Here is a 115,343-nt window from a genome sequence, read left to right as displayed (position 1 = left end):
CAGACCGTGTATTGAGCGGCTGGAGCGCGTACGTGACAGCCAGGTGTCTGCGTCTTTCCGGTTCATGGCGAGCCAGGACGGGCTGGAGGGGCTGCTGGTACTGCCTGAAATGAATCAGGAGCAGGTCAAGCGCCTATCCACGCTGGTTGCGGCACATATGAGCATGTGTCTTGATGCGGCCTGCGGTGATCTGTTTGTCAGTGACGATGTTAAACCAGAAGAAATCCGGCAGGCATGGGAAAGGGTTGTAGCAGAAGCCATGCGCCTTGAGGTCATCCCGCCTGCCTTTGAGAAGTTGCGCCGCAAAAAGCGTCGCCGCAAGCCAGTGCCTTATGAACTGATCCCACCGTCGCTGGCGCGCATGCTGTGTGCGGACTGGTGGTATCGCAAATTGTGGCAGATGCGCTGCGAGTGGCGGGAGGAACAGCTGCGTGCCGTCTGCCTGGTCAACAAGAAAGCGTCCCCGTATGTCAGCTATGAAGCCGTGATCCACAAACGCGAGCAGCGCCGCAAATCGCTGGAGTTCTTCCGCTCTCATGAGCTGGTCAACGAAGACGGTGACACGCTGGATATGGAAGATGTGGTGAATGCCAGCAACAGTAACCCGGCGCGCCGCCGTAATGAAATGATGGCCTGTGTTAAAGGGCTGGAGTTGATCGCGGAAATGCGCGGAGACTGCGCGGTGTTCTATACCATCACCTGCCCGTCACGCTTCCACGCCACCCTCAACAATGGCAGACCTAACACGAAATGGACCAGCGCCACTGTTCGGCAGAGCAGTGACTATCTGGTTGATACATTCGCCGCTTTCCGCAAGGCCATGCACAAGGCCGGGCTGTGCTGGTACGGCGTCCGCGTTGCAGAGCCACACCATGACGGCACCGTGCACTGGCATCTTCTGTGCTTTATGCGCAAAAAAGACCGTCGTTCCATCACCGCGCTGCTGCGTAAGTTTGCCATCCGTGAAGACCGCGAGGAGCTGGGCACCAATACCGGGCCGCGCTTCAAGTCCGAGCTAATCAACCCGCGCAAGGGCACGCCGACCAGCTACATCGCCAAATACATCAGTAAGAACATCGACGGGCGCGGGCTGGCTAAAGAAATCAGTAAAGAAACCGGCAGATCACTGCGTGACAGCGCCGAGCATGTCAGCGCTTGGGCGTCACTGCACCGTGTCCAGCAATTTCGTTTCTTTGGTATTCCGGGTCGTCAAGCATACCGCGAGCTGCGCTTGCTGGCTGGTCAGGCGGCGAGAGTGCAGGGCGAACGCAAGGCGGGTGCGGCGGTACTGGATAATCCGCGTCTGGATGCGGTACTGGCAGCTGCAGATGCGGGTTGCTTTGCCACCTACATCATGAAGCAGGGCGGTGTACTGGTTCCCCGTAAACATCACCTTGTCCGTACGGCTTATGAGCTTAACGAAGAACCGAGCGCCTACGGCGATCACGGTATCCGTATCTATGGCATCTGGTCCCCGATTACAGAGGGCAAGATTTGCACGCACGCGATGAAGTGGAAAAAGGTTCGTAAGGCCGTTGACGTTCAGGAGGCGGCAGCCGACCAAGGCGCTTGCGCCCCTTGGACTCGTGGCAATAACTGTCCCCCTGTTGAAAATTTGAACCAATCAGGGGGCGAATTACCTGAAACCAGGGAGCTGGAGGCGCTGCCTGATCTCCATAATTTGAGCGCTAAGGAACGCCGGGAGCTGACTGCCCGGTTGAGGCTGGTAAAAGCAAAGCGTCGAAAAGGGTACAAACAGGAAATTACCGATCAGCAGCGCCAGCAGCTCGACGCTGAGCTGAGGTCCAGAGGTTTTGATGCGAGTGAAGCGGAGGCGGATCTGCTTCTGCGTGGCGGCTGTATCCCATCCGGGGCCGGAATGCGTTTGTTCTACCGAAATCAGCGCCTGCAGGAAGATGACAAGTGGAGGCAGTGGTACTCGTGAGCATCGTCCGATAAGTGCAGAATCGTGACCTCCGCATGGCTAACCGACTGAAAGCTAAAAAAGCATTTTACAATCAGAAACTTCTTCTATACTGTATATATAAACAGTGGATATATATACAGTTATTTGTGCAGTAGTATCGATAGGAGGGAAGATGCAGGACTATTTCTTGGAGTCGTTAAAGCTCCAGCGCATTGATTTTTTTATCAAGCTTGTAGCGGCTAGTGAGTGTGACGATGAAGAAAAGCAGCTGGCTATCCAGTGGGTTTCTGAGTTGACGGATGAGCTGATGGCAAAGATTCGTGCTCATGAGTATAGCCGCTCAATGGATCTTCCCAGTTAGTAGCAGGAACGTTGCTGGCGTGAGAACTTGATTCTGGCGCCAGCAAGGTTGAACAACGAGCCAGGCGAGGCGTTAGTAATGAGAAAAAAAACTGCATGCCTGTTCTTTCACCAGGTTTAATGTTCAAGCTAATGCTTTTATCCGTTCTTTTTTTCCAATGAACGGAATTTACTATTCGATACGTAAATTAACTTTTATTAATCATTTGAAATGAATGAAACGTCCTTTCTTGTAATGGGATAAATCTCATTTACAGCATTTTTTGCTTAAATTCTGTGGCAATATGACCTCATAATTAGCTGAAAATCTTAAGGGTATATCATGAATAAAACGTCCTCTCTCGCAAGTGGTGGTGTCGCTGTTGCTGCCATAATTGCTTTAAAATTATTTGCTAAAACTGCGATTTTTGCTTCTTTGTTTGGTGGTGCTGCTGTTGCTAAAAACATGTATGAATCTTCAGTTATTAAAGTTAAAGATGAAGTTGAGGAGTTCAATAAAAAAAATCCCAACGAACCTATATATATGTATGAAGATAAAAAAGAACTGGTATTTAATGACGTCATTACTGATGTTTCAGATAGTGATGTGAAAAATGCAAGTCAAGACGCCTTAAATAATGTTAAAGAATCAATGAAAAAGGACGATGTGGATTTTATTGAGAAAAACAAAGACTCAGCATCCAATTATTTTTTAATCAAGCACGGATGGACTGAAACCCACAAAGTCAAGACGAAAAATGATGCATTAATCGTTAGTTATAAAGTGATTGGCACGGATCTTGATTGATGGAGGCTGTATTTGTTTTATTCACAAAGTTATTATTAGCACTCGGTCTTTCATTTTCAGACAGAGTAGATACTTTAGGGGTGTTTTACTGTGTTGGTGGGTTTCTTGGGCTGACAGCTATTGTTCTAATAATGTTTGTTTTATTTGTGGCTTTAAGACAATTCATTCATAATTTCAAAGTAAAAAGAAGTTATGATTACAAAATTGAAAAAGTGCTCTCAGATATCATTGATAGCAATGCAGAGAAATAATTCGATTTTGTTTTTATATTTCATTTTCTCTATGGCTGCGAAATTATTAATGAGGAGTTAATGATGTTAATTAATATAAGGCGTGAGGTTGAGCGTCTTGCATTTGTGATTGCTACTATCTGTATTATTATTGGAGCTTTAATGTCTTTAAGTTCCATATCAGATGGTTACTGGAGTGATGCAAAGATTGGGCTTTATTTTTCATTGTATAGTTCAATACTTTTCATTTATGGCTCTCAGGTTTTTTTGTGGGTGTTATATGGATTTGCTGGCCAAAAATTTAAGTTTAAAATAAATCCTGTTAGTTTATTAAATATAACCACTTCCAATCGAAATAATGCTTAACGTTATCTCCATTATTGGCACCATACGAGATGCTAGATGCGGTTAAGCCTAAGTCCATTAACAAATCACGACTATCCTGGATTGAGTTAGCACAGCTAAAAACGAGTAATGGGTAGTATGCATGTCCATGCCGCATGAGTTCGCATGATCGTTTGAGGATCGTTTTCGATGAGGCCCGCCAGTAATCGCGGGCTTTTGCTTGTGCCATGCCAGTGCATGAAAACTGCTATAGAAAGCGGGCAGGCGTGGCGGGGATACGAGCGCACGCAGGGGCTTTAACAATCAGATGAGCTGCAGTATCATGAAGAAAAATAAAAGGGAATAATCTTATGTACAAGTACTGGGTTATGTGGGGTTGTCTTTTTGTTCTTTTGCTGACTGTCATGGGATGTGTTCCCTTTGCACCATTTCAAAAATGGTGGTTTGCTGTCAATTTTATGGCTAATGCTGACATTATCAGGGCTTTTTTGTCAGTCCTGATATTATGTCTGGTTGTTTACATCCTTTTTGTTGGACTTCTACATCAAAGATACTCGCTTAGGTTAGAGCAATTGAGCTTTGGTGGTGTGAATATTTTACTCAATAAATCTGATTTGTTATTTAGAAAAAGTATCAAAAATTATTTAGATACTAAGAGAACTCTTTTCAAGATTGAACCAAATTTTGATGCTTTTGATGAAGTGTTAAATTCATATTACGAGTGCTATAAATTTATTCGTGATGAAATGAAATTGTTGGATGTACAAAAGAAAAGAGACAAAAAGTTGTACGACCTATCTAATGAAATTCTTAGGGAGTTGAATGATTTTTTGACGCAGCACCAAAATAATTACCGCAGGTGGCATAAGTACGTCTCTGAAAAGGATGCTGTGTTAACGCAGGATAAAGACTCAAATGGTGAGTTTATTTCTCTCCCATATCATTTGACTCCAATTGGGACAATTCAATCCCATTATTATCATTTTAATAAAATACTGAATGGATTTGTTGATGTTAACAAATTTTTTAATGACAAGGTTGTGAGTGAGTTTAATATTGATACTGAAAAATGGAGCAAGTGATGCATAAAACCTTTCTGAGTTATCATCATGCCAATGAGCAAGATCTCAAAGATGAGATTATTGATAATTTTGGCGGTGATTTTTTTATAGATAAGTCGGTCAATGATGGCGACATAAGTACTACTATAAGTGAAGACTCAATAATGAGGATAATCCGTGAGGATTATTTGTCAGATACAACAGTCACTGTGGTTCTTATCGGTACTGAAACAAAAAATAGGAAGTTTGTGAACTCCGAAATTCAAGCATCTCTTTGGGGCGATAATTACAATGGGCTTGTTGGTGTTATCAGAGATGAAATATATGATTCTGTGTTTTCCCCTGCTACTTGTTCTGATGCCAGTTGTGGCTGTTCGATGAGTTTGAGAACACCTGGGTTTGGATATGAATATTACTTGCCTTATTTAATAAGAATGAATCATGTATATGAAAAAACCGTACCACACTATAATGATACGGATGTTTTTTGTGCCTTGGTAAAATACTCTAACTTCTTTAAAGACCCTCAGTTTTATATTGATCAAGCATTTGATAAAAGAAAGGCTATGTCACCTGCAGCTAAAAGAAATCCAGCCGATGTTCCAGCCATTCGCAACAATGCATTGTTCAATTGGTAATTTTGTGGGGCATTTTATTTTAATGCCCCTGATAATAATTCTTAAACGCCCTCAAAGTAGTATTGATTGAATTTGATGATTTCATCCTGAGCCCATTTGTTCAGTTCTTCCAATCTTTTTTGTAGCGGAATCAATTCATTTCTGACGAAAACTTTACTTGCCTTCTCCACATCCCCAAACCCCCCAACATTGCTAGGCATGACCCCCATCATCTGCGGCGGAACGCGATGCGCTGCCATCATGTCATCACGGCTCACGTTCTTGATGTTCAGAAACTCATCCTTCGCCGCCACTTCTGAGAGTGGGATGATCTGAATACCATCCTTTTTGCCATTCGGTGAGTACATAAACAGATTGCGGAAGTTGCCTGGCCCTTTGGCGCTTTTCATGGCTTGGCGGATGTTGTTCACGTCTTCCTGGTTTTGCGCGGCGTCGGTCATGTACATGATAAAACCCGCGTGGCTGCCGTTGATGTAATACTTCCGGCGGAACAGCGTAGCGGACTCATTCAGCAGAGCGGAGGGAATGGCGGACAGGTATTCCGGCAGGCCGTAAATTTCCTGGTTCAGGTCCGGCTCCATCAGATGGAAGATGCTGCCTTTGGTGAACTCGTAGGGCTGCGTGGTCATGCCGTATTGCACAAACCAGTAGGTGTCGAGATCGATCCCGCGGCGGGTGTATTTCGCCAGCGATGGCTCAAGCGATAGAATGCCGCCAAGCCGGTTCGTCCGTTTCTCCAGATAGGCGTTACCGAACACCAGATAATCCTGCACAAAGCGGCTGAATGCCTGCTGGCTCAAAAGCGGGTGCGGGATAAACGTGTTGGTAAGGATGTTGCGCTTAACGGCAATCGGTGAGCTGTGATGCACGGCGGCGCGATAAGTGCGGGCCAGGCCGTCAAAGCTCACGGGCGGCTCATACCATCTGTCCATCTGCACGCATTCCACGTAGTCCAGCAGTTCGCGGCGGTCCAGTACCGGGATCGGGTCGCCAAAGCTGAACGCTTCGGCGTGAGTTGTGTTCTTCTGCTGTGCGGCTTCCTGCACTGGCGCACTGGTCAAGGCGTCGTGTTCACTCATCAAAAAATCTCCACAATATTGCTGGTATTGGCGGCCTCGCCCTGCAGCGGTTCGTTAAACAGCGCGTGCATCGTTGCCCAGGCCAAATCTGCGTGGCTGGCTTCTTCGCTGCGGCTGGCTTCGTAGGTTGGGCGGTTGCCGCTGGCGGTAGTGGCCCGGCGGATTGCCATAAATGACTGCGCAATGTCGGTGTGCCCGGCGTCAAACTCCAGGCGGCGGTGACTGATAATGTCGTATGCCTTGAGCACCAGGGCGTTTTTGACGTTGGGGTTGTAGACAAACTCCCGCACGGCAGGGAAGAACGCTTTGACGTTCTCATAAACGCCGTGGCCGACGCCCGTGGAGTCGATGCCGATATAGGTCACGTTGTACTGCTGCGTGAGCTGTTTGATGGCGTCGGCCTGGGCGCGGAAGTCCATGCCGCGCCACTGATGGCGCTCCAGAATACGGAACTTACCGCCCGGCACCGTTGGCGGGGCCATGACCACACATCCGGCGCTGTCTCCGTTCTGCGTACCCTTCGCCGGGTCATAGCCGATCCACACTTCGCGCCAGCCAAACGGACGCAGGGCCAGAGCCTGAAAATCGGCCCACACTTCCCAGCTGTCCACCATGCACGCCTGCAACTCACTGAGCGGGAACACCGACGCGAGATCGTCGATAAATTCACACATCAGCAGGTTCTGGTATTCGTCCGGGCTGTACTCCATGCGCAGCTGATCGAGGTCGAACAGGTTACAGCCGCCGCGCACCGCGTCCTCCACGGTGACAATCTGGCGGTATTGTCCGTCCGGGCAGAGCAGGCCGTGGGCCAGGCTGCCGTGGGTCAGGTCAATGTCCACCTTGTCGGCTTTGCTGCGGCCCCGGTTGAACAGCGCACCGGACCAGAACGGATAGGCGCTGTGCGTCAGGCTCGACGGGGTGGAAAAGTAGGTTTGCCGCCAGCGCTTATGGATAGCCATGCCGGATGCCACTTTGCGCAGCTCCTGGAATTTCGGTATCCAGAAATACTCATCAAGATACAGGTTGCCGTGGTAGCTCTGCGCAGTACGGGCGTTGGTGCCGAGGAAGTACAAAGCTGCGCCATTGGGCAGCACCATGGGATCGCCTTTCAGCTCAACATCCACCTCTTTTGCAAAGTCGATGATGTACTGCTTAAAAACGTGCGCCTGCGCCTTACTGGCAGAAAGGAAAATCTGGTTGCGCCCGGTCAGCAGGGCGTCAATCAATGCTTCACGGGCAAAATAAAACGTTGCGCCAATCTGGCGCGACTTGAGCAGATTGCGGATGCGGTTTGTTTTCCCGGCTTCAAACCAGTGATGCTGATAGTCGAACATAGAGGCGTGAAAGACTTCTTCCAGCTTTTCGATCTGTTCGTCGGTGAAAACGTTCTTTTCCGGCTGCCTGCGCGGACCTTTGTTACGGTTGGCTACTTTCGGGTTTAAATCAGCTTCGTTCCCGCCGTCGTTAAATTTGCCGATCCGGGCGTGGCGCTCTGACTGGCGCGCCAGCAGGTCAATTTCCTTGAAATCTTTCCCTTCTTTCTGCTCCTTCATGATGAGCTGGCAGTAACGTGCGGCGGTGGTGAGCTGCATCTGATCCAGCGGCCCATAGTCGCCCCACTTGTCTCGTTTTTTCCAGCTGTGAACGGTTGCAACTTTTTCGCCCAGCATTTCAGCAATACGGGCTACGCGGTATCCCTGAAAGTACAGCAGCATGGCCTGCCGACGGGGATCGAGGTCTGCGGGGGTCAGTGTCGTGTTCATGGCCCAAACATACGGCCTTGGATGGCGGCTTTCCCCGGCTGCGGTTTGTGTGGTTTACCGTACAAATACAGCGCGTTGTCTCACTCCCCCCATCACCGCAAACATAAGGCTCCAGTAAGTCATTTCTAACGGAGCACGGCTCATGACAGTGAAAGCAAAGCGTTTCCGTATCGGGGTGGAAGGTGCCACTACTGACGGGCGCGAGATCCAGCGTGAATGGCTGGTACAGATGGCTGCCAGCTACAACCCGACGGTCTATACCGCGCTGATTAACCTTGAGCACATCAAGTCTTATTCCCCGGACAGTGCCTTCAACCGTTACGGCAAAGTGACGGCGCTGGTTGCGGAAGAAATCCAGGACGGTCCGCTGGCGGGCAAGATGGCACTTTACGCCGATGTTGAACCGACAGACTCCCTGGTGGCACTGGTGAAAAAAGGCCAGAAGCTGTTTACCTCCATGGAGGTCAGCCCGAAGTTTGCCGACACCGGCAAGGCCTATCTTGTGGGGCTGGCGGCAACAGACGATCCGGCGAGTCTCGGCACCGAAATGCTGGCATTCAGCGCCAGTGCCGCACATAACCCGCTGGCAAACCGTAAGCAGAATCCTGAAAACCTTTTTACCGCTGCCGAAGAAATGCAGATCGAACTGGAAGAAGCCCAGGACGAAAAGCCGTCCCTCTTTGCCCGCGTCACCGCGCTGTTCACCAAAAAAGAACAGACCGACGATGCGCGCTTCTCTGATGTGCATAAAGCCGTGGAGCTGGTCGCTACTGAGCAGCAGCTCCTGAGCGAGCGCACTGACAAATCCCTGTCCGATCAGGACCAGCGCCTTTCTGAGCTGGAGTCCTCCCTGCAGGAACAGCAGACCGCCTTTGCCGAGTTACAGCAGCAGCTGAGCCGTGAAGACAGCCGCAAGGATTACCGCCAGCGCGCGCCGGGTGGTGACGCACCGGCAGGCACCCTGACCAATTGCTGATGGAGCATAAAACCCGATGAAAAAGAAAACCCGCTTTGCCTTTAACGCTTACCTGCAGCAACTGGCGCGCCTGAACGGTGTGGAGGTTGAAGAACTCTCCAGCAAGTTCACCGTGGAGCCGTCCGTGCAGCAGACGCTGGAAGACCAGATCCAGCAGTCCGCCGCTTTTCTGACGCTGATTAACATCACGCCGGTCACTGAGCAGTCAGGGCAGTTGCTGGGGCTGGGCGTGGGCAGCACCATTGCCGGAACCACCGATACCACCACCAAAGAGCGCGAGCCTACCGATCCGACGCTGATGGAAGACGTGGAATACAAATGCGAACAGACCAACTTTGATACGGTGCTGACCTACGCAAAACTGGACCTGTGGGCCAAGTTCCAGGGCTTCCAGGTGCGTATCCGCAACGCCATCGTCAAGCGTCAGGCGCTGGACCGCATCATGATCGGCTTCAACGGCGTGAAGCGTGCCAAAACGTCCAACCGTGCTGAAAACCCGCTGCTGCAGGACGTTAATAAAGGCTGGCTGCAGAAAATCCGCGAAGACGCGCCGGATCATGTCATGGGTAGCAAAACCGCAGAAGACGGCACCACTACGGCGGAGCCGGTAAAAGTAGGTCCGGGAGGTAAGTATCTAAATCTTGACGCGGTGGTGATGGATACCGTCAATGAGCTGATCGATGTGGAGTATCAGGATGATGACGAGCTGGTTGTCGTCTGCGGTCGTGAACTGCTGTCCGACAAGTATTTCCCGCTGGTCAACAAAGAGCAGGACAACAGCGAGAAAATCGCCGCCGATCTGATCATCAGCCAGAAACGCATGGGCGGCCTGCAGGCTGTGCGCGCGCCTTTCTTCCCGGCGAATGCCCTGCTGATCACCCGTCTGGATAACCTGTCGATCTACTGGCAGGAAGACACCCGCCGCCGTTCTGTTATCGATAACCCGAAACGTGACCGGATTGAAAACTTTGAATCCGTCAACGAGGCGTATGTGGTCGAGGACTACCGCTGCGCGGCGCTGGTTGAAAACATCGAGATCGGTGATTTCACCCTGCTTGCAGCAGAAACAGGAAACGGAGAGTAACGCATGAGCCTGAGTCCCGCACGGCAACACCGCCTGCGCATTCAGGCCGAACAGGCCGCCCGTGAGGGCGGCAGTGTTCGCCATGCGTCGGGTTATGACCTGATGCTGCTGCAGCTGACAGAAGATCGCCGCCGGCTTAAAGGTATCCAGTCCACGGTGAAAAAGGCGGAAATCAAGGTGGAGCTGCTGCCGAAATATTCCGCCTGGGCGGAGGGCGTGCTGGCAGCCGGAGGTGCGCAGCAGGATGATGTGCTGATGTACGTGATGCTGTGGCGTATCGACGCCGGTGATTATGCCGGTGCGCTCGAAATCGGGCGCTATGCGCTGCGCCATGGCTGGGTGATGCCGCTGGGCAACCGTAACGTACAGACCGTGCTGGCAGAAGAAATGGCAGATGCGGCGCAAAGCGCTCTGCTTGCCGCTGCCGGTTTTGATGCCGATCTGCTTCTGCAGACGCTGGACCTGACCACCGATCTGGATATGCCGGACCAGTCGCGGGCGCGCCTGCATAAAGCCATCGGCGCTGTACTGAGCGAAAGCAACCCGGCGTCTGCCCTGAATCACCTTACCCATGCGCTGCAGCTTGATCCCCGCTGCGGTGTGAAAAAAGAAAAGCAGCAGCTGGAGCGCAGACTGCGCAATGACAGCCGCTAACGAACGTGCCCCGCGCACGGGCGGCACGGGATGGCGAAAGGCACTGCCGCATCAAAATTCCGTCCACCGCCCACTTATTCAGGAGAAAGCCGCATGAAGTTTGTTGCGCCCGAACAGGCACCGGAACAGGCGGAGGTCATCAAAAATACGCCGTTCTGGCCTGATGTGGACCTGTCGGAATTTCGCAGTGTGATGCGCACTGACGGCACGGTGACGCAGCCGCGTTTAAAGCAGGTTGTGCTGACGGCTATTTCTGAGGTTAACGCTGAGCTGTTCGACTTCCGCAACCGTCAGCAGATGCTGGGCTGGCGGACACTCGCTGAGGTTCCTGCAGACATGCTGGACGGTAAAAGCGAGCGTATCCGGCACTACCACAACGCCGTTTTTTGCTGGACGCGTGCCGTACTCAATGAGCGTTATCAGGACTATGACGCCACGGCGGCAGGTGTGAAACGGGGGGAGGAGCTGGCGGAGGCCAGCGGTGATCTGTGGCGTGATGCCCGCTGGGCCATCAGCCGGGTGCAGGATGCACCGCACTGTACGGTGGAGCTTATCTGATGAAAGTGCGTGCGCATCAGTATGACACGGTGGACGCGCTTTGCTGGCGTCATTACGGGCGCACGCAGGGGGTCACTGAGCAGGTTCTGCAGGCGAATCCGGGGCTGGCTGAGTACGGCCCATTTTTACCGCACGGGCTGCAGGTGGAGCTGCCGGACATTACGGCGTCAACCACGGCGCAGACCGTCCAGCTATGGGACTGAATTATGACGCTTGAACGAATCAGCGCCTTTATCACTTACTGCATCGCCGTGCTGCTGGCATGGCTGGGCGATCTGTCGCTCAAGGATGCCTCAACGGTTGGCGGCGTGCTGATTGGTGTGCTGATGCTGGCTATCAACTGGTACTACAAACACCAGTCTTTCAGGTTGCTGCGCGATGGCAAAATCTCACGGGGGGAATATGAATCCTTCAATCGTTAAGCGCTGCCTTGTCGGGGCAGTGCTGGCTATCGCCGCCACGCTGCCCGGTTTTCAGTCGCTCAAAACCTCCGTTGAAGGGTTGAAACTGATTGCCGATTACGAGGGATGCCGTCTGCAGCCGTATCAGTGCAGCGCAGGTGTCTGGACTGATGGGATCGGCAATACATCCGGGGTGGTGCCGGGGAAAAACATCACGGAACGGCAGGCGGCGCAGGGGTTAATAAACAATGTGCTGCTGACTGAAAAAAGGCTGGATGCCTGCCTGACGGTTAAGCCCCCGCAACATGTCTACGATGCGCTGGTGAGTATAGGTTTCAATGTGGGGTCCGGCGCGATCTGCAGGTCAACCATGGTGTCATATATCAATCGTCAGCAGTGGTGGCAGGCATGTAACCAGCTACCGCGCTGGATTTACGTTAACGGTGTGAAAAATAAAGGTCTGGAGAACCGCCGCACGCGGGAACTGGCCTGGTGCTTAAAAGGAACTGGGGCATGACGCGCTTGTTGGCGGTCGTGCTGGCGCTGGCTATTGCGGCGCTGGGCTGGCAGTCGTGGCGGCTTAACAATGCCAGTCACACCATCGAGACGCAGGGACGTGAGCTGGAAACGAAAGGGCAGGAGCTGGCGAAGAAGAACAGTCAGTTGATCGGCCTGTCCATTCTGACTGAAACCAACAGCCGGGAGCTGACGCGGCTTTATGCGGCAGCGGAACAGACTACCGCACTGCTGCGAAGCCGCCAGCGCCGGATCGAGGAACTGAAACGTGAAAACGAGGATTTACGCCGCTGGGCTGACGCTCCTTTGCCTGCTGACATTATCAGGCTGCGCGAACGTCCGGCCCTTGCCGGAGGTGCAGCTTACCGTGAATGGCTGTCCCAGAGTGACGCAGTGCCGCCTGGAAAGGTCAGCGCCGCGCAGTAACGGTGATCTGAATGCTGCGCTGGATGAAACAGAGGCCGCCTGGGCGGTCTGTGCTGACAAAGTCGACACGATAGTTGCGTGTCAGGAGCGAAACCGTGAACAAACAGCAGTCCTTACGCAGCGCCCTGAATAAAGCGGTGGCGTATGTCCGCAACAACCCGGATAAACTGCACCTTTTCGTTGATAACGGCTCACTGGTGGCAACCGGTGCCAGCTCTATGTCATGGGAATACCGCTACACCCTGAACGTGGTGATCGAGGATTTCAGCGGCGACCAGAACCTGCTGATGGCTCCCGTGTTGCTGTGGCTCAGAGAAAACCAGCCGGACGCCATCAACAACCCGGAGCTGCGCGAAAAACTGATCACCTTTGAAGTGGATATTCTGCGCAATGATGTATGCGATATCAGTCTGAATCTGCAACTGACGGAGCGTGTAGCTGTCAGCACTGACGGTAATGTGTCGAGCGTTGAAGCGGTGCCTGAACCCGACGAACACGAAGAAATCTGGATGGTGAAACGTGGATAATCTGCATAAAGTGGATGAGTGGCTGACAGCGCTGTTGACGAATCTGGAGCCGGCCGCACGTCAGCGTATGATGCGTGAACTGGCGCAGGATCTGCGCCGGAATCAGCAAAACAATATCCGGCTGCATCGAAATCCTGACGGCAGCGGGTATGAGCCGCGAAAAATTACGGCCCGAACCAAAAAGGGGCGCATCAAGCGGCAGATGTTCGCCAAACTGCGTACCACGAAGTATCTGAAAACCGCAACCACCGCTGACTTTGCCAGCGTTGAGTTTGCCGGTAAAGTTCAGCGGATTGCCCGGGTACATCATTACGGCTTACGGGATCGTGTAAGCCGTAATGGGCCGCAGGTGCGATATCCTGAGCGTAAATTATTGGGATATGGTGATGCGACGTATAAAATTGTTATAAATGCTTTGATATCAAAATTTTCCTTATAAATAATATGTGTCTTTTAATCTCTGGAGTGTGAGGGCTTAGATATTCCAAAGTCCTCACATATCCATCTTACATCAGTTGCCACTAGATTAATCGCTTGGAAAAATTAGCGAGGCGAAGTATTCGTCTTCTAAGATTTGACTTGTGGCAACTGACGAAAACGGAGATTCACTCTCTGTTAATTTTTTTATTCGCAATAATATTGTTGGTCTTTCTATTTCAAGCGTGTCTTTTTTTAAGTAGTTAATCATATGTATTGTAAGATCTATCATTTCATCAAAGACTTTCTTACGCAAAAAACTTCCGGTTACTTCTTTATTTATTGTGTGTTCGCTATTGTATATTTTATCGAGAAGAGACGCTGTATTTAAAACAACATCATCCTGTGTATTAGGTTCAATTAGCATTTTTTTTGCATAGGGTGAACAAGGAGGAAGTATTTTTATTTTTTTGCTCACATCTTGCGTTGTATCGCAACAATCCAAAAGTGTTGCACGATCTGCTAATTTAATGTTGTTACATCTACTGCAAACTAAATATAAATTATTCCAGTCAAATTTTAAATGGAGGTCGCCCTCATGAGGTATGAAATGTTCGATATTTATATCATGTGGTTCTTTTGTTTCACATAGGTAACATTTTTTATGAAAGCATACTTTGAGAGCATTCAATACATCCTCGCCCTTATAGTCCTTCCTTAATGTTAAGGAATGAGGTATTTCTGTAGGCCGTATTACATTAAACATTGCTCACCCCCTTTTAGCTACTTCTAATTCTGCTTGTAATAGATAATATTGTGACTCACTGTCTAATTTATTCTCCATAGGTTTTATTTGTTGTATTAGTGAGTTAACAGCGCTTAAGTTGAAGTTTTTATCACGGATTAGTGATGCTAATTTTTTAATTTTTTCTTCTAGGACTAATGATACTGGTAATACGTCAAACACGCCCTCAAGCACCGACTCATATGAGAAAAGCGATACGTCGCTTACATACTCAAGTTTTGATAAATCATATATCACAGTATCATCAACAGACATAATTACAAATGGTGAGTGTGTTGTAATGATGAACTGAACTGACGGGAAACTTTCCTTTAAAAAATTGAATATTTTTTTCTGAATGGAGACATGAAGATGAGCATCTATTTCATCTATGAAAACAATACCTCTTAAATCTTCGGGTTTAGTATTTTGGAATTGAACTTTCATTACTAAGTCTGCATATATAGACATGATTGCAGATTGCCCTGAGGACAGGGACTGAAGTGTGAATTTCTCTTTCTCAGGTTGCTGGATGTAAAACCTCTGTTCTTGTAGGTTAAAAACTAATTTTAATTTATTATCCTCAAATAAGCTTTGCAAGTCCTCTTGGATTTTATCGAACCAAATTTTTATTTTATGGGCAGCATCATGATTGTTTTCTATCGCAATCAAATGACTTTGATATGTTTTGTTACTGACAAGGAAATTTTCGAATTGCTCACCAGCGTTGCTGTCAAAACTTTTATTAAACTCATCATCTTTTAATGTGCCAAGTGATAGAACAGCGTCAGGTTTTTGAATGGCTGATTTTCTATCTGCAGTGTAATATCTAAGGAGTGGTTTGATGGTTTTCGATAAAATTATCTTGCTGGGTCTGTCTTTTGTATTTATTTGTATGTTTTCAATGTCTCGGATGTGGCCTTTGTATGTTTCTATTAAACCTAAGACGTACTTTTGTGCGTCGCTTCCTTTAGGGTGTAAAGGTAATTGGTTACGATATTCAGATATTCTATTTAAATGGTATTTTTTGGATGTGTGATCCGGGTTGTCTAAGGATAAGGATAGCTGTTTATATATGTTTTCAAGGATTCTGGTTTTTCCAGAACCATTTCCTCCAGTAATTATTAAATTTTTTCCGTAAAGTTCGATATAAAATTTTTTTTCAGTAAAAGGTATTTTACCATAAAGTTCGCTAATTGTTTTTTCCACTTTTGTACCTCGATGCTTTTTATGGTTATTGTTTCAGGAGTAGCACATTCTATACCAGATGCATGAAGGTTTGGGAAACTTAATAATGCATTTTATGAACACACAACTCACAGAAATCATGCGCCTTATCACCAACCTGATCCGCACCGGAACTGTATCCGAAGTGGACCGGGAGAACTGGCTGTGCCGGGTGAAAGTGGGCGACCTTGAAACCAACTGGATTAACTGGCTGACGCTGCGTGCCGGTGGTGCCCGTACATGGTGGTGTCCGTCGCCGGATGAGCAGGTGGTAGTGCTGAGTATGGGCGGCAATCTGGAAACCGCTTTTGTGCTGCCCGCCATCTACTCCAATCAGTTTCCGCCGCCGTCGGATTCCGTGGACGGCTGCGTGACGGAGTACCCGGACGGGGGCTGGTTTGAGTATGAACCTGCCACTGGACGGTGGCATGTCCGGGGTATCAAATCCATGGTGATCGAAGCGGTGGACAATATCACCCTCAAAACCGGTGAGTTTGTGGTGGAGGCTGACACCACGCGCATTAACAGCGAGGTGGTGATTAATGGTGGCGTCACTCAGGGCGGTGGCGCGATGAGTTCCAACGGGATCGTAGTTGATGACCATGAGCATACTGGTGTTCTGAAAGGCGGCGCTAACACGGGAGGTCCGGTATGACATTGTATATCGGTATGAGCAGGAATGACGGGCAGGCCATTGCAGATACAGACCATCTGCGCCAGTCGGTGCGGGATATTCTGCTGACGCCGCAGGGCAGTCGTCTTGCTCGCCGGGAATATGGCTCCCTACTCTCTGCCCTGATTGATCAACCGCAGAACCCGGCGCTGCGCCTGCAGATTATGTCTGCGGTCTATGTGGCGCTGAACCGTTGGGAACCGCGCCTAACGCTGGACTCCATCACCATCAACGGCAATTTTGACGGCTGTATGGTGGTTGAGCTTACCGGGCACAGCAATAACGGCGCGCCAGTTTCCCTTTCCGTATCAACAGGAGCAGACAATGGCAGTCATTGATCTTTCCCAACTACCGCCGCCGCAGATTGTGGACGTGCCGGGCTTTGAGGCATTGCTGGCAGAACGCAAGGCCGCCTTTGTGGCCCTTCATCCGGCTGATGAACAGGAGGCCGTTATGCGCACGTTAGCGCTGGAGTCAGAACCTGTCACCAAACTGCTGCAGGAAAATACTTACCGAGAAATCCTGCTGCGCCAGCGTATTAATGAGGCTGCACAGGCGGTCATGGTGGCCTATTCCATGGGAAATGACCTTGAACAACTGGCAGGTAACTGCAACGTGAAGCGCCTGACGGTAGTTCCTGCCGATAATGACGCGGTGCCGCCGGTCGCCGCAGTGATGGAAAGTGATGAAGCATTACGCCAGCGCATTCCAGCAGCATTTGAGGGGCTGTCCGTTGCAGGGCCGACGGGAGCCTATGAGTTCCACGCCAGAAGCGCCGACGGGCGGGTGGCTGATGCCAGCGCAACCAGTCCGGCACCGGCTGAGGTGGTGCTTACCGTGCTGAGCCGCGAGGGTGACGGTACGGCAGGGGCTGACCTGCTGGCGGTGGTTGAGCAGGCGCTTAACAGTGAAAAGGTTCGCCCGGTGGCAGACCGCCTGACGGTGCGCAGCGCTGAAATTATTCCGTACAGCGTGGATGCGACGATCTTCCTTTATCCGGGGCCGGAGGCTGAGCCGGTGATGGCAGAAGCAAAAGCCAGCCTGCAGAAGTATATCGCCAGTCAGACGCGGCTGGGACGTGATATCCGCCGCAGCGCCATTTATGCCGCGTTGCACGTAGAGGGCGTCCAGCGTGTGGAGCTGGCGTCCCCTCTGGAGGATATGGTGCTGGATAAGACGCAGGCGGCATCCTGTACCGAATGGAGCGTTATCAACGGGGGCACGGATGAATAGTCTGCTGCCGCCGGGTTCGTCGCCGCTTGAGCGTCGACTGGCGCAGACCTGCAGTGGGATTTCCGATCTGCAGGTATCGCTGCGTGATTTGTGGAACCCGGCAACCTGCCCGATCAAATTCCTGCCTTATCTGGCCTGGGCGTTTTCTGTTGACCGCTGGGATGAGAGCTGGACAGAAAGCGTCAAGCGCCGCGTTGTGCAGGACGCTTTTTATATCCATCAGCACAAGGGGACAACCAGCGCCGTGCGGCGCGTGGTGGAGCCGTTCGGCTTCCTGATCCGCATCATTGAGTGGTGGCAGACCGGTGAAACGCCGGGGACGTTCCGTCTGGATATTGGCGTGCAGGACCTGGGCATAACAGAAGAAACCTATCTGGAGCTGGAGCGCCTGATCGGTGACGCAAAACCATGCAGCCGTCATCTGGTTGGTATGTCCATCAACCTGCAGACAGGCGGCCCGTATTTTGTGGGTGCAGCCACCTACACCGGCGAAGAAATCACGATCTACCCGTATATCAACGAAACCATTATTTCCGGCGGCACCGCTTATGAGGGCGGGGCGGTCCATGTTATTGACACGATGAGAGTGAACCCATGAGCGCAAAATTTTACACCCTGCTGACGGATATCGGCGCGGCGAAACTGGCAAGCGCCGCCGCGCTCGGTGTCCCGTTGAAAATTACCCATATGGCGGTGGGCAGCGGTGGCGGTGCGCTGCCCACACCCAACGCGCAACAGACCGCATTAGTTACTGAGGAGCGCCGCGCAGCGCTGAATATGCTGTATATCGACCCGCAGAACAGCAGCCAGATTATTGCAGAGCAGGTGATCCCGGAAAATGAGGGCGGGTGGTGGATCCGTGAAGTCGGCCTGTTTGATGAAACCGGCGCGCTGATTGCTGTGGGAAACTGCCCGGAGAGCTACAAGCCGAAACTGGCGGAGGGCAGCGGACGCACGCAGACCGTGCGTATGGTACTGATTACCAGCAGCACCGATAACATCACCCTGAAAATTGACCCTGCTGTGGTTCTGGCAACCCGCAAATATGTGGATGATAAGGTGCTGGAGCTTAAGGTATATGTGGATGACCTGATGGCAAAGCATCTTGCTGCTGTTGATCCCCATTCGCAGTATGCGCCAAAAGACAGTCCGACGCTGACAGGCATGCCTAAAACGCCAACGCCACCGGCAGGAAACAACAGTACCCTGATTGCCAGCACCGCCTTTGTACAGGCTGCTATTATTGCCCTGATTGGTGGCGCCCCGGCAACGCTGGATACGCTGAAAGAAATTGCAGCAGCTATCAATAATGATCCGAATTTCAGTACCACCATTAACAATGCGCTGGCACTGAAAGCACCGCTGGCAAGTCCGGCCCTGACCGGAACGCCAACGGCTCCCACTGCTGTTCAGTCAACGAATAATACGCAGATTGCCACTACCGCGTTTGTGAAATCTGCTGCTGCGGGGCTGGTTGGTTCGTCGCCGGAGGCGCTGGACACACTGAATGAACTGGCGGCTGCGCTGGGGAATGATCCTAACTTTGCGACAACAGTGATGAACGCGCTGGCGGGGAAACAGCCACTTGATGCCACGCTGACGAATCTCAGCGGGAAAAGTGTTTCGGCCCTTCTACAATACCTTGGTTTGAAAGAAGCCGCAAAACGGGACGTGGGCACTGGCGCGAACCAGATACCGGATATGTCAGCGTTTGATGCTCAGTTAGCCCTAAGTGGCTACGCAAAAGAGCCTTCTCGTTTAATCCGGCAATGGGTTGGAGGCAATACAGGCGGAATGGTAGCAGGTGAGACAAAAGTGATTGAACTTCCTTTCCCGTTCCCCTCTGGCATTCTTGCAGTAGTGCCTTATACGGGCGCACTGGCTCCCGGTTTTACTGCTAGCGTGGGGATTAAATGGAGCGGGAAAAACCAGATCACGCTTTATAACTCATCAATGACAACAGCAATTGCCGATTATGGATTTATCGCATACGGGAAATAAAACTATGGATAAAACATTTAATTACGCTTATAGCCCGAAAAGTAATCTATTTTATCCTGTTGCTTTGCGGGCGGATTATGAAAAGGCGTCATCATGGCCTGCCGAACCTCTCGGAGTAAGTGACGAAATATATTTTGAATATTCAGGAATACCGCCAGAGGGGAAAATAAGACGCTCCGATACTAACGGGATGCCCTGCTGGATTGATGCGCCATCAAAGAGCAAAGAGGAACTTATCGCTGAGGCGGAAAAAGTCAGGCAGGTTCTTATTGCTCAGGCCAATGACTATATGAACAGTAAGCAGTGGCCCGGCAAAGCGGCGATCGGCAGGCTGAGGGGTAACGAACTGGCGCAGTACAACTTGTGGCTGGATTATCTTGATATACTGGATGCAATAACTATATCTGGTGTGGAAGCTATCAGTTGGCCTGTGCCTCCGGAATATTAATACATCCCCCGCATCTGCGGGGGGAGGGTATAAGTTCTGCTGCTGTGTTTTCAATGCGGAAAGTAAATGGGGGTTCAACAGTATATCTATATTCGTTGAATCGGATTTTCTCATTTATAGGGGCTTTTAATATCGAGGATGTTATTTGTTTCCTCCGCAAAGTGAATGAAAGTTGAGGCCACTAAACATTTCTCAGTTTTAGATCTATGCTCCTTAAATATCCCTACGACACGAAGTGTCAACGCTTCAGTATGAATATTCTGCATTATTTGTAACACCGGTGCACCACTCATTCCTTCCAGTAATGGCACTGATGAGAAAGTGCTGGCAGGTTCTGTCCTCACAGGCGTTCCTTTCCCCTGCCTTGAATCGAATGGGAAATGAAGTTCTTCATTTAGAGTGTTGTATTCAAAATGATGGTGCACGAAATTAAATCGCTGCAAGACTTTGCCTGGTCTGTCTTTATGGATTTTGTTTTTCGATGAGGGAAAACCAGAAATTATCATGGAAGATGTGGGGATGAGATCAGTTCGGGGGCTATCGGTGAAAAATATAAAACCTTTTTCAGAGGTAAGCATTTCCTTTGGGAGTTCAATGAAGGCATAGTCTTGTTCGGAATTGAAAAAAACAGAAACTTTCTCAAAAGGATATACTTTATCTTCAACTCTAAAATATCGGCTATCAAGGTCTTTTAAATCATCAATGACGTGACTTGCTGTAACTATAAAAGGATTGCCACCTAATAGCATCAGAAAGCCACTGCCCATTGTAAGTGTTTCTTTTCTGCTATTTGGTTTTGGCGCATGGAATGAGACAAAAGCTCTTTCCCATTTTTCTGTAAGTTGTGATGCAAGGTTATCATCTATACCGTAAGGGTATAATTCTAATATAGATGGATAAGGATAATTGAAGGAAGGGATTAGCATGTAGGCTCCTGTATGTAAATGTGATTAACACTTACCTGAGTCTGATTGTACCGTCAATGGCACAATGTCAACTGGATGATGTAAAGCATCAATAAGGCCAATGTATCTCAGTAATATAACTGGAGATATCTTTATGGCTCAGGATTACCACCACGGGGTGCGCGTTGTTGAAGTCAACGAAGGCACCCGATCTATCACCACGGTGAGCACCGCTATCGTGGGCATGGTCTGCACCGGCGATGATGCTGATGCGTCCGTATTCCCTCTCAATAAGCCGGTTCTGCTGACGGATGTGCTGGAGGCCAGCGGTAAAGCAGGCGAGTCCGGCACGCTGGCCCGTTCGCTGGATGCGATGGCCGACCAGTCAAAGCCCGTGACGGTTGTTGTGCGCGTGGCGCAGGGCGAAACCGAAGCGGAAACCACCTCCAATATTATCGGTGGCGTCACGTCCGACGGTAAAAAAACGGGGATGAAAGCGCTGCTTTCTGCGCAGTCGCAGCTGAAAGTTAAGCCGCGCATTCTCGGTGTGCCGGGGCACGACACGCAGGCGGTAGCCACTGAGCTGATGAGTGTGGCGCAGAGCCTGCGCGGGTTTGCCTACCTGTCTGCCTATGGCTGTAAGACGGTGGAGGAGGCCATTGCATACCGGGACAATTTTAGCCAGCGAGAGGGGATGCTGATCTGGCCTGATTTCATCAACTTTGACACTGTTCTGAAAGCCGATGCTACGGCTTACGCCTCCGCCCGTGCGCTCGGTCTGCGTGCCAAAATCGACGAGCAGACCGGCTGGCACAAAACCCTGTCCAACGTGGGTGTGAACGGTGTCACCGGTATTTCAGCCGATGTGTTCTGGGATCTGCAGGACCCGGCAACGGATGCGGGACTGCTGAACCAGAATGACGTCACCACGTTGATCTGCAAAGACGGCTTCCGCTTCTGGGGTTCCCGCTGCCTCAGTGACGATCCCTTGTTTGCGTTTGAGAACTACACCTGCACGGCGCAGGTGCTGGCTTACACGATTGCAGAGGGGCATATGTGGGCGGTGGATAAGCCACTGAATCCGTCACTGGCCCGCGACATTATCGAAGGTATTTGCGCCAAATTACGCAGCCTGGTGAATCAGGGATACCTCATCGGGGCTGACTGCTGGCTGGATGAGTCAGTGAACGATAAAGACTCCCTGAAAGCCGGGAAACTCACCATCGACTACGACTACACGCCTGTGCCGCCGCTTGAAAATCTGATGCTGCGCCAGCGCATCACCGCTCGCTACCTGGTCGATTTTGCCAGCCGTGTCAGTGCATAAGGGGGATACATGGCATTACCACGCAAGTTAAAACATTTGAACCTGTTCAACGACGGGAACAACTGGCAGGGGATCGTTGAGTCCCTGACCCTGCCGAAATTCACCCGCAAGTTTGAGAAGTATCGCGGCGGCGGTATGCCGGGCGCGGTGGATGTGGATATGGGGCTGGATGACGGTGCCCCTGACCGGCTGACCATCCGGGCGCGTAGCGCAGATTTCCGTGAAACCCTCAATACACGGCGCGAAAAATCATGGCATCAGACAACGGTGGGGGAGGTGGTAAAGGAAATCGCCGCCCGGCATAACCTCAAAATGGCGCTGGGTAAAGACCTGACGGATAAGGCGCTGGATCATCTGGACCAGACCAATGAAAGCGATGCAAGTTTTCTGATGAAACTGGCGAGACAGTATGGGGCGATTGCTTCCGTTAAGGACGGGAATCTGCTGTTTATCCGGCAGGGACAGGGAAGAACGGCAAGCGGTAAGCCGCTGCCGGTTATCACCATCACGCGCAAAGTCGGTGACGGTCATCGGTTCACCCTTGCTGATCGTGGTGCCTATACCGGTGTTATTGCCAGCTGGTTGCATACGCGTGAACCCAGGAAAAAAGAGACAACTAGTGTTAAGCGTCGTCAAAAGAAAACCACCACCCCCAAAGAGCCGGAAGCAAAACAGGGAGATTATCTGGTGGGAACGGATGAAAACGTGCTGGTTCTTAATCGTACCTATGCCAACCGGAGCAATGCAGAGCGCGCAGCAAAAATGCAGTGGGAACGTCTGCAGCGTGGGGTTGCTTCATTTTCCCTGCAGCTCGCTGAGGGGCGGGCTGATCTCTATACGGAAATGCCGGTGAAGGTGACGGGGTTTAAGCAGCCGATTGATGATGCAGAATGGACCATTACCACCCTGACGCATTCTGTCAGCCCGGATAATGGATTTACGACCAGCATGGAGCTTGAAGTGAAAATAGATGAGTTCGCAATAGAATGATTAGTTCCAAAATGCGAACAATGATGTATCATTATTGCGAACTGGTTAATAATGAGGGCTGATTATGATGAATTGTCCTATGTGCGGTCAGGCTGCACATACCCGCAGTAGCTTTCAGGTTTCCAACGAAACCAAAGAACGCTACAACCAGTGCACCAATATCGAGTGCGGGCATACCTTCGTGACGCATGAGACTTTTGTGCGCTCTGTGTGCCGCCCGCAAAAAATCAGCGCAGCACCACCGCATCCCAAAGGTATGCAGGAACAATTTGCTTACTGATTTTGACCCGCTGTTATGCCTGTTGCCGCCATGGGTAAAACGCTGCCGCCATTTTGTCGCCATCAGGCTTAAAGGTGGTGTGTAAGTGGCTGATTAGAAAGAGGATGAATTTCAGGCAACAAAAAACCCATCAACCTTGAACCAAAACGGCGGGGTTGATGGGCTCCACAAATTGGGGACATCAAAGAAAAGCAGTGGCAATAGTTATGACTGACGCCTTGAAGAAAAGTTCTGCTTACCTGCAAAAAATTTTTCAATTAAAGGAAAATTTCAGCGCTAACCAAGGCCAGGCCAGACAATGACGATGAGTGTCCCCGCTAATGTCAGCAGAACGTTGGCAATCGCGTAGGTCCCGGCATAGCCTAACGCAGGGATGTTGCTGCGTGCGGTGTCGCTGATGATTTCCATTGCCGGAGCACAGGTACGTGCGCCCATCATGGCACCAAACAGCAGGGCACGGTTCATGCGCAATACGTAAGCACCAAACAAGAAACAGATGACAACCGGAACCAGGCTGACTACCAGACCGGCAATCAACATTTGACCGCCGACGGCACCCAGGCCATTACCAATGCCACTGCCTGCGCTTAAACCGACGCCTGCCATGAATACCATCAGGCCAAACTCTTTCACCATATTCAGCGCACCCTGTGGGATATAGCCAAATGTGGGGTGGTTGGCTCGCAGGAAGCCCAGCATGATCCCAGCGAACAGCAGTCCAGCCGCATTCCCGATGCCGAAGCTGAAATTACTGAACTGGAAGGTGATCATCCCGATCATCAGACCGATGATAAAGAAGGCGCAGAAGGCCAGCAGATCGGTCACCTGACTGTGAATGGAAATGAAGCCGATACGATCGGCAATGGTTTTCACGCGACGAGCATCACCGCTGACCTGCAACACGTCGCCTTTATTGAGTACGACGTTGTCATCAATAGGCATTTCAATCTGGCTACGGATCACGCGGTTCAGGAAACAACCATGGTCGGTCAGTTTCAACTGGGCTAGGCGACGACCAACGGCATTGTGGTTTTTCACCACAATTTCTTCAGTGACGATGCGCATATCAAGCAGATCGCGATCGAACACCTCTTTACCGTTACGGAAGCTGGGATCGAGGCGAGCATGGGCGTCCGGATAACCCACCAGGGCTATCTCATCGCCCATTTGCAACACCGCATCACCATCCGGGTTGGCCAGAATGCCGTTGCGACGGATGCGTTCAATGTAACAACCGGTCTGGCGATAAATACCCAGTTCGCGCAGATTTTTGCCATCGGCCCATGCCACTAGCTCAGGGCCAACGCGATAGGCGCGGATCACCGGGAGGTACACTTTACGATTGGCGTCGGTGTCCAGACCTCGTTCACGCGCGATTTGTTGGGCGCTGGTTTGCAGATCCTGATGCTGCAGTTTCGGCAAATAGCGCGCACCAACAATCAGGCTGACCAGACCAATCAAATAGGTGAGGGCGTAACCCAGGCTCAGGTTATCGAGAGCACTTGAAAGTTGTGTCCCTGTCATTCCTGAATGGCGCAAGGTATCACCCGCGCCGACCAGCACCGGCGTTGAGGTCATCGAGCCAGCCAGCATACCCGCCGTCAGGCCGATGTCCCAGCCAAATAGCTTACCCAGCCCCAACGCGATCAGCATTGCGCTACCGACCATCACCAGGGCAAGCATTAGATAATTTTTCCCATCGCGAAAAAAAATCGAAAAAAAGTTGGGACCGGCTTCGACGCCGACGCAAAAAATAAACAGCATAAAGCCGAGATTTAATGCATCGGTGTTAATACTAAAGTGCTGCTGACCTAATAATAGGGAGACCACTAAAACGCCAATGGAATTACCGAGTTGGACTGAACCCAGACGTAATTTGCCCAGACACAGGCCCAGAGCCAGGACCACAAATAATAACAGGATGTAATTCCCATTTAACAAATCTGCGACGTTTATATTCACGGAGACTAACTTCTTGTTTACTAGTAAGCTATTGAAAGAAATGGCAATTTACGCTAATGTTTTTGCCAGAAATTAAGGGGCGATAGCATCGTACACAGCCCCGAATAATGCAGCATAACAATATATGCGGTTAGTTTAATCTCATTACGTATCAACGGCTATAAGAATCGTGTGGGTGTGTTTTTGGCATGGAATGCCGAGTTACTTTATCTGACTGGACGCCTGCGGGCGAAAAGAGTGTTCGATAGAGAATGTGTCAGGAGGAACGATTGAAACATAAGCAAAGTTGGGCGAGTGCGGTCTGCTGCTTTGTGCTCTTTATTGTGGTGTGTCTTTCATTAACGCTGAACGTGAAAGGGGCATTCAGAGCGGCAGGGCATCCTGAGGTCGGATTGTTGTTTTTTATCTTACCTGGTGCTGCAGCAAGCTTTTTTTCCCATCGTCGGGAAGTGCTCAAACCCCTGCTTGGTGCAATGTTGGCGGCGCCGTGCTGCCTGTTACTGATGCGGTTCGTTTTTATGCCGACGCGTTCATTGTGGCAAGAGCTGGCGTGGTTGTTTAGTGCGGTGTTTTGGTGCGCACTTGGCGCATTATGTTTTTTATTTATCAGTAGCTTATTCAATCAGCATCAGCGGCGGAAAAAGAACTGATGACGCCCTCAAGGTGAGGGCGTAGAAACCGCTATCAGGCGAACAGATTCATGTTCTCTTTTGCCCAAGCTTCAAAATCCGTGCAGCCGCCGATGTGTTTTTGATCGACAAAAATCTGCGGAACGGTTTCAACTGGCTTACCTACCGTCTTTTCCAGATCTGCTTTGGTAATTCCTTCAGCATGGATATCAATGTAGCGGAAGTTAAAATCTTCATGCTCACTGCTTAATTTTTCTGCTAATTCTTTTGCGCGCACGCAATACGGGCACCCTGGGCGACCAAAAATAACGGCAAACATCTCTTTCTCCTCGAACTTATCAGGCCGGATGGCAATACTGGTTATGATGCCGCGATTTGTGACGGATGGAAAGCAGGTTCAGCCTGTTGCTTTGATATCCTCAAGCTATATCTGTTAAACACGGCAAGCCGGAACGTTTTATAATGGAAGCCATTTCGCCGGGAGGCCGCGTATGCGCACAATTGGTGTATTACCCAAAAGCGTATTGATGCTGGAAATAATTGGGATGGTTTTGTTATCGCTGGCGCTGCTATCGCTTAACGATTACCTCACCTTGCCCGCACCGCTTAACAGCCCGTTAGCCTGCGTGGTGATGATATTTCTGGGCGTACTGCTGATGCTCCCTGCTGCGGTGGCGTTGATGTGGCGTGTTGCTCAACTGCTGGCACCGCAACTGATGTCTCGCACACCCGGTGATTCAACTGATTCAGACAGAGACAAAAGAGATGACTCCAACCATTGATTTACTCCGCAGCCACCGTTCCATTCGCCATTTTACTGATGATGCCATTTCGGATGCACAGCGTGAGGCGATTATTGCCGCCGCTCAGGGAACGTCAAGCTCCAGTTTTCTACAGTGCACGACGATCGTTCGCATAACGGATAAATCCTTGCGTGAATCACTGGCTACCTTATCTGGCGGTCAAAAGCATGTGGCACAGGCCGCTGAGTTCTGGGTGTTTTGCGCTGATTTTAACCGTCATTTGCAGATTTGCCCTGACGCGCAACTTGGGCTGGCGGAACAGCTGCTGCTGGGTGTGGTTGATACTGCAATGATGGCGCAAAATGCATTGACGGCGGCAGAGTCGCTGGGACTTGGCGGCGTGTTTATTGGCGGTTTGCGTAACAATATTGAGCCGATTACCGAACTGCTGAAGCTTCCGCAACATGTTCTGCCGCTCTTTGGATTGTGCCTCGGCTGGCCTGCGGATAACCCGGATATCAAGCCGCGCCTGCCCGCGTCGCTTGTGGTGCATGAAAACCAATACCAGCCACTCAACAGTGATGTGTTGGCGCAATATGATGAGCAGCTCGCGCAGTACTATCTGACCCGAGGCAGCAATACCCGCCGCGACACCTGGAGCGATCATATTCGCCGTACCATCATTAAAGAAAGTCGCCCCTTTATCCTGGAATATTTGCATAAACAGGGATGGGCTACGCGCTAAAGATTTTAACCCAGTGTATGATACGCCAGCTTTTACCAGGTCATTCAGAGAGGTGCAGGGTGAAAATTGCCATTTTGTCCCGGGACGGAACGCTCTATTCTTGTAAACGCCTGCGTGAAGCGGCGATGCAGCGCGGTCACCTGGTTGAAGTTATCGATCCCCTTTCTTGCTATATGAACATCAGCCCGGCGGCATCCTCTATTCATTACAAGGGCCGTCAGCTTCCCCATTTCGACGCGGTGATCCCGCGGATTGGTTCCGCGATTACCTTTTATGGGACCGCGGCGCTGCGCCAGTTTGAGATGCTGGGTAGCTATCCGTTGAATGAATCGGTAGCGATTACGCGAGCGCGCGATAAGCTGCGTTCGCTACAACTGCTGGCGCGTCAGGGAATTGATTTACCCATCACCGGAATTGCTCACTCTCCGGACGATACCAGCGACATGATTGACATGGTTGGCGGTGCGCCGTTGGTGGTGAAACTGGTTGAAGGCACCCAGGGTATTGGCGTGGTGCTGGCGGAAACGCGGCAGGCTGCAGAAAGCGTGGTAGATGCCTTTCGTGGGGTGAATGCCCATATCCTGGTTCAGGAATATATCAAAGAAGCGAAGGGTCGCGATATCCGCTGTTTCGTGGTGGGCGATGAAGTAGTGGCCGCCATTGAACGACGGGCTAAAGAGGGCGATTTTCGTTCTAATCTCCATCGTGGTGGGGTGGCGACTATTGCGAGTATCACGCCGCGCGAAAGAGAAATTGCGCTCAAAGCCGCCCGGACGATGGGCCTGGACGTTGCAGGCGTTGATATTCTGCGCGCTGATCGAGGGCCACTGGTCATGGAGGTCAACGCGTCTCCGGGGCTGGAAGGCGTGGAGAAAACCACCGGAATAGACATTGCCGCGAAAATGATCCAGTGGATCGAGCGCCATGCTACTCCTGAATTTTGTCTTAAAATCGGCGGCTAAGCGCAATATCGATTGCGATCGTGGTATGACACGCTCTTTTTGCGTAAGCTGTGCCGGTATTTTTTTCATCAATAGAGGTCGCACATTATTATGACATCACTGGTCGTTCCCACTCTGGATACGTTGCGTCAATGGCTCGACGACCTGGGCATGAGTTTTTTTGAATGCGATACCTGTCAGGCGCTGCACTTGCCACACATGCAGAATTTTGACGGCATCTTTGATGCAAAAGTTGATTTGGTCGATAACGTCATTCTGTTTTCTGCGATGGCGGAAGTCAGACCTTCTGCATTGCTGCCACTGGCAGCCGATCTGTCTGCGATCAATGCCAGTTCACTGACGGTGAAAGCGTTTCTGGATATGCAGGATGATAATCTGCCAAAGCTGGTGGTTTGCCAGTCTTTATCCGTTACGCCGGGCGTAACCTTTGAGCAGTTTGAATGTTTTGTTCGCCAGAGCGAAGAGCAAATATCGATGGTGATCCTCGAAGCCGGAGCGCATCAGCTGTTATTTAATGCTGAAGAAGATGCGCAAAACAGTACCGCTGAAATTCATTTCCTCCATTAATTCTTCCTGAATCTGGACATATATTGCGCAGCCGCTGCCAGAGCGGTTGCGTATTGCCTGTTTTTATTCTGCATTTAACCTTTCATTAAAGAATTATTCACCTCGATTCAGCGCCTTCCGCTTTATGTCATAGACAATTCCTGCATAAAAAATTGATAAAAGACGTTTTTTAATCTGGGCTATATCCACAATTCCTGGCTAAAGTTATTCTTGCGAAGCTTACCAACGTCATCATTTAAACAGCCCCTTGTGACCTGACCTGTGGCCACAATGTGTGTTGAATGCATAGGCGGATGCCAGCGAGCAACAGCGGCATGAGGAGAGGTCTCTCTTTTCATCGGTGCCGCATGAAAGAATATGCACGTTTCTTGCATATCATTAGAGTGTGACATTTTTGTTCGTTTGTTAACGAACTTTCAGAAGGAAAGAGATTATGACCGCCTTAAATAAAAAATGGTTATCAGGCCTGGTTGCGGGTGCTCTGATGGCCATCTCTGCCGGCACGCTCGCTGCTGAACAAAAAACGCTGCATATATATAACTGGTCTGATTATATCGCCCCGGACACGGTGGCTAATTTTGAAAAAGAGACCGGAATTAAAGTTATCTATGACGTATTTGATTCCAATGAAGTACTGGAAGGTAAGCTCATGGCTGGCAGTACCGGCTTTGACCTTGTCGTTCCTTCTGCCAGCTTCCTTGAGCGTCAACTGACTGCGGGCGTATTCCAGCCGCTTGATAAGAGCAAATTGCCGGGCTGGAAAAATCTTGATCCTGAACTGCTGAAGTTGGTGGGTAAACACGATCCGGACAACAAGTTCGCGATGCCGTATATGTGGGCTACGACCGGTATTGGTTATAACGTGGATAAAGTCAAAGCGGTGCTGGGGCCAGATGCGCCGGTTAACAGCTGGGATTTAATCCTCAAACCGGAAAATCTGGAAAAACTCAAAAGCTGCGGCGTCTCTTTCCTCGATGCGCCCGAAGAGGTGTTTGCCACGGTGCTGAACTATTTGGGTAAAGACCCAAACAGTACCAAAGCGGATGATTACACCGGACCGGCAACCGATCTGCTGTTGAAGCTGCGCCCAAATATTCGCTACTTCCACTCCTCGCAATATATTAACGACCTGGCAAACGGTGATACCTGCGTCGCGATTGGCTGGGCTGGGGACGTATGGCAAGCGGCAAACCGTGCGAAAGAAGCGAAAAATGGCGTCAATATCTCCTTCTCAATTCCTAAAGAAGGTGCAATGGCGTTCTTTGACGTATTCGCGATGCCTGCCGATGCGAAAAACAAAGATGAAGCCTATCAGTTCCTCAATTACCTGCTGCGCCCTGATGTGATTGCGCATATCTCCGACCACGTGTTTTATGCCAATGCCAACAAAGAAGCGACGGCTCTGGTCAGCCCTGAAGTTCGTGACAACCCGGGTATCTACCCGCCTGCGGATGTTCGCGCCAAGCTGTTCACACTGAAAGTACAGGATCCGAAGATCGATCGTGTACGTACCCGCGCATGGACGAAGGTAAAAAGCGGGAAATAAACCGATGTTTGGGACATGACCCGGCAGGATTTTTGCCTGCCGGGCAGCGTTGAACCCGGACACATATAACCCGGCAATACGCACCGTTATGGTGCGTTATTTGCACCGTTTCTTTGTTTTATGCCGGAGAGCACCTGAGTGAATGATGCAACCCCACGCCCACAAGCGAAAATCCGCAAGGCGCTGACCCCGCTGCTTGAAATTCGCAATCTGACCAAGTCATTTGACGGTCAGCACGCCGTTGATGACGTCAATCTTACTATCTACAAAGGTGAAATATTTGCTCTGCTCGGCGCGTCCGGCTGTGGCAAATCGACTCTGCTACGGATGCTGGCGGGATTTGAACTGCCGACCACCGGGCAAATCATGCTTGATGGCGTCGATTTAGCGCATGTCCCGCCTTATCTGCGTCCGATTAATATGATGTTTCAGTCCTATGCTCTGTTTCCGCACATGACTGTCGAGCAGAACATTGCCTTTGGCCTCAAGCAGGACAAACTGCCGAAGGCTGAAATCGCCAGTCGGGTGAATGAGATGCTGGGACTCGTGCATATGCAGGAGTTCGCCAAACGCAAGCCGCATCAGCTTTCTGGCGGCCAGCGTCAGCGTGTGGCACTGGCGCGTAGTCTGGCGAAACGGCCAAAACTGCTGCTGCTGGATGAGCCGATGGGAGCGCTGGATAAAAAACTCCGAGACCGCATGCAACTGGAAGTGGTGGATATCCTTGAACGCGTCGGCGTGACCTGCGTGATGGTGACACACGATCAGGAAGAAGCCATGACGATGGCGGGCCGTATTGCGATCATGAACCGTGGCAAATTTGTCCAGATTGGCGAGCCGGAAGAGATCTATGAGCATCCGACTACGCGTTACAGCGCAGAGTTTATCGGTTCGGTAAACGTTTTTGAGGGACTGCTAAAAGAACGCCAGGAAGACGGTCTGGTGATTGAGTCTCCTGGTCTGGTGCATCCGCTGAAAGTGGACGCCGATGCTTCTGTTGTCGATAACGTCCCGGTGTATGTTGCGCTGCGTCCGGAAAAAATCATGCTCTGCGAAACCCCTCCGCCAGAGGGTTATAACTTCGCGGTAGGCGAAGTGGTGCACATTGCCTATCTGGGCGATTTGTCGGTGTACCACGTACGTTTGAAAAGCGGCCAGATGTTGAGCGCCCAGCTACAAAATGAGCATCGTTATCGCAAGGGATTACCAACCTGGGGTGACGAAGTCCGTTTATGTTGGGATGCGGACAGCTGTGTGGTGTTGACGGTTTAAGGAGCGAAGATGAGTACACTTGAACCTCCGGCACGCGTGGATAAAGCAGGGCGATTCACGCTGTTTATGTCGCGGCTGCAAATGAAGCACGGGCGCAAGCTGGTGATCGCGCTGCCGTATGTGTGGCTGCTGCTCCTGTTTCTGCTGCCTTTTCTGATCGTCTTCAAGATCAGTTTGGCTGAAATGGCGCGCGCTATTCCTCCCTATACGGACCTCGTTTCATGGGCTGACGATCAGCTATCCATCACGCTCAACTTAGCCAACTTCCTGCAGTTAACGGACGATCCGCTCTATTTCGATGCCTACATGCAATCGTTACAGGTGGCGGGAATTTCGACAATCTGTTGCCTGCTGCTGGGATACCCGCTGGCATGGGCCGTCGCGCACAGTAAACCCTCAACGCGTAATATTCTGCTGTTGCTGGTGATCCTGCCGTCCTGGACCTCGTTTTTAATTCGCGTATATGCCTGGATGGGGATCCTGAAAAACAACGGCGTGCTGAACAACTTCCTGATGTGGCTGGGTGTCATCGACCAACCGTTGACGATTTTGCACACCAATCTGGCGGTCTACATCGGTATTGTTTACGCCTATTTGCCCTTTATGGTGCTGCCGATTTATACCGCGCTGACCCGTATTGATTACTCGCTGGTGGAAGCTGCGCTGGATTTAGGTGCCCGGCCGCTGAAGACCTTCTTTAGCGTGATTGTACCGTTGACCAAGGGCGGCATTATCGCCGGGTCAATGCTGGTATTTATTCCGGCTGTTGGCGAGTTTGTGATCCCGGAACTGTTGGGCGGCCCGGATAGCATCATGATTGGCCGTGTGCTTTGGCAAGAGTTTTTCAATAACCGCGACTGGCCGGTGGCTTCTGCTGTCGCCATTATTATGCTGCTGTTACTGATTGTGCCAATCATGTGGTTCCATAAATATCAGCAAAAAAGCGTGGGGGAACACGGATGAATAACTTACCGGTCGTTCGCTCGCCGTGGCGTATTTTTATCCTGGTAGTGGGCTTTACCTTCCTGTATGCGCCGATGCTGATGTTGGTTATCTATTCGTTTAACAGCTCGAAGCTGGTGACGGTCTGGGCGGGGTGGTCAACACGTTGGTATGGCGAGCTTTTCCACGATAGCGCGATGATAAGCGCCGTCGGCATGAGTTTAACGATTGCTGCAGGTGCTGCGACGATGGCGGCAATCCTTGGCACCATCGCCGCCGTGGTAATGGTGCGCTTTGGTCGTTTTCGTGGTTCGAATGGTTTCGCCTTTATGATTACCGCGCCGCTGGTCATGCCGGATGTTATTACCGGTTTGTCGCTGCTGCTGCTGTTTGTTGCGTTGGCTCACGCCATCGGCTGGCCAGCGGATCGCGGCATGCTGACCATATGGCTGGCGCACGTCACTTTCTGTACGGCGTACGTAGCGGTGGTGATTTCTTCACGTTTGCGCGAACTGGATCACTCCATTGAGGAAGCGGCGATGGATCTCGGCGCCACGCCGCTGAAGGTCTTTTTCGTCATCACCCTGCCGATGATTATGCCGGCGGTGATTTCCGGATGGTTATTAGCCTTCACGCTGTCACTCGATGATCTGGTTATTGCCAGCTTTGTCTCTGGTCCTGGCGCCACAACGTTACCGATGTTGGTGTTCTCCAGCGTACGTATGGGGGTAAACCCGGAGATCAACGCCCTGGCGACGCTGATCCTTGGTGTGGTAGGAATTATCGGATTTATCGCGTGGTATCTGATGGCGCGAACAGAAAAACAACGGATCCGCGATATCCAACGTGCAAGACGCGGCTGAAAAAACTAAAATCTGCCAACCTGTCTATACGGCGCAGCTGTGGTGGTTGCGCCGTTTTCATGGAAGACGACGCGTTGGGATTTTTTAAGAAATCATCCACATCACATGCTCGCTTAAACGTCCCTGCTTTGGTGCAGGTGGCGGCGCTGGCTATTATCATGATCCGCTGTCTCGATCTGTTGATGATTTTTAATACGCTTGGGTTTCGTGGAACCAGTGAGTTTATTCATCGCAGTGTGCAGACCTGGAATTTGACGCTGGTGTTTCTGGGCAGTCTGGTGCTGCTATTTATCGAAATTTACTGCGCATTTTCGCTGGTAAAAGGACGGAACTGGGCACGCTGGATCTATCTGTTGACCCAGATTATCGCCAGCGTCTATCTGTGGGCGGCTTCGCTGGGCTACGGATATCCAGAACTGTTCAGCATTGCGGGGGAGTCCAGACGCGAAATCCTGCATACGCTGGTGATGCAAAAACTGCCGGATATGCTGGTATTGCTGCTGCTGTTTGTTCCTGCGTCCAGCAGGCGGTTCTTCCGTTTGCAATAACGTGTATAATCTTGGCCCCCGGTTAATTTGTAGGTCTTTGTATGCAGTGCGCACTATATGACGCCGAACGCTGCCGCTCCTGTCAGTGGATAACACAGCCTGTCGCCGATCAACTCTTCGAAAAAACAGCCGATCTGCAGAATCTGCTGGCCGAGTATCCGGTCGGAGAATGGTGCGCGCCGGTCAGTGGTCCGGAAAGCGCGTTTCGTAATAAAGCCAAAATGGTGGTCAGCGGCAGCGTGGAAAAACCGCTGCTGGGAATGCTGCATCGTGACGGTACGCCTGAGGATTTGTGCGACTGTCCGCTCTATCCTGAGTCTTTTGCGCCCGTATTTGCCGCGCTTAAGCCGTTTATCGCTCGGGCGGGGCTGACGCCCTATAACGTGGCGCGCAAACGCGGGGAGCTGAAATATCTGCTGTTAACGGAAAGCCGATACGACGGCGGTATGATGCTGCGTTTTGTCCTGCGTTCTGACGCAAAACTGGCACAACTGCGCGCGGCACTACCCTGGTTGCAGGCACAACTCCCACAGTTAAAAGTGATCACTGCCAATATTCAGCCGGTGCATATGGCGATTATGGAAGGGGAGACAGAAATCTTCCTGACGGAACAACAGGCGCTGGCGGAACGCTTTAACGATGTACCGTTGTGGATCCGCCCGCAGAGTTTCTTCCAGACCAATCCGGTGGTAGCGGGGCAATTATATGCCACGGCGCGTGACTGGGTGCGTCAGCTTCCGGTTAATCACATGTGGGATTTGTTTTGCGGCGTCGGGGGTTTTGGTCTGCACTGTGCTACACCGCAAATGAAACTGACGGGGATTGAAATCGCGCCAGAAGCGATTACCTGCGCGAAGCAGTCAGCGCAGGAGCTTGGGTTGCAGAATCTGCATTTTCAGGCGCTGGATTCAACCCAGTTTGCTACCGCTCAGGGCGAAGTACCTGACCTGGTGCTGGTGAATCCGCCGCGTCGCGGGATTGGAAAGCCGCTGTGCGATTTTCTCTCCCGCATGGCACCGCGTTATATCGTTTATTCCAGCTGTAATGCGCAAACCATGGCGAAGGATATTCGTGAGTTGCCCGGGTATCGCATTGAACGCGTCCAACTTTTCGATATGTTCCCACACACCGCGCACTATGAAGTGCTAACGCTGCTCAGCCGACAATAACTGCCATGCCTGATGGCGCTTCGCTTATCAGGCCTACGGAGATATGCAGGGCTGTAGGCAGGATGACAAATCAATAAATATATTACCGCATTACATTTTTCTGGTGCTCGCGCGAACTTGTAACGTTGATGGTAATTCAATGAATTTATCCGTCGAATTGCCAGCAAGGAGATCAAGTAACGTTTTTCCTGCGCGAGTTCCTGTTTCACTCCATGGGAACTCGACAGCAGTCAGCGAAGGTGAGCAAACTGCGGCAAGAGTACCACCACTCAAGCTTGCCAATGCCAGGGAGTTGGGCACTTTTTGTCCTGCACCGTGGCAGGCCATAATGCAGCCGCAGGCAATTTCATCAGATGTACAAATCAGCGCATCCAGCTCTGGCCAGGTGATACGAATATCTCCCAGCAGGTTTAAACCGGTCGTTATGCCTGCTGGTAGGTGAGAGGTCACCACGCGATGTGGGGAGTGGTTAACCGAGAGCATGGCGCTGTTCCAGCCGCTCAGCACCTGGCGAAACATAATGTTATTGGAGGCGGTACAGAGCAGGCCGATATTTTTATATCCGCTCTGTGCAAGGGACGTGACAAGCTTTTTAATGGCCGCAGCGTAGTCAACGCCGATGCTGACCCAGTTAGCATCGCGATTAATAGCACCAATCTCAACCACCGGCACGCCGGTATTACTTATCATCTGCGAACAACTGCTGATGTTATCAATATTGAACTGAACAATCGCTGCCGGGTTATAGGCGAGCATTTGTGCAAAGGCTTTTTCTTCGCTTTGTCCACCCTGGCCGGACTCGATAAACATCATGCTGTAGCCCTGGGTCGCGATCACCGTCTGTAGCGTTTCGGAGACGGCAAGAAATCCAGGGGAGGAAAAAGAAGGCACCACACCCATTACGAGACTGGAGTCAGCAGAGGCGAGGCTGCGGGCCTGCAGGTTTGGCACATAGCCCAACTCGTTCACCGCTGCTTCGATGCGGGTGCGTAGTTCAGGATTCACTTTTTCAGGCATACGTAGTGCGCGCGACACGGTCATCGTGCTAACGCCGACCAGTTTTGCCACTTCGGCGAGCGTAATTTTGCCAGTGTTTTTCCTGCGTTTTTCTCGCGCGCTATCGTTATCGTCCGCTTGTAACGTCTGCACTGATGTCCTCCTTTAGCCTGTCTGGGCTCCCATTGTAAATGATGTTTAGCGTTTTGCGCATTGCCCAACTGCAAAGTCATGATAAGTATGGTTAATGAAGTTAGCGGTAACAAGAATTTTAACATCGCCATCGTGTTAGCGCTAACTTTGCGAGAGAGATCACGGTAAGGCGTGAAGGCATTCCTCTATAGTAGGCTCAATTTCAACGCTATCGGGGTATTTATGATTACGACCTGGTTACCTACAGAAAATATCCAAATTGTGGATTCAGTCTGTGACTGGAAACAGGCCATTACGTTAGCGGCACAACCTTTATTGGATAAAGAGTCGATAACTCAGGCTTATATTAAAGCCATTTTAAATAGCCATCAGGAACTCGGTCCTTATTATATTTTAGCACCTGGTCTGGCGATGCCCCATGCTCGTCCGGAACAGGGTGGGATTAAAAATGGCTTATCGCTTTTGCATATTAAACAAGGCATTTCTTTTGACTCGGAAGACAATGATCCTATTTATGTGGTGATTATGTTATGTGCGATTTCGGGAGATGAACACATTAATATGATCACAGCCCTTGCGGATATTTTTAGCGATGATGAAAGACTTTCAGCATTGTTAAAAGCATCCTCATTGGAAAAAATTCAAGCCGTTATCAAAGGATAGTGAGGTAAAGATGAAAAAAATTCTGATTGTGTGTGGTAACGGTTTAGGCAGCAGTTTTATCGTTGAAATGAACGTGAAAAAAATCATTAAAGAGCTAAATAAAGAAGCAATTGTTTCACATACTGACCTGACGTCGGCAAAAAGTGAAAGTGCAGATATTATTCTTAGCGCTAAAGATATTGCTGAACATCTATCCAGCCATGCTGCACAGGTCTTTGGCTTATCTAATTTACTGGATAACAATAAAATCAAAGAAATTCTTTCCGAGAATCTCTGACTAATTTTTTGCGGCCCTACGGAGTCATTCTATGCTGCAGTTTATTATTCATGATGTATTGGGCACACCAGCAATACTGGTCGGTCTGTTTTCCATGATCGGTTTATTATTGCAAAAAAAAGCAGTCTCCGAGGTTATTTCCGGAACTCTTAAAACTATAATGGGTTTTGTAATACTAACATCCGGTGCGGCGATTGTTGCCACTACGTTAACAACGTTTAGCCAGTTGTTTGAGTACTCATTCCATATTCAGGGAGTTGTGCCAAATACTGACGCCATGGCGGCGTTGGCGCAGAAAAACTACGGTACCGCGACGGCAATGATCATGGTGCTGGGGATGCTGTTTAACATTGTTCTTGCCCGCATTACACCGCTGAAATACATCTTTCTGACGGGGCACCACACGCTGTATATGGCGGCGATGCTGGCTGTCATTCTCTCCGTCGGCGGCCTGTCACCATTTTGGGTGATACTGGTCGGGGCGGTGATCCTCGGCATCATGATGGTGGTCTCTCCGGCCATTCTGCAGCCGTTCACTCGCAAAATAACCGGTACTGATGATCTGGCACTAGGTCATTTTGGTTCAACTGGCTATCTGCTGTCGGCGCTGGTGGGAAAAGCGGTCGGTAAAGGTAGCCCGTCAATTGAAGAAATGCAGGTGCCGAAATCACTGAATTTCCTGCGGGACTCCTCGGTTGCTATCTCTCTGACGATGATGATCCTGTTTGTAATTCTGGTGCTGGTTGCAGGTAAGGAATTTGTTGAGAGCAGCGTCAGTGGTGGTCAGAACTTTATCATCTTCGCCGTTATCCAGTCGCTGACCTTTGCGGCAGGCGTGTGGATCATCCTTGCGGGTGTACGCATGATTATTGCCGAAATTGTTCCAGCCTTTAAAGGTATCGCCGACAAGTTGGTGAAAGACGCCAAACCGGCGCTCGACTGCCCAACCGTCTTTCCGTTCGCCCCGAATGCCGTAATCGTCGGTTTTCTGTCAAGTTTTGCCGCCGGTCTGGTGAGCATGTTCCTATGCCCTCTGTTTGGTTTAAGCGTCATTGTTCCGGGTTTGGTACCGCACTTCTTCTGCGGCGCGACGGCGGGCGTCTACGGCAACATCTGCGGTGGTCGCCGAGGTGCGGTGGTGGGGGCCTTCGCTCACGGTCTGCTGATTTCGTTTTTGCCTGCAATCTTGCTGCCTCTAATGGGCGACCTTGGTTTTGCATCCACCACTTTTGGTGATGCGGACTTCGGCGTTGTTGGCATCATACTTGGGCATGTCGTTTCATTATTTAACTAATTGATTTTTATGGAGGTAAGGTATGGCAGCTAAATTTTCGCCCTCGTTAATGTGTATGGATTTAACGCAGTTCAGAGAACAAATTACGGCAATGAATGGCCGAGCTGATTTTTATCACGTCGATATTATGGACGGTAGCTATGTGAAGAACATTACGCTGTCACCATTCTTTATCGAAAACCTGAAGAAAATTACCGATGTGCCAATTGATGTGCATTTGATGGTGAATCACCCGGAAGATATTATTCCAATGTGTATTGATGCGGGAGCCGATATTATCAGTTTCCATCCGGAAACGGCGAATAACAAAATATTCCGCCTGCTGAACCAGATTAAAGATGCTGGTCGCCAGTGTGGCGTGGTGTTGAATCCGGCAACTCCAGCGGATGCTATTAAAGAGTACGCACATCTGCTGGATAAAGTGACCGTTATGTCGGTTGACCCCGGCTACGCAGGGCAGAAGTTTATTCCGGAATCACTCACCAAAATCAAAGAACTGATTGCGATGCGTGAAAATAAAGGCTACCACTACTTGACTGAGATTGATGGATCCTGCAACGAGAAAACCTTTAATGTGATCTCCCGGTCCGGCGTTGACGTCTATATTGTGGGAACCTCGGGCCTGTTCTCCCTGGCGGATAATGTCAGTGATGCCTGGGATAAAATGGTCGATATCTACCAGCGCGAAGTCGCTGCCTAAAATTACAGCGCGCTCAACCGTATTAAGCCATTACTTAGGGTAAAGAGTCTATTTAACCGATCTGTCTCTTTACTCTCGCTCTTGATTTATTCGGTTGAGGGCGCTGTAACCCTATTATATTAATGAAGGTGAGTTATGAATATTTCGGATGTGCTTAATGCAAAGAACATTAAGCTAAATATGATGGCTAAAACAAAAGAAGAAGCCATTGAAGAATTAACCGACTTATTAGTGCTTGATGGAGTTGTCATCAGTAAAAATGATTTTCTAAAAGATGTCTGGCTACGCGAGGAACAAGGCTCCACTGGGTTCGAGAATCATGTTGCGATCCCACATGGGAAATCCTCAGGCGTGGCCCGTACTGCATTGGCTATTGGACGAACCCAGCATCAAATACCCTGGGAAACAATGGATGGTAGTGATGTTCGTTGTATTATTTTATTTGCTGTTTGTCTAGTGGATCAAAATGCAACTCATATCCGTTTACTATCACAAGTCTCTGGCTCATTAGCAGATGAAGAAATAATAGAAAAATTGCTGAAAGAAAATGATCCTCAGAAAATCATCGAACTTTTGATCCCTGAAGATGAAGGCATTAACGCTTAATTTAATCAACACCTCTGCCATAGCATAGCAAATAATTAAATCCTGGAGAATAGTTATGAATATTGTTGGCGTTACAGCCTGTACTGTAGGTATTGCACATACATATATTGCGCAAAAGAAAATTGAAATAGCTGCGAAAAAAGCAGGGCATAATGTCAAAATTGAAACACAAGGCACTATAGGTATCGAGAATGCCTTAACCGCTGATGAGATCATACAAGCCGACATTGTACTGTTAGCCGCCGATGTTAAGGTTTCTGGTGAAGAAAGATTCGCTGGAAAGAAAATAGTCAGAGTGCCAACTGAAATGGCAGTTAAATCTCCCAATAAGCTTATTGAAAAACTCAGTGAATTAGTAAATTCATAACTTTTACCTATGCGTATCCTATATAAATTAAAGGGCGTAATTTATGAATATTAAAGAAGTATGGAAAGCAGCAAACCCTAAGGGTCATCTGCTTACTGCCATCTCATTCTTGATTCCCATTGTTTGTGGTGCTGGATTTATTATTGCAATTGGTATGGGTCTTGGGGGGACGGTTCAGGACACTTTAGTACCGGGTCAATTTGATCTGTGGCAGGCCTTCGCGACTATGGGGGCCAAGGCGCTTGGACTATTACCCGTCGTTATAGCTATCGGGATTTCCGGTTCTATCGCAGGTAAGCCCGGTATAGCCCCTGGTTTTGTCGTTGGTCTGGCGGCTAATGCTATTGGTGCGGGCTTCATTGGTGGCATGATCGGCGGCTACATTTCTGGGTATATTGCTCTTGCTATTATTAAAAATATGAAGGTGCCTGACTGGGCTAGGGGGTTAATGCCCACATTGGTTGTGCCATTTTTTGCATCCGTTCTCAGTGCCCTGATTATGGTTTATATCATCGGTACGCCTATTGGTATTTTTACAGACGCTCTTACATTGTTCCTGAGAAGTATGGGAACTTCATCTAATTTACTATTAGGTGCTGTTATAGGAGCGTTGTGTATCGTTGACTTTGGCGGTCCGATAAATAAAACGTGTTTTGCATTTGTCTTAACACTCCAGGCGCAGGGTATAAATGAACCAATTACGGCCCTGCAGTTAGTTAACACGGCAACACCTATCGGTTTTGGGCTTGCATTCTTTATTGCCAAACTTCTTCGCAAAAATATTTATAATAACGAAGAAATCGAAATGTTAAAATCGGCTGTTCCTATGGGGGTGGTGAATATTGTTGAAGGATCTATACCCATAGTTATGAATGATATCGTTCGTGGTATTGCTGCTGCAGCAATCGGCGGTGCTTGTGGTGGTGCAATCACCATGGTTTATGGCGCAGATGCAACAGTACCTTTTGGTGGTGTTTTGATGATTCCTACAATGTCACATCCAATGGCCGGTATTATGGCATTGATAGTTAATATATTTGTAACGGCTACTGTCTATGCCATTATCAAAAAAGATGTTCCTCGGGATGTAATTATAAATAATGATCAAGAAGAGGAAGATATCGATTGGGATGATATTAAAATAAGCTAAGTACGTAATAAAAGTACTCCGTGTATATCTGAAAGCGTTCATCACACAGTGGGGGATTTACATCCCCCACTGGCGTGCAACATGCGAAAAAAAAGCCCGTACTTTCGTACGAGCTGTTCTTAAAATATGGCGGTGAGGGGGGATTGACTCGCTTTGCTCGCCCTTCGGGCAGCCCACTCACTCCGTTCGCGGTCTGTCCAACTGGCTGCGCCGCTACTCGGCCCATCCCTGGGCCTCGCCCCTACGGGGCCAGCGCATGCGCTGTTCAAAATTGCTCCCGGCAATTTTGTGTCGAACCCCGGTCGGGGCTTCTCATCCCCCCGCAGATCTGCAACATGCGAAAAAAAAGCCCGTACTTTCGTACGAGCTCTTCTTAAAATATGGCGGTGAGGCGGGGATTCGAACCCCGGATACGTTGCCGTATACACACTTTCCAGGCGTGCTCCTTCAGCCACTCGGACACCTCACCATATTGTATTGCTGCCTGACCGCTTGGGGGGCAACGGGGCGCTACTATAGGGAGTTGCGCTAAAACGGTCAAGCAGAATTTACGTGTTAACTCTCGTTTGGTTACGCAATATACATATTCCTCCGCCCAGGCAGGCGCGGAGGAAAGGATTAGCGCTGAGAGTCCAGTTTTTCGCCGCTGGTCACGACTTCCTGAGCTTTGCTGTAGCTTTCGATCAGCAACTGATAAGCCGGGAAGACTTTGGTATACACTTCCGCCCATTCGGCGGCGTCTTCACGGTTCCATGTACCCTGAATTTCAGAAGCGACGGCGGCGGTATCCATCGGCACGACGCCAGCCTGAACAACACGAGCCAGGGTGATTTCCTGCGCCATTTTGCTGTAAGTACCGGAAGCGTCGATCACTGCGAAGACCTTATAGCCTTCCGCAACCGCGCTGATAGCCGGGAAAGCCATGCACACGCTGGTAATCGTACCGGCGATAATCAGCGTTTTACGACCCGTTGCTTTGACCGCTTTCACGAAATCTTCGTTATCCCAGGCGTTGATTTCGCCTTTACGCGCCACGTATTGGGCATGCGGCGCATTGGCGTGGATCTCAGGGATCAGCGGGCCGTTAGGTCCCTGCGGTACGGATGCCGTGGTAATCACCGGCATCTTCGCCAGAGTCGCCATTTTAGCCAGCGCGGCGGCACGCGCACGCAGTTCTGGCATTGGCATGTCGCCGACGGTCTGGAACAACCCGCTCTGATGATCGATAAGCAGCATGACGGAATCATTCACATCGATGACCGGACGTGAACCATTAAAGTTTGCAGGACTGGACATATTCTTCTCCTTCGATTCAGATTTGGCCAAAGCGGCCGGAGTTAAAATCGCGTACGGCTTCAGCGATTTCTTGTTTCGTGTTCATTACAAACGGACCGTAACCTACAATCGGCTCGTTTAACGGTTCTCCAGAAAGCAGCAGCACGCTGGCGTCGCTGGAGGCTTCAATATGCAGCGTTTTCCCCTGCTGGCTCAGCACCACCAGTTGCGCTTCGCTGGCAGACGTAGTGCCGTTTACGGTGATATTCCCTTTCAATACCACCAGGGCAGTGCTCCATCCTTCCGGCTGGGACAACGTGAGCTGATGATTACGTTGCAAACGCATATCCCAGACGTTCAGCGGCGAGAAGGTATGTGCCGGGCCTTTTGTATCCTGATAGCTGCCCGCAATCACACGAACGCTCCCTGCTTCATCAGGCAGGGCGACAGTGGGGATCACATCGCTGCTGATGCCCTGGTAACCCGGAACGGCCATTTTGTCTTTTGCTGGCAGATTGACCCACAGCTGTACCATTTCCAGTTCGCCACCCTGACGGGTAAATTCAGGTGAATGGAACTCTTCGTGTAATATTCCTGCTCCTGCTGTCATCCACTGCACGTCGCCGGGGCCGATAATGCCGCCGCGACCGGTTGAATCACGGTGTTCAACTTCGCCGCTGTAAACGATGGTCACCGTCTCAAAACCACGGTGAGGGTGTTCGCCTACGCCGCGTTTTTCGTTACCCGGCGTAAACGTATGTGGACCGGCGTAATCCAGCAGCAGGAACGGACTTAGTTGCTCAGCATGAGACTGGTAAGAAAACATCGAGCGAACCGGAAATCCATCGCCAACCCAGTGTGGGCGAGGTGCGGTGTAGACGCCTGTTACTTGTTTCATATGTGTCTCCTCTGTGGCGTTATCTTGATGTGAATAAGCTTATATTCATGACAGCGAGCTGAGTAGTAGCTAAAATAGTCCTCACTGTCTCATAAATAGGACAATTAGATGACAAAGCCGGATCTCAATGATTTTGCATGGTTTGTGCATGTTGTAGAGGAAGGGGGATTCGCGGCGGCGGGTCGGGCGCTTGATGAACCGAAATCAAAACTAAGCCGACGGATAGCGCAACTGGAAGAGACGCTGGGAGTTCGACTGATTCAGCGAACCACCCGCCAGTTTAACGTGACGGAAGTTGGGCAAACCTTTTACGAACACTGTAAGGCGATGCTGGTGGAAGCGCAGGCAGCGCAGGATGCGATTGCCGCGTTACAGGTTGAACCGCGTGGCGTGGTGAAGTTGACGTGTCCGGTCACGCTGCTGCATGTGCATATCGGGCCAATGCTTGCCCGTTTTATGGCGCGTTATCCTGACGTATCAGTGCAACTGGAGGCCACTAACCGCCGCGTGGACGTGGTTGGAGAGGGTTTGGATGTGGCGATTCGCGTCAGGCCCCGACCATTTGAGGATAGCGACCTGGTGATGCGTGTGCTGGCGGACAGGGGGCATCGTTTGTATGCCAGCCCGCAGTTAATCGAGCAAATGGGAACGCTACATTCTCCGGCGGAGCTGACGCGTTGGCCTGGCCTGAGTCTGGCGACGGGTAAACATGTGCATCGTTGGGAGTTATTCGGGCCGCAGGGCGCACGTGCGGAGGTGCATTTCACGCCACGTATGATCACCACCGATATGCTGGCGTTACGTGAAGCCGCAGTTGCCGGTGTGGGGGTAGTTCAACTTCCACAGCTGATGGTAAAAGATCAAGTAGCCGCGGGTGAACTGGTGGCATTGCTCGACGGCTGGGAACCGAAGCGAGAAATAATTCACGCAGTCTTTCCATCACGCAGGGGATTATTGCCGTCAGTACGCACATTAGTGGATTTCTTAACGGAAGAATATGCGCGGATGATTGAGGATTAAATACCTGACCTTGGCCCACAAAAAAGGCCGGTTAAACCGACCTTTTATTATCTGGACGCCATTCGGGCGTTAAAAACAATCAGCGACTACGGAAGACAATGCGGCCTTTGCTCAGGTCGTACGGGGTCAGCTCAACAGTCACTTTGTCGCCCGTCAGGATGCGGATATAGTTTTTACGCATTTTACCGGAGATGTGTGCAGTAACCACGTGACCGTTTTCTAACTCTACGCGGAACATGGTATTAGGTAACGTATCGAGAACGGTACCCTGCATTTCAATATTGTCTTCTTTGGCCATCTAATCCTCTGGGGTATCACTACCGTAATTTGAACCGGCAAGATAATGCCGAAGTTCTTTTAATAAGTAAAGATTTGTGCGTTTAAAACACAGCAAATCGGGTTTGGCGCATTACTCTAACCACACACGGCAAAGCCGCACTTAAAGCGCAACGTGTAAGGGAACGAGGAGATAAACGATAGGCGTTGCCTGACGCGAACTGTTCCTTAACGGCGGCGGGGTAATGGGCTAAACCAACTCTGCGCGACAATTATAACACCCCGACAAAAAATGTGCCGAAAACATTCACCTCTGAGGCGAAAATAACGTCCTGGGAACCCAGAAATGGCTCGGTAGCCGCTGCTGGCGCAGTCTGCTCAGGTGTTCAAGGTACTCCCGACGTGGGGTTTCGACGGCGCCCAGCGAAGCTGTGTGGCTATTTAATACCTGGCAGTCGATTAATTTTCCGCCCTGACGGATAAATTCAGCGCAAAAAACAAGCAGTGCGGTTTTGGACGCATTTTCCTGACGGCTGAACATTGATTCGCCACAAAATAGCGTACCTTGCGCCACGCCATACATACCGCCCACTAATTCATTTTGTCGCCATACTTCAATGGAGTGCGCATGGCCCAGCTCGTGCAGGCGATGGTAGGCGTCCACTACATCATGCGTTATCCAGGTGCCTTCTTCCCGGTCATTGGCGCAGCCTTCAATCACCTGACCGAACGCGTAATTGAGCGTCACGCGATAAGGCGAGTTTTTATGAAAACGTTTCATGCTGCGGCTGAGATGAAATTTCTCGGGCCAAAGAATGGCGCGTGGATCGGGCGACCACCAAAGGATGGGGTCGCCAGGTGAAAACCACGGGAAAATTCCGCGCTGGTAGGCCATTAACAGTCGGGCTGGACTGAGATCGCCGCCAAGCGCCAACAAACCGTTAGGCTCGCGTAAAGCGCCTTCCGGTGAAGGGAAGGCTATAGAATGGCGGGACAATTGCACCAGGCGCATGACAGCGAAACTCCACTACGCGAGTTTGATCGTTCAATAATAGCTTACAGACGTTGCTTAAACTGGTAATAACGCCCCTGCCGGGCTAACAAATCTGCGTGATTACCTTGCTCAATAATGTGTCCGTTGTCCATCACTATTATTTGATCAAAACGTGACAAGCCGCGCAGACGATGTGTCACCATCAGTACGGTTTTATCGCGCATGACATCGCCAATTAATTCAAGCATTTGGCTTTCTGTTGTGGCATCAAGCCCTTCGGTCGGTTCATCCAGCAGCATCAGTGGGGCATCGTGCAATAAGGCGCGAGCGATAGCCAGACGACGGAGTTCGCCGCCAGAAAGCTGACGACCGCCTTCGCCTAACCAGGCATTGAGTCCATCACCCTCTAGCAGTTTGTCCAGACCGACGCGGCACAGCATTGCAGATAATGTGTCATCACTGGCGTGCGGTGCTGCCAGCAGCAGGTTATCGCGAAGCGTCGCGCTGAACAGGTGCACGCGCTGTGGCACGACGCTGATGCTCTGGCGCAGCGCGGCTTCACTGAGGGCTGAAATCGGCTGCTCATTAATCAGAATTTCGCCGTGCTGCGGATCCCATGCGCGGGTCAGCAATTGTAGTAACGTTGACTTACCGCAGCCGGTGCGACCGAGAATCGCAATGTGTTCACCGGGCTGAGCCTGCAGCGAAAGGGTGTCGAGCGCTTTTTGTGCTTGCCCCGGATAGCTGAATGAAACATCGCGTAGCGTGAGAGTGACCTGCTCAGAAACTGGAGAACCGGCATCCGGGAAGGTGACTTCTGGCTGTTGTTCGGTCAGTTCGGTGATGCGCAGCGCAGAGGCAATAACCTGTCCGAGATGCTGAAACGCCCCGGTGACGGGAGCCAAAGCTTCAAACGCGGCCAGCGCACAGAAGACAAACAGCGCGATCAGTGCGCCAGGCTGGGTATTGCCACCCACGCCGCCTGAGGCCATCCATAACATTACAACCACTGCCAGTGCGCCGACTAACAGCATGACCGCCTGTGATAGCGCCGTTAATTCAGACTGACGTCGTTGGGCTTCGTGCCACTGCAACTCGGTGGCTTCCATTTGGGCGCGGTAACGTTCACTGGCGCCAAAGATGGTCAATTCAGCCTGGCCCTGCAGCCAGGATGTTAACTGCTGACGATACTGCCCACGTAAATGCGTCAAGCTTTGCCCGGTGCTTTTACCTGCCTGATAAAAGAGTGGGGGCAAGATAAATAAGGTCAGCAGCATAATACCGCCGAGAGTGATAGCCAGCGTGAAATCGAGAACGCTCAGCCCCAGCGTGACCACCATGATGACGACAAAAGCACCCACAAGCGGGGAGAGCACGCGCAAATAGAGATGATCGAGCGTGTCGACATCTGCCACCACGCGGTTAAGCAATTCACCTTGTCCATAACGGGACAGGCCAGCAGGGGAGAGCGGCAGCAGTTTGCTGAAGGTATAAATACGCAAATGTTGCAGCACGCGGAACGTCGCGTCGTGGCTGACCAGCCGCTCGAAATAGCGGCCCGCGGTTCGGGTGATTGCCGCACCGCGTACCCCGGCAGCAGGGAGCATATAGTTAAAACTGTAAATCCCAGTGACACCCACCACAGCAGAAGCCGACAGGAACCAGCCGGAAAGCGTCAGCAAACCAATACTTGCCAGCAGTGTGACGATCGCCAGAACGATCCCCAGGGTTAACATCCATTTGTGACGTTTATACAGCGTCAGATAAGGTAGCAAAGCGCGCATTTAAATGTCCTCCTGACGATGAGCCAGTAATGTCGCAAACGCCCCGTTGGCTGCGCTAAGTTCGGCATAAGTGCCTTGTTCAACGATCTGTCCGTCCTGCATCACCCAGATAACGTCCCAGTCGGCAAGATCTTCAAGTTGGTGTGTCACCATCAGCGTGGTCTGGCGGCGTGATGCTGCTTTCAACGCCTGCATCACGCGTTGTTCGCTGTGTGCATCAAGGCTGGCGGCGGGCTCGTCAAGCAACAACAACTGACATGGATTGAGTAAGGCGCGAGCCACGGCAACGCGCTGCGCTTGTCCGACAGAAAGTCGAGCAGCCTGATCGCCTACTGGTGTATCCACACCCTGTGGCAGAAGTGGTAAAAACTCACTGACCCAGGCGCTGTCGAGTGCGGCTTGCAGCTGTTCTTCGCTGGCATCGGGGCGAGCGAGCAGCACGTTATCGCGTAACGTGGCGGCAGGGAGCTGCGGGTTTTGTCCAACCCAGGACAGCTGTTTGCGCCAGCAATCAGGCGACAGGTCGCGCAGCTCAAAGCCGTTAATCCGCAGCGAACCCTGATAAGAGAGAAAACCGGACAGGACATTGAGCAACGAACTTTTGCCGGAGCCGCTGCGGCCAACCAGCACCGCGCGTTGGCCCGCTGGCAGGGTAAAGTTGAGCGGTCCTGCAAGCACTTTACCTTCCGGCGAGGTGATGACCAGATCTTCTGCTTCAATTGTAACTGCGTCTTTTGTTGTCAGCTCAATATCGCCACGCTCAGGATGTGCAAGCGGGGTTTCCATGAAGGTTTTCAGACTGTCTGCAGCACCAACGGCTTGTGCTTTGGCGTGATAGAACGTACCCAGATCGCGCAGGGGTTGGAAAAATTCCGGCGCCAGAATGAGCGCCAGGAAGCCAGCAGCCAATGTGACGCCCGTCCCGTAGTGGCCAAAATCGAGTTCACCGAGGTAGGAAAAACCGAAGTAAACCGCGACCAGTGCGATGGACAGGGAGGTAAAGAACTCAAGGACACCGGATGACAGAAACGCCAGGCGCAGGACTTCCATGGTGCGCTGGCGGAAATCCTGTGACGCTGCGCGGATGCTTTCTGTTTCAGCTTCACCGCGGCCAAAGATTCTTAGCGTTTCCATGCCCCGCAGGCGATCGAGGAAATGGCCACTGAGGCGAGCAAGAGCCTGAAAGTTGCGGCGGTTAGCATCGGCTGCACCCATACCAACCATCGCCATAAATAACGGGATCAACGGGGCAGTTCCAAGCAGAATAAGGGCGGCTACCCAGTTTGACGGGAATACCGCCGCCACGATCAATAAAGGGACGCATACAGCCAGCGCCATTTGCGGCAGATAACGTGCATAGTAATCATGCATGTCATCAATCTGTTCCAGGATTAGCGTAGCCCAGCTCCCGGCTGGTTTGCCTTGTATCCAGGCGGGACCTGCTTGTTGCAGACGGTCAAGCACCTGGCGGCGAATCTCAAAGCGGATATGTTGGCCAGCATGAAACCCGACGCGTTCGCGTAACCAGACGACCCATGCCCGCAGGATGAAAATCAATACCAGCACAATGAAAGGGAGCAGAAGCGCCTCTCTGGGGATATTGTCCATGATCATATGGTCGAGAATTCGGGCCATGAGCCAGGCCTGAGCGACAATTAACAGGCCGCTCACGAACCCCAACAGGCGTGAAATGTTCAGCCATCGTTGGGAAATTACACTTTGCTGTTTTAACCAGCGGGTCAGCTCTTTTTGACGGGTTTTATTCATTGCACGCTTAGCAGGTGAGTTATTGGAATTTTTGGGCAGGACAATGTTACAACGAGGCAAAAATAAAGGCGACTTATAGTCGCCTTTTTTACTTTTGTTACTGATTTGTAAAACTTATTTGCAAGCGTCTGCCAGACCGTCGAGATAACGCTCTGCGTCAAGCGCAGCCATACAACCGGTGCCTGCTGAAGTGATCGCCTGGCGATAAATATGGTCCATCACGTCACCGGCGGCGAATACACCCGGAATGCTGGTTTGGGTGGCGTTACCATGAATCCCGGACTGAACTTTGATGTAGCCATTTTCCAGTTCAAGCTGACCGTCAAAAATGGCGGTATTCGGGCTGTGGCCGATAGCGACAAACAAGCCTGCAACGTCAAGTGACTCGACGTTGTCAGTGTTTTGCGTATCGCGCAGGCGCAGTCCGGTTACGCCCATTTGATCGCCGGTCACTTCTTCCAGTGTGCGGTGGGTATGCAGCACGATGTTGCCGTTTTCGACTTTATCCATCAAACGCTTGATCAGGATTTTCTCGGCGCGGAAGCTGTCGCGACGGTGAATCAAATGCACTTCAGATGCGATATTCGCCAGGTACAGCGCTTCTTCAACAGCAGTGTTGCCGCCGCCGATCACCGCAACTTTTTGGTTACGGTAGAAGAAACCGTCGCAGGTCGCGCAGGCGGAAACGCCACGGCCTTTGAAGGCTTCTTCTGAAGGCAGACCCAGGTAGCGTGCTGACGCACCGGTGGCGATGATCAGTGCGTCACAGGTGTATTCACCGCTGTCGCCGGTCAGACGGAAAGGGCGGTTTTGCAGATCAACTTTGCTGATATGATCAAAAATAATTTCAGTTTCAAATTTGGTCGCATGTTCGTGCATGCGTTCCATCAGCAATGGGCCTGTGAGATCGTGCGGATCGCCAGGCCAGTTCTCCACTTCTGTTGTTGTGGTCAACTGACCACCTTTTTCCATACCGGTAATCAGTACCGGTTGCAGGTTCGCGCGTGCAGCGTAGACCGCAGCGGTATACCCCGCAGGGCCAGAGCCCAGAATAAGAAGTTTACTGTGTTTGGTTGCGCCCATGAGATCCCCATAGTTGTTAGCAGGCAATGAGCAGGATTGTAGGGAATTTACAGGCGTAAAAAAAGAGTATGGCGATTTTGTTAACAATATGTGTAATAGCGGGAACCGATGAACGGCAGAATTAGTCGTAATACTATAACGATTTCTACTTAAAATCGGTCAGTTATAAGGTGATAAAATGACGATTTTCCATCACTGCGAATGAATAACTGGCATGTTGTACTAAAAATCGATGTTTTGCTTTGACAATCCCCTGCTGTTTTGCGAAAACATTCAAGGAAGAAAAAAACTGTGTCATGTATGTGCTGCATAATCATGCATGTAGATACCATGTTTACCGTGTTAGCGAAATCTACGCATGGTGTGGACAGATGCCATTCGTGATGTCGATAGCCGCCGACAGGCAACGGTCTTCTCACCATAAACCCAGACATTGCGAACCGAAAATCCCTCTGGGTTGCGGTTTATTTTGATGGGTAGCGACTCTGAACAGTGATGTTGGTAGAGTCAGGCAGGAGTAGGGAAGGAATACAGAGAGACAATAATAATGGTAGATAGTAAGAAGCGCCCTGGCAAAGATCTCGACCGTATCGATCGTAACATTCTTAATGAGCTGCAAAAGGATGGGCGTATTTCTAACGTCGAGCTTTCTAAACGTGTGGGACTTTCACCAACGCCCTGCCTTGAGCGTGTGCGTCGGTTGGAAAGACAGGGTTTTATTCAGGGCTATACAGCGCTGTTAAACCCGCATTATCTGGATGCATCACTTCTGGTTTTTGTTGAGATTACTCTGAATCGTGGCGCCCCGGATGTGTTTGAACAATTTAACTCTGCAGTACAAAAACTTGAAGAAATTCAAGAGTGTCATTTGGTTTCCGGTGATTTCGACTATTTGCTGAAAACACGCGTACCGGATATGTCGGCATACCGTAAGCTGTTGGGGGAAACCCTGCTGCGTCTGCCTGGCGTGAATGACACACGTACTTATGTAGTAATGGAAGAAGTCAAACAGAGCAATCGTCTGGTAATTAAGACGCGCTAACACGGAACAGGTGCAAAATCGACGCAGTTTGATTACACTCCTGTTAATCCATACAGCAACAGTGCCGGGGCAACCCGGTGCTGTTGTCCGTTTTAGCATCGGGCAGGAAAAGCCCGAAACCTGGAGAGCCGTTTTTGAGCCAGGAATACACTGAAGACAAAGACGTCACATTGACGAAGTTAAGCAGCGGGCGCCGACTTCTGGAAGCGCTACTGATCCTTATTGCCCTTTTTGCCGTCTGGTTGATGGCTGCCTTACTCAGCTTTAACCCTTCGGATCCCAGTTGGTCGCAAACCGCGTGGCATGAGCCTATCCATAATCTGGGTGGAATACCTGGAGCATGGCTGGCGGATACGCTGTTCTTTATTTTTGGCGTCATGGCCTACACCATCCCCGTCATCATTGTCGGTGGCTGCTGGTTTGCCTGGCGACATCAGGCCAGCGACGAATACGTCGATTATTTTGCCGTCTCGCTGCGCATTATTGGCGTTCTGGCGCTGATTCTCACTTCCTGCGGACTGGCCGCAATTAACGCCGATGATATCTGGTATTTCGCCTCTGGCGGCGTGATCGGCAGTCTGCTCAGCACCACGCTACAACCATTGCTGCACAGCAGCGGCGGCACGCTGACGTTGTTGTGCATTTGGGCAGCGGGATTAACACTGTTCACCGGTTGGTCATGGGTGAGCATTGCGGAAAAACTGGGCGGCTGGTTACTTAATATCCTGACGTTTGCCAGCAACCGTACCCGCCGCGACGATACCTGGGTCGATGACGAAGAATATGAAGACGAAGAAGAGTCTGTCGACGCCGCTGATGGTAAACCCCATGAATCGCGCCGAGCTCGTATCCTGCGCGGTGCGTTAGCGCGCCGTAAACGTCTGGCGGAGAAATTTACCAACCCGCTTGGTCGTCATACCGATGCGGCGCTGTTCTCCGGCAAACGCATGGATGATGAAGACGAAATTGAATACAGCGCCCGTGGCGTGGTTGCCGATCCTAATGATGTGCTGTTTTCCGGTAATCGCGCGACGCTGCCTGAATATGACGAACTTGATCCACTGCTTAACGGCCACTCGGTGACCGAGCCTGTGGCTGCAGCAGCTGCAGCTACAACAGCCGCTCAGGCCTGGATCGCACCGGTCGATCCGTTACTGCAAACGTCACCCGTGACCAACACTGTTATGGAGCAACCGGTCCCAACTGTGGCCTGGCAACCCGTGCCTGGCCCGCAAACCGGTGATGCCGCGATTGCACCAGCGCCTGAAGGTTATCCGCAGCCAGCCCAGTACGCGCAACCTCCGGTGCAGCAGCCGTATGAGCCATGGCAACAACCGGTTGTGGAGCAGAGTCCGCAGCCGCAATATTACGCACAGCAGCCCGTTGAACCTGTTTATACGCAGCCTGTCGCGCCGCAGCCGGAACCTGTTTATCAGCCGGAGCCCGTGCTGCAACCTGTCTATCAACAGGATTCGACCTCTCAACAGAACACCGCATTCCAGCAGCCTGGTTATCAGCCGGAGCCTGTGCAGCAACCTGTTTATCAGCAGGATCCAACTTTTCAACAGAGCACTACGTTCCAGCAGCCTGTGGTTGAACAACCAACAGTGGTGGAACCTGAGCCGGTGGTTGAAGAAGTTAAACCGACTCGTCCGCCGCTCTATTACTTTGAAGAAGTCGAAGAGAAACGTGCGCGTGAGCGTGAGCAACTGGCCGCATGGTATCAGCCGATTCCAGAACCTGCTCAGGAACCTGAGCGTATTAAGCCGTCTACGCCATCTATGCCGACGACTGCATCCATACCACCCGTTGAGTCTGTTGCTGCCGTTGCACCGCTGGCCGCTGGCGTAAAAAGCGCCGCGTTAGGGGCAGGTGCGGCTGCCGCAGCACCTGTCTTTAGCCTTGCAGGCAGCGGTACGCCGCGTCCGCAGGTGAAAGAGGGCATTGGCCCGCAGTTGCCGCGTCCGAATCGTGTGCGCGTGCCTACTCGTCGTGAGCTGGCTTCATATGGCATAAAACTGCCGTCACAGCGTATGGCTGAAGAGAAAGCGCGCGAAGAGCAGCTTGATACAGATGCGTATAGTGACGATGAAATGGATGCAATGCAGCAGGACGAGCTGGCACGTCAGTTCGCTCAGTCGCAGCAGCATCGTTATGGCGAAGAGTATCAGGACGAAACCCACCAGACTGATGACGAAGATTCAGCCGCAGAAGCGGAACTGGCTCGCCAGTTTGCTTCTTCTCAGCAGCAGCGTTATTCCGGTGAACAGCCTGTCGGAGCGAATCCGTTCTCCCTCGATGACTTTGAATTTTCGCCAATGAAAACGCTGGTGGATGAGGGGCCGCATGAGCCGCTGTTTACGCCTGGCGTAATGCCGGAGCCCGCGCCGCAGTACCAGGAACCAGTTGCGCCGCAGCAGCATTATCAGCAACCGGCGCAGCCAGTTGCACCGCAACAGCACTATCAGCAACCGGCACAGCCAGTTGCACCGCAGCAGCATTATCAGCAGCCAGCGCAGCCTGTTACACCGCCGCCGCAGGATAGTCTGATCCATCCGCTGCTGATGCGTAATGGGGATAGTCGTCCGGCGCACCGTCCAAGCACGCCGCTGCCATCGTTAGATCTGCTCACGCCGCCGCCGAGCGAAGTTGAGCCGATAGATACGTTCGCACTGGAACAAATGGCACGTCTGGTGGAAGCGCGTCTGGCGGATTTCCGCATTAAAGCCGATGTAGTGAACTATTCTCCTGGCCCGGTGATTACCCGCTTTGAGCTTAATCTGGCTCCAGGGGTTAAAGCAGCGCGTATTTCTAACCTGTCACGAGATCTGGCGCGTTCATTATCGACCGCGGCGGTACGTGTGGTCGAGGTTATTCCAGGCAAACCGTATGTCGGACTGGAGTTACCGAACAAAAAACGTCAAACCGTCTATCTGCGAGAAGTGCTGGATAACGCTAAATTCCGTGATAACTCATCTCCGCTGACTGTGGTGCTGGGCAAAGATATTGCGGGCGAACCGGTGGTGGCCGATCTGGCTAAAATGCCGCACCTGCTGGTGGCAGGGACAACCGGTTCCGGTAAGTCTGTTGGGGTGAACGCCATGATCCTCAGCATGCTGTACAAAGCGCAGCCGGAAGACGTTCGCTTTATCATGATTGACCCGAAAATGCTGGAACTTTCTGTTTATGAAGGTATTCCACATCTGCTGACTGAAGTTGTGACCGACATGAAAGATGCCGCCAATGCCTTGCGTTGGAGCGTCAATGAAATGGAACGTCGCTACAAACTGATGTCGGCGCTTGGCGTGCGTAACCTTGCCGGTTATAACGATAAGATTGCTGAAGCCGCCCGTATGGGACGTCCGATTCCAGACCCATACTGGAAGCCGGGCGACAGCATGGATGTTCAGCATCCGGTGCTGGAAAAACTGCCGTATATCGTGGTGTTGGTGGATGAATTCGCTGACCTGATGATGACCGTTGGCAAAAAGGTGGAAGAACTAATCGCTCGTCTGGCGCAAAAAGCGCGTGCGGCGGGTATCCACCTGGTGCTGGCAACCCAGCGACCGTCAGTTGACGTTATCACTGGTCTGATTAAAGCGAACATCCCGACGCGTATCGCCTTTACAGTGTCCAGTAAAATTGACTCGCGTACCATCCTTGACCAGGGCGGCGCGGAATCGCTGTTGGGTATGGGTGACATGCTTTATTCTGCACCAAACTCGACGATCCCTGTGCGTGTACACGGCGCCTTTGTACGCGATGAAGAAGTTCACGCGGTAGTTCAGGACTGGAAAGCGCGCGGCCGTCCACAATACGTTGATGGCATTACCTCTGACAGCGAAAGCGAAGGCGGCGGTGGCGGCTTTGATGGTGGTGAAGAACTGGATCCGCTGTTCGATCAGGCGGTGAACTTTGTTACTCAGAAACGCAAAGCCTCAATCTCCGGCGTCCAGCGTCAGTTCCGTATCGGTTACAACCGAGCGGCGCGCATCATCGAACAGATGGAAGCGCAGGGAATAGTCAGCGAACAAGGGCATAATGGTAATCGTGAAGTGCTGGCTCCGCCGCCCTTCGAATGATTGCAAAGTTAAGTAATTCAGTATTTTCTACTTTCCTCATGCTGATTTTTGGCCTGAAATGGATAGCAGAGGGATCTCCCCGTTGGGAGTGACGTATTTTGAGGAATAACGATGAAAAGAATCGCAATCACCTGTGCATTACTGTCTAGCTTTGTGGTGAGCAGCGTCTGGGCTGATGCTGCCAGCGACCTGAAAAGCCGTCTGGATAAAGTCAGTAGCTTCCATGCCAGCTTTACTCAGAAGGTCACGGACGGTAGCGGCGCGGCGGTGCAGGAAGGTCAGGGCGACTTATGGGTTAAACGCCCTAATCTGTTTAACTGGCATATGACGCAGCCTGACGAGAGCATTCTGGTTTCCGATGGTAAAACGCTGTGGTTCTTTAACCCGTTTGTTGAGCAGGCGACTGCGACCTGGTTGAAAGACGCTACGGGCAACACGCCGTTTATGCTGATTGCGCGTAACCAGGCCAGCGACTGGCAACAGTACAACATTAAGCAAAACGGCGATGATTTCGTGCTGACGCCAAAAACCAGCAGCGGTAACCTGAAGCAGTTTACTATCAATGTTGGGCGGGACGGGACGATCCATCAGTTCAGTGCCGTTGAGCAAGACGATCAGCGCAGCAGCTATCAGCTGAAATCTCAGCAGAATGGTGCGATTGAACCTTCGAAATTCACCTTTACCCCGCCGCAAGGTGTAACGGTTGACGATCAACGTAAGTAGAGGCGTGTGAGTGAGCAATCTGTCGCTCGACTTTTCTGATAATACCTTTCAGCCACTGGCCGCACGTATGCGGCCAGAAAATTTAGCGCAGTACATCGGCCAGCAGCATCTGCTGGCTGCGGGTAAACCCTTGCCGCGCGCCATCGAGGCCGGGCACCTGCACTCTATGATTTTATGGGGTCCGCCGGGGACGGGGAAAACCACGCTAGCCGAAGTTATTGCCCGTTACGCTAACGCCGATGTTGAACGAATTTCGGCGGTCACGTCTGGTGTAAAAGAAATTCGTGAAGCGATTGAGTGGGCGCGTCAGAATCGTAACGCGGGTCGACGTACGATCCTGTTCGTGGACGAAGTTCACCGTTTTAATAAAAGCCAACAGGATGCGTTTTTACCGCATATTGAAGACGGTACCATCACGTTTATTGGCGCTACCACTGAAAATCCCTCGTTTGAACTGAACTCGGCACTGTTGTCGCGGGCGCGTGTTTATTTACTGAAATCGTTAACCACCGACGATATTGAACAGGTGCTGGACCAGGCGATGTCAGATAAAGCCCGGGGTTACGGCGGCCAGGATATCGTACTGCCACCAGAGACGCGTCGGGCGATTGCCGAACTGGTTAATGGTGACGCACGGCGAGCGCTGAATACGCTGGAAATGATGGCCGATATGGCCGAAGTTGATGATTCTGGCAAGCGCGTATTGAAACCAGAATTGCTCACTGAAATTGCCGGTGAACGCAGCGCACGCTTCGATAATAAAGGCGATCGTTTTTACGATCTCATCTCCGCATTACACAAATCGGTTCGCGGCAGCGCCCCGGATGCGGCACTTTATTGGTATGCGCGCATCATTAGTGCAGGCGGTGACCCGCTGTATGTTGCCCGTCGCTGTCTGGCCATTGCCTCTGAAGATGTCGGCAATGCCGACCCTCGCGCCATGCAGGTGGCAATTTCCGCATGGGACTGCTTTACCCGCGTGGGACCCGCGGAAGGTGAACGAGCGATTGCTCAGGCGATTGTTTATCTGGCCTGCGCGCCGAAAAGTAATGCGGTTTACACCGCCTTCAAAGCCGCGCTGGCTGATGCCCGCGAACGTCCGGATTACGACGTGCCGGTCCACCTGCGCAATGCGCCAACTAAGCTGATGAAAGAAATGGGCTATGGTCAGGAGTATCGTTACGCCCATGATGAACCAAATGCCTATGCCGCCGGAGAAGAGTACTTCCCGCAGGAAATGGCACAAACGCGCTATTATCACCCCACAAACAGAGGTCTTGAAGGCAAGATTGGCGAAAAGCTCGCCTGGCTCGCCGGACAGGATCAAAATAGCCCTATAAAACGCTACCGTTAGTGTTATCGTTGCGGTAATGTTGTCTCTGTATCCCTGTGACCGCAGGCTGTGGTCACTTTCTCCTATTTTAATTCGATAAGCACAGGATAAGCATGCTCGATCCCAATCTGCTGCGTAATGAGCCAGACGCAGTCGCAGAAAAACTGGCAAGCCGGGGCTTTAAGCTGGATGTAGATAAGCTGCGCGCTCTTGAAGAGCGTCGTAAAGTTCTGCAGGTACAAACTGAAAACCTGCAGGCAGAGCGTAACTCTCGATCGAAATCCATCGGCCAGGCAAAAGCGCGCGGGGAAGATATCGAGTCTTTACGTCTGGAAGTGAACAAACTGGGCGAAGAGCTGGATGCCGCGAAAGCTGAACTTGATACCTTACAGGCCGAGATCCGCGACATTGCGCTGACCATTCCTAACCTGCCAGCGGACGACGTTCCGGTGGGTAAAGATGAAAATGACAACGTTGAAGTCAGCCGTTGGGGTACTCCGCGTGAGTTTGATTTCGAAGTGCGCGATCACGTTACCCTGGGTGAAATGCACACGGGTCTTGATTTTGCCGCTGCGGTTAAGCTTACCGGCTCTCGTTTCGTCGTGATGAAAGGGCAGATCGCGCGCATGCACCGTGCGCTGTCTCAGTTCATGCTGGATCTGCATACCGAACAGCATGGTTACAGCGAAAACTACGTTCCGTATCTGGTTAACCATGACACGCTGTACGGAACAGGGCAACTGCCGAAATTTGCTGGCGATCTGTTCCACACCCGTCCGCTGGATGAAGAAGCTGACAGCAGCAACTATGCGCTGATCCCAACGGCAGAAGTTCCGCTGACCAACCTGGTTCGCGACGAAATCATTGACGAAGATGCGCTGCCGATCAAAATGACCGCGCATACGCCGTGCTTCCGTTCTGAAGCAGGTTCTTACGGTCGTGATACCCGTGGTCTGATCCGTATGCACCAGTTCGATAAAGTTGAAATGGTGCAGATCGTTCGCCCGGAAGACTCTATGGACGCGCTGGAAGAGATGACCGGCCATGCTGAGAAGGTTCTTCAGCTGCTGGGCCTGCCGTACCGTAAGATCATCCTGTGCACAGGCGACATGGGCTTCGGCGCATGCAAAACGTACGATCTGGAAGTGTGGATCCCGGCGCAGAACACCTATCGCGAAATCTCCTCTTGCTCCAACGTGTGGGATTTCCAGGCTCGTCGTATGCAGGCGCGTTGCCGCAGCAAATCCGACAAAAAGACCCGTTTAGTACATACGCTGAACGGTTCCGGTCTGGCGGTTGGACGTACGCTGGTTGCGGTGATGGAAAACTATCAGCAGGCTGATGGCCGTATTCAGGTTCCGGAAGTGTTACGTCCGTACATGAATGGCCTGGAATTTATCGGCTAAGCTACCTTTCTTTGCTAAAAAAGCGCCTCAGGGCGCTTTTTTTATGCCCGTTTGACGTCGGACAATAACGCCTACCTCCATAGGAGTAATACTGCCTTCGAATGAAAGTCAGTATTTATCTCTGTCTTTTCGCAAATTCAGTATCTACCAGTCTGTATATTGATATTAACGCTATATAAAAATCTATATAATGAGTATTTCTCTTTTGTTTATTGTGAGCAGCAGAGTGAGCCACTATGAAAACTAAGATCCCCGATGCCATGCTGGCAGCTGAGGTTAGTCGCCGAGGTTTGGTGAAAACGACGGCGATAGGCGGACTGGCGGTGGCCAGTAGCGCGTTTACCCTGCCATTTACCCGTATTGCAAATGCTGCAGAAGCCCTTAATCCGACACAGGCCAATGAGAAAGTCATATGGAGCGCGTGTACGGTGAACTGTGGTAGCCGCTGTCCTCTGCGTATGCACGTGGTAGACGGTGAAATAAAGTATGTTGAAACCGACAACACCGGTGATGACAACTATGACGGCTTGCACCAGGTACGCGCCTGTCTGCGTGGTCGCTCCATGCGTCGTCGCGTTTATAATCCCGACCGTCTGAAATACCCGATGAAACGTGTCGGTAAACGTGGCGAAGGGAAATTTGAGCGTATCAGCTGGGATGAAGCCTACGACATCATTGCCAGCAATATGCAGCGTCTTATCAAAGACTACGGCAACGAGTCTATCTACCTGAACTACGGCACAGGTACGCTGGGCGGCACCCTGACACGTTCCTGGCCGCCAGGCAAAACGCTGGTAGCACGTCTGATGAACTGCTGTGGCGGCTACCTGAACCACTACGGTGACTACTCTTCAGCGCAAATCGCTGCCGGGTTGAACTACACCTACGGCGGCTGGGCAGACGGTAACAGCCCGTCCGACATTGAAAACAGCAAGCTGGTGGTTCTGTTCGGGAATAACCCAGGTGAAACCCGTATGAGCGGGGGTGGTGTAACCTATTACCTTGAACAGGCGCGACAGAAATCCAATGCCCGCATGATTATTATCGATCCTCGCTACACGGATACCGGTGCGGGTCGTGAAGATGAATGGATCCCGATCCGCCCAGGTACCGATGCGGCGCTGGTGAATGGTCTGGCGTATGTGCTGATCACCGAAAACATGGTCGATCAACCGTTCCTTGATAAATACTGCGTGGGTTACGACGAGAAAACCTTACCGGCCGACGCACCGAAAAACGGTCACTATAAGGCGTATATTCTTGGGCAGGGCAAAGACGGTATCGCCAAGACCCCGGAATGGGCAGCGCAAATTACCGGTATTCCTGCTGATCGAATCGTCAAACTGGCACGTGAAATCGGTAGCGCTAAACCGGCATATATCAGTCAGGGGTGGGGACCGCAGCGCCATGCTAACGGTGAAATAGCGACTCGTGCCATTTCTATGCTGGCAATCCTTACCGGTAACGTTGGGATTAACGGCGGCAACAGCGGGGCGCGTGAGGGCTCATACAGTTTGCCGTTTGAACGTATGCCTACGCTGGAAAACCCAGTCGAAACCAGCATCTCTATGTTTATGTGGACGGACGCCATTGAGCGAGGTCCGGAGATGACGGCGCTGCGTGACGGTGTTCGTGGCAAAGATAAGCTCGATGTTCCGATTAAGATGATCTGGAACTATGCCGGTAACTGTCTGATTAACCAGCACTCTGATATCAACCGCACACATGAAATCCTACAGGATGATAAGAAGTGCGAGATGATCGTTGTCATCGACTGTCATATGACCTCCTCGGCGAAATACGCGGATATTTTGCTGCCGGACTGCACCGCTTCGGAGCAGATGGACTTCGCACTGGATGCCTCCTGCGGAAATATGTCGTATGTGATTTTCACCGATCAGGCGATCAAACCACGCTTCGAATGCAAGACTATCTACCAGATGACCAGTGAGCTAGCGAAACGCCTTGGTGTTGAGCAGCAGTTTACAGAAGGTCGTACTCAGGAAGAGTGGATGCGTCATCTGTACGAGCAGTCGCGCAAAGCCATTCCTGAACTGCCAACGTTTGAAGAATTCCGCAAGCAGGGGATCTTTAAACAGCGCGACCCGCAGGGACATCACGTGGCCTACAAGGCGTTCCGTGAGGATCCTAACGCCAATCCGCTGACCACGCCGTCAGGTAAGATCGAAATTTATTCGCAGCAGCTTGCCGAGATCGCGTCAACCTGGGAACTGCCGGAAGGTGATGTGATTGATCCACTGCCGATTTATACCCCAGGCTTTGAGAGCTTAAACGATCCGCTGGTGGAGAAATTCCCTCTGCAGTTGACTGGCTTCCACTATAAGTCTCGCGTCCACTCGACCTATGGCAACGTGGATGTTCTGAAAGCATCCTGCCGCCAGGAAATGTGGATCAACCCGATGGATGCCCAGCGACGCGGCATTAACAACGGCGACAAGGTGCGCATCTTTAACGATCGTGGTGAAGTGCACATCGAGGCGAAAGTAACGCCGCGTATGATGCCTGGCGTGGTGGCATTGGGCGAAGGGGCGTGGTATGACCCGGACGCAAAACGCGTGGACCAGGGCGGTTGTATTAACGTCCTGACGACCCAGCGTCCGTCTCCTCTCGCGAAGGGGAACCCATCACACACGAACCTTGTTCAGGTTGAAAAGGTGTAAGGAGTAACCGATGACAACCCAGTATGGATTTTTTATTGATTCCAGCCGTTGCACCGGTTGCAAAACCTGCGAACTGGCGTGCAAAGATTTCAAAAATTTAACCCCTGAAGTCAGCTTCCGCCGCATTTATGAGTACGCGGGCGGTGACTGGCAGGAAGACAACGGCGTCTGGCATCAGAACGTCTTTGCCTATTACCTCTCCATTGCGTGTAACCACTGTGAAGACCCGGCCTGTACCAAGGTGTGTCCGAGCGGTGCGATGCACAAACGTGAAGATGGCTTTGTCGTTGTCGATGAAGATGTGTGCATCGGCTGCCGCTATTGCCACATGGCCTGTCCTTACGGTGCACCACAGTACAATGCTGACAAAGGGCACATGACCAAATGCGATGGTTGCCATGAGCGCGTCGCTGAAGGTAAGAAACCTATTTGCGTCGAGTCCTGTCCACTGCGTGCGCTGGATTTTGGACCAATTGATGAACTGCGCAAAAAACACGGTACTTTGGCTGCGGTTGCGCCACTGCCGGGCGCGCACTTTACCAAACCGAGCATTGTCATCAAACCTAACGCCAATAGCCGCCCGACCGGGGATACCACAGGTTATCTGGCCAATCCGAAGGAGGTGTAAGATGGGAAGTGGATGGCATGAATGGCCGCTGATGATCTTCACGGTCTTCGGACAGTGTGTGGTTGGCGGTTTTATTGTTCTGGCGCTGGCGTTGATGAAAGGGGGCTTACGCCCAGAATCGCAGCAACGCGTAATTACCTGCATGTTTGGGCTGTGGGTATTAATGGGCATTGGTTTTATTGCTTCCATGCTCCACCTGGGCTCACCGATGCGCGCCTTTAACTCACTCAATCGCGTTGGGTCATCTGCGTTGAGTAACGAAATTGCCAGCGGCTCACTCTTCTTTGCCGTTGGCGGTATCGGCTGGCTGCTGGCTATGTTGAAGAAAATGTCGCCCGCATTACGCAATCTGTGGTTAGTTGTCACCATGGTGCTGGGTGTGGTTTTTGTCTGGATGATGGTGCGCGTGTATAACACCATCGATACCGTACCGACCTGGTACAGCGTCTGGACACCGCTGGGCTTCTTCCTGACGATGTTTATGGGCGGTCCGCTGCTGGGATATCTGTTACTGAGAATTGCTGGCGTGGATGGTTGGGCGATGCGCCTGCTGCCGGCTATATCAGTGCTTGCTCTGGTCGTGAGTGCCATCATGTCGGTAATGCAGGGGACTGAACTGGCGACAATCCATAGTTCTATTCAACAGGCCTCTGCGCTGGTTCCGGATTACGGTTCGCTGATGGCGTGGCGGATCGTGGCACTGGCGTTAGCGTTGTGCTGCTGGATAGTACCGCAAGTGAAGGGTTACCAGCCTGCCGTTCCGTTGCTTTCTGCCGCGTTTATTCTGCTGTTAGTCGGCGAGCTGATTGGTCGTGGCGTGTTCTACGGGCTGCATATGACCGTCGGTATGGCGGTGGCGAGTTAATCCATAATACGCCGGATGGCGCCTCGTGCTTTATCAAGCCTACAATATCCGTAGGCCTTAAAGCTGCGCGCTATCCGGCTACATGTCAGGTCAGGGTTTTGCCCCAGTCTTTACTTCTGCTTAGTTAACGTGTCATAGCTGGTCATCAGATTGCGATAATCCGGAATGTGATTAGAGAACAACGTCGCCAGACCTTCGATATCGTTGCGCCAGTCGCGGTGCAGTTCGCATGCTACTCCGAACCATGTCATCAATTGAGCGCCTGCCTGAGACATCCGATCCCATGCTGAATGGCGGGTAATTTCATTAAACGTGCCTGAAGCATCGGTGACAACAAAGACGTCAAAACCTTCTTCAATAGCCGAGAGGGCTGGGAAAGCGACGCAAACCTCCGTCACGACACCAGCGATAATCAGCTGCTTTTTGCCGGTCGCTTTTACTGCTTTCACGAAATCTTCGTTATCCCATGCGTTAATGTTTCCTGGGCGAGCAATGTAGGGCGCATCGGGAAATTGAGCTTTCAGTTCCGGTACCAGCGGTCCGTTTGGTCCTGTCTCAAAACTGGTTGTCAGAATGGTTGGGAGGTTGAAGTATTTTGCTAAGTCACCGAGCGCAAGCACGTTGTTTTTAAATTTATCGGGATCGATATCCCGAACCAGAGAGAGCAGGCCAGCCTGATGGTCGACCAGCAGTACTGCCGCATTGTCTTTATCAAGTCTTACGTAAGGTTTAGTCATGGTATTTCTCCTGTTCAGTATCAGTGGGGGAAATTTGATGAGTTTAAGTCTACGAAAAGAACGATATTTGGATTAGATAGATAAATAAGAACTCACTGTTCTATTTTGAAGACAATGCAGCTCAGCATCCCGCATAGAGTTTAGTAAGAAATAAAAGTAAGGGGAGTCCATGAAATTTTTCGACTGAACGTAACGCGAGATTTTTGTTTTAGATCAATAAAAACAAGCAGATGTGTTTTTGTATTTTTTATCTATTCACATTAAGAATCAGTAATGCAAATCGATCGACCAGAAAGCGCCTCAGCCCTCTGATTCCGCCGATTGACAATGTTTTTAGCAGTGGCATGATGCGCATGAAATTTGAACTTCCTCACGGTTTTTATTCATGTCCACCTATACCCGTCCCGTCATGCTATTGCTGTGCGGGCTACTTCTGTTGACCCTGGCGATCGCCGTGTTAAACACGCTCGTCCCGCTTTGGCTCGCCCATGAAAATCTGCCTACCTGGCAGGTAGGCGTGGTGAGCTCGTCTTACTTTACCGGTAATCTGGTAGGGACGTTGCTGACAGGGTATTTAATAAAACACCTTGGTTTTAACCGCAGCTATTACATCGCCTCGCTTATTTTTGCCGCGGGCTGTGTCGGGCTGGGGATTATGGTGGGATTCTGGAGCTGGATGACATGGCGTTTTATCGCCGGTGTTGGCTGCGCCATGATCTGGGTGGTCGTGGAAAGCGCGCTGATGTGCAGCGGGACGTCACGTAATCGTGGACGGTTACTTGCCGCCTATATGATGATCTATTACGTGGGAACGTTTTTAGGCCAACTGCTGGTTAGTAAAGTATCAACAGAATTGATGAACGTCCTGCCGTGGGTGACAGGTACTATCCTGGCGGGTGTTTTGCCACTGCTCTTTACGCGCATTGCTAATCAGCAGGGCGATGAACAGCAGTCTACGCCTATTGTCTCCATGCTGAGGTTGCGTCAGGCGCGCCTGGGCGTTAATGGCTGCATTATTTCCGGGATCGTGCTGGGGTCTTTGTATGGCCTGATGCCGCTGTATCTCAACCATCAGGGGGTGAGCAACGCCAGCATTGGTTTCTGGATGGCGGTTCTGGTAAGTGCCGGTATTCTGGGGCAATGGCCGATTGGCCGTCTGGCGGATAAGCTGGGACGTCTGCTGGTTTTACGCGTCCAGGTCTTCGTGGTGATCGTCGGGAGTATCGCCATGCTGAACCAGGCGGCGATGGCACCCGCGTTGTTTATGTTGGGTGCGGCAGGCTTTACCCTCTATCCGGTCGCGATGGCCTGGGCCTGTGAAAAGGTGGAACATCATCAGTTGGTCGCCATGAATCAGGCATTGCTATTGAGCTATACCGTGGGCAGTCTGCTGGGACCTTCGTTTACTGCGATGCTGATGCAGAATTATTCAGATAGCTTGCTGTTTATCATGATCGCCAGCGTATCGTTTATTTATTTACTAATGCTGCTGCGTAAGACGGGCCATACGCCCAATTCTATTGCGCACATTTGACCTGATTTAACAGAATATGAACAGGTTCCCATACATACTGTTTATGTATGCTTTATGGGAACCTGCATTATTTAATCGCACACGTCTGTCCTAAAAATAAAGTGTGCAGAAGGTTATAGTTTTACATCCTGCCGTTTCCGCTCGCTCATTTTACCGCGCATAATCCCACGCCTCATATATTGATAATCAAAAAGCTTCCACAAAGGATTGCGTATGGCTGGTGTGCAGGAAAAACAATTGCGATGGTACAACATTGCATTAATGTCATTTATTACCGTCTGGGGTTTTGGTAACGTCGTCAACAACTATGCTAATCAGGGATTGGTTGTTGTCTCCTCCTGGATATTTATTTTCGCGCTCTATTTTATTCCTTACGCGTTGATCGTCGGGCAGCTTGGCTCAACCTTTAAAGAGGGTAAAGGCGGAGTCAGTACCTGGATTAAACATACCATGGGGCCAGGGTTGGCCTATCTTGCTGCCTGGACCTATTGGGTTGTTCATATACCTTATCTGGCGCAAAAACCGCAGGCTATTCTGATTGCGCTGGGATGGGCGCTGAAGGGCGATGGTTCGTTGATTAAAGAGTACACCGTCGTGGCGTTGCAGGGGCTGACGCTGGCGCTGTTTGTCTTTTTCATGTGGGTTGCGTCCCGTGGCATGAAGTCGCTGAAAATTGTTGGGTCAGTTGCTGGCATCGCGATGTTTGTGATGTCCATTTTGTATGTTGTGATGGCGGTAACCGCGCCTGCAATTACGGATGTGCAAATAGCGACAACCAATATCACCTGGGAATCGTTTATCCCGCACATCGATTTTACCTACATTACCACGATCTCCATGCTGGTCTTTGCCGTGGGCGGTGCGGAGAAAATTTCGCCATACGTTAATCAGACACGTAATCCGGGCAAAGAATTTCCAAAAGGGATGCTCGTTCTGGCTGTTATGGTAGCGGTATGCGCGATTCTCGGGTCGCTGGCTATGGGAATGATGTTTGACTCCCGGCATATTCCAGATGACCTGATGACGAATGGTCAATATTACGCCTTCCAGAAATTGGGTGAGTATTATGGTATGGGTAATTCGCTGATGGTTATTTACGCGGTTGCCAATACGCTGGGACAGATTGCGGCATTGGTATTTTCTATTGATGCACCGCTTAAAGTTCTGCTGGGGGATGCTGATCGTAAATATATTCCCGAGAGCCTGTGTAAAACCAACGCTTCCGGTACGCCGGTAAATGGTTATATTCTGACGCTGGTGCTGGTGGCAATTCTGATTATGTTGCCAACACTGGGAATTGGCGACATGAACAACCTGTATAAATGGCTATTGAATCTTAACTCTGTCGTGATGCCATTGCGTTATTTATGGGTGTTTGTGGCGTTCATTGCCGTTATTCGCCTGGCGCAAAAATATAAATCGGAATATGTCTTTATTCGCAACCGCTCGCTTGCGATGACCGTGGGGATCTGGTGCTTTGCCTTTACCGCATTTGCCTGTCTGACCGGGATTTTCCCGAAAATGGAAGCCTTTACTCCTGAGTGGACATTCCAGCTCACGCTGAATATCGTGACGCCATTTGTGCTGGTTGGACTGGGATTGATTTTCCCGCTACTGGCGAGAAGAGGACGCTAAAGACAAGTGTGGCAGAAGAGCAGGAGATAGTGATGCTATCTCCTGCTTTACCTCTCAAAACAACGGGGACAGTTCTTTTGGGATGGCATACTGTTTGCCATCATAACGCAGTACCCAACTGGCTTTCCCCGGTTTATCCTTTGATGCGCACTGCTCGTTGGCGTCTGTATAGGCCGTTGATTCCACGTTTTTCTCGTTTACCCGAATATCGAAGTATCCATTATGTGAATCAGGCGCAAGGGCAAGGGTGCGTTTAATATCGTGGAATGTTCCCACACAGTTCCCGTCCCATTCACCGGTGCTATTCTCAAGTACGATTCCGTTTATTACCGCCCGTAGTTGATTATTTTCAATAACAAACAGCGATAGCGCATCTTCACTATAAGGATTTACACGGGAACTGCCGGTGCGGGTGACTCGTAAGCCAAATGCGGTCTGATCTGGGGTAACTTTCCAGCGCGCAGTATCCAGCGCCAGACCGGTAATTTGAATGGCATCGTCATTCATACGTTCGGGCAGGCGTAGCCGCTGTTTTACGTCGAGGCTTGTGGAATCCAGTACCAGAAGCTCCAGATCGCCAATGCGATCGTAATCGCTATATTGTTGTGCCATCAGCGGGATCGCCGCTAAGGTCAGTTCCGGGTGGGCTGGCCAGACACGGCAAATTGCGCTTTGCGGTGAGTTACCTGTGATTTCGATAACCTGATTATGCTGTGTGAGTAGCTTGCCTTCCGCTGTCGGTTTTGCATCCGGCCATGCATGTTGCACAATGGCGTTGATATCACAGTTGCTGGCGGCATTTACGTATTGGGCAGATAACAGCAACATGCCAGAAATGAATAACCGCATGGCGTCCTTTCCTATAATTCGAGTGGTTGTCGCTTAGATAGCAAAACGGCTGCCGTTCAGGGCAGCCGTTTCGTGGTGGCTAAAACTCAATACATCACTTTATGTCCATATTGCTCGAGAATGCACTTCACGCGCTCCATGGTCTCTTTCTTCGGTGGTTTGACGCCATCCAGTTTGTACTCTTCGCCCATTGCTACCCATTTGTGTTTGCCCAGCTCGTGGTAAGGCAGCAGCTCGATTTTTTCAACGTTACCCATATCGCGGGTAAATTCGCCGAGGCGGTGCGCGGAGTCATCGTCATCAGACCAGCCAGGTACGACAACATAGCGGATCCACACTTTGATGTCTTTGTTTGACAGGTAACGCGCGAACTCCAGCGTACGATGGTTAGATACGCCGACCAGATTCTGATGGATTTCATCGTTCATCTGTTTGAGGTCGAGCATGACCAGGTCGGTGACTTCCAGCAGCTCATCGATCACCGGATCGTAGCGGCGAACAAAACCGTTGGTATCCAGACAGGTATGAATACCTTCTTTTTTACAAGCGCGGAACCAGTCACGTACGAATTCAGCTTGCAGGATAGCTTCGCCGCCAGACGCCGTCACGCCGCCGCCGGATGCGTTCATAAAGTGGCGATAGGTCACCACCTCTTTCATTAATTCGTCGACGGTGACTTCTTTACCGCCGTGTGTATCCCACGTGTCACGGTTATGGCAATACAGGCAGCGCATCAGGCAGCCCTGAAAGAAGGTAATAAAGCGGATGCCCGGGCCATCAACAGTGCCACAGGATTCAAAGGAGTGAATGCGACCAATAACTGACATTGCGGTGTTTCTCCAGGTGTGGCCCATCCGGGGCCAGTGTTAGTGCACAGTTATTAACTGTGTCGAGTCTGTTTTGGCTGCTATCCATACTTTTCGTCTTTCAAGCTGCATCTTTGTTAGCTTCTTTCGCTCACCCCAGTCACGTACTTCTGTACGCTCCAGGGGATTCACTCCGTTGCCGCCTCAATGCAACTCGAAATCCATCGAGTATATAAGTATAGATAGCTGACAAAGCAGGCTATTAAAAAGGCCCCACTTACGTGGAGCCTTTATTGTACGCTTTTTAAAGTACGATTTCAGTCAAAACCAATTACATGGTCTGAGTGAAGGTACGAGTAATAACGTCCTGCTGCTGTTCTTTAGTCAGGGAGTTAAAACGTACTGCGTAGCCAGAAACGCGGATGGTCAGCTGCGGATATTTTTCCGGATGTTCCATCGCATCCAGCAGCATTTCGCGGTTCATGACGTTCACGTTCAGGTGCTGACCACCTTCGATGGACGCTTCGTGGTGGAAGTAACCATCCATCAGACCAGCCAGGTTGGTCTTACGAACTTCGTCGTCTTTACCCAGTGCGTTCGGAACGATAGAGAAGGTGTAAGAAATACCATCTTTAGCGTAAGCAAACGGCAGTTTAGCAACGGAGGTCAGAGAGGCAACAGCACCTTTCTGGTCACGACCGTGCATTGGGTTAGCACCCGGTCCGAACGGCGCGCCAGCACGACGACCATCTGGGGTGTTACCAGTTTTCTTACCATAAACCACGTTAGAGGTGATGGTCAGAACAGACTGAGTCGGGATAGCGTTACGATAAGTAGTCAGTTTCTGAATTTTCTTCATGAAACGTTCTACCAGGTCAACCGCCATGTCATCAACGCGAGAGTCGTTGTTACCAAACTGCGGGTATTCGCCTTCGATTTCGAAGTCGATAGCCAGACCGTCTTCGTCACGAATCGGTTTAACTTTCGCATATTTGATTGCAGACAGGGAGTCAGCAGCAACGGACAGACCAGCGATACCACACGCCATGGTGCGGATAACGTCACGGTCGTGCAGCGCCATCAGAGAGGCTTCGTAGCTGTACTTGTCGTGCATGTAGTGGATAACGTTCAGCGCGGTGACGTACTGTTTAGCCAGCCAATCCATGAAGTGATCCATGCGGTCCATAACTTCGTCGAAGTTCAGAACGTCGCCTTTGATCGGTTCAGATTTAGGACCAACCTGCATTTTCAGTTTTTCATCAACGCCACCGTTGATTGCGTACAGCATGGTTTTCGCCAGGTTTGCACGCGCACCGAAGAACTGCATTTGTTTACCAACAACCATCGGGCTTACGCAGCAAGCGATAGCGTAGTCGTCGTTGTTGAAGTCCGGACGCATCAGGTCATCGTTCTCGTACTGCAGAGAAGAGGTGTCGATGGACACTTTAGCGGCGAATTTCTTGAAGTTCAGAGGCAGTTTTTCAGACCACAGAACAGTGATGTTCGGCTCCGGAGAAGGACCCATGGTGTACAGGGTGTTCAGGAAGCGGAAGCTGTTTTTGGTAACCAGAGTACGGCCATCAACGCCCATACCACCGATTGATTCAGTTGCCCAAATCGGGTCACCGGAGAACAGTTCATCATATTCAGGAGTACGCAGGAAGCGAACCATACGCAGTTTCATGACCAGGTGGTCGATCATTTCCTGTGCGTCTTGCTCGGTGATTTTGCCTGCTTTCAGGTCACGTTCGATGTAAGCATCCAGGAAGGTGGATACGCGACCGAAGGACATTGCTGCACCGTTCTGAGATTTAACTGCGGCCAGGTAGCCGAAGTAAGTCCACTGGATAGCTTCCTGAGCGTTGGTAGCCGGACCAGAGATATCGCAGCCATATTTAGCAGCCATTTCTTTGATCTGACCCAGAGCGCGGTGCTGTTCAGCGATTTCTTCACGCAGACGGATAGTTGCTTCCAGGTTTACGCCGTTTTCCAGATCGGACTGCAGAGAGACGAACTGAGCGTATTTGTCTTTCATCAGGTAGTCGATACCGTACAGCGCAACGCGACGGTAGTCACCGATGATACGGCCACGGCCATACGCATCTGGCAGACCAGTCAGAACACCGGATTTACGGCAGTTCAGAATGTCTTTGGTGTAAACATCGAATACGCCCTGGTTGTGGGTTTTGCGGTATTCGGTGAAGATTTTTTTCAGCATCGGGTCCAGTTCGCGATTGTACGCTTTGCAGGAACCTTCAACCATTTTGATGCCGCCAAACGGAATGATCGCACGTTTCAGCGGAGCTTCAGTCTGCAGACCAACAATCTTCTCGAGCGCTTTGTTGATGTAGCCAGCGTCGTGAGAAGTGATGGTAGAAGCAACGGAGGTGTCAAAGTCAACAGGCGCGTGAGTGCGGTTTTCCTGTTTAACGCCTTCCATCACGCTGTCCCACAGTGCAGTGGTCGCATCAGTTGCGCCAGCCAGGAAGGACTCGTCACCCTCATACGGAGTGTAGTTTTTCTGAATGAAGTCACGTACGTTTACTTCATTCTGCCAATCACCTTTGGTAAAACCTTCCCAGGCTGTGGCTAACTTTTCATTAAGCTCGGACATGTAACACCTACCTTCTTAAGTGGATTTTTTATTTACTGCGTGTAATGGGCATCAACAGATTAATGATGATCGTTACCACGCAGATAAATGACCCAGTATGTCAACCCGACCAACAAACCGCCGCCGATAATGTTACCGATCGTAACCGGAATCAGGTTATCGGTGATGAAATTCATCACGGTCAGGTGAGAAAAATTCTCCGGAGAAGACCCAACTGCGGTCCAGAATTCCGGGGTGGCGAAATCGCGTATTACAATACCCATAGGGATCATAAACATGTTTGCGATACTGTGCTCAAAACCGCTGGCAACAAACATTGCGACCGGTAATACCATGATAAACGCTTTGTCCATCAGGCTGCGGCCTGAGTAGCTCATCCATACGGCCAGACACACCATCAGGTTAGCCAGGATACCAAGGCTCACTGCCTCAACAAAAGTATGGTGCACTTTGTGGTCGGCTGTTTGCAGAACGTTGAGCCCCCATGCGCCGTTGGCGGTCATATACTCGCCAGAAAGCCACATGAGTAACACAAAGATCAGGGCGCCAATCAGGTTGCCGACATAAACGTTAAGCCAGTTTTTCGCTAACTGACCCCAGGTAATACGACCACTGGCTTTAGCAACGACGATCAGTACGGTTGAAGTGAAGAGGTCTGCACCGCAGACAACACAAAGGATCAGCCCCAGGGAAAAGCAGATACCACCTACTAATTTCGCCATGCCGAAAGGCATAGTACCAGTGCCGGTTGTGGCGGTGATATAGAAAACAAAGGCAATTGAAATGAATACACCGGCAGTAATTGCCAGATAGAACGTCTTAAGCGGATGTTTCGTTGCTTTATAGACGCCTGCTTCTTCGGCAACTTTGGCCATTGCAGCAGGTAGAATAAGATCAAAAGGGTTGTCAGCTTTCACACTAACTCTCTCTTTATTAAGTCGGCGACGAGATACTAACAAAGCATTATAGATGAGAATTTGATATAGATCATATCTCGCCTGGCTTATAGGCCCGTAAGACGCATGGTTTTTATGCGATTACGGTGTAACATGTTGATTATCCATATAAAAATAAATTTTAAAAATTATAAAGTGAGTTGAATTTTTTCTTTCAGCCTCCTATGGGACGGTTAATTAAAATGGAGTAATTGAGATAAAAAACCACATTAATAAGCTAATTTTTTTAATATCAACTACTAATATTTAACCTTGCTTTTACATTTATTTTTTGGTTTGACCAAAATAAAAAACGGGGCGCTTTAAGCGCCCCGTAATATAGCTCAGACAATACATTTAGCCTACTCGGGGCAAGTTGTTTGTCACTATTTTGACCAGTGTGCCGCTTTCGCGCGTTGCAATTTCTCATAGGCTTTCAGCAGAGACTGATGTGCCGGGAATGCGTGCAGATCGCTGTCTACTGGCTGAAGCCCATAAAACGGCGCTTCACCACTCAGTGCCGCACTTGCCGCTTCAACCGCCTCAGCGCCGTACATGCGGACGAATGCGTTCAGATACTGCAGCGGCTGACGGTCTTCTTCCTGAGACAGTAGCAACAATGTTTGCAGGCAGCGATAGTAGTTTGCACGTTCCGCGCTAAAGACGGAGGCGTTAAATTCCATCGTCCATTCGGTCCACACCAGGGCCTGCTCCAGATCGCCACCGGCCAGCGCCAGCATCACTTTAAGCTCGCCAATACGCAGGGTGTACCAACCGTTATCCGCACCGGTCGCCAGACCGAGCAGCTCGCGCACGCGGGTGAAGTCGTCAAAACCTTCTTCATCCAACTGTTCAATCAGATTGAGGTAGTCTTCTTTATCCCACTCACTGCCTGGCAGAGAGAGAATGGTGTCACGCAGATGGGTGCCCATAGCGTTGTTGGCTAACCACAGATCTTCTGCCGGATAGATGTCAGACATTCCCGGAACAATAATGCGGCACGCGTAAACGCCCAGGTGCTCATAGTCAGCGATATACACTTCTTTATCTTCAGCATTGAAGATGGCCATCAGGGTGGCGAACTCTTCTTCCGTGGTGCCGGAGAAATTCCAGTCAACGAACGGATAGTCGGCATCCTGCTTGAACAGATCCCAGGAGATCAGACCGCTGGAATCGATGAAGTGAGTTTCAAGGTTGGTATGTTCTGCCACTTCCTCATCGTCGAAGGTCGGTGGGGTGAAGACATCAAGATCCTTCAGACCACGGCCCTGCAGCAGTTCAGTCACGGTACGCTCCAGCGCAACGCCGAAATCCGGGTGTGCGCCGAAGGAGGCAAAGCAGGTACCGTTGGCCGGGTTGAACAGGACAACGCAAATCACCGGATACTTGCCGCCCAGCGAGCCATCGTAGGCAAAAATTGGGAAACCTTCCGCTTCCAGTGTGGCGATGGACTCCACCACTGCCGGATAGCGCGCCATCACCTCGGCCGGGATTTCTGGCAGGCTGATGCTTTCGGCGATAATACGGTTCTTCACATGGCGCTCAAAGACTTCAGACAGGCCCTGAACGCGAGCTTCGTTAGGTGTGTTACCCGCAGACATGCCGTTAGAAACATACAGGTTGCCGATAATATTCATCGGAATGTAGACGGTCTGGTTATCAGACTGGCGGGTAAACGGCAGGCCACAGACGCCACGCTCTTCATTACCAGACTGTAGATCGATAAGCATGCTGCCGGTCAGTTCGTTATCTGGATCGTAAAATGCACGCAGACGCGCATCCAGTAAACCTTCTGGAACATCGTCTTCTTCAGTCAGCGGGAACCATTTTTCGTTCGGGTAATGTACGAAGGGGCCATTGGCGATAGTTTCGCCCAGCCAGAAATCGGCAAAGAAGTAGTTAGTCGACAGACGCTCAAAGTATTCGCCCAGCGCAGAAGCCAGCGCCGCTTTTTTTGTCGCGCCTTTACCGTTGGTGAAGCACAGCGCGCATTCTTTGTCGCGAATATGTACAGACCAGACGTTAGGGACGGGATTCAACCACGAAGCTTCTTCAATTTGAAAACCGAGGTCGAGCAATTTTTGCTGGAAGCGAGCGATGGAGTCTTCCAGAGCGGCATCTTTGCCGGGGATAAATGTTTGCGTCATGAAAATCACTTTTGTCGTACGGAAAGCGCGCAATGATACGGGTTTTCAATGAACGGCGCTATCGTCGCCGGAGCCCATGCGTAAATAAAAGCATTGGCTATGCTTTCTTACAGCCAATCACGTTTAGAGCATATTAATGAAAGCTTTCGATTTACACCGTATGGCGCTTGATAAGGTGCCCATGGATTTTCTGGGGGAAGTTGCGCTACGCAGCCTTTACACCTTTATATTGGTTTTTCTGTTTTTAAAAATCACCGGACGTCGTGGCGTACGCCAGATGTCGCTTTTTGAAGTCCTTATCATCCTTACGCTGGGTTCCGCCGCGGGAGACGTGGCGTTTTATGACGATGTTCCGATGCTGCCGGTGCTGGTGGTCTTTATTACTCTTGCTGTGCTGTATCGGCTGGTAATGTGGCTAATGGCGCATAGTGAAAAAATGGAGGACCTGCTGGAGGGCAAACCCGTCGTGATCATTGAAGACGGCGAGCTGGCATGGTCAAAGCTCAATAGCGCCAATATGACGGAATTTGAATTCTTTATGGAACTGCGTTTGAACGGCGTGGAGCAATTGGGACAAGTGAAACTGGCTATTCTGGAGACGAATGGGCAAATCAGCGTCTACTTCTTTGCCGATGAAGACGTAAAGCCGGGGCTCAGTATTTTGCCTAAACGTTGTACGCAACGATTTAAAGTAATACCTGAAGCAGGGGACTATGCCTGCATACGTTGTAGCGAAGTGGTGCAAATGAAGGCCGGAGATCATCAATTATGTCCGCGCTGTGCAAATCCAGAATGGTCGAAGGCCAGTCGGGCAAAACGGGTTACCTGACAGCAAAAATCTCGGTTTTTACCCGTCAATCCGATAGATTCTGTTGTGTGACCGATGACACATTTTTACCCTTGCCAGTTTTACCCATTGCGGCGCGTGTCACTGAATGATAAAACCGATATCCACAGGAATAACTTATACCAATGTCTGTCACCGGATTATCGTCAATGACAGGATGTTGATTGGACAACAACACAACGTGGTGAGGGGAAATGGCTCAGGTCTTCAATTTTAGTTCAGGTCCGGCAATGTTACCGGCAGAAGTACTTAAACTGGCTCAACAGGATCTTTGTGACTGGAACGGTCTTGGCACGTCAGTGATGGAAATTAGCCACCGTGGCAAAGAATTCATCCAGGTCGCAGAGGAAGCGGAGCAGGATTTTCGCGATCTTCTCAGCATCCCCTCCAACTATAAAGTGTTGTTCTGCCATGGCGGTGGTCGCGGGCAGTTCGCGGGTATCCCGTTAAATATTCTGGGCGATAAAACCACCGCGGATTACGTCGATGCCGGTTATTGGGCCGCCAGCGCAATTAAAGAAGCGAAAAAATACTGCACGCCAAACGTTATTGATGCCAAAGTCACCGTGGACGGCCTGCGTGCTGTTAAGCCGATGAGTGAATGGCAACTTTCTGATAACGCGGCATACCTGCACTATTGCCCGAACGAAACCATCGATGGCATTGCGATCGATGAAACGCCGAATTTTGCCAGCAACGTTGTGGTCACGGCGGATCTGTCCTCTACCATTCTTTCCGCACCGCTTGACGTTAGTCGTTATGGCGTAATTTATGCCGGGGCACAGAAAAATATCGGCCCGGCCGGTCTGACGATTGTCATCGTCCGTGAAGATTTGCTGGGTAAAGCTCATGTCTCATGCCCGTCAATCCTCGACTATACCGTGCTGAATGACAACGATTCCATGTTCAATACGCCGCCAACCTTTGCCTGGTATCTGTCTGGCCTGGTCTTTAAATGGCTGAAAAAGCAGGGCGGTGTTAATGCGATGGATAAAATTAACCAGCAAAAAGCGGAATTGCTCTACGGCGTAATCGATAACAGCGATTTCTACCGTAACGATGTGGCGAAATCCAACCGTTCACGCATGAACGTCCCGTTCCAGCTGGCTGACAGCGCATTGGATAAACTGTTCCTTGAAGAGTCTTTTGCTGCGGGCCTGCACGCGCTGAAAGGGCATCGTGTGGTCGGCGGTATGCGTGCGTCCATCTACAATGCCATGCCGCTTGAAGGTGTTAAAGCACTGACCGATTTCATGGTCGATTTCGAACGCCGCCGCGGCTAATCTGCTGTACTTTTCATCCCCACAGCCCGTCTGTGGGGTTTTTATGTCTGTTTTTTGAGAGTCGAGTTTCATGGAATCCCTGACGTTACAACCCATTGCGCGGGTGGATGGCACCATCAATCTGCCTGGATCCAAAAGTGTTTCTAACCGCGCTTTGCTGCTGGCTGCATTAGCCAATGGCACCACTGTCCTGACCAATCTGCTGGACAGCGATGATGTTCGCCATATGCTCAATGCTCTGAATGCGTTAGGGATTAGCTATACCCTTTCTGCCGATCGTACCCGCTGCGAGATAGTTGGCAATGGCGGTGCGTTGCACGCAGAAGGTGCAGTTGAGCTGTTCCTTGGCAACGCCGGAACCGCAATGCGCCCACTGGCCGCAGCGCTATGTCTGGGCAGCAATGACATCGTGCTGACGGGCGAACCGCGCATGAAAGAGCGCCCGATTGGCCATTTGGTTGATGCGCTGCGCCAGGGCGGAGCCAAAATTGACTATCTGGAGCAGGAAAACTATCCCCCTTTACGTCTGCGTGGTGGCTTTACCGGAGGCCAGGTTGAGGTAGACGGTAGCGTTTCCAGCCAGTTCCTCACTGCGTTGCTGATGACTGCGCCGCTGGCGCCACAGGATACGACGATAGCAATTAAAGGTGATCTGGTATCCAAACCTTACATTGATATCACACTGAACCTGATGAAAACGTTTGGTGTTGAAATTGAAAATCAAAACTACCAGCGCTTTGTCGTGAAGGGGCAGCAGCAGTATCAGTCACCGGGTGCATACCTGGTTGAAGGTGATGCTTCTTCCGCTTCCTATTTCCTCGCGGCAGGTGCTATTAAAGGCGGTACGGTAAAAGTTACCGGGATTGGCCGCAACAGCATGCAGGGTGATATTCGTTTTGCCGATGTACTGGAGAAAATGGGCGCAACCATTACATGGGGCGACGATTTTATTGCCTGTACTCACGGCGAGTTGAACGCAGTGGATATGGATATGAACCATATTCCTGATGCGGCGATGACCATTGCAACGGCGGCGCTGTTCGCTAAAGGCACCACGACATTACGTAATATCTACAACTGGCGCGTCAAAGAGACCGATCGTCTGTTCGCGATGGCGACGGAGTTACGCAAAGTGGGCGCGGAAGTGGAAGAGGGGCATGACTTTATCCGCATCACCCCGCCTGCAACATTGCAATTTGCGGACATCGCGACCTACAACGATCACCGCATGGCGATGTGTTTCTCGCTGGTGGCGCTGTCTGACACGCCGGTGACCATTCTTGACCCAAAATGTACCGCCAAAACCTTCCCGGATTATTTCGAACAGTTGGCTCGTATTAGTACATCTGCCTGATTTTATTGCCGCACTTTCGGGTGCGGCACATTCTGACATCTCCGATTGCCTATTTATTCTACACTCAGCTTCAATGATTCTGCATTTTTCACACAAAGATAACGATCGTTGGCGTTGGCGCGTATAATGCGCGGCGTTCACGTTAATGTACGCCCGTTTAAGGAGAAAAAGATGACGGCAATTGCCCCGGTTATTACCATTGATGGCCCAAGTGGTGCAGGTAAAGGCACCTTGTGCAAGGCAATGGCGGAAGCATTGCAGTGGCATCTGTTAGATTCAGGCGCGATCTACCGCGTACTGGCGCTCGCAGCGTTACATCACCATGTTGATGTCACATCTGAAGATGCTCTGGTACCGCTTGCCTCACACCTTGATGTGCGTTTTATCTCAACAGACGGCAACCTGGAAGTCATTCTTGAAGGTGAAGATGTCAGCGGTGAAATACGTACTCAGGAAGTAGCGAATGCCGCCTCTCAGGTTGCGGCGTTTCCCCGCGTGCGTGAAGCGTTATTACGTCGTCAACGCGCATTTCGCGAATCCCCAGGTCTGATTGCTGATGGACGTGATATGGGCACCGTGGTGTTTCCGGATGCGCCGGTGAAAATTTTTCTGGACGCCTCCTCGCAAGAACGTGCGCATAGACGTATGCTACAGTTGCAGGAGAAGGGCTTTAGTGTTAACTTTGAACGCCTTTTGGCCGAGATCGAAGAACGCGATTATCGCGATCGTAATCGTGCTGTAGCGCCGCTGGTTCCCGCTGCTGATGCTTTAGTTTTGGATTCAACCCGATTAAGCATTGAGCAAGTGATTGAAAAAGCGTTACAATACGCGCGCCAAAAACTGGCTCTCGCTTAAGTGCGACCGAATTTGCAGTACCCCCGTTGCAATGGATTGACAGCGGGTATGTTAAACAACCCCATCCGGCATGGAGCCAGGTGGACGTTAAATATGAAACCTGAAGATTAAACATGACTGAATCTTTTGCTCAACTGTTTGAAGAATCCTTAAAAGAAATCGAAACCCGTCCGGGTTCCATCGTTCGTGGTGTTGTTGTTGCTATCGACAAAGACGTAGTACTGGTTGACGCTGGTCTGAAATCTGAGTCCGCCATTCCGGCAGAGCAGTTCAAAAACGCCCAGGGCGAGCTGGAAATCCAGGTTGGTGACGAAGTTGACGTTGCTCTGGATGCAGTAGAAGACGGCTTCGGTGAAACCCTGCTGTCCCGTGAAAAAGCTAAACGTCACGAAGCTTGGATCACGCTGGAAAAAGCTTACGAAGAAGCTGCAACCGTTACTGGTGTTATCAATGGCAAAGTCAAGGGTGGCTTCACTGTTGAGCTGAATGGTATTCGCGCGTTCCTGCCGGGTTCCCTGGTAGACGTTCGTCCGGTCCGCGACACGCTGCACCTGGAAGGCAAAGAGCTTGAATTCAAAGTAATCAAGCTGGATCAGAAGCGTAACAACGTTGTTGTTTCCCGTCGTGCCGTTATCGAATCCGAAAACAGCGCAGAACGCGATCAGCTGCTGGAAAACCTGCAGGAAGGCATGGAAGTTAAAGGTATCGTTAAGAACCTCACTGACTACGGTGCATTCGTTGATCTGGGTGGCGTTGACGGCCTGCTGCACATCACCGACATGGCATGGAAACGCGTTAAGCATCCGAGCGAAATCGTAAACGTTGGCGACGAAATCACTGTTAAAGTGCTGAAGTTCGACCGCGAGCGTACTCGTGTATCTCTGGGCCTGAAACAGCTGGGCGAAGATCCATGGGTAGCTATCGCTAAGCGTTATCCGGAAGGTACCAAACTGACTGGTCGCGTGACCAACCTGACCGACTACGGCTGCTTCGTTGAAATCGAAGAAGGCGTTGAAGGCCTGGTTCACGTTTCCGAAATGGATTGGACCAACAAAAACATCCACCCGTCCAAAGTTGTTAACGTTGGCGATGTAGTGGAAGTTATGGTTCTGGATATCGACGAAGAACGTCGTCGTATCTCCCTGGGTCTGAAGCAGTGCAAAAACAACCCATGGCAGCAGTTCGCGGAAACCCACAACAAGGGTGACCGTGTTGAAGGTAAAATCAAGTCTATCACTGACTTCGGTATCTTCATCGGCCTGGACGGCGGCATCGACGGCCTGGTTCACCTGTCTGACATCTCCTGGAACGTTGCAGGCGAAGAAGCAGTTCGTGAATACAAAAAAGGCGACGAAATCGCAGCAGTTGTTCTGCAGGTTGACGCAGAGCGCGAGCGTATCTCTCTGGGCGTTAAACAGCTCGCAGAAGATCCGTTCAACAACTGGGTTGCACTGAACAAGAAAGGCGCAATCGTAAACGGTAAAGTCACTGCAGTTGACGCTAAAGGCGCAACCGTAGAACTGGCTGACGGCGTTGAAGGTTACCTGCGCGCTTCTGAAGCTTCACGTGACCGCGTTGAAGATGCAACTCTGGTTCTGAGCGTAGGCGACGACGTTGAAGCTAAATTCACCGGCGTTGATCGTAAGAACCGTGCAATCAGTCTGTCTGTTCGTGCTAAAGACGAAGCTGATGAGAAAGATGCAATCGCAACTGTTAACAAACAGGAAGATGCTAACTTCTCTAACAACGCAATGGCTGAAGCTTTCAAAGCAGCTAAAGGCGAGTAATATCGAGTGCTCTAAATCCTTTGTGCTGTTAACGGCACAAAGGGTGACGAGTAGCTTGACAGATTACAGGATTCGTCCTGTAATCAATGACAAAGGGCGGCTACGGCCGCCCTTAATCAATGCAGCAGCTAATTATGCCTTTAAGGAACCGGAGGAATCATGACCAAGTCAGAATTGATTGAAAGACTTGCAACCCAGCAACCTCATATTCCCGCGAAAGCGGTTGAAGATGCAGTTAAAGAGATGCTGGAACATATGGCCTCGACTCTTGCGCAGGGCGAGCGTATTGAAATCCGCGGTTTCGGCAGCTTCTCTTTGCATTACCGCGCACCACGCACCGGACGTAATCCGAAGACCGGCGATAAAGTGGATCTGGAAGGGAAATACGTTCCGCACTTTAAACCAGGTAAAGAACTGCGCGATCGCGCCAATATTTACGGTTAAGTTTTTAGCGAGACTTAACGCCGAGAAAAGCACCCAAATGGGTGCTTTTTTCATTTCTGTCCACCTATCCTGGAATCCTCATCCCAGTTAATTTGTACGTTACAACCATCACTAAATGTCTGCGGAACTCAGGTCGTATAACGATAAATTGATGCCAGACAACCGTCGAAGAGTACTGCACACTCCCTGTAACAGGGAGGTGATTGATGAAAATAACAACGGTGAGTATCTGCGCATTACTCGGCATTCTCCCACTCATGCTATTACCTATGCTGCCAGGCATGTTGTGTATCGGCATTGTATTTTGTCTGGCATGTCTGCTCTGTTTTCTCCCCTACAAATATATGCGTTCCGCCGGACTAACCCTGCTGTTTTTTCTTTGGGGAATCCTGGCCGCGAAAGAGGCTCTGTGGGCCGGTAATACGCTGCCTGCGAAAACCCAGCAAGCCATTGTGCGGATAACCGGAACTGACAATATGACAACGCACTACGGCCAGATCACTCACCTTCAGGGGAAACGAATCTTTCCTGCGCAAGGAATCGTCTTGTACGGGCAGTATTTACCCGGTGATGTTTGTGCGGGTCAGACATGGGCGATGACGTTGAAAGTCCGAGCTGTACACGGTCAATTAAACGAAGGCGGATTTGATAGCCAGCGTCACGCATTGGCGCAGCATCAACTGCTGACGGGACGATTCTTGCAGGCTTCGGTAATCACACCACAATGCAGTTTGCGTTCGCGGTATCTCGCCTCGCTGAAAACGGCACTCACCGACTTTCCCTGGCAGCAGGTCATACTGGGTCTGGGAATGGGGGAGCGCTTGTCTGTGTCACAAGAGGTGAAAACGATTATGCGTGATACCGGCACGGCTCATTTGATGGCTATCTCCGGGCTGCATATTGCGTTTGCAGCATTACTGGCCGCAGGATTGATACGTGCTGGACAATTTTTTATGCCAACAAGGTGGATTTGCTGGCAGATGCCATTAGTGGGTGGGATTGTCTGCGCCACATTTTATGCCTGGCTGACGGGGCTGCAACCCCCGGCATTACGAACGGTTGTTGCGCTGCTAGTCTGGGGGGCGCTGAGACTTAGCGGCAGGCAGTGGAGTGGATGGTCGGTCTGGATCTGCTGTCTGGCAGCCATCGTGGTGGTGGATCCTGTTGCTGTTCTTTCGCAAAGCCTATGGTTGTCTGCATCCGCCGTTGCGGCACTGCTGTTCTGGTACCAATGGGTACCGCTCCCGGACTGGTCGCTGTCGCGTGCTGGACGTCAATTTCTGGCGCTGGCGCATCTGCAAATGGGTATTACGCTTCTGCTTCTTCCCGTACAAATCGCAATGTTTCACGGTTTTAGTCTGACCTCGTTTCTGGCTAATTTGTTTGCCGTCCCTTTGGTCACGTTTGTTTCCGTACCCTTGATATTAGCAGGCATGATCGTGCATTTAGCCGGGACGGTGATGGTTGAATCAAGCCTGTGGTATCTAGTGGATCGTTCTCTGGCGCTGCTATTTTGGGGGCTCAGAAGTCTGCCTCAAGGGTGGATCAATATTGATGCACGCTGGCAATGGCTGGCATTTTTACCCGGAATGATGATTATCGCATGGCGACTAAATATCTTGCGTACGCTACCGGTGGTCTGTTTCTCTGTGCTCCTTTTGCTGAGTGGGCCGCTTTGGCGTGCACCGCGTACTGATGTGTGGCAAGTGCATATGCTGGATGTCGGGCAGGGGCTGGCGATGGTAATCGCGCGAAATGGGAAAGCGCTGCTTTACGATACCGGTCTGGCATGGCCTGAAGGCGATAGCGCACAACAGCTGATTATTCCCTGGTTGCGTTGGCATAATCTGGAGCCAGAAGGAATTATTTTAAGCCATGAGCACATGGATCACCGCGGCGGGTTGCACTCCTTACAACAAGCCTGGCCGTCGCTATGGGTAAGAAGTCCGCTGAGCTGGAAAGGTCATCTCCCGTGTTTTCGCGGAGAGCATTGGCAATGGCAAGGGTTAACCTTCAGTGCGTACTGGCCTGTGCGTGGAAATACAGACCAGGGGAATAACCACTCCTGCGTGGTTAAGGTCGATGACGGATATCAGAGTATTCTGCTGACCGGTGATATCGAATCTCCTGCTGAACAAAAAATGCTAAGTCACTATTGGCAGCACCTACAGTCGACGGTGATGCAGGTTCCACATCATGGCAGCAATACTTCATCATCACTGGCACTCATTCAGCGGGTTGACGGGCAGGTCGCACTCGCCTCTGCATCCCGTTACAACGCTTGGCGTCTGCCGTCCTGGAAAGTTAAGCAACGTTATCGGCAACAAAATTATCAATGGCTGGATACCCCCCATCAGGGACAGATTACGCTGGATTTTTATCAAAAAAACTGGCGCATACGCAGCATGCGGGATCAGATTTTACCTCGTTGGTATCATCAGTGGTTTGGCGTGTCGGAGGATAACGGGTAGAATATGCGGCTATTCTAACAAATGCTGGTTTTTTGAATGCATAACGATAAAGATCTCTCTACGTGGCAGACGTTTCGCCGACTATGGCCAACCATAGCGCCTTTTAAATCGGGTCTGATCGTGGCGGGTATAGCGTTAGTCCTTAACGCGGCCAGCGATACCTTCATGTTATCGCTCCTTAAACCATTACTGGATGATGGTTTTGGTAAAACGGATCGCTCGGTGCTGCTGTGGATGCCGCTGGTGGTCATTGGGCTGATGATAGTTCGTGGCTTAACCAGCTATGTCTCCAGCTACTGTATCTCATGGGTGTCAGGCAAAGTGGTCATGACCATGCGCCGCCGCCTGTTTGGCCATATGATGGGCATGCCCGTCTCCTTTTTTGATAAACAGTCTACAGGGACATTGTTATCGCGTATTACCTATGATTCAGAACAGGTTGCGTCATCGTCTTCCGGCGCGCTGATCACCGTGGTGCGTGAAGGGGCCTCAATTATTGGCCTGTTTATCATGATGTTCTATTACAGCTGGCAGCTGTCACTGATCCTGATTGTACTGGCGCCAATTGTGTCAGTGGCAATCCGTGTGGTTTCCAAGCGCTTTCGTAGCATCAGTAAAAACATGCAAAACACCATGGGTCAGGTTACGACCAGTGCGGAGCAGATGCTGAAAGGCCACAAAGAAGTTCTGATTTTTGGTGGTCAGGAAGTCGAAACCAAGCGCTTTGATAAGGTCAGCAACAAGATGCGTTTGCAGGGTATGAAGATGGTTTCCGCTTCTTCTATCTCCGACCCTATCATCCAACTGATTGCGTCTTTGGCACTGGCCTTCGTGTTATATGCGGCTAGCTTCCCAAGCGTAATGGAAAATCTGACAGCAGGGACAATTACGGTTGTCTTCTCCTCAATGATCGCATTAATGCGTCCGTTGAAATCGCTGACCAACGTCAACGCGCAGTTCCAGCGCGGTATGGCGGCATGCCAGACTTTATTTACGATTCTGGATAGCGAACAGGAGAAAGATGAAGGTAAACGTGTGATCGAGCGCGCTACCGGCGATCTCGAGTTCCGCAACGTGACGTTCACTTATCCGGGACGTGAAGTACCGGCTCTGCGTAACATCAACCTGAATATTCCCGCGGGTAAAACCGTTGCTCTGGTTGGCCGTTCGGGCTCAGGGAAATCCACCATCGCCAGCCTGATTACGCGCTTCTACGATATTGATGAAGGGCAGATTCTGATGGACGGACACGATCTGCGCGAATATACCCTGGCATCACTGCGCGATCAGGTTGCGTTGGTTTCGCAGAATGTGCACTTGTTTAACGATACGGTTGCCAACAACATCGCCTATGCGCGTACCGATATGTACAGCCGTGAGCAGATCGAAAAAGCGGCACAGATGGCCTACGCTATGGATTTCATCAACAAGATGGATAATGGCCTGGATACGGTGATTGGTGAAAACGGCGTCCTGCTTTCCGGCGGACAACGTCAGCGTATCGCTATCGCCCGTGCCTTGTTGCGTGACAGCCCAATTCTGATCCTTGATGAAGCAACATCGGCTCTTGATACTGAATCTGAACGCGCGATTCAGTCTGCGCTGGATGAGCTACAGAAAAACCGTACTTCTCTGGTCATTGCTCACCGTCTTTCAACCATTGAACAAGCCGACGAAATCATCGTGGTGGAGGATGGTCTGATTGTCGAACGCGGAACCCATAGCGAGCTGATTGAGCAGCGCGGAGTGTATGCGCAATTACACAAAATGCAATTTGGTCAATGATCGCACGTATCTGGTCTGGTGAATCGCCGCTGTGGCGATTGTTACTTCCACTCTCCTGGCTGTATGGCCTGGTGAGTGGTGCGATCCGCTTATGCTACAAGTTGGGGCTTAAACGCTCATGGCGCGCGCCAGTCCCGGTAGTGGTGGTCGGAAACCTTACCGCGGGCGGAAACGGTAAAACGCCGGTGGTGATTTGGTTGGTTGAACAACTGCGACAACGCGGGATTCGCGTGGGTGTGGTATCGCGTGGTTATGGCGGGAAAGCGACTGCTTACCCGCTGTTGCTAACAGCTGATACTACTACCGCAGAGGCGGGCGATGAACCTGTGCTGATCGCCCAACGTACCGGCGTGCCGGTAGCGGTATCCCCGGTAAGATCGGATGCGGTAAAAGCCATTTTGGCCCAACACGACGTGCAGATTATTGTGACGGACGATGGACTACAGCACTATCGTCTGGCGCGAGATGTTGAAATCGTAGTCATTGACGGCGAACGTCGGTTTGGCAACGGCTGGTGGCTTCCCGCTGGTCCAATGCGGGAACGCGCAGGCCGCCTTAAATCGGTGGATGCGACTATTGTTAACGGTGGCGTTGCGCAACCAGGGGAAATCCCTATGCGACTTGAACCGGGACTGGCCGTTAATTTACGTACAGGTGAACGCCGTGATGTGGCGCAATTGTCCAATATTGTTGCCATGGCGGGCATTGGTCATCCACCGCGTTTTTTTGCCACGCTGAAAGCATGTGGTGCTAGCGTGCAAAAAAGCATTGCGCTGGCAGACCATCAGTCTCTGACCTACAGTGACGTCAGTGCGTTTGTAGACGCCGGGCAAACGCTGGTCATGACGGAAAAAGATGCGGTTAAGTGCCGGGAATTTGCCGATGAAAACTGGTGGTATTTACCTGTTGATGCACATTTGTCAGGCGATCGGCCTGATGTATTGCTGAATAGCTTAATCTCGCTGACTCGCTAACTGATTCACGCTGCGGCAGCGAATCATTTATGAGGCCATAAATGTCGTTGCCGCGCCTTTCTCTGACGGATGCCCGTCATCTTCACCTTGCTGCTCAAGGTCTGCTGAAAAAAACACGCCGCCGGGCAACCCCGGCAGATATTCTCGCGACCATTTCGCGCATGTCGTTACTGCAAATCGACACCATCAATATTGTGGCGCGCAGTCCTTACCTGGTGCTGTTTAGTCGTTTAGGCGATTATTCCCCCCAATGGCTGGACGACTCGTTACAGCAGGGCGAACTGATGGAATACTGGGCGCACGAGGCCTGTTTTTTGCCGCGCAGCGATTTTATGCTGATACGTCACCGCATGCTGGCCCCGGAGAATATGGGCTGGAAATATAAAGCGGCGTGGATGAAAGAACATGCGCATGATATTGAGCAACTGCTCCAGCACATCCAGCATAACGGACCGGTTCGCTCAGCTGATTTTGAGCATCCACGCAAAGGGACCAGCGGCTGGTGGGAATGGAAACCGCAGAAGCGTCATCTTGAAGGGTTGTTCACTGCCGGGAAAGTGATGGTCGTGGAACGGCGTAATTTCCAGCGAGTGTATGATTTAACCCATCGCGTCATGCCGCACTGGGACGATGAACGCGACCCACTTTCGCAGGAAGATGCGGAAAGTGTCATGCTGGATAACAGCGCCCGCAGTCTGGGGATTTTCCGCGAACAATGGCTGGCAGACTACTACCGCCTGAAGCGCCCGGCGCTAAAAAACTGGTGCAACGAACGGGCGGAACAGCGGCAGATTATTCCTGTCGACGTTGAGGGGCTAGGAGCCTTGTGGCTGCATAGCCACCTTCAGCCGCTGCTTGAACAGGCGCTGGCGGGCAAATTAACGGCGACTCACAGTGCAGTATTATCACCTTTTGATCCGGTGGTCTGGGATCGTAAACGGGCAGAGCAGCTATTCGATTTTAGCTACCGGCTGGAGTGTTATACGCCAGCACCGAAACGTCAATATGGTTATTTTGTCTTGCCGTTGCTGCATCGTGGACAGTTGGTTGGGCGGATGGATGCCAAAATGCACCGCAAAACAGGTGTGCTGGACGTTATTTCGCTGTGGTTACAGGATGGGGTTAAGCCTGGAGTGACGTTGCAAAAAGGATTGTTTCAGGCGATTGACGATTTTGCCCGCTGGCAACAGGCAACACGCGTGACGCTGGGACGTTATCCTGAAGGTTTATTTGCTGATGCACGCCATGGTTGGGAAATAGACCCAGCCCTTTAAGCGATTATGTTAATATTTACGGATTCACAATCCGGTCCATCTGGAGGAACTATGGATCATCGTCTGCTTGAAATCATTGCCTGCCCGGTATGCAATGGCAAACTCTGGTTTAACCAGGAAAAACAGGAACTGATTTGTAAACTGGATAACCTTGCTTTCCCACTGCGTGATGGCATTCCCGTGTTACTGGAAACCGAAGCCCGCGTTCTGACTGCTGATGAGAGTAAATCATGAGTTTTGTGGTCATTATTCCTGCGCGCTATGCGTCCACACGTCTGCCTGGTAAGCCGTTGCTGGATATCAACGGTAAACCGATGATCGTGCATGTACTGGAGCGTGCGCGTGAATCTGGCGCTGAACGTATCATCGTTGCTACCGATCACGAGGATGTCGCTCGCGCGGTAGAAGCGGTGGGTGGCGAAGTGTGCATGACTCGCGCCGATCACCAGTCTGGTACGGAGCGCCTGGCGGAAGTCGTCGAGAAATGTGGTTTTAGCGATGATACCGTTATTGTGAACGTACAGGGTGATGAGCCGATGATTCCTGCGGTCATTATTCGCCAGGTGGCTGAGAATCTGGCGCAACGTCAGGTCGGTATGGCGACTCTTGCGGCTCCGATTCACAGTGCGGAAGAGGCATTTAATCCGAATGCGGTAAAAGTCGTGTTGGACGCTGAAGGATATGCTCTCTATTTTTCACGCGCGACCATCCCATGGGATCGCGATCGTTTCGCCAAAAGTCTGGAAACGGTGGGGGACACCTTCCTGCGCCATCTGGGCATTTACGGCTATCGCGCCGGTTTTATTCGCCGCTATGTTAACTGGCAGCCTAGCCCGCTTGAGCATATCGAAATGCTGGAGCAGCTGCGAGTGCTGTGGTACGGCGAAAAAATTCACGTTGCCGTCGCAAAAGAAGTCCCGGGTACCGGCGTAGACACTGCCGAAGATCTTGAGCGCGTTCGCGCCGAAATGCATTAGTTTTTCTCACGGCACTCCCCCCATATTGAGGCGTATTTTTGGGAGGAGTGTCGTATCGTTGCGCTTTCCCTCCACTTTTCTTTTCATCAATTGATCTCATCCGGGTGACATCTGTCTGCACGACGCTCATTATGAAAGCAGTAGCATTTATGAGGGCAATCTGAAATGGAACAGTTGCGTGCCGAACTCAGCCACCTGCTGGGCGAAAAACTCAGTCGCATAGAATGCGTGAATGAAAAAGTGGATACGGCCCTGTGGTCACTGTACGACAGCCAGGGAAATCCGATGCCGCTGATGGCGAGAAGTTTCACCACGCCAGGTATGGCGCAGCAGCTGGCATGGAAAACCTCCATGTTGGCGCGCAGTGGTACGGTGCGAATGCCCGTCATTTATGGGGTCTTAACCCACGAGGAGCATCCCGGTCCCGATGTGCTACTGCTTGAGCGTTTACGTGGCGTGCCGGTGGAAGCGCCAGCCCGAACGCCCGAACGCTGGGAACATTTAAAAGATCAGATCGTAGAAGGTCTGCTGTCATGGCATCGGCAGGATAGCCGTGGCTGTGTGGGAATGGTGGATAACACGCAAGAGAATATCTGGCCATCCTGGTATCGTCAGCGTGTTGAAGTGTTGTGGACCACGTTAAATCAGTTCAACAATACCGGGCTGACGATGCAGGATAAGCGGATCCTGTTTCGTACCCGTGAGTGTTTGCCCACTTTATTTGAAGGATTCAATGATAACTGCGTGCTGATCCACGGTAATTTTAGTTTACGTAGCATGCTCAAAGACGCCCGTAGCGATCAGCTTCTGGCCATGGTCGGACCGGGATTGATGCTGTGGGCACCCAGAGAGTATGAATTGTTCCGTTTAATGGATAATGCGCTGGCGGAAAGTCTGCTTTGGCAATACCTGCAACGCGCGCCCGTGGCGGAGTCCTTCATCTGGCGGCGCTGGCTGTATGTGTTATGGGATGAGGTGGCGCAACTGGTCAACACCGGACGTTTTAATCGATCTAACTTTGACCTGGCCACGAAATCACTGCTGCCGTGGCTCGCCTGATGAACATGTGAACGCCTTATCCGGCCTACAATTCTGCGCTGAACACGTAGGCCTGATAAGACGCGTTAGTGTCGCTATCAGGCAACATTCCTGTCAATGCTCCGATCCTTTTAGCCACTGCCAGATACGCCCCAACGTTTCGTAACCAACACGATCGCTATGCATCAACCAGACTGGTGAGGGGATCGCGCGCTCCCACGGATTAAGCGGTGAATCAATCGCTAACTGGTTGGCTGGCGCGGGCAACGGATGTAGTCCGGCCTGTTGGAAGAAAATCATTGCTCGTGGTAAGTGCGATGCGGAGGTCACCAGCAGGAACGGCGCGCTGCCGATGGCCTGCTTAACCGCTGCGGCTTCTTCTTCGGTGTCTTTAGGTTTATCCAGCGTGATGATATCACCGGGCGGCACACCCAGTGACTTCGCTACGCGGGCGCCCGCTTCTGCAGTACTGATGTTATTGCTCTTTGCCGCAGCACCGGTAAAGATAAGCTTCGATCCCGGGTTAGCACGCCAGAGGCGAATACCTTCATTCAGACGCGGAAGACTGTTGCTTATCAGGTTTGAACTCGGCGCCCACTGTGGATTCCAGGTATACCCACCGCCCAGCACCACAATGTATTCCACTTTTTGTGTATCCTGCCAGGTTGGATAGCTGTCCTCAATCGGTTTCAGCAGACTGTCGGCGACGGGCTGCAAGCTTAGAAGTAACAGTGCCAGCCAACTCAGGCTAATGCACACTTTCCCTGTTTTTTGAAAGCGGCTAAACCAGAGCAGCGCCAGGCCTATGCCCATGATAATGAGCATTAGCGGAAGTGGCAGCATCATACCGCCAATCACTTTCTTCAGCGTAAAAAGCATCCTTTTTGGTTCCTTTTTTAACCATACAGCAGGGGATCAGCAGGGATATTACACCAGGAAGGTTCATTCTCGCCGTGGGTGTGACAAAATAGCGGTTTTACTTAGTCACCCTAAAGCCAGCATGTGGAGAGCCCGATGCGGGATCGCAATTTTGATGACATTGCAGAGAAGTTTTCCCGTAACATTTACGGCACCACCAAAGGTCAGCTTCGTCAGACGATCCTCTGGCAGGATCTGGACAAACTTCTTGCCGACTACGCGGGCCAAACGTTGCGTGTGCTTGATGCGGGGGGCGGAGAAGGGCAGACAGCCATTCTGATGGCGCAGCGGGGCCATCACGTCACCTTGTGCGATCTTTCTGCTGAGATGGTGGCGCGAGCGCAACGGGCGGCAGAAGAGCAAGGTGTGAGCGACAACATGCATTTTATACATTGTGCCGCTCAGGACATTCCACAGCATTTGGATTCTCAGGTTGATCTGATATTGTTTCATGCTGTGCTGGAATGGGTGGCCGATCCGCAAGCCGTCTTAAAAACATTGTGGTCGATGTTACGCCCGGGCGGTGCTTTATCGCTGATGTTCTACAATGCAAACGGTCTGTTGATGCGTAATGTGTTGGTCGGTAATTTCGGCTATGTACAGCAGGGAATGTATAAAAAGAAACGGCGCACGTTGTCTCCCGATTTTCCGCGCGACCCTCAGCAGGTCTATGGCTGGCTGGAGGAGATTGGCTGGGAGATAACCGGTAAAACGGGCGTGAGGGTGTTTCATGATTATCTGCGTGATAAACAAAAACAGCATGACTGTTTTGATGCTTTAACAGAAATAGAAACACGTTATTGCCGCCAGGAACCGTATATCAGCCTTGGGCGCTATATTCATGTCACCGCGATTAAACGTCCGGCCCGAGCCGCAGATGCAAGGATAACCTATGAGTGAATTTTCCCAGACAGTCCCCGAACTGGTTGCCTGGGCCAGAAAAAATGACTTCTCCATCTCTCTGCCGGTAGACAGACTTTCGTTCCTGCTGGCTGTTGCCACACTAAACGGTGAGCGACTTGACGGTGAGATGAGTGAAGGTGAACTGGTGGATGCGTTCCGCCATGTGAGTGATGCGTTTGAGCAAACCAGCGAAACCATCGGCGTCCGCGCCAACAACGCGATCAACGATATGGTGCGTCAACGTCTGCTGAACCGCTTTACCAGCGAGCAGGCTGAAGGCAATGCCATTTACCGTTTAACGCCGCTCGGGATTGGCATCACAGATTACTATATTCGTCAGCGCGAATTCTCTACGCTGCGTCTTTCTATGCAGCTGTCAATTGTGGCAGGCGAACTGAAGCGCGCGGCGGATGCGGCAGCGGAAGGTGGTGATGAGTTCCACTGGCATCGCAACGTCTATGCACCATTGAAATACTCAGTGGCGGAGATTTTCGACAGTATCGATCTGACCCAGCGCATCATGGATGAACAGCAGCAGCAGGTAAAAGACGACATCGCACAGTTGCTAAACAAAGACTGGCGGGCGGCGATTTCCAGCTGTGAAATGCTGCTGTCTGAAACATCTGGTACGCTGCGTGAGCTGCAAGATACGCTGGAAGCGGCAGGGGATAAGCTGCAGGCTAACCTGTTACGCATCCAGGACGCCACGATGACGCATGACGATTTGCATTTTGTCGATCGGCTGGTGTTTGATTTACAAAGCAAGCTCGACCGCATTATTAGCTGGGGCCAGCAGTCAATTGACTTGTGGATCGGCTACGATCGTCACGTGCATAAATTTATCCGTACCGCGATCGACATGGATAAAAACCGCGTCTTCGCCCAGCGTCTGCGTCAGTCCGTGCAGACCTACTTTGACGACCCATGGGCGCTGACCTATGCCAACGCCGATCGTCTGCTGGATATGCGTGACGAGGAGATGGTGCTGCGTGACGAAGAGGTCACCGGTGAACTTCCGGAAGACCTGGAATATGAAGAATTTAACGAGATCCGTGAGCAGCTGGCGGCGATCATCGAAGAACAGCTGGCTATCTACAAATCCAGACAAACACCACTGGATCTCGGCTTGGTAGTGCGCGAGTATCTGGCGCAATACCCACGTGCGCGTCATTTCGACGTCGCGCGTATTGTTATCGATCAGGCGGTACGCCTTGGCGTAGCGCAAGCAGACTTCACCGGACTGCCAGCCAAATGGCAGCCGATTAATGATTACGGAGCCAAGGTACAGGCGCATGTCATTGACAAATATTGAACAAGTGATGCCGGTAAAGCTGGCGCAGGCGCTGGCGAATCCGTTATTTCCGGCACTGGATAGTGCCTTACGTTCGGGCCGCCATATCGGTCTGGATGAACTGGATAATCATGCCTTCCTGATGGATTTTCAGGAATATTTTGAAGAGTTTTACAGCCGCTATAACGTGGAATTGATCCGTGCGCCGGAAGGGTTCTTCTACCTTCGTCCGCGTTCAACGACGCTCATTCCGCGTTCGGTCCTGTCTGAACTGGACATGATGGTGGGTAAAATTCTTTGCTATCTCTATCTCAGCCCGGAACGCCTGGCGAACGAAGGGATTTTTACCCAGCAAGAGCTGTACGACGAGCTGCTAACGCTGGCAGATGAAGCGAAGTTACTGAAGCTGGTGAACAACCGTTCAACCGGTTCTGACGTTGACCGCCAGAAGCTACAGGAAAAAGTGCGTTCTTCGCTCAACCGCTTGCGCCGCTTAGGCATGGTGTGGTTTCTGGGCCACGACAGCAGCAAATTCCGTATTACGGAATCTGTCTTCCGCTTTGGTGCGGATGTGCGTAGCGGTGACGATCCGCGTGAAGCACAGCGTCGCTTAATTCGTGATGGTGAAGCGATGGCGGTCGAGAACCGTCTGCAGCTCAACGATGAGCCCGAAGAGAATCAGCCGGACAGTGGAGAAGAAGAATAATGATTGAACGCGGTAAATTTCGCTCACTTACGCTGATTAACTGGAATGGTTTTTTTGCCCGTACGTTTGATCTCGATGAGCTGGTCACCACGCTGTCCGGTGGTAACGGTGCGGGTAAATCCACCACCATGGCGGCATTTGTTACGGCGCTCATTCCGGACTTAACCCTGCTGCATTTCCGTAACACCACCGAAGCCGGTGCAACCAGCGGTTCACGTGATAAAGGCCTGCACGGTAAGCTGAAAGCAGGGGTTTGTTATTCAATGCTCGACGTCCTCAACTCGCGTCATCAGCGCGTGGTCGTGGGGGTGCGTCTGCAACAGGTTGCTGGTCGCGATCGCAAAGTGGATATCAAACCGTTTGCCATTCAGGGGCTGCCGATGTCGGTACAGCCAACCCAACTGGTGACGGAAACGCTGAACGAACGCCAGGCGCGCGTACTGTCTTTACCTGAGCTGAAAGAGAAGCTTGATGAGATGGAAGGCGTGCAGTTTAAGCAGTTCAACTCAATAACCGATTATCACTCATTGATGTTCGATCTGGGCATCATTGCCCGTCGTCTGCGCTCTGCGTCCGATCGTAGTAAATTCTACCGTCTGATTGAAGCCTCGCTGTACGGCGGGATCTCCAGCGCCATTACCCGTTCACTGCGTGACTACCTGCTGCCGGAAAACAGCGGCGTACGTAAAGCGTTCCAGGATATGGAAGCCGCGCTGCGTGAAAACCGTATGACGCTGGAAGCGATTCGCGTAACGCAGTCTGACCGCGACCTGTTTAAGCATTTAATCAGTGAAGCGACCAACTATGTGGCCGCAGATTATATGCGCCACGCCAATGAACGTCGTATCCATCTGGATAAAGCACTGGAATATCGTCGTGAACTGTATACCTCTCGCAAGCAGCTGGCGGCAGAGCAGTACAAACACGTGGATATGGCGCGTGAACTGGGTGAGCACAACGGTGCGGAAGGCGATCTGGAAGCTGATTACCAGGCCGCGAGCGATCACCTGAATCTGGTGCAAACCGCGCTGCGTCAGCAGGAAAAAATTGAACGCTACGAGGCGGATCTCGAAGAATTGCAGGTCCGTCTTGAAGAACAAAACGAGGTGGTCGCGGAAGCCGTTGACCGCCAGGATGAAAACGAAGCCCGCGCAGAAGCCGCTGAGCTGGAAGTGGATGAGCTGAAAAGCCAGCTTGCCGATTACCAGCAAGCGCTGGACGTCCAGCAAACGCGAGCCATCCAGTATACCCAGGCGATCCAGGCCCTAAACCGGGCGAAAGAGCTCTGCCACTTACCGGACCTGACAGCCGACAGCGCCGCCGAATGGCTGGAGACTTTCCAGGCCAAAGAGCAGGAAGCCACTGAAAAGCTGCTGACGCTAGAACAAAAAATGAGCGTGGCGCAAACCGCGCATAGCCAGTTCGAACAGGCTTATCAGTTGGTGGCGGCTATCAACGGCCCGCTGGCGCGCGGTGAAGCCTGGAGCGTGGCGCGTGAACTGCTGCGCGAAGGCGTGGAACAGCGCCACCTGGCGGAACAGGTTCAGCCGTTGCGTATGCGACTGAGCGAACTGGAGCAGCGTCTGCGCGAACAGCAGGATGCCGAGCGTCTACTGGCCGAATTCTGCAAGCGTCAGGGTAAACAGTTCGATATCGATGAGCTGGAAGCGCTGCACCAGGAGCTGGAAGCGCGCATCGCCGCCTTGTCGGACAGCGTCTCGTCTGCCAGCGAACAGCGTATGACACTGCGTCAGGAGCAGGAACAACTACAATCCCGTATTCAGCATTTGATGAAGCGGGCACCTGTCTGGCTGGCTGCGCAAAATAGCCTGAATCAGCTTAGCGAGCAGTGTGGCGAAGAGTTTACCTCCAGCCAGGAAGTGACTGAGTATCTGCAACAATTGCTGGAGCGCGAGCGTGAGGCCATTGTTGAGCGTGATGAAGTCGGTGCACGTAAAAATGCAGTTGATGAAGAGATTGAACGTTTAAGTCAACCGGGCGGGGCTGAAGACCAGCGTCTGAACGCGCTGGCGGAACGCTTTGGCGGCGTACTGCTGTCAGAAATTTATGATGACGTTAGCCTTGAAGATGCACCGTACTTCTCTGCGCTATACGGTCCTTCGCGTCATGCCATTGTGGTACCGGATCTGTCGCTGATTACCGAACAGCTTGAAGGGCTGACGGATTGCCCGGAAGATCTCTATTTCATCGAAGGGGATCCGCAGTCGTTTGATGACAGCGTCTTCAGCGTTGATGAACTGGAAAATGCGGTGGTGGTGAAAACTGCCGAGCGTCAGTGGCGTTATTCTCGCTTCCCGACGGTGCCTATTTTTGGGCGTGCAGCACGTGAAAGCCGTATCGAAACCCTGCATGCCGAGCGTGAAGGGCTGTCTGAACGTTTCGCCACGCTCTCCTTTGACGTCCAGAAAACCCAACGTCTGCATCAGGCGTTCAGTCGCTTTATCGGCAGCCATCTGTCGGTGGCGTTTGAAGCCGATCCAGAAGCGGAAATTCGCCAACTGAATAGCCGTCGCGTTGAACTGGAACGTGCGCTGACCAATCATGAAAATGATAACCAGCAAAGCCGTATGCAGTTTGAACAGGCGAAAGATGGCGTCTCTGCGCTGAACCGCCTGCTGCCGCGCTTGAATCTGCTGGCAGATGATACGCTAGCCGATCGCGTAGACGAAATTCGCGAGCGTCTGGATGAAGCTCAGGAAGCCGCGCGTTTTGTACAGCAACATGGCAATCAGTTGGCGAAACTGGAACCTATCGTTTCGGTTCTGCAAAATGACCCTGAGCAGTTTGAACAGCTGAAGGAAGACTATGCGTATTCCCAGCAGATGCAGCGCGATGCGCGTCAGCAGGCTTTTGCGCTGACCGAAGTCGTACAGCGTCGGGCGCACTTTAGTTATTCCGACTCAGCCGAAATGCTGAGCGGCAATAGCGATCTGAACGAAAAATTGCGTGAACGCCTGGAACAGGCGGAAGCCGAACGTACCCGCGCTCGTGAAGCGCTGCGCAGCCACGCCGCACAGTTAAGCCAGTACAACCAGGTCATGGCATCGCTGAAAAGCTCTTTTGACACCAAAAAAGAGCTGCTGAACGATTTACAACGTGAACTGCAGGATATTGGCGTTCGTGCGGACAGCGGTGCCGAAGAGCGCGCGCGTATCCGTCGTGACGAACTGCATGCACAACTCAGCAACAACCGTGCACGCCGCAACCAACTTGAGAAAGCACTGACCTTCTGCGAAGCGGAGATGGAAAACCTGACCCGCAGACTGCGCAAGCTGGAACGTGATTATCATGAAATGCGCGAGCAGGTAGTCACCGCCAAAGCCGGCTGGTGTGCAGTCATGCGGATGGTGAAAGATAACGGTGTGGAACGTCGTCTGCACCGCCGCGAGTTGGCCTATCTTTCCGGTGACGAACTGCGTTCGATGTCGGATAAGGCGCTCGGTGCGCTACGTCTGGCGGTTGCAGATAACGAGCACCTGCGCGATGTGTTGCGTCTGTCTGAAGATCCAAAACGTCCAGAGCGCAAAATTCAGTTCTTCGTCGCGGTTTACCAGCATCTGCGTGAACGTATTCGCCAGGATATTATTCGTACCGATGATCCGGTTGAAGCCATTGAACAGATGGAGATTGAGCTGAGCCGTCTGACGGAAGAGTTAACCTCACGCGAACAGAAGCTGGCGATCAGCTCACGCAGCGTGGCGAACATTATTCGTAAGACCATTCAGCGTGAACAGAACCGTATTCGCATGCTGAACCAGGGGTTGCAAAGCGTGTCGTTTGGCCAGGTCAACAGCGTTCGCCTGAACGTCAATGTGCGTGAAACACATGCTACCTTGTTGGACGTACTTTCAGAGCAGCATGAACAGCATCAGGATTTGTTTAACAGCAATCGCCTGACCTTCTCAGAAGCGCTGGCGAAGCTGTATCAGCGTCTGAATCCGCAGATAGAAATGGGGCAACGCACGCCACAAACCATTGGTGAAGAGCTGCTGGATTACCGTAACTATCTGGAAATGGAAGTTGAGGTTAACCGTGGCTCTGACGGCTGGCTGCGTGCTGAGTCTGGTGCGTTGTCAACGGGTGAAGCGATCGGGACCGGGATGTCTATTCTGGTGATGGTGGTGCAAAGCTGGGAAGATGAAGGCCGCAGATTGCGCGGGAAAGATATCTCTCCTTGCCGACTGCTGTTCCTTGATGAAGCTGCACGACTCGATGCGCGTTCTATTGCGACCTTGTTTGAGCTGTGTGAGCGTTTGCAGATGCAGCTGATTATCGCTGCGCCGGAAAACATCAGCCCAGAGAAAGGCACCACCTACAAACTGGTGCGTAAAGTCTTCCAGAACACCGAACACGTTCACGTGGTGGGGCTGCGCGGATTTGCGCCTCAGTTACCGGAACCGCTGCCGGGGACTGAAGATGCCTCCTCGCAGGCAAGCTAAGCAAAAAGGCGGCTACATGGCTAATGCTCATCAGTTAAGCATGTATGATGAACATGTGATTCTTGCTCAGGGTTCCGTTCACCTCAGTGGTGTCATTTCTCTGAAGCGCAGATACCTGTGAACGTGCAAGGGAGGCTCACCGCCACCTCCCTTGCAACCCAGGCTCTCGGCGGGAAAATCGTCGCTGCGCGAGTTGTTCGTCTTATGCCGTCTGCCTGTCGGGTCGGGGCCGAGCCTGCATCCATGCAGGCCATCCCCTCTGCCCGCATCCCTGCGGGCAGTCCCGGGCAGACGTCAACGCCTCATCGATTTTCAGCCGGACAGGGTCATCGCTTCAATGCCCTGACTTTCAGTAAAAGCTGTTTTGCTGTTTAAACAAAAACGCAGATGGTCAGGTGTGGGCTGGTCCGGCTGAAAATTGCCGACGTGTTTCCGTAAGGCCGGGAGAGCCAGCATGGATGCTGGCTCAGGGCGCGCTTTGCAGGGACGCTTCCTCGCGCCCGGCCCGGTAGCCAGGAGGAATAAGCGGAGGGTATTGCGTAGCAACAATTTTCCCGCCGGGAGCCGGGATTGTAAAGGGCGTGGCGGAGAACGCCCTTTACACGTTCACGGGAATCCGTGTTTCAGAGAAACAATGAGCATGAGGTGAACGGAACTCTATCTCCGAGATAGCATGTTCTTAACCTCCGCCAGTTTACTGAAACTGAGGCGCTAACTGACTGGCATTACGGCTACATGGCCGCCTTATTTTTTTCCGAAAAGACTTCATGCCTGGTGTAATTTCTTTAGACTTCTTTACATTAGGTTAGGCAAAAAGTTTTTGATGTTTATATACTAAAGGTGAGCCTAACGCGTCACAGGCTTGCTCGTCATACTTCAGTTTGTATTGGCGTTTTACAGGTCCGACCCTCGTCAGAATAAAGGGGAATACAGACGGCCTGGCTATTCAGAGTATGATAAAGAAAACAGGGGGCAAGGGATGTTGCTTAATAAAATGTGTGGTCGTCGGTTGTCGGCAATCAGTTTGTGCCTGGCCGTAACATTCGCTCCACTGTTCAATGCTCAGGCCGATGAGCCTGAAATGATCCCTGGCGATAGCTCTGCGACCGTCAGTGAACAGCCAACAGCGTTATCGCAGCCGCAGGTTCAATCTTCTGCGACGGCTATCATGGCGGGTATTCAACCGCTGCCAGAAGGCGTGTCTGTCGATAAAGCCCGCGCCGAAATACACTCTCAGCTGCCAGCAGGTTATACGCCGGTTTACATGAGCCAGCTGGAACTGCTGTATGCCGCACGCGAAATGAAGCCGATGTGGGAAAATCGTGATGCGGTAAAGGCATTTCAGCAACAGTTAGCCGAGGTCGCAATTGCCGGCTTTCAGCCGCAGTTCACTACCTGGGTTGCACTTCTGACTGACCCGGCAGTAACCGGTCAGGCGAGAGACATCGTGCTCTCTGATGCGATGATGGGGTATCTGCACTTTATCGCTAACATCCCTGTCAAAGGTAATCGCTGGCTTTACAGCGATAAGCCCTATGCGCTAACGACGCCGCCGATTTCCGTCATCAACCAGTGGCAGGTCGCACTGGATAACGGTCAACTGACTTCATTTGTGGCCAGCCTTGCGCCTCAACATCCGCAGTATGCAGCCATGCATGAATCACTGCTCAAGCTGGTGGGCGATACACGTCCCTGGCCGCAGCTCACCAGTACAGCAACGCTGCGTCCGGGGGAGTGGAGTAATGACATCCCCGCGCTGCGTGAAATTTTGCGCCGAACCGGGATGCTGGAGCCTGCCGTCAGTACGTCTGGCAAAGAAGGTCGTGGCACCTACGATCGTGAATTGGTTGATGCGGTAAAGCGTTTTCAGACGTGGCAGGGACTTGGCGCAGATGGCGCGATTGGCCCAGCCACACGTGACTGGCTGAACGTGACGCCTGCTCAGCGTGCGGGCGTGCTGGCGTTAAATATTCAGCGCTTGCGCCTGCTGCCGAGTGAGCTGTCTACCGGTATCATGGTGAACATTCCTGCCTATTCGCTGGTTTATTATCAGAATGGCAATCAGGTGCTGGCCTCGCGCGTTATTGTCGGGCGTCCCGATCGTAAAACGCCGATGATGAGCAGTGCGCTGAATAACGTGGTCGTTAACCCACCGTGGAACGTGCCGCCAACGCTGGCCCGAAAAGATATCCTGCCTAAGGTCTGGAATGATCCGGGGTATCTTGAGCGTCACGGTTATACCGTGATGCGCGGCTGGAACAGCAAAGAAACGATAGATCCGTGGCAGGTAGACTGGGCTACCATCACTGCCTCCAATCTGCCGTTCCGCTTCCAGCAGGCTCCGGGAGCGCGTAACTCGCTCGGACGCTATAAATTCAACATGCCGAGTTCGGACGCTATTTATCTGCACGACACGCCGAACCACAATCTGTTCCAGAAGGATACGCGGGCATTAAGCTCCGGCTGCGTGCGGGTGAATAAGGCCTCTGAGCTGGCGAATATGCTGCTACAGGATGCGGGTTGGAATGATACGCGCATCTCGGATGCCCTGAAGCAAGGGGATACGCGGTATGTGAATATTCGCCAGAATATTCCGGTCAACCTCTACTATCTGACCGCATTTGTCGGCCCTGATGGGCGCACGCAGTATCGTACAGATATTTACAATTACGATCTGACAGCGCGATCCAGCGCACAAATTGTGTCAAAAGCCGAGCAATTAATCAGATAAATGAAGCAGTTCGAGGAAAATGATTGTCGTAAGTTATGCTGGAAACGGGGCAAAATGGCTGTGAGCCCCGTATTTCCTGGGGTTGGGAGCCTTGACGTGGACTACTTAGCCAGATAAGGTTTCCCGCGTGCGCTAGAGCATACATACGATAACATTGACCTTGTAGACCTTAATACCATGGACAAATTTGACGCTAATCGCCGCAAACTGCTGGCGCTTGGTGGTATTGCCCTCGGCGCTGCCATCTTGCCTACGCCTGCGTTTGCAACACTCTCTACCCCACGTCCGCGTATATTGACTCTGAATAACCTGCATACCGGTGAGTCAATAAAAGCAGAGTTTTTTGATGGCAGGGGCTATATTCAGGACGAATTAGCAAAACTTAACCACTTTTTCCGTGATTTTCGGGCCAATAAAGTGAAATCCATTGACCCGGGACTGTTTGATCAACTCTTCCGTCTGCAGGGCCTGCTGGGCACGCGTAAACCCGTACAGCTGATCTCAGGCTATCGCTCTATCGATACCAATAATGAACTCCGTGCACGTAGCCGTGGTGTGGCCAAGAAAAGCTACCACACTAAAGGTCAGGCCATGGATTTCCATATTGAAGGCATCGCATTAAGTAATATTCGCAAAGCTGCGTTATCTATGCGCGCAGGTGGTGTAGGATACTACCCCAGCAGTAACTTTGTGCATATTGACACCGGCCCTGCACGGCACTGGTGATCCATAAGCTTAATGAAACAGGAGCTGTATGAACTATCGTATTATTCCGGTCACTGCATTCGCCCAGAACTGCTCGCTAATCTGGTGTGAGCAGACTCGTCTGGCCGCGCTGGTCGATCCCGGCGGCGATGCCGAGAAAATCAAACAGGAAGTGGATGCCAGCGGTCTGACGCTAATGCAGATCCTGCTTACTCACGGTCATCTTGACCATGTTGGGGCGGCGGCTGAACTGGCACAGCATTATGGTGTACCGGTTATTGGCCCGGAAAAAGAAGATGAGTTCTGGTTACAGGGACTCCCTGCTCAGAGCCGCATGTTTGGCCTGGGAGATTGTGAGCCGCTGACGCCCGATCGCTGGTTGAATGAAGGTGACCGGATAAGCGTTGGCAACGTGACGTTACAGGTTCTGCATTGTCCGGGTCATACACCGGGACATGTGGTCTTCTTTGATGAGCAATCAAAGTTACTGATTTCTGGTGACGTGATTTTCAAAGGTGGCGTAGGGCGCAGCGATTTCCCGCGCGGTGATCACAGCCAACTGATCGATTCGATTAAACGTAAACTATTGCCGTTAGGCGATGACGTAACGTTTATTCCGGGTCACGGCCCACTTTCTACGCTGGGTAACGAACGGCTACATAACCCGTTCCTGCAAGATGAAATGCCTGTCTGGTAATTCGTTTAATAAATAAAAAGGCCGCATTTGCGGCCTTTTTTGTGCGCGATAGATTACAGTACTGCGACAATCGCTTCGCACAGCGGCGCCATGTTGTCTGGCGTCATTCCTGCCACGTTTACGCGTCCGGAAGCGACAGCGTAGACACCAAACTCTTCACGCAGACGCAGAACCTGCTCTTTGGTCAGGCCGCTAAACGAGAACATGCCGTTCTGTTTGATGATAAAGCTGAAGTCGCGGTTTGCACCTTTCTCTTGCAACGTATTCACAAACAGTAAACGCATGCGCTGAATGCGCTGGCGCATATCAGTCAGTTCCTGTTCCCAGATGGCACGCAGCGCATCGTTGCTCAGAATCGTGGCCACTACGGATGCACCGTGTGCTGGTGGGTTGGAATAGTTAGCGCGAATGGCTGATTTCATCTGGCTGAACGCACGGTCAACGGTTTCAGTATCGGCAGCAACCAGCGTACAGGCGCCTACACGCTCATTGTACAGTCCAAAGTTCTTGGAGTAGGAGCTGGCAACGATCAGCTCTTTGTGCAGAGCCGCAAATGCGCGCAGACCTTCTGCATCTTCTTCCAGGCCACGGGCAAAACCCTGGTATGCGAAGTCGAACAGCGGTAACCAACCTTTTTCGACAGACATCTGAGCCAGCGTTTGCCACTGTTCCAGCGTAGGATCGATGCCGGTAGGGTTATGGCAGCAGCCGTGGAATAGCACCACGTCGCCAGCCTGCGCTTCGCTGAGGCTTGCCAGCAGCGCATCAAAATCTAACGAGTGGTTTGCTGCATCGTAATAGTTGTATTCACAAACTTCCAGACCTGCAGAGTTAAAGACGCTCTTATGGTTCGGCCAGCTTGGATTGCTCACCCATACGCGTTTAGCCGACGTATTTTTTGCCAGGAAATCAGCTGCCACACGCAGTGCACCAGTGCCGCCAGGGGTCTGTGCGGTACGTGCACGCTTATCGTTGATCAGCGAACTTTCTTTACCAAACAGTAATTCCTGAGTGCAGCGACCAAACTCTGGAATACCGTCAATGCCAAGGTAATTTTTGGTGGTTTCATTTTCCAGTATATATTGCTCGGCTTTTTTAACGCTGGTCAGCACCGGCGTTTTGCCTGTCTCATCTTTATATACACCGATCCCGAGGTTTATTTTTCCAGGGCGGTCATCGGCACGAAACAAATCAGCCAGACCCAAAATGGGGTCGGCAGGAGCGGCGGTAATGTTCTCAAACATGACGAGGTTCCATAGTGATTACAGAAGGGAAGTCCGCTATCAGGTTAACGGTAGATTTACAAAATGCCAACCGTTACTGACGAAAAGCTGAGGTGTTTTTTTAAGACGCAAGAATTCGCTAGCAGATATAAAAAAACAGGACCGAAGTCCTGTTTTATAGGCATTTAACAAAGAGGTCTGCTATTAGAACTGGTAAACGATACCGACTGCTACGGTGTCGTCAGAGTTCACGCCCAGTTTGTTATCAGAGTCGATCTGGTTGATCTGGTAGTCAACATAGGTGGACATGTTTTTGTTGAAGTAGTAGGTAGCGCCTACTTCAATGTAGTCAACCAGATCTTCGTTACCCACGCCTTCTACGTCTTTCGCTTTAGATTTGTTGTAGGAGAGGGATGGACGCAGACCGAAATCGAACTGGTACTGAGCGACAACAAAGAAATCTTCAGTTTTGTTGGCGAAGCCACTGTTTCCGGCACCTGAGATGCGAGTTGCGTTACGGGTTTCACCGTAGTTCGCTGCCAGGTAGATGTTGTTAGCATCGTATTTAACGCCAGTTGCCCACTGCTCAGCTTTTTTGCCGCCGTTAGCGTAGAAAGAGTTTTCCTGCGCGTTGGTACGGTCAGCTGCACCGTAAGCACCAACGATACCGAAGCCATCCATTTCGTAGCTTACAGAACCGCCAACGCCGTCACCGTTAGAACGACCGGTATTGCCATCACGCTCGTTTTTACCCAGATACTGGATACCGAAGTTCAGGCCGTCAACCAGACCGAAGAAGTTAGAGTTACGGTAGGTTGCAACACCACCCACACGGCCAACGAAGAAGTTGTCGCTGTATGCGGTATCACCACCAAATTCTGGCAGCATATCGGTGTAACCCAGTGCATCGTAAACGATACCGTAGTTACGACCGTAGTCGAAAGAGCCCAGATCGGCATATTTCAGACCAGCAAATGCCAGACGGGTTTTGTTGCCGTTCTGAGCGTCGCTGCCGCCTTCAGAGTTATTACCGGCAAAGTTGTATTCCCACTGACCGTAACCGGACAGATCGGAATTAATCTGAGTTTCCCCTTTGAAACCAAGACGGGCATAAGTCTGATCGCCATCGTTGCCAGCGTTATCAGAAAAATAGTGCAGACCTACGGTTTTACCGTATACATCCAGCTTGTTGCCATCTTTGTTATAAACTTCTGCAGCGTTAGCTGCCCCGGCTACCAGCAGAGCAGGGATAACCACTGCCAGAATATTGTGCTTCATCATTATTTATTACCCTCATCGGTTTTTATATGACACCTGCCACTGCCGCCAATAAATTCCGTCAATCAAAATTTACGGAACTATTGATGAGAGTTTGGTGTCTTTATGTGTCTGACAGGCATCTTTCCATTCAAACTACCGTTTCGCTACCGTCAAAGTGCTACAAATATAAAGATTTGGTTTCAAAAAGAAAAAATGTGTAACAAATTGTTATTTTTGTGCAACTTTGTGAACAGCGTCAAACTTCGGATGCCCCTGCGCTTAAAATTCTCGTTTTTATTTCTATTTATATGATTTTCTTATGTTTAATTTTGATAAGGTCATTTTTTCTCCGTTATGCCGGAAAGTTCGGATTTTACAGGTAACGATTTTTGGACGTCTGGAGTGCCGTGCGAGAGGCTAAAAAATGTACTATTTAATCAGAAAATGCTAATCCACAATAAAATTGCTGATTATTTTTTGTGCAAATGTATTGCGATGAAATATTACGTAACAGGTGGAGGGGATTGAAAGGTTGTGTTTAACGTGAGATGGGTATCCAGATAGCACTAAAAGGGTATAAAAAAGGCCAGCAATGCTGGCCTTTGAAACAATAACGCACGTTTAGAAGGTGGCGTTACGTGGAGTACGCGGGAACGGAATAACATCACGGACGTTCTGTACGCCGGTGACGTAAGCGATCAGACGCTCGAAGCCCAATCCGAAGCCGGAATGCGGAACGGTACCGTAGCGACGCAGGTCGCGATACCACCAGTAATCCTCTTTGTTCAGACCCATTTCCAGCATACGGGCATCCAGCACGTCCAGGCGCTCTTCACGCTGAGAACCACCGATGATTTCACCGATTCCCGGGGCCAGTACGTCCATTGCAGCAACGGTTTTACCGTCTTCGTTAAGGCGCATATAAAACGCTTTGATATCTTTCGGGTAGTTTTTCACTACCACCGGCGCTTTAAAGTGCTCTTCAGCAAGGTAACGTTCATGCTCAGAAGACAGATCCACACCCCAGTAAACCGGGTTTTCGAACTGTTTACCGCATTTTTCCAGAATGCTTACCGCGTCAGTGTAATCCACCTGCGCGAAGTCAGCGTCAATGAAACGTTCCAGGCGTGAAATCGCGTCCTTGTCGACACGTTCAGCGAAGAATTTCATATCATCCGCACGCTCTGCCAGTACGGCTTTAAACGCGTACTTCAGCATCGCTTCAGCCAGGCCTGCAACATCATTCAGGTCAGCAAAAGCCACTTCTGGTTCCAGCATCCAGAACTCTGCCAGGTGACGACTGGTGTTAGAGTTTTCTGCACGGAACGTCGGGCCAAAAGTATAAATTTTAGACAGGGCGCAGGCGTAGGTTTCACCGTTCAGCTGACCGGAAACGGTCAGGAAGGCCTCTTTACCAAAGAAGTCTTTGTCGAAATCGACTTTGCCCTGATCGTTACGCGGCAGGTTTTCCAGATCCAGCGTAGAAACACGGAACATTTCACCGGCACCTTCCGTATCGGAAGCGGTGATCAACGGAGTCGATACCCAAAAGAAACCCTGCTCGTGGAAGAAACGATGCAGAGCCTGCGCCAGCGTATGACGTACACGCGCTACCGCACCAATCATGTTGGTACGCGGACGCATGTGCGCCACTTCACGCAGATACTCAATGCTGTGACGCTTAGCTGCCATTGGGTAAGTGTCAGGATCTTCAACCCAGCCCGTTACTTCAACCTCAGTGGCCTGAATTTCAAAGCTCTGTCCTTGTCCAGGAGATGCAACGACTTTACCCGTTACGATAACTGAACAACCCGTCGTCAGGCGCAGTACGTCCTGATTGTAATTGGGCAGAGAATTATTGATGACGGCCTGTACAGGATCAAAGCAGGAACCGTCATAAACGGCGAGGAAGGAGATGCCAGCTTTTGAATCTCGGCGGGTACGCACCCATCCGCGCACGGTGACTTCGCTGTCAACGGCTACGCGGCCCTGGAGTACGTCGGCTACAGGCACAACGCTCATAATATTCTCTCTGTTAATAGTCGGATATATAAACACATGTCCACCCGTAATGGGGGGATACCTATGTTACCTGGCATCTGCAATCAGACAAGCAGAATTCGTAGCTGGAGTGAAAGATTTCGGAAATAAACGCGAAAAAGGGAGCCAAAATGGCTCCCTGGAAGGCTTAACTGGCTTTTTTGATATGCGGGAGATCGAAGGCTTTGCGCAGTGCACGAACAAATGCTTTATCGTGGCAGATGGTTTTACCCGGGCTGTCAGATAACTTCGCCACCGGTTTGCCGTTACATTCCACCAGCTTGATCACAATATTGAGTGGCTTAACCTGCGGAATGTCGCATGTTAGCCGTGTCCCAATACCAAAACTCAACTGTACACGGGAAGAGAAGTGGCGGTAGAGTTCAATCGCTTTTTTCAGATCGAGATTATCTGAGAAGACCAGCGTTTTGCTTAGCGGATCAATACCCAGTTTTTCATAATGGGCGATGGCTTTTTCACCCCATTCCACCGGATCGCCTGAGTCATGGCGTAACCCTTGGTAGCGGGTAGCGAACTCAAAGCCAAAGTCGCGTAAAAATGCGTCCATGGTGATGCAATCGGTCAATGCAATGCCGAGTTGATCAGGGTATTCATTTAACCAGGCTGCCAGGGCTACGCGCTGGCTGGTGGCAAGTTCTGGACTGATTTGCTGATGAGCCTGGAACCACTCATGCGCCTGCGTACCCATTGGGGTTAATGACAGGCGGCGGGCCAGATCGTAGTTACTGGTGCCGACAAACCAGGGCTCTTGCTGCAGGCGTTTAACGATAGCCTGCTGTACTTCGCGCGAAAAACGACGACGCGTACCGAAATCCATCAAATGGAAGCGGGACATATCGACATCTTTCGTTAAAGCAGAGAATTCTACTAGTTTGCTTTCCAGCTCATCGAGTGCCTGCGGGACGCCTGATTCAGGTGAACGGTAACGGTGTACCAGTTCGCTAATCACCGCTAACAGCGGGACTTCCCACATGATCACTTCACGCCACGGACCGGTTAAGCGGATGTTTAGCTTGCCGTTATCATTGGTGACGTGAACCTGTTCCGGGTTATAGCGGAAATCACGTAACCAGGTGAGGTAATCAGCTTTAAAGAATGGCAGGCCGGAGAGCCACTGGTACTCATCCTCCTGCAGTCGCAGGTGCTGCATAGCATTCACCTGCTCACGAATAGAATCGGCATAAATACCGAGCAGGTCATCGCCACGGCAACGAAATTCAGCCGCTACTTGTACATCATAGTAGTGGTGAAAAACGGCTTGCTGCATATGCAACTTATAAGCGTCTGTATCCAGCAGCGAGTGCAGAACAGGAGAAGCGAATTGTGTCATAGGTGCGCAGTAGCATCCTCTCACGGGAGCGTTTAGTACAATAAACAACTAAGAAAACCGCTGGAGTATACCCTGTTTAGCGATTTATTGAACCCCGATCACACCATAAGCTCTCTTTCTGGTCGAGGACAATTCGTGCCACGTGTTATGAAAATGTAGCAAAAAGGGTGTTTGTGCCTGAAAAGATGAACATTCTGCGTAGCGCGATTTACGCAACAGGAATAGACTGAAGCCGAGACTCTATTAAAGATGCTAAAGGTTTTTTTATGACACAACAGCCACAAGCCAAATACCGTCACGACTATCGTGCGCCGGATTACCAGATTACTGATATTGACTTGACCTTTGACCTGGATGCTGAAAAAACCGTGGTCACCGCAGTGAGCCAGGCTGTCCGTCATGGCGCGTCTGATGTGCCCCTGCGCCTGAATGGCGAAGATCTGACCCTGGTGTCGATCCACGTGAACGACGAGCCGTGGACAGAGTATAAAGAAGAAGAGGGCACTCTGGTCATTAGTCAGTTGCCGGAGCGTTTTACGCTGCGTATCGTGAATGAAATTAGCCCAGCGGCCAATACTGCGCTGGAAGGGCTGTACCAGTCTGGCGAAGCGCTGTGCACCCAGTGTGAAGCAGAAGGGTTCCGCCATATTACCTGGTATCTCGACAGACCCGATGTTCTGGCGCGTTTTACCACCAAAATTATCGCCGATAAAACCCAATATCCGTTCCTGCTCTCTAACGGCAACCGTGTGGCGCAGGGCGAACTGGAAAATGGTCGTCACTGGGTACAGTGGCAAGATCCGTTCCCGAAACCGTGCTATCTGTTTGCGTTGGTAGCCGGTGATTTCGACGTTCTGCGCGATACCTTTACTACCCGTTCCGGGCGTGAAGTGGCGCTGGAACTGTACGTCGATCGCGGCAACCTTGACCGCGCGCCGTGGGCGATGACCTCGCTGAAAAACTCCATGAAATGGGATGAAGAGCGCTTTGGCCTCGAGTATGACCTCGACATCTATATGATTGTCGCTGTGGATTTCTTCAACATGGGCGCGATGGAGAATAAAGGTCTGAACATCTTTAACTCCAAATATGTGCTGGCACGTACCGATACCGCCACCGACAAAGACTACCTCGATATTGAGCGCGTTATCGGTCATGAGTATTTTCACAACTGGACCGGCAACCGTGTGACCTGCCGTGACTGGTTCCAGTTGAGCCTGAAAGAAGGCTTAACCGTGTTCCGCGATCAAGAGTTCAGTTCCGATCTCGGCTCACGCGCGGTAAACCGCATCAGCAATGTGCGCACCATGCGTGGTCTGCAGTTTGCTGAAGATGCCAGCCCGATGGCGCATCCTATCCGTCCGGATATGGTCATTGAAATGAACAACTTCTATACCCTGACCGTGTACGAAAAGGGCGCTGAAGTCATTCGTATGATCCACACCCTGCTCGGTGAGGCTAACTTCCAGAAAGGGATGCAACTGTACTTTGAGCGTCATGACGGCAGTGCTGCAACCTGTGATGATTTCGTGCAGGCGATGGAAGATGCTTCTAACGTTGATCTCTCCCATTTCCGCCGCTGGTACAGTCAGTCCGGTACGCCGATTCTGACCGTGCGTGATGACTACAATCCGTCAACTGAGCAGTACACGCTGACGATCAGCCAGCGCACGCCGGCCACGCCGGATCAGGCCGAAAAACAGCCGCTGCATATACCTTTCGCCCTCGAGTTGTATGACAACGAAGGGAAAGTGATCCCGTTACAAAAAGGCGGGCACCCGGTGAATTCTGTACTCAACGTCACCCAGGCAGAGCAGACGTTTGTCTTCGATAACGTCTACTTCCAGCCGGTTCCGGCGCTGCTGTGCGAATTCTCCGCGCCGGTAAAACTGGAATACAAATGGAGCGATCAGCAGCTGACCTTCCTGATGCGTCATGCGCGTAACGATTTCTCTCGTTGGGACGCGGCGCAAAGCCTGCTGGCGACCTATATTAAGCTTAACGTTGCCCGTCATCAGCAGGGACAACCGCTGTCGCTGCCGGTACACGTGGCTGATGCATTCCGCGCAATTTTACTGGATGAGAAAATCGATCCGGCGCTGGCGGCAGAGATCCTGACGCTGCCTTCAGTAAATGAAATAGCCGAACTGTTCGACATCATCGATCCGGTGGCGATAACCGAAGTACGCGAAGCGTTAACCCGCACGCTGGCGGCCGAGCTGGCAGATGAATTCCTCGCCATCTATAACGCTAATCATCTTGATGAGTACCGCGTTGAGCATGCCGATATTGGCAAGCGTACGCTGCGCAATGCCTGCCTGCGTTTCCTGGCCTTTGGCGAAACCCATCTGGCTGACACGCTGGTAAGCAAGCAGTATCGTGAAGCGAACAATATGACCGATGCGCTGGCGGCTCTATCCGCGGCAGTGGCGGCGCAGCTACCTTGTCGCGACGCGCTAATGCAGGAGTATGACGATAAGTGGCACCATGACGGTCTGGTGATGGACAAATGGTTTATCCTGCAATCCACCAGCCCGGCGAAAAACGTGCTGGAAACGGTACGCGGCCTGCTGAAGCATCGCTCTTTCAGTATGAGTAACCCGAACCGAATCCGTTCGCTGATCGGTGCCTTTGCAGGTAGCAACCCGGCGGCATTCCATGCGGAAGATGGTAGTGGATATCAGTTCCTGGTCGACATGTTGACTGAGCTTAATAGTCGTAACCCGCAGGTGGCGTCACGTCTGATTGAGCCGCTGATTCGCTTAAAACGTTATGATGCAAAACGTCAGGCGAAAATGCGTGCGGCGCTGGAACAGCTGAAAGGTCTGGAGAATCTCTCCGGCGATCTGTTCGAGAAGATTGACAAAGCGTTAGCCTGAAACGTTGACCTGTAGTTTAGTAGGCCGGATAAGGCGGTAACGCCGCCATCCGGCAAAAGGCCCGGTAAGCGCTACCGGGCCTGGTTTTCTGAGCGGTTATCCATGTCGAAGAATCGGTTGTTCCGTCTCGCCGCGTTTCATAACCCGGTTCAACACTTCCGCTTCCAGATCGGATAACCGTACCGATCCCAAACGGCGGGGGCGCTGAATATCCACCGTCAGATCCAACCCGATTTTTCCGTCCTCAATCAGCAACACGCGATCGGCCATTGCCACCGCTTCACTGACGTCATGAGTGACCAGCAGTACGGTAAAGCCGTGCTCTTGCCATAAAGAGACGATCAGATCCTGCATTTCAAGGCGGGTTAGGGCATCCAGAGCGCCGAGGGGTTCATCCAGCAGCAGCAAACCGGGGCGATGAATTAATGCCCGTGCCAGGGCTACACGCTGTTTTTGTCCACCGGACAGCGCAGCCGGCCATTCGTGAGCACGACTCTCCAGCCCAACGGCGGCCAGCGCATCTCGGGCCGCATCGCGCCACTGACCTTTCAGCCCCAGGCCCACATTATCGATAACCGTCTTCCATGGCAGCAGACGCGCATCCTGGAACATCATACGCGTATCATCCTGAATTTCCGCCAGTGGGGTGGTTCCGGCAAGTAATGCGCCTGAGGTCGGCGATTCCAGCCCTGCCAGCAGACGCAGCAACGTACTTTTACCACCGCCGCTGCGGCCAACCACGGCAACAAACTGTCCGGCTGGAATATGCAAATCTAATTGATTGAGCACTGTATTGGCGGCGTATTGTTTTGTCACGGCGCTCAGCAACAGCGGTGTACCCTGGTTCAGGCGAGCGGTATTCATACGGTAGCCTCCTTTACATGGTAAGCCGGATGCCAGCGTAGCCAGACTCGCTCCAGCAATTGGGCGCTGACGTCGGCAAGTTTGCCGAGCAGGGCGTAGAGAATAATGGCCACCACGACCACATCGGTTTGCAGAAATTCGCGGGCGTTCATCGCCAGGTAACCAATACCTGCATTGGCAGAAATTGTTTCCGCCACAATCAGCGTCAGCCACATCAGCCCGAGAGCAAAACGCACGCCGACCATAATCGAGGGCAGGGCGCCGGGGAGGATCACATGAACAAACAGTGAAAGGCCGGATAATCCATAGCTGCGCGCCATTTCTACCAGCCCACGATCGATACTACGGATCCCATGCCAGGTGTTGATGTAAATTGGGAACAGCGTGCCCAACGCCACGAGAAAGATCTTGGCGGATTCATCAATGCCGAACCACAAAATCACCAGCGGGATCAGCGCCAGATGCGGTACGTTACGCAGCATCTGCACCGAGGTATCCAGCAGGCGTTCTCCCCAACGCGAAAGACCGCTGATAAGTCCCAGTGTCAGGCCAATCGATCCACCGATGGAGAATCCGATCAGCGCGCGCCAGGAACTGATGGCCAGATGCTGCCAAAGCTCGCCGCTGGCGGAAAGCGTCCAGAAAGCTTCGATAACACCTTCCGGAGAGGGCAGAATGCGAGTGGACAGCCAGCCCATTGAAGATGCGAGCTGCCAGAGCGCCACCAAACCTACCGGTAAAAACCAGGGCGCGAGGCGTAATAACCACCTGTTTTTCGGCGTTGCCATTAGCCGCTCCTTAGCTTTGCGCGATTTTGCGCGGGATAAATTCGTTTGCAACCGCTTCGCCTTGTTGGTGCAGACGCTGTGGCTGTGGAATTTCAGGTATCGAAACATCCAGATGCGGGAACAGTAGCTCGCCAACTTTGTACGCCTCTTCCAGATGTGGGTATCCGGACAACACAAAGCTGTCGATTCCCAGCGCGGCATACTCGTTGATACGCGCCGCGACAGTCGGACCATCTCCGACCAGCGCGGTACCCGCACCACCGCGTACCAGTCCAACGCCTGCCCACAGGTTCGGACTAATTTCCAGTTTGTCGCGTTTACCATTGTGCAGTGCAGCCATTCGCTGCTGACCAACCGAATCCGTTCTTGAGAAGGCGGCCTGGGCTTTGGCAATGGTGTCGTCATCAAGGTGGGCTATCAGACGATCCGCTGCCTGCCACGCCTCGTGGGTTGTCTCCCGTACGATCACATGCAGACGAATACCAAAGCGGATCTTGCGCCCGAGCGCCGCCGCTTTGGCTCGCACCTGTTCAATCTTCGCTTTCACCTGCTCAGGGGGCTCGCCCCAGGTCAGATAAAGATCAACCTGCTCGGCAGCAAGGTCTTGTGCGACATCAGACGAGCCGCCGAAATAAAGCGGTGGCTGGGGTTGTTGTACGGGAGGGAAAAACAGCTTCGCGCCGCGAACATGAATATGTTTGCCGTTGAAATCCACCGTTTCACCTTGCAGCAGTCGCCGCCAGACCTGAGTAAATTCAGCAGAGGCTTCATATCGTTCTGTGTGATCGAGGAACACGCCGTCGCCTGCCAGCTCCTGCGGATCGCTGCCGGTCACCAGATTAAATAACGCCCGGCCATTTGAGAGTCTGTCGAGCGTCGCAGCCTGACGTGCGGCAACCGTTGGCGAGGTGACGCTTGGGCGCAGCGCGACCAGAAACTTTAATCTCTGGGTGACCGGGATCATTGAAGCGGCGACCAGCCAGGCATCTTCGCAAGAGCGACCGGTTGGGATCAGGACGCCGGTAAATCCAAGACGATCGGCCGTTTGCGCGATTTGTTGCAGATAACTGTGATCGACCGGGCGCGAACCTTCCTCCGTTCCAAGATAATGACCGTCACCGTGGGTGGGTAAAAACCAGAACATATTCAGACTCATAATTTTTCTCCTGCCTGCTGAGTGGGTTGCCAGATACGCTGGCGAATATCGATTTTTTTCGGTACCAAACGGTTGTCATAAAACAGATCGGCGGTTTGTTGTTGCAGGGCAGCAACAGAGGCGTTGACTGGCACAATGGTGGTTGGCGGACGGTGATCCAGATAAGACGCAATCACCGGTTCGGGCAGCCCCATGGTTTTGGCCAGCAGGGTAATGCTTTGCTGGCGCTGGTTGAGCGTTAGCGCATCGGCCTGGCTAAAGGTATCCAGTACGCCAAGTACAAAAGCGCCATTTTTCTCGGCATAAGGACGGGCGGCGAGATAAAACGAACCGGTTTGCTTGAGGTCTGAGCCGTCCTTCAGTACGCGTACATCACCTTGCAGTAACGCGGCGGAATAATAGGGATCCCAGATAGCCCACGCATCCACGTTTCCTTGCTGAAAGGCCGCTCGCGCATCGGCGGGAGTCAGATACGTTGGTTGAATATCGGTAAATTTCAGTCCGGCCTGTTGCAGCGCCCGGAGCAGTAAATTGTGGGCGCTGGAGCCTTTCTGGAAGGCGACTTTATGTCCTTTAAGCTGCGCGACGCTCTGGATCGGGCTATTTTTTGGCACCAGAATCACTTCGGCTTTTGGTTTAGGCGGTTCAACGCCCACGTAAACCAGATCGGCTCCGGCGGCCTGGGCGAAAATCGGCGGAATGTCACCGGTACTGCCGAGATCGATACTGCCGATATTGAGTGCTTCCAGCATTTGCGGCCCAGCCGGGAATTCAACCCACGAGATTTTGGTCTGCGGGTAGCGTTTCTCCAGTAGCTGATGGCTTTTAGCCAGCACCATACTGACGCTTCCTTTCTGGTAACCAATACGCAGAGCATCGGGGGCCGATTCTGCGGCATGCCCCAGCGTTGACAGCGACAACAACCCGGTCAGTGCCAGCCATGACGTGTGACGCCTGAGAAAATCAAGCATGAGCGGCACCTCGAAGGGTGTTCAGTTGAGGAAGTTGGACATCGCGACGATGCAACGCCAGCCAGAAGGTATCGAGCGCACTGTCCAGACGCTGCTGAAGGTTGGGCGTAAACTGAGGTTTATGCTGATAATCAATCACCTGTGAATCATCGGCAAACACACCGTGCAGGATTTCTTGGGCCTTTAATGCGCTCAGTACCGGTTTCAGCGCGTAATCGACGGCAAGTAAATGCGCCACGCTGCCGCCGGTCGCCAACGGCAAAACCACTTTCCCTTCCAGCGCCCGCTCGGGGAGTAGGTCGAGCAGGGTTTTCAGGGCGCCAGAGTAAGCGGCTTTATAGACTGGTGTTGCGACAATCAGCCCGTCTGCATCCTGCAATTGTTCGATAAATGTGTTCAGCGCCGGACTGTCGAAACGAGCAT

Annotated in this window: 107 protein-coding genes, 1 tRNA gene and 1 pseudogene (2 of these 109 cut by a window edge); 77 read left to right on the top strand and 32 right to left on the bottom strand. The window is 51.5% G+C overall.

The window, feature by feature from the left end; all coding sequences use genetic code 11:
* The 7 genes from OGX83_RS09895 to OGX83_RS09865 all read left to right on the top strand — a co-directional run.
* Nucleotides 1-1,945: the 3' portion of a replication endonuclease gene (locus OGX83_RS09895; RefSeq protein ID WP_286587953.1), read on the top strand. The gene continues 440 nt to the left of window position 1, outside the view; only the last 1,945 of its 2,385 coding nucleotides appear in the window; its start codon lies off the left edge, out of view; its stop codon occupies nt 1,943-1,945.
* Between the two features lie 154 nt (nt 1,946-2,099).
* A complete protein-coding gene (locus OGX83_RS09890) occupies nt 2,100-2,288 on the top strand; it encodes a hypothetical protein (protein ID WP_279217030.1) in 189 nt (62 codons plus the stop codon).
* A gap of 321 nt (nt 2,289-2,609) precedes the next feature.
* Entirely contained in the window at nt 2,610-3,074 is a 465-nt protein-coding gene (locus tag OGX83_RS09885; RefSeq protein ID WP_286587949.1) for a hypothetical protein, read from the top strand.
* Nucleotides 3,074-3,325 (top strand): hypothetical protein, encoded by a 252-nt coding sequence (locus OGX83_RS09880; protein WP_286587945.1) that lies wholly within the window; start codon nt 3,074-3,076, stop codon nt 3,323-3,325. Before OGX83_RS09885 ends, OGX83_RS09880 begins: the two co-directional genes overlap by 1 nt.
* Nucleotides 3,326-3,385: 60 nt before the next feature.
* Complete coding sequence (locus OGX83_RS09875; protein WP_286587944.1) at nt 3,386-3,670, top strand: hypothetical protein; 285 nt, start codon at nt 3,386-3,388, stop codon at nt 3,668-3,670.
* A 329-nt stretch (nt 3,671-3,999) separates the two neighbouring features.
* Nucleotides 4,000-4,731, top strand: coding sequence for a hypothetical protein (locus tag OGX83_RS09870; protein ID WP_286587943.1), 732 nt, complete (start codon nt 4,000-4,002; stop codon nt 4,729-4,731).
* Entirely contained in the window at nt 4,731-5,348 is a 618-nt protein-coding gene (locus OGX83_RS09865; RefSeq protein WP_286587942.1) for a TIR domain-containing protein, read from the top strand. The genes OGX83_RS09870 and OGX83_RS09865 overlap by 1 nt, the downstream gene beginning before the upstream one ends.
* Before the next feature lie 41 nt (nt 5,349-5,389).
* On the opposite strand, the gene OGX83_RS09860 is transcribed toward OGX83_RS09865, so the two are convergent.
* Together OGX83_RS09860 and OGX83_RS09855 are read right to left on the bottom strand one after the other, a co-directional pair.
* Nucleotides 5,390-6,427 (bottom strand): phage portal protein, encoded by a 1,038-nt coding sequence (locus tag OGX83_RS09860; RefSeq protein ID WP_286587941.1) that lies wholly within the window; start codon nt 6,425-6,427, stop codon nt 5,390-5,392.
* Nucleotides 6,427-8,193, bottom strand: a complete 1,767-nt coding sequence (locus tag OGX83_RS09855) for a terminase ATPase subunit family protein (protein ID WP_286587940.1) — start codon at nt 8,191-8,193, stop codon at nt 6,427-6,429. The genes OGX83_RS09860 and OGX83_RS09855 overlap by 1 nt, the downstream gene beginning before the upstream one ends.
* A 142-nt stretch (nt 8,194-8,335) precedes the next feature.
* On the opposite strand from OGX83_RS09855, the gene OGX83_RS09850 reads away from it, so the two are divergent.
* From OGX83_RS09850 to OGX83_RS09800, 11 genes are all read left to right on the top strand, one after another.
* The gene (locus OGX83_RS09850) at nt 8,336-9,169 is read left to right on the top strand and encodes a GPO family capsid scaffolding protein (protein WP_286587939.1); all 834 of its coding nucleotides are present in this window, start codon (nt 8,336-8,338) and stop codon (nt 9,167-9,169) included.
* Between the two features lie 16 nt (nt 9,170-9,185).
* Nucleotides 9,186-10,253, top strand: coding sequence for a phage major capsid protein, P2 family (locus OGX83_RS09845; protein WP_286587938.1), 1,068 nt, complete (start codon nt 9,186-9,188; stop codon nt 10,251-10,253).
* 3 nt (nt 10,254-10,256) lie between these two features.
* Nucleotides 10,257-10,907, top strand: coding sequence for a phage terminase small subunit (gpM, locus tag OGX83_RS09840; RefSeq protein WP_286587936.1), 651 nt, complete (start codon nt 10,257-10,259; stop codon nt 10,905-10,907).
* A 93-nt stretch (nt 10,908-11,000) separates the two neighbouring features.
* Nucleotides 11,001-11,465 carry a head completion/stabilization protein gene (locus tag OGX83_RS09835; protein WP_198904740.1) on the top strand — a complete coding sequence of 155 codons (465 nt, stop codon included), beginning with the start codon at nt 11,001-11,003 and terminating at the stop codon, nt 11,463-11,465.
* A complete protein-coding gene (locus OGX83_RS09830) occupies nt 11,465-11,668 on the top strand; it encodes a tail protein X (protein WP_000868184.1) in 204 nt (67 codons plus the stop codon). The genes OGX83_RS09835 and OGX83_RS09830 overlap by 1 nt, the downstream gene beginning before the upstream one ends.
* A 3-nt stretch (nt 11,669-11,671) precedes the next feature.
* Nucleotides 11,672-11,887 carry an HP1 family phage holin gene (locus tag OGX83_RS09825; RefSeq protein ID WP_001397650.1) on the top strand — a complete coding sequence of 72 codons (216 nt, stop codon included), beginning with the start codon at nt 11,672-11,674 and terminating at the stop codon, nt 11,885-11,887.
* Nucleotides 11,868-12,383 carry a lysozyme gene (locus tag OGX83_RS09820; protein WP_286587932.1) on the top strand — a complete coding sequence of 172 codons (516 nt, stop codon included), beginning with the start codon at nt 11,868-11,870 and terminating at the stop codon, nt 12,381-12,383. The genes OGX83_RS09825 and OGX83_RS09820 overlap by 20 nt, the downstream gene beginning before the upstream one ends.
* Complete coding sequence (gene lysB / locus OGX83_RS09815) at nt 12,380-12,808, top strand: Rz-like lysis system protein LysB (protein ID WP_286587931.1); 429 nt, start codon at nt 12,380-12,382, stop codon at nt 12,806-12,808. Before OGX83_RS09820 ends, lysB begins: the two co-directional genes overlap by 4 nt.
* The gene (gene lysC / locus OGX83_RS09810; RefSeq protein ID WP_286588150.1) at nt 12,693-12,941 is read left to right on the top strand and encodes an Rz1-like lysis system protein LysC; all 249 of its coding nucleotides are present in this window, start codon (nt 12,693-12,695) and stop codon (nt 12,939-12,941) included. Before lysB ends, lysC begins: the two co-directional genes overlap by 116 nt.
* Entirely contained in the window at nt 12,904-13,335 is a 432-nt protein-coding gene (locus OGX83_RS09805) for a phage tail protein (RefSeq protein ID WP_286587929.1), read from the top strand. Before lysC ends, OGX83_RS09805 begins: the two co-directional genes overlap by 38 nt.
* The gene (locus tag OGX83_RS09800) at nt 13,328-13,774 is read left to right on the top strand and encodes a phage virion morphogenesis protein (protein WP_286587928.1); all 447 of its coding nucleotides are present in this window, start codon (nt 13,328-13,330) and stop codon (nt 13,772-13,774) included. The genes OGX83_RS09805 and OGX83_RS09800 overlap by 8 nt, the downstream gene beginning before the upstream one ends.
* 87 nt (nt 13,775-13,861) lie before the next feature.
* On the opposite strand, the gene OGX83_RS09795 is transcribed toward OGX83_RS09800, so the two are convergent.
* Both OGX83_RS09795 and OGX83_RS09790 read right to left on the bottom strand, forming a co-directional pair.
* Nucleotides 13,862-14,518, bottom strand: coding sequence for an HNH endonuclease (locus OGX83_RS09795; RefSeq protein WP_286587927.1), 657 nt, complete (start codon nt 14,516-14,518; stop codon nt 13,862-13,864).
* Between the two features lie 3 nt (nt 14,519-14,521).
* Nucleotides 14,522-15,745 carry an AAA family ATPase gene (locus OGX83_RS09790; RefSeq protein ID WP_286587925.1) on the bottom strand — a complete coding sequence of 408 codons (1,224 nt, stop codon included), beginning with the start codon at nt 15,743-15,745 and terminating at the stop codon, nt 14,522-14,524.
* A gap of 94 nt (nt 15,746-15,839) precedes the next feature.
* Here OGX83_RS09790 and OGX83_RS09785 point away from each other — a divergent pair, with 94 nt between their 5' ends.
* From OGX83_RS09785 to OGX83_RS09760, 6 genes are read left to right on the top strand one after another with little or no spacing between them, the layout of a single operon-like run.
* Nucleotides 15,840-16,418, top strand: coding sequence for a phage baseplate assembly protein V (locus OGX83_RS09785; RefSeq protein ID WP_286587922.1), 579 nt, complete (start codon nt 15,840-15,842; stop codon nt 16,416-16,418).
* Nucleotides 16,415-16,774, top strand: a complete 360-nt coding sequence (locus tag OGX83_RS09780; RefSeq protein WP_286587920.1) for a GPW/gp25 family protein — start codon at nt 16,415-16,417, stop codon at nt 16,772-16,774. Before OGX83_RS09785 ends, OGX83_RS09780 begins: the two co-directional genes overlap by 4 nt.
* Nucleotides 16,761-17,669, top strand: coding sequence for a baseplate assembly protein (locus OGX83_RS09775; protein ID WP_286587918.1), 909 nt, complete (start codon nt 16,761-16,763; stop codon nt 17,667-17,669). Before OGX83_RS09780 ends, OGX83_RS09775 begins: the two co-directional genes overlap by 14 nt.
* Nucleotides 17,662-18,267 carry a phage tail protein I gene (locus OGX83_RS09770; protein WP_286587914.1) on the top strand — a complete coding sequence of 202 codons (606 nt, stop codon included), beginning with the start codon at nt 17,662-17,664 and terminating at the stop codon, nt 18,265-18,267. The genes OGX83_RS09775 and OGX83_RS09770 overlap by 8 nt, the downstream gene beginning before the upstream one ends.
* A complete protein-coding gene (locus tag OGX83_RS09765) occupies nt 18,264-19,670 on the top strand; it encodes a phage tail protein (RefSeq protein WP_286587912.1) in 1,407 nt (468 codons plus the stop codon). The genes OGX83_RS09770 and OGX83_RS09765 overlap by 4 nt, the downstream gene beginning before the upstream one ends.
* A gap of 4 nt (nt 19,671-19,674) precedes the next feature.
* The gene (locus tag OGX83_RS09760) at nt 19,675-20,118 is read left to right on the top strand and encodes a tail fiber assembly protein (protein ID WP_286587910.1); all 444 of its coding nucleotides are present in this window, start codon (nt 19,675-19,677) and stop codon (nt 20,116-20,118) included.
* Between the two features lie 110 nt (nt 20,119-20,228).
* On the opposite strand, the gene OGX83_RS09755 is transcribed toward OGX83_RS09760, so the two are convergent.
* Nucleotides 20,229-21,044, bottom strand: a complete 816-nt coding sequence (locus OGX83_RS09755; protein ID WP_286587908.1) for a S1 family peptidase — start codon at nt 21,042-21,044, stop codon at nt 20,229-20,231.
* A 133-nt stretch (nt 21,045-21,177) separates the two neighbouring features.
* On the opposite strand from OGX83_RS09755, the gene OGX83_RS09750 reads away from it, so the two are divergent.
* The 3 genes and pseudogenes from OGX83_RS09750 to OGX83_RS09740 all read left to right on the top strand — a co-directional run bounded on the left by OGX83_RS09750 (nt 21,178) and on the right by OGX83_RS09740 (nt 23,620).
* Complete coding sequence (locus OGX83_RS09750) at nt 21,178-22,350, top strand: phage tail sheath protein (RefSeq protein ID WP_286587906.1); 1,173 nt, start codon at nt 21,178-21,180, stop codon at nt 22,348-22,350.
* A 3-nt stretch (nt 22,351-22,353) separates the two neighbouring features.
* Nucleotides 22,354-23,340, top strand: a pseudogene (locus tag OGX83_RS09745) (contractile injection system protein, VgrG/Pvc8 family); the annotation flags it as partial.
* A 64-nt stretch (nt 23,341-23,404) separates the two neighbouring features.
* Nucleotides 23,405-23,620 (top strand): ogr/Delta-like zinc finger family protein, encoded by a 216-nt coding sequence (locus OGX83_RS09740; protein ID WP_058842448.1) that lies wholly within the window; start codon nt 23,405-23,407, stop codon nt 23,618-23,620.
* Nucleotides 23,621-23,896: 276 nt separating this feature from the next.
* Here OGX83_RS09740 and OGX83_RS09735 read toward each other — a convergent pair whose 3' ends face one another.
* Nucleotides 23,897-25,582 (bottom strand): aspartate:alanine antiporter, encoded by a 1,686-nt coding sequence (locus tag OGX83_RS09735; protein WP_003831652.1) that lies wholly within the window; start codon nt 25,580-25,582, stop codon nt 23,897-23,899.
* 269 nt (nt 25,583-25,851) lie between these two features.
* On the opposite strand from OGX83_RS09735, the gene OGX83_RS09730 reads away from it, so the two are divergent.
* Nucleotides 25,852-26,232: an inner membrane protein YbjM gene (locus OGX83_RS09730; protein WP_003035356.1), complete on the top strand. Its 381-nt coding sequence runs from the start codon at nt 25,852-25,854 to the stop codon at nt 26,230-26,232.
* Nucleotides 26,233-26,266: 34 nt separating this feature from the next.
* On the opposite strand, the gene OGX83_RS09725 is transcribed toward OGX83_RS09730, so the two are convergent.
* Complete coding sequence (locus tag OGX83_RS09725; RefSeq protein WP_008784241.1) at nt 26,267-26,530, bottom strand: GrxA family glutaredoxin; 264 nt, start codon at nt 26,528-26,530, stop codon at nt 26,267-26,269.
* Between the two features lie 172 nt (nt 26,531-26,702).
* Between OGX83_RS09725 and OGX83_RS09720 the strand changes: the two genes are divergently transcribed.
* The 10 genes from OGX83_RS09720 to rlmC all read left to right on the top strand — a co-directional run bounded on the left by OGX83_RS09720 (nt 26,703) and on the right by rlmC (nt 35,568).
* Nucleotides 26,703-26,993: a DUF1418 family protein gene (locus OGX83_RS09720; RefSeq protein ID WP_003831656.1), complete on the top strand. Its 291-nt coding sequence runs from the start codon at nt 26,703-26,705 to the stop codon at nt 26,991-26,993.
* Nucleotides 26,977-27,699: a nitroreductase NfsA gene (gene nfsA / locus OGX83_RS09715; RefSeq protein WP_286587902.1), complete on the top strand. Its 723-nt coding sequence runs from the start codon at nt 26,977-26,979 to the stop codon at nt 27,697-27,699. Before OGX83_RS09720 ends, nfsA begins: the two co-directional genes overlap by 17 nt.
* 59 nt (nt 27,700-27,758) lie before the next feature.
* The gene (gene rimK / locus OGX83_RS09710; RefSeq protein ID WP_003831660.1) at nt 27,759-28,661 is read left to right on the top strand and encodes a 30S ribosomal protein S6--L-glutamate ligase; all 903 of its coding nucleotides are present in this window, start codon (nt 27,759-27,761) and stop codon (nt 28,659-28,661) included.
* Nucleotides 28,662-28,751: 90 nt separating this feature from the next.
* On the top strand, nt 28,752-29,228 hold the full coding sequence (locus OGX83_RS09705) for a type III secretion system chaperone family protein (protein ID WP_003831662.1): 477 nt from the start codon (nt 28,752-28,754) through the stop codon (nt 29,226-29,228).
* Nucleotides 29,229-29,661: 433 nt separating this feature from the next.
* Nucleotides 29,662-30,774, top strand: coding sequence for a spermidine/putrescine ABC transporter substrate-binding protein PotF (gene potF, locus OGX83_RS09700; protein ID WP_003831664.1), 1,113 nt, complete (start codon nt 29,662-29,664; stop codon nt 30,772-30,774).
* Between the two features lie 138 nt (nt 30,775-30,912).
* Complete coding sequence (potG, locus tag OGX83_RS09695) at nt 30,913-32,046, top strand: putrescine ABC transporter ATP-binding subunit PotG (protein ID WP_258882111.1); 1,134 nt, start codon at nt 30,913-30,915, stop codon at nt 32,044-32,046.
* Between the two features lie 9 nt (nt 32,047-32,055).
* A complete protein-coding gene (potH, locus tag OGX83_RS09690; RefSeq protein WP_079934664.1) occupies nt 32,056-33,009 on the top strand; it encodes a putrescine ABC transporter permease PotH in 954 nt (317 codons plus the stop codon).
* On the top strand, nt 33,006-33,851 hold the full coding sequence (gene potI, locus OGX83_RS09685; protein WP_008784246.1) for a putrescine ABC transporter permease PotI: 846 nt from the start codon (nt 33,006-33,008) through the stop codon (nt 33,849-33,851). Before potH ends, potI begins: the two co-directional genes overlap by 4 nt.
* 59 nt (nt 33,852-33,910) lie before the next feature.
* On the top strand, nt 33,911-34,399 hold the full coding sequence (locus tag OGX83_RS09680; protein WP_003035378.1) for a YbjO family protein: 489 nt from the start codon (nt 33,911-33,913) through the stop codon (nt 34,397-34,399).
* Between the two features lie 41 nt (nt 34,400-34,440).
* Nucleotides 34,441-35,568 carry a 23S rRNA (uracil(747)-C(5))-methyltransferase RlmC gene (rlmC, locus tag OGX83_RS09675; protein ID WP_048214585.1) on the top strand — a complete coding sequence of 376 codons (1,128 nt, stop codon included), beginning with the start codon at nt 34,441-34,443 and terminating at the stop codon, nt 35,566-35,568.
* A gap of 90 nt (nt 35,569-35,658) precedes the next feature.
* Here rlmC and OGX83_RS09670 read toward each other — a convergent pair whose 3' ends face one another.
* Nucleotides 35,659-36,717, bottom strand: a complete 1,059-nt coding sequence (locus tag OGX83_RS09670; protein ID WP_103284949.1) for a LacI family DNA-binding transcriptional regulator — start codon at nt 36,715-36,717, stop codon at nt 35,659-35,661.
* A 222-nt stretch (nt 36,718-36,939) separates the two neighbouring features.
* Between OGX83_RS09670 and OGX83_RS09665 the strand changes: the two genes are divergently transcribed.
* From OGX83_RS09665 to OGX83_RS09635, 7 genes are all read left to right on the top strand, one after another.
* Nucleotides 36,940-37,380, top strand: a complete 441-nt coding sequence (locus OGX83_RS09665; protein WP_103284950.1) for a PTS sugar transporter subunit IIA — start codon at nt 36,940-36,942, stop codon at nt 37,378-37,380.
* 10 nt (nt 37,381-37,390) lie between these two features.
* Nucleotides 37,391-37,657: a PTS sugar transporter subunit IIB gene (locus tag OGX83_RS09660; RefSeq protein WP_103284951.1), complete on the top strand. Its 267-nt coding sequence runs from the start codon at nt 37,391-37,393 to the stop codon at nt 37,655-37,657.
* Nucleotides 37,658-37,688: 31 nt separating this feature from the next.
* Entirely contained in the window at nt 37,689-38,951 is a 1,263-nt protein-coding gene (gene ulaA / locus OGX83_RS09655) for a PTS ascorbate transporter subunit IIC (protein WP_080625471.1), read from the top strand.
* A gap of 22 nt (nt 38,952-38,973) precedes the next feature.
* The gene (gene alsE / locus OGX83_RS09650; protein WP_286585255.1) at nt 38,974-39,651 is read left to right on the top strand and encodes a D-allulose 6-phosphate 3-epimerase; all 678 of its coding nucleotides are present in this window, start codon (nt 38,974-38,976) and stop codon (nt 39,649-39,651) included.
* Nucleotides 39,652-39,786: 135 nt separating this feature from the next.
* A complete protein-coding gene (locus OGX83_RS09645) occupies nt 39,787-40,257 on the top strand; it encodes a PTS sugar transporter subunit IIA (protein ID WP_063940633.1) in 471 nt (156 codons plus the stop codon).
* A gap of 55 nt (nt 40,258-40,312) precedes the next feature.
* Nucleotides 40,313-40,624, top strand: coding sequence for a PTS fructose transporter subunit IIB (locus OGX83_RS09640; RefSeq protein ID WP_286587895.1), 312 nt, complete (start codon nt 40,313-40,315; stop codon nt 40,622-40,624).
* A gap of 43 nt (nt 40,625-40,667) precedes the next feature.
* Nucleotides 40,668-41,774 (top strand): PTS fructose transporter subunit IIC, encoded by a 1,107-nt coding sequence (locus tag OGX83_RS09635; protein WP_286587894.1) that lies wholly within the window; start codon nt 40,668-40,670, stop codon nt 41,772-41,774.
* A 381-nt stretch (nt 41,775-42,155) separates the two neighbouring features.
* On the opposite strand, the gene OGX83_RS09630 is transcribed toward OGX83_RS09635, so the two are convergent.
* The 3 genes from OGX83_RS09630 to OGX83_RS09620 all read right to left on the bottom strand — a co-directional run bounded on the left by OGX83_RS09630 (nt 42,156) and on the right by OGX83_RS09620 (nt 43,947).
* Nucleotides 42,156-42,243: transfer RNA gene (locus OGX83_RS09630), tRNA-Ser, on the bottom strand.
* A gap of 149 nt (nt 42,244-42,392) precedes the next feature.
* A complete protein-coding gene (locus OGX83_RS09625; protein WP_003831673.1) occupies nt 42,393-43,070 on the bottom strand; it encodes an isochorismatase family protein in 678 nt (225 codons plus the stop codon).
* A gap of 16 nt (nt 43,071-43,086) precedes the next feature.
* Nucleotides 43,087-43,947: a pirin family protein gene (locus tag OGX83_RS09620; protein ID WP_003831674.1), complete on the bottom strand. Its 861-nt coding sequence runs from the start codon at nt 43,945-43,947 to the stop codon at nt 43,087-43,089.
* A gap of 108 nt (nt 43,948-44,055) precedes the next feature.
* Here OGX83_RS09620 and OGX83_RS09615 point away from each other — a divergent pair, with 108 nt between their 5' ends.
* Complete coding sequence (locus OGX83_RS09615; RefSeq protein ID WP_003831675.1) at nt 44,056-44,967, top strand: LysR family transcriptional regulator; 912 nt, start codon at nt 44,056-44,058, stop codon at nt 44,965-44,967.
* A gap of 79 nt (nt 44,968-45,046) precedes the next feature.
* On the opposite strand, the gene infA is transcribed toward OGX83_RS09615, so the two are convergent.
* The 5 genes from infA to trxB all read right to left on the bottom strand — a co-directional run bounded on the left by infA (nt 45,047) and on the right by trxB (nt 50,871).
* Nucleotides 45,047-45,265, bottom strand: a complete 219-nt coding sequence (infA, locus tag OGX83_RS09610) for a translation initiation factor IF-1 (protein WP_002211347.1) — start codon at nt 45,263-45,265, stop codon at nt 45,047-45,049.
* Nucleotides 45,266-45,550: 285 nt separating this feature from the next.
* Nucleotides 45,551-46,255: a leucyl/phenylalanyl-tRNA--protein transferase gene (gene aat / locus OGX83_RS09600; protein ID WP_048235731.1), complete on the bottom strand. Its 705-nt coding sequence runs from the start codon at nt 46,253-46,255 to the stop codon at nt 45,551-45,553.
* 44 nt (nt 46,256-46,299) lie between these two features.
* Nucleotides 46,300-48,021 carry a heme ABC transporter ATP-binding protein/permease CydC gene (cydC, locus tag OGX83_RS09595; protein ID WP_239606294.1) on the bottom strand — a complete coding sequence of 574 codons (1,722 nt, stop codon included), beginning with the start codon at nt 48,019-48,021 and terminating at the stop codon, nt 46,300-46,302.
* Nucleotides 48,022-49,788, bottom strand: coding sequence for a heme ABC transporter permease/ATP-binding protein CydD (gene cydD / locus OGX83_RS09590; protein ID WP_079934667.1), 1,767 nt, complete (start codon nt 49,786-49,788; stop codon nt 48,022-48,024).
* Between the two features lie 114 nt (nt 49,789-49,902).
* Complete coding sequence (gene trxB / locus OGX83_RS09585; RefSeq protein ID WP_003831889.1) at nt 49,903-50,871, bottom strand: thioredoxin-disulfide reductase; 969 nt, start codon at nt 50,869-50,871, stop codon at nt 49,903-49,905.
* 547 nt (nt 50,872-51,418) lie between these two features.
* Here trxB and lrp point away from each other — a divergent pair.
* The 8 genes from lrp to OGX83_RS09545 all read left to right on the top strand — a co-directional run bounded on the left by lrp (nt 51,419) and on the right by OGX83_RS09545 (nt 63,631).
* Nucleotides 51,419-51,913, top strand: a complete 495-nt coding sequence (lrp, locus tag OGX83_RS09580) for a leucine-responsive transcriptional regulator Lrp (RefSeq protein ID WP_002439523.1) — start codon at nt 51,419-51,421, stop codon at nt 51,911-51,913.
* A gap of 134 nt (nt 51,914-52,047) precedes the next feature.
* Nucleotides 52,048-55,995, top strand: coding sequence for a DNA translocase FtsK (locus tag OGX83_RS09575; protein ID WP_286587891.1), 3,948 nt, complete (start codon nt 52,048-52,050; stop codon nt 55,993-55,995).
* 111 nt (nt 55,996-56,106) lie between these two features.
* On the top strand, nt 56,107-56,718 hold the full coding sequence (gene lolA / locus OGX83_RS09570; RefSeq protein ID WP_003831898.1) for an outer membrane lipoprotein periplasmic chaperone LolA: 612 nt from the start codon (nt 56,107-56,109) through the stop codon (nt 56,716-56,718).
* A gap of 10 nt (nt 56,719-56,728) precedes the next feature.
* Nucleotides 56,729-58,072, top strand: a complete 1,344-nt coding sequence (gene rarA, locus OGX83_RS09565; RefSeq protein WP_048235726.1) for a replication-associated recombination protein RarA — start codon at nt 56,729-56,731, stop codon at nt 58,070-58,072.
* Between the two features lie 92 nt (nt 58,073-58,164).
* Nucleotides 58,165-59,457: a serine--tRNA ligase gene (gene serS, locus OGX83_RS09560; RefSeq protein WP_003831902.1), complete on the top strand. Its 1,293-nt coding sequence runs from the start codon at nt 58,165-58,167 to the stop codon at nt 59,455-59,457.
* A 236-nt stretch (nt 59,458-59,693) separates the two neighbouring features.
* Nucleotides 59,694-62,138 (top strand): dimethylsulfoxide reductase subunit A, encoded by a 2,445-nt coding sequence (dmsA, locus tag OGX83_RS09555; RefSeq protein WP_008784257.1) that lies wholly within the window; start codon nt 59,694-59,696, stop codon nt 62,136-62,138.
* Nucleotides 62,139-62,148: 10 nt separating this feature from the next.
* Nucleotides 62,149-62,766, top strand: a complete 618-nt coding sequence (gene dmsB / locus OGX83_RS09550; protein ID WP_003831905.1) for a dimethylsulfoxide reductase iron-sulfur subunit DmsB — start codon at nt 62,149-62,151, stop codon at nt 62,764-62,766.
* A gap of 1 nt (nt 62,767) precedes the next feature.
* On the top strand, nt 62,768-63,631 hold the full coding sequence (locus OGX83_RS09545; RefSeq protein ID WP_286587888.1) for a dimethyl sulfoxide reductase anchor subunit family protein: 864 nt from the start codon (nt 62,768-62,770) through the stop codon (nt 63,629-63,631).
* Between the two features lie 110 nt (nt 63,632-63,741).
* Here OGX83_RS09545 and ycaC read toward each other — a convergent pair whose 3' ends face one another.
* Nucleotides 63,742-64,368: an isochorismate family cysteine hydrolase YcaC gene (gene ycaC / locus OGX83_RS09540; RefSeq protein WP_003035746.1), complete on the bottom strand. Its 627-nt coding sequence runs from the start codon at nt 64,366-64,368 to the stop codon at nt 63,742-63,744.
* A 385-nt stretch (nt 64,369-64,753) separates the two neighbouring features.
* On the opposite strand from ycaC, the gene OGX83_RS09535 reads away from it, so the two are divergent.
* Together OGX83_RS09535 and OGX83_RS09530 are read left to right on the top strand one after the other, a co-directional pair.
* Complete coding sequence (locus OGX83_RS09535) at nt 64,754-65,902, top strand: MFS transporter (protein WP_003831907.1); 1,149 nt, start codon at nt 64,754-64,756, stop codon at nt 65,900-65,902.
* Between the two features lie 213 nt (nt 65,903-66,115).
* Nucleotides 66,116-67,537: an amino acid permease gene (locus tag OGX83_RS09530; protein WP_286587885.1), complete on the top strand. Its 1,422-nt coding sequence runs from the start codon at nt 66,116-66,118 to the stop codon at nt 67,535-67,537.
* A gap of 54 nt (nt 67,538-67,591) precedes the next feature.
* On the opposite strand, the gene OGX83_RS09525 is transcribed toward OGX83_RS09530, so the two are convergent.
* From OGX83_RS09525 to ycaO, 5 genes are all read right to left on the bottom strand, one after another.
* Complete coding sequence (locus tag OGX83_RS09525; protein ID WP_286587881.1) at nt 67,592-68,386, bottom strand: PA3715 family protein; 795 nt, start codon at nt 68,384-68,386, stop codon at nt 67,592-67,594.
* 86 nt (nt 68,387-68,472) lie between these two features.
* Nucleotides 68,473-69,213, bottom strand: a complete 741-nt coding sequence (pflA, locus tag OGX83_RS09520; protein WP_286587879.1) for a pyruvate formate lyase 1-activating protein — start codon at nt 69,211-69,213, stop codon at nt 68,473-68,475.
* 310 nt (nt 69,214-69,523) lie between these two features.
* Entirely contained in the window at nt 69,524-71,806 is a 2,283-nt protein-coding gene (pflB, locus tag OGX83_RS09515; protein ID WP_003035753.1) for a formate C-acetyltransferase, read from the bottom strand.
* Between the two features lie 59 nt (nt 71,807-71,865).
* Nucleotides 71,866-72,723: a formate transporter FocA gene (focA, locus tag OGX83_RS09510; protein WP_003831909.1), complete on the bottom strand. Its 858-nt coding sequence runs from the start codon at nt 72,721-72,723 to the stop codon at nt 71,866-71,868.
* Between the two features lie 404 nt (nt 72,724-73,127).
* Nucleotides 73,128-74,888, bottom strand: a complete 1,761-nt coding sequence (gene ycaO / locus OGX83_RS09505) for a 30S ribosomal protein S12 methylthiotransferase accessory factor YcaO (protein ID WP_020996515.1) — start codon at nt 74,886-74,888, stop codon at nt 73,128-73,130.
* Nucleotides 74,889-75,024: 136 nt separating this feature from the next.
* On the opposite strand from ycaO, the gene OGX83_RS09500 reads away from it, so the two are divergent.
* The 13 genes from OGX83_RS09500 to OGX83_RS09440 all read left to right on the top strand — a co-directional run bounded on the left by OGX83_RS09500 (nt 75,025) and on the right by OGX83_RS09440 (nt 89,998).
* A complete protein-coding gene (locus OGX83_RS09500) occupies nt 75,025-75,717 on the top strand; it encodes a DUF421 domain-containing protein (protein ID WP_008784261.1) in 693 nt (230 codons plus the stop codon).
* 212 nt (nt 75,718-75,929) lie between these two features.
* Entirely contained in the window at nt 75,930-77,018 is a 1,089-nt protein-coding gene (gene serC, locus OGX83_RS09495; RefSeq protein ID WP_032942886.1) for a 3-phosphoserine/phosphohydroxythreonine transaminase, read from the top strand.
* A gap of 70 nt (nt 77,019-77,088) precedes the next feature.
* Nucleotides 77,089-78,372, top strand: coding sequence for a 3-phosphoshikimate 1-carboxyvinyltransferase (gene aroA / locus OGX83_RS09490; protein WP_103015115.1), 1,284 nt, complete (start codon nt 77,089-77,091; stop codon nt 78,370-78,372).
* Between the two features lie 171 nt (nt 78,373-78,543).
* The gene (gene cmk, locus OGX83_RS09485; protein WP_003831921.1) at nt 78,544-79,227 is read left to right on the top strand and encodes a (d)CMP kinase; all 684 of its coding nucleotides are present in this window, start codon (nt 78,544-78,546) and stop codon (nt 79,225-79,227) included.
* 113 nt (nt 79,228-79,340) lie between these two features.
* Nucleotides 79,341-81,014 (top strand): 30S ribosomal protein S1, encoded by a 1,674-nt coding sequence (gene rpsA, locus OGX83_RS09480; RefSeq protein WP_003035776.1) that lies wholly within the window; start codon nt 79,341-79,343, stop codon nt 81,012-81,014.
* A gap of 159 nt (nt 81,015-81,173) precedes the next feature.
* On the top strand, nt 81,174-81,458 hold the full coding sequence (gene ihfB / locus OGX83_RS09475) for an integration host factor subunit beta (protein ID WP_003035780.1): 285 nt from the start codon (nt 81,174-81,176) through the stop codon (nt 81,456-81,458).
* A gap of 206 nt (nt 81,459-81,664) precedes the next feature.
* Nucleotides 81,665-83,929: a ComEC family protein gene (locus OGX83_RS09470; RefSeq protein WP_286587875.1), complete on the top strand. Its 2,265-nt coding sequence runs from the start codon at nt 81,665-81,667 to the stop codon at nt 83,927-83,929.
* Nucleotides 83,930-83,965: 36 nt separating this feature from the next.
* Nucleotides 83,966-85,714: a lipid A ABC transporter ATP-binding protein/permease MsbA gene (msbA, locus tag OGX83_RS09465; protein ID WP_048214571.1), complete on the top strand. Its 1,749-nt coding sequence runs from the start codon at nt 83,966-83,968 to the stop codon at nt 85,712-85,714.
* A complete protein-coding gene (gene lpxK / locus OGX83_RS09460) occupies nt 85,711-86,688 on the top strand; it encodes a tetraacyldisaccharide 4'-kinase (protein WP_286587873.1) in 978 nt (325 codons plus the stop codon). Before msbA ends, lpxK begins: the two co-directional genes overlap by 4 nt.
* A 41-nt stretch (nt 86,689-86,729) precedes the next feature.
* Nucleotides 86,730-87,962, top strand: a complete 1,233-nt coding sequence (locus tag OGX83_RS09455; protein WP_286587871.1) for a winged helix-turn-helix domain-containing protein — start codon at nt 86,730-86,732, stop codon at nt 87,960-87,962.
* Between the two features lie 51 nt (nt 87,963-88,013).
* Entirely contained in the window at nt 88,014-88,196 is a 183-nt protein-coding gene (gene ycaR / locus OGX83_RS09450) for a protein YcaR (protein ID WP_003035793.1), read from the top strand.
* The gene (kdsB, locus tag OGX83_RS09445; protein ID WP_003831932.1) at nt 88,193-88,939 is read left to right on the top strand and encodes a 3-deoxy-manno-octulosonate cytidylyltransferase; all 747 of its coding nucleotides are present in this window, start codon (nt 88,193-88,195) and stop codon (nt 88,937-88,939) included. Before ycaR ends, kdsB begins: the two co-directional genes overlap by 4 nt.
* A 165-nt stretch (nt 88,940-89,104) precedes the next feature.
* The gene (locus OGX83_RS09440) at nt 89,105-89,998 is read left to right on the top strand and encodes a YcbJ family phosphotransferase (RefSeq protein WP_153753422.1); all 894 of its coding nucleotides are present in this window, start codon (nt 89,105-89,107) and stop codon (nt 89,996-89,998) included.
* A gap of 93 nt (nt 89,999-90,091) precedes the next feature.
* Here OGX83_RS09440 and elyC read toward each other — a convergent pair whose 3' ends face one another.
* Nucleotides 90,092-90,856, bottom strand: coding sequence for an envelope biogenesis factor ElyC (gene elyC / locus OGX83_RS09435; protein WP_286587869.1), 765 nt, complete (start codon nt 90,854-90,856; stop codon nt 90,092-90,094).
* 135 nt (nt 90,857-90,991) lie between these two features.
* Here elyC and cmoM point away from each other — a divergent pair, with 135 nt between their 5' ends.
* From cmoM to OGX83_RS09400, 7 genes are all read left to right on the top strand, one after another.
* Nucleotides 90,992-91,795, top strand: a complete 804-nt coding sequence (gene cmoM / locus OGX83_RS09430) for a tRNA uridine 5-oxyacetic acid(34) methyltransferase CmoM (protein WP_003035803.1) — start codon at nt 90,992-90,994, stop codon at nt 91,793-91,795.
* On the top strand, nt 91,788-93,110 hold the full coding sequence (gene mukF, locus OGX83_RS09425; protein ID WP_003831939.1) for a chromosome partition protein MukF: 1,323 nt from the start codon (nt 91,788-91,790) through the stop codon (nt 93,108-93,110). Before cmoM ends, mukF begins: the two co-directional genes overlap by 8 nt.
* Nucleotides 93,091-93,795, top strand: a complete 705-nt coding sequence (gene mukE / locus OGX83_RS09420; RefSeq protein WP_003035809.1) for a chromosome partition protein MukE — start codon at nt 93,091-93,093, stop codon at nt 93,793-93,795. Before mukF ends, mukE begins: the two co-directional genes overlap by 20 nt.
* Complete coding sequence (mukB, locus tag OGX83_RS09415; RefSeq protein WP_286587867.1) at nt 93,795-98,255, top strand: chromosome partition protein MukB; 4,461 nt, start codon at nt 93,795-93,797, stop codon at nt 98,253-98,255. The genes mukE and mukB overlap by 1 nt, the downstream gene beginning before the upstream one ends.
* Before the next feature lie 979 nt (nt 98,256-99,234).
* Entirely contained in the window at nt 99,235-100,986 is a 1,752-nt protein-coding gene (ldtD, locus tag OGX83_RS09410) for a L,D-transpeptidase (protein ID WP_032941806.1), read from the top strand.
* A gap of 177 nt (nt 100,987-101,163) precedes the next feature.
* Complete coding sequence (mepK, locus tag OGX83_RS09405) at nt 101,164-101,712, top strand: peptidoglycan L,D-endopeptidase MepK (RefSeq protein WP_003831948.1); 549 nt, start codon at nt 101,164-101,166, stop codon at nt 101,710-101,712.
* A 28-nt stretch (nt 101,713-101,740) separates the two neighbouring features.
* The gene (locus OGX83_RS09400; protein WP_003831949.1) at nt 101,741-102,388 is read left to right on the top strand and encodes an MBL fold metallo-hydrolase; all 648 of its coding nucleotides are present in this window, start codon (nt 101,741-101,743) and stop codon (nt 102,386-102,388) included.
* 53 nt (nt 102,389-102,441) lie between these two features.
* On the opposite strand, the gene aspC is transcribed toward OGX83_RS09400, so the two are convergent.
* The 4 genes from aspC to pncB all read right to left on the bottom strand — a co-directional run bounded on the left by aspC (nt 102,442) and on the right by pncB (nt 108,262).
* Nucleotides 102,442-103,632 (bottom strand): aspartate transaminase, encoded by a 1,191-nt coding sequence (gene aspC, locus OGX83_RS09395; RefSeq protein ID WP_048235707.1) that lies wholly within the window; start codon nt 103,630-103,632, stop codon nt 102,442-102,444.
* 183 nt (nt 103,633-103,815) lie between these two features.
* The gene (ompF, locus tag OGX83_RS09390) at nt 103,816-104,892 is read right to left on the bottom strand and encodes a porin OmpF (RefSeq protein WP_286587865.1); all 1,077 of its coding nucleotides are present in this window, start codon (nt 104,890-104,892) and stop codon (nt 103,816-103,818) included.
* A gap of 600 nt (nt 104,893-105,492) precedes the next feature.
* Nucleotides 105,493-106,893, bottom strand: coding sequence for an asparagine--tRNA ligase (gene asnS, locus OGX83_RS09385; protein WP_020996514.1), 1,401 nt, complete (start codon nt 106,891-106,893; stop codon nt 105,493-105,495).
* A 166-nt stretch (nt 106,894-107,059) separates the two neighbouring features.
* Nucleotides 107,060-108,262: a nicotinate phosphoribosyltransferase gene (pncB, locus tag OGX83_RS09380; protein WP_286587863.1), complete on the bottom strand. Its 1,203-nt coding sequence runs from the start codon at nt 108,260-108,262 to the stop codon at nt 107,060-107,062.
* Nucleotides 108,263-108,528: 266 nt separating this feature from the next.
* Between pncB and pepN the strand changes: the two genes are divergently transcribed.
* Entirely contained in the window at nt 108,529-111,141 is a 2,613-nt protein-coding gene (pepN, locus tag OGX83_RS09375) for an aminopeptidase N (protein ID WP_286587861.1), read from the top strand.
* A gap of 96 nt (nt 111,142-111,237) precedes the next feature.
* Here the strand turns inward: pepN and ssuB are convergent, their stop codons facing one another.
* The 5 genes in view from ssuB to ssuE are tightly spaced (at most 10 nt apart) and all read right to left on the bottom strand, a layout consistent with a single transcriptional unit that may run on beyond the window.
* Nucleotides 111,238-112,005 (bottom strand): aliphatic sulfonates ABC transporter ATP-binding protein, encoded by a 768-nt coding sequence (gene ssuB, locus OGX83_RS09370; RefSeq protein WP_008784274.1) that lies wholly within the window; start codon nt 112,003-112,005, stop codon nt 111,238-111,240.
* Entirely contained in the window at nt 112,002-112,793 is a 792-nt protein-coding gene (gene ssuC, locus OGX83_RS09365) for an aliphatic sulfonate ABC transporter permease SsuC (RefSeq protein ID WP_032942897.1), read from the bottom strand. The genes ssuB and ssuC overlap by 4 nt, the downstream gene beginning before the upstream one ends.
* Before the next feature lie 10 nt (nt 112,794-112,803).
* Nucleotides 112,804-113,949, bottom strand: a complete 1,146-nt coding sequence (ssuD, locus tag OGX83_RS09360) for an FMNH2-dependent alkanesulfonate monooxygenase (RefSeq protein WP_286587858.1) — start codon at nt 113,947-113,949, stop codon at nt 112,804-112,806.
* Nucleotides 113,946-114,920: a sulfonate ABC transporter substrate-binding protein gene (locus OGX83_RS09355; RefSeq protein ID WP_032942899.1), complete on the bottom strand. Its 975-nt coding sequence runs from the start codon at nt 114,918-114,920 to the stop codon at nt 113,946-113,948. Before OGX83_RS09355 ends, ssuD begins: the two co-directional genes overlap by 4 nt.
* A protein-coding gene (ssuE, locus tag OGX83_RS09350; RefSeq protein ID WP_032942900.1) for an NADPH-dependent FMN reductase crosses the window boundary here: on the bottom strand, nt 114,913-115,343 show its 3' portion. It continues 145 nt past the right edge of the window; only the last 431 of its 576 coding nucleotides appear in the window; its start codon lies off the right edge, out of view; its stop codon occupies nt 114,913-114,915. Before ssuE ends, OGX83_RS09355 begins: the two co-directional genes overlap by 8 nt.

The sequence above is a fragment of the Citrobacter sp. Cpo074 genome (assembly GCF_030332745.1).
GTDB classification, from domain to species: Bacteria; Pseudomonadota; Gammaproteobacteria; order Enterobacterales; family Enterobacteriaceae; genus Citrobacter; species Citrobacter portucalensis.
The sequence above is the reverse complement of the archived record's forward strand: the minus strand, read 5'-3'. Positions and strand labels throughout refer to the sequence as shown.

Excerpts from the sequence above, each read along its gene's own strand:
- ompF (WP_286587865.1), bottom strand. The coding sequence starts at position 104,892 with ATGATGAAGCACAATATTCTGGCAGTGGTTATCCCTGCTCTGCTGGTA.
- OGX83_RS09635 (WP_286587894.1), top strand. The coding sequence starts at position 40,668 with ATGAATATTAAAGAAGTATGGAAAGCAGCAAACCCTAAGGGTCATCTG.
- OGX83_RS09865 (WP_286587942.1), top strand. The coding sequence starts at position 4,731 with ATGCATAAAACCTTTCTGAGTTATCATCATGCCAATGAGCAAGATCTC.
- OGX83_RS09470 (WP_286587875.1), top strand. The coding sequence starts at position 81,665 with ATGAAAATAACAACGGTGAGTATCTGCGCATTACTCGGCATTCTCCCA.
- rpsA (WP_003035776.1), top strand. The coding sequence starts at position 79,341 with ATGACTGAATCTTTTGCTCAACTGTTTGAAGAATCCTTAAAAGAAATC.
- cmk (WP_003831921.1), top strand. The coding sequence starts at position 78,544 with ATGACGGCAATTGCCCCGGTTATTACCATTGATGGCCCAAGTGGTGCA.
- serC (WP_032942886.1), top strand. The coding sequence starts at position 75,930 with ATGGCTCAGGTCTTCAATTTTAGTTCAGGTCCGGCAATGTTACCGGCA.
- OGX83_RS09355 (WP_032942899.1), bottom strand. The coding sequence starts at position 114,920 with ATGCTTGATTTTCTCAGGCGTCACACGTCATGGCTGGCACTGACCGGG.
- kdsB (WP_003831932.1), top strand. The coding sequence starts at position 88,193 with ATGAGTTTTGTGGTCATTATTCCTGCGCGCTATGCGTCCACACGTCTG.
- OGX83_RS09620 (WP_003831674.1), bottom strand. The coding sequence starts at position 43,947 with ATGAAACAAGTAACAGGCGTCTACACCGCACCTCGCCCACACTGGGTT.
- OGX83_RS09785 (WP_286587922.1), top strand. The coding sequence starts at position 15,840 with ATGAACACACAACTCACAGAAATCATGCGCCTTATCACCAACCTGATC.
- mepK (WP_003831948.1), top strand. The coding sequence starts at position 101,164 with ATGGACAAATTTGACGCTAATCGCCGCAAACTGCTGGCGCTTGGTGGT.
- OGX83_RS09820 (WP_286587932.1), top strand. The coding sequence starts at position 11,868 with ATGAATCCTTCAATCGTTAAGCGCTGCCTTGTCGGGGCAGTGCTGGCT.
- aroA (WP_103015115.1), top strand. The coding sequence starts at position 77,089 with ATGGAATCCCTGACGTTACAACCCATTGCGCGGGTGGATGGCACCATC.
- mukE (WP_003035809.1), top strand. The coding sequence starts at position 93,091 with ATGTCATTGACAAATATTGAACAAGTGATGCCGGTAAAGCTGGCGCAG.
- asnS (WP_020996514.1), bottom strand. The coding sequence starts at position 106,893 with ATGAGCGTTGTGCCTGTAGCCGACGTACTCCAGGGCCGCGTAGCCGTT.
- OGX83_RS09765 (WP_286587912.1), top strand. The coding sequence starts at position 18,264 with ATGAGCGCAAAATTTTACACCCTGCTGACGGATATCGGCGCGGCGAAA.
- OGX83_RS09835 (WP_198904740.1), top strand. The coding sequence starts at position 11,001 with ATGAAGTTTGTTGCGCCCGAACAGGCACCGGAACAGGCGGAGGTCATC.
- OGX83_RS09530 (WP_286587885.1), top strand. The coding sequence starts at position 66,116 with ATGGCTGGTGTGCAGGAAAAACAATTGCGATGGTACAACATTGCATTA.
- OGX83_RS09720 (WP_003831656.1), top strand. The coding sequence starts at position 26,703 with ATGCGCACAATTGGTGTATTACCCAAAAGCGTATTGATGCTGGAAATA.
- OGX83_RS09870 (WP_286587943.1), top strand. The coding sequence starts at position 4,000 with ATGTACAAGTACTGGGTTATGTGGGGTTGTCTTTTTGTTCTTTTGCTG.
- ycaR (WP_003035793.1), top strand. The coding sequence starts at position 88,014 with ATGGATCATCGTCTGCTTGAAATCATTGCCTGCCCGGTATGCAATGGC.
- elyC (WP_286587869.1), bottom strand. The coding sequence starts at position 90,856 with ATGCTTTTTACGCTGAAGAAAGTGATTGGCGGTATGATGCTGCCACTT.
- rlmC (WP_048214585.1), top strand. The coding sequence starts at position 34,441 with ATGCAGTGCGCACTATATGACGCCGAACGCTGCCGCTCCTGTCAGTGG.
- OGX83_RS09645 (WP_063940633.1), top strand. The coding sequence starts at position 39,787 with ATGAATATTTCGGATGTGCTTAATGCAAAGAACATTAAGCTAAATATG.
- cydC (WP_239606294.1), bottom strand. The coding sequence starts at position 48,021 with ATGCGCGCTTTGCTACCTTATCTGACGCTGTATAAACGTCACAAATGG.
- ulaA (WP_080625471.1), top strand. The coding sequence starts at position 37,689 with ATGCTGCAGTTTATTATTCATGATGTATTGGGCACACCAGCAATACTG.
- lolA (WP_003831898.1), top strand. The coding sequence starts at position 56,107 with ATGAAAAGAATCGCAATCACCTGTGCATTACTGTCTAGCTTTGTGGTG.
- OGX83_RS09830 (WP_000868184.1), top strand. The coding sequence starts at position 11,465 with ATGAAAGTGCGTGCGCATCAGTATGACACGGTGGACGCGCTTTGCTGG.
- gpM (WP_286587936.1), top strand. The coding sequence starts at position 10,257 with ATGAGCCTGAGTCCCGCACGGCAACACCGCCTGCGCATTCAGGCCGAA.
- OGX83_RS09885 (WP_286587949.1), top strand. The coding sequence starts at position 2,610 with ATGAATAAAACGTCCTCTCTCGCAAGTGGTGGTGTCGCTGTTGCTGCC.
- ssuC (WP_032942897.1), bottom strand. The coding sequence starts at position 112,793 with ATGGCAACGCCGAAAAACAGGTGGTTATTACGCCTCGCGCCCTGGTTT.
- OGX83_RS09880 (WP_286587945.1), top strand. The coding sequence starts at position 3,074 with ATGGAGGCTGTATTTGTTTTATTCACAAAGTTATTATTAGCACTCGGT.
- pflA (WP_286587879.1), bottom strand. The coding sequence starts at position 69,213 with ATGTCAGTTATTGGTCGCATTCACTCCTTTGAATCCTGTGGCACTGTT.
- lysB (WP_286587931.1), top strand. The coding sequence starts at position 12,380 with ATGACGCGCTTGTTGGCGGTCGTGCTGGCGCTGGCTATTGCGGCGCTG.
- OGX83_RS09845 (WP_286587938.1), top strand. The coding sequence starts at position 9,186 with ATGAAAAAGAAAACCCGCTTTGCCTTTAACGCTTACCTGCAGCAACTG.
- OGX83_RS09500 (WP_008784261.1), top strand. The coding sequence starts at position 75,025 with ATGAAAGCTTTCGATTTACACCGTATGGCGCTTGATAAGGTGCCCATG.
- ssuB (WP_008784274.1), bottom strand. The coding sequence starts at position 112,005 with ATGAATACCGCTCGCCTGAACCAGGGTACACCGCTGTTGCTGAGCGCC.
- OGX83_RS09770 (WP_286587914.1), top strand. The coding sequence starts at position 17,662 with ATGAATAGTCTGCTGCCGCCGGGTTCGTCGCCGCTTGAGCGTCGACTG.
- OGX83_RS09615 (WP_003831675.1), top strand. The coding sequence starts at position 44,056 with ATGACAAAGCCGGATCTCAATGATTTTGCATGGTTTGTGCATGTTGTA.
- OGX83_RS09440 (WP_153753422.1), top strand. The coding sequence starts at position 89,105 with ATGGAACAGTTGCGTGCCGAACTCAGCCACCTGCTGGGCGAAAAACTC.
- OGX83_RS09860 (WP_286587941.1), bottom strand. The coding sequence starts at position 6,427 with ATGAGTGAACACGACGCCTTGACCAGTGCGCCAGTGCAGGAAGCCGCA.
- OGX83_RS09775 (WP_286587918.1), top strand. The coding sequence starts at position 16,761 with ATGGCAGTCATTGATCTTTCCCAACTACCGCCGCCGCAGATTGTGGAC.
- aat (WP_048235731.1), bottom strand. The coding sequence starts at position 46,255 with ATGCGCCTGGTGCAATTGTCCCGCCATTCTATAGCCTTCCCTTCACCG.
- pepN (WP_286587861.1), top strand. The coding sequence starts at position 108,529 with ATGACACAACAGCCACAAGCCAAATACCGTCACGACTATCGTGCGCCG.
- OGX83_RS09665 (WP_103284950.1), top strand. The coding sequence starts at position 36,940 with ATGATTACGACCTGGTTACCTACAGAAAATATCCAAATTGTGGATTCA.
- lpxK (WP_286587873.1), top strand. The coding sequence starts at position 85,711 with ATGATCGCACGTATCTGGTCTGGTGAATCGCCGCTGTGGCGATTGTTA.
- OGX83_RS09875 (WP_286587944.1), top strand. The coding sequence starts at position 3,386 with ATGATGTTAATTAATATAAGGCGTGAGGTTGAGCGTCTTGCATTTGTG.
- OGX83_RS09825 (WP_001397650.1), top strand. The coding sequence starts at position 11,672 with ATGACGCTTGAACGAATCAGCGCCTTTATCACTTACTGCATCGCCGTG.
- ihfB (WP_003035780.1), top strand. The coding sequence starts at position 81,174 with ATGACCAAGTCAGAATTGATTGAAAGACTTGCAACCCAGCAACCTCAT.
- OGX83_RS09625 (WP_003831673.1), bottom strand. The coding sequence starts at position 43,070 with ATGTCCAGTCCTGCAAACTTTAATGGTTCACGTCCGGTCATCGATGTG.
- OGX83_RS09795 (WP_286587927.1), bottom strand. The coding sequence starts at position 14,518 with ATGTTTAATGTAATACGGCCTACAGAAATACCTCATTCCTTAACATTA.
- alsE (WP_286585255.1), top strand. The coding sequence starts at position 38,974 with ATGGCAGCTAAATTTTCGCCCTCGTTAATGTGTATGGATTTAACGCAG.
- OGX83_RS09740 (WP_058842448.1), top strand. The coding sequence starts at position 23,405 with ATGATGAATTGTCCTATGTGCGGTCAGGCTGCACATACCCGCAGTAGC.
- OGX83_RS09525 (WP_286587881.1), bottom strand. The coding sequence starts at position 68,386 with ATGCGGTTATTCATTTCTGGCATGTTGCTGTTATCTGCCCAATACGTA.
- OGX83_RS09850 (WP_286587939.1), top strand. The coding sequence starts at position 8,336 with ATGACAGTGAAAGCAAAGCGTTTCCGTATCGGGGTGGAAGGTGCCACT.
- cmoM (WP_003035803.1), top strand. The coding sequence starts at position 90,992 with ATGCGGGATCGCAATTTTGATGACATTGCAGAGAAGTTTTCCCGTAAC.
- trxB (WP_003831889.1), bottom strand. The coding sequence starts at position 50,871 with ATGGGCGCAACCAAACACAGTAAACTTCTTATTCTGGGCTCTGGCCCT.
- dmsA (WP_008784257.1), top strand. The coding sequence starts at position 59,694 with ATGAAAACTAAGATCCCCGATGCCATGCTGGCAGCTGAGGTTAGTCGC.
- ycaC (WP_003035746.1), bottom strand. The coding sequence starts at position 64,368 with ATGACTAAACCTTACGTAAGACTTGATAAAGACAATGCGGCAGTACTG.
- aspC (WP_048235707.1), bottom strand. The coding sequence starts at position 103,632 with ATGTTTGAGAACATTACCGCCGCTCCTGCCGACCCCATTTTGGGTCTG.
- OGX83_RS09855 (WP_286587940.1), bottom strand. The coding sequence starts at position 8,193 with ATGAACACGACACTGACCCCCGCAGACCTCGATCCCCGTCGGCAGGCC.
- OGX83_RS09660 (WP_103284951.1), top strand. The coding sequence starts at position 37,391 with ATGAAAAAAATTCTGATTGTGTGTGGTAACGGTTTAGGCAGCAGTTTT.
- OGX83_RS09545 (WP_286587888.1), top strand. The coding sequence starts at position 62,768 with ATGGGAAGTGGATGGCATGAATGGCCGCTGATGATCTTCACGGTCTTC.
- OGX83_RS09640 (WP_286587895.1), top strand. The coding sequence starts at position 40,313 with ATGAATATTGTTGGCGTTACAGCCTGTACTGTAGGTATTGCACATACA.
- serS (WP_003831902.1), top strand. The coding sequence starts at position 58,165 with ATGCTCGATCCCAATCTGCTGCGTAATGAGCCAGACGCAGTCGCAGAA.
- OGX83_RS09755 (WP_286587908.1), bottom strand. The coding sequence starts at position 21,044 with ATGCTAATCCCTTCCTTCAATTATCCTTATCCATCTATATTAGAATTA.
- cydD (WP_079934667.1), bottom strand. The coding sequence starts at position 49,788 with ATGAATAAAACCCGTCAAAAAGAGCTGACCCGCTGGTTAAAACAGCAA.
- potF (WP_003831664.1), top strand. The coding sequence starts at position 29,662 with ATGACCGCCTTAAATAAAAAATGGTTATCAGGCCTGGTTGCGGGTGCT.
- mukF (WP_003831939.1), top strand. The coding sequence starts at position 91,788 with ATGAGTGAATTTTCCCAGACAGTCCCCGAACTGGTTGCCTGGGCCAGA.
- OGX83_RS09890 (WP_279217030.1), top strand. The coding sequence starts at position 2,100 with ATGCAGGACTATTTCTTGGAGTCGTTAAAGCTCCAGCGCATTGATTTT.
- msbA (WP_048214571.1), top strand. The coding sequence starts at position 83,966 with ATGCATAACGATAAAGATCTCTCTACGTGGCAGACGTTTCGCCGACTA.
- dmsB (WP_003831905.1), top strand. The coding sequence starts at position 62,149 with ATGACAACCCAGTATGGATTTTTTATTGATTCCAGCCGTTGCACCGGT.
- ycaO (WP_020996515.1), bottom strand. The coding sequence starts at position 74,888 with ATGACGCAAACATTTATCCCCGGCAAAGATGCCGCTCTGGAAGACTCC.
- OGX83_RS09780 (WP_286587920.1), top strand. The coding sequence starts at position 16,415 with ATGACATTGTATATCGGTATGAGCAGGAATGACGGGCAGGCCATTGCA.
- ssuD (WP_286587858.1), bottom strand. The coding sequence starts at position 113,949 with ATGAGTCTGAATATGTTCTGGTTTTTACCCACCCACGGTGACGGTCAT.
- ldtD (WP_032941806.1), top strand. The coding sequence starts at position 99,235 with ATGTTGCTTAATAAAATGTGTGGTCGTCGGTTGTCGGCAATCAGTTTG.
- OGX83_RS09400 (WP_003831949.1), top strand. The coding sequence starts at position 101,741 with ATGAACTATCGTATTATTCCGGTCACTGCATTCGCCCAGAACTGCTCG.
- OGX83_RS09725 (WP_008784241.1), bottom strand. The coding sequence starts at position 26,530 with ATGTTTGCCGTTATTTTTGGTCGCCCAGGGTGCCCGTATTGCGTGCGC.
- pflB (WP_003035753.1), bottom strand. The coding sequence starts at position 71,806 with ATGTCCGAGCTTAATGAAAAGTTAGCCACAGCCTGGGAAGGTTTTACC.
- potH (WP_079934664.1), top strand. The coding sequence starts at position 32,056 with ATGAGTACACTTGAACCTCCGGCACGCGTGGATAAAGCAGGGCGATTC.
- pncB (WP_286587863.1), bottom strand. The coding sequence starts at position 108,262 with ATGACACAATTCGCTTCTCCTGTTCTGCACTCGCTGCTGGATACAGAC.
- OGX83_RS09455 (WP_286587871.1), top strand. The coding sequence starts at position 86,730 with ATGTCGTTGCCGCGCCTTTCTCTGACGGATGCCCGTCATCTTCACCTT.
- OGX83_RS09705 (WP_003831662.1), top strand. The coding sequence starts at position 28,752 with ATGACATCACTGGTCGTTCCCACTCTGGATACGTTGCGTCAATGGCTC.
- OGX83_RS09680 (WP_003035378.1), top strand. The coding sequence starts at position 33,911 with ATGGAAGACGACGCGTTGGGATTTTTTAAGAAATCATCCACATCACAT.
- potI (WP_008784246.1), top strand. The coding sequence starts at position 33,006 with ATGAATAACTTACCGGTCGTTCGCTCGCCGTGGCGTATTTTTATCCTG.
- nfsA (WP_286587902.1), top strand. The coding sequence starts at position 26,977 with ATGACTCCAACCATTGATTTACTCCGCAGCCACCGTTCCATTCGCCAT.
- OGX83_RS09760 (WP_286587910.1), top strand. The coding sequence starts at position 19,675 with ATGGATAAAACATTTAATTACGCTTATAGCCCGAAAAGTAATCTATTT.
- infA (WP_002211347.1), bottom strand. The coding sequence starts at position 45,265 with ATGGCCAAAGAAGACAATATTGAAATGCAGGGTACCGTTCTCGATACG.
- OGX83_RS09535 (WP_003831907.1), top strand. The coding sequence starts at position 64,754 with ATGTCCACCTATACCCGTCCCGTCATGCTATTGCTGTGCGGGCTACTT.
- OGX83_RS09750 (WP_286587906.1), top strand. The coding sequence starts at position 21,178 with ATGGCTCAGGATTACCACCACGGGGTGCGCGTTGTTGAAGTCAACGAA.
- lrp (WP_002439523.1), top strand. The coding sequence starts at position 51,419 with ATGGTAGATAGTAAGAAGCGCCCTGGCAAAGATCTCGACCGTATCGAT.
- mukB (WP_286587867.1), top strand. The coding sequence starts at position 93,795 with ATGATTGAACGCGGTAAATTTCGCTCACTTACGCTGATTAACTGGAAT.